The organism is Leptospira inadai serovar Lyme str. 10 (genome assembly GCF_000243675.2).
GTDB classification, from domain to species: Bacteria; Spirochaetota; Leptospiria; order Leptospirales; family Leptospiraceae; genus Leptospira_B; species Leptospira_B inadai.
Map to the genome: position 1 here is coordinate 1 of NZ_AHMM02000024.1, position 115343 is coordinate 115343.

Below are 115343 nucleotides of genomic sequence, written 5' to 3' on the forward strand. Positions count from 1 at the left end.
GTCTCTATAGGTTCCTCCGATTTAAGTTTCTTGTATACGTATTTCTATAACGTATGATTCCTAGGTTCGTTTCCGGCGCAGAGAACAGAACAGAACAGAACAGAACAGAACAGAACAGAACAGAACAGAACAGAACAGAACAGAACAGAACAGAACAGAACAGAACAGAACAGAACAGAACAGAACAGAACAGAACAGAACAGATAATTATTCCTATTACCCTGACAACAATTTTTTTAAAAACGAATTATGTTGGAGCGAGGTGTTACTGGATTTTCGGGGATCGTCAGCAATTTTGTGTAAATGACGATTTTTAAAAAGATTCCTATGTTAGAATGGATCTTTCCTCTGCCCCAGAGGGTTTCCAACTAGTAGTAGCTTCTGTCTAGCGTGAGCAAAGCGAACGCGTCTGTCCTCAGTCTTCTGTCCTCTGAAAACGAATTATGTTGGAGCGAGGTGTTACTGGATTTTCGGGGATCGTCAGCAATTTTGTGTAAATGACGATTTTTAAAAAGATTCCTATGTTAGAATGGATCTTTCCTCTGCCTCAGAGGGTTTCCAACTAGTAGTAGCTTCTGTCTAGCGTGAGCAAAGCGAACGCGTCTGTCCTCAGTCTTCTGTCCTCTGAAAACGAATTATGTTGGAGCGAGGTGTTACTGGATTTTCGGGGATCGTCAGCAATTTTGTGTAAATGACGATTTTTAAAAAGATTCCTATGTTAGAATGGATCTTTCCTCTGCCTCAGAGGGTTTCCAACTAGTAGTAGCTTCTGTCTAGCGTGAGCAAAGCGAACGCGTCTGTCCTCAGTCTTCTGTCCTCTGAAAACGAATTATGTTGGAGCGAGGTGTTACTGGATTTTCGGTGAGCGTCAGCAATTTTGTGTAAATGACGATTTTTAAAAAGATTCCTATGTTAGGAATGGATCTTTCCTCTGCCTCAGAGGGTTTCCAACTAGTAGTAGCTTCTGTCTAGCGTGAGCAAAGCGAACGCGTCTGTCCTCAGTCTTCTGTCCTCTGAAAGCGAGCCCTTACTTGCAAGAACCGTTAAATTCGAACGCCCCTATCGAATAACCATATGCTCCTGCCGGAATAAAAGACGGAGCTGTCACGACAATATTTTGGGTTCGAGCGTGCCCCTGTATATCCGTAGCGGTAAACGGCGTAAGTATGTTGTCGTTGATTCCTCCGTATACGGAATAGCAAGAGGAATTGGAACTCAACATAAACGCATGATATACATCCGTCGCCGCGACAAAGCCGGGGGGGCGCGCGTAGTTTTGCGATCCTGCTCCTGCTCCGGATAAATAGGTAGGAACTCCACAAGCGGTCGAACTAAGACCTCCGATAATTCCTCCGGGGCAAATAGAGGAATAGGAAGAGGGGGTCCCCGCTTCGTACGCTAGGGTGGAGCAGCCGTAAAAATTATTTCCCTGGATGGAAGACGCGGCGTTCACGGTGCTAGCATGATATAGACAGGTAAAGCCGGGGCTAGGAGTAAGCAATTGATTATTTAGTAACCGCACTTGAGACGATACCATATTGTAACGAATCGCATTCGAGTTGGTCGAAGTCCCGTTTCCGGCATAGATGCTGTTTCCAAGAATGGAGAGATTATTCGTGGAAGTGTTGCTCGCCTGGATGAAAATTCCTAAGAAGTTGGAAGCGCTGACGCTCGGGTCGATGTATGCAAGAGGATTGATCGTATTTGAATTGATCACCAACGTGTTTGCCGCGGTCATATTCCGTATATCGATTCCGGTCGAATAGTTGGTCGGGAAGACCGCACCTACCGAATTATAACCGCTGATCTGATTCCAAGTTACGATTCCGGAAGAGGCATCGGCCACGAGTCCTGCGGAGGAAGCGCCTCCACTGCCTCCGTAAATCGTATTGTATTCGACGATCGTATTATTACTGTTTACCATCTGGATCCCGGATAAAAGTCCTCCCGCCGATCCCGGTTGTCCGCCTACGATCGTGTTTTGAAAGATGTACAATAAACCGGGGCTGGGAATCGAACCGTTTATGAAAATTCCCGTCGTATACGCTTTTGTGGGATCTGAAGATCCGATGATGCCGAAGCCGGAAATTTTTACGACTTCGTTTGCGGTTAAGGCTCCGAGTGAAACGGTGATCGGAGTGCAGGGTGTCGCATAGGCTAAACCGCAGGCGCCGGTCCCATCATTGATGATCGTTTGGTATTTTGAAGGCGATCTCTTTCCGAAGCCCGGGGCGTATCCTCCCATAATCGAAGTTTTCTGAGAAAGAACGATCGGGGTTGAGACGGTGTACGTCCCTTTCGATACGAAAACATGGCAGGAAGTCGCCGCGCAATTGGTTACTCCTTGCTGGATCGTTGCACAGGGCGCCGCAGGTGTCGAACAGGCCGGTGCGGCCGCATCGACTCCGGTGGGAGAAACGTAATATCGGTTTCCCACAAGGGAATAATTCGCCTGTAAGGGAGCTCCTTCTAATAGCGCATTTCCTCCCGCATCGGTGCATCCGGTAATTTTTAAGTACACATTTAAAGGGGGATTCAGAGTGGGACTATAACTTCCCGTATTCGGAGTGATCGTAAGCACATTGCCTAGAACCGTCATCGTCGCGTACGGGCCTAAATTGGTGGGGTTAGCGGCAACGGTCGCATCGAGAACGCAACTTGCAGCGGCAGGGTTTTCGGATAACGTAATGTTAATCGTATCGGTTACTAGAATCGCGGTGTTATCGGCGGGTGAGAACAGAGTAGGGCTAAAGCAATTTAAGATGGCCGCAGAAGGAGCGGCGCCGTTTACCGTTCCGGTGTTCGACGGTGCTGCACGAAAAACGCAGGTTTGGTCGGGCAAGGGTTGAAAGATATTTATGGCGAAAGATTGCTGGTCTGCGATCGTCGTCGCGAATTGGTACGTTCCATTGTTTGTGATCGACAACTGATCCGTTCCGTTATCGGAAAGGATCAGAGTATCGGTATTACCTGTGGCGATTCCGATCACGGTTACGCTGATCGGGTAAAATGCGACTCCGCATTGGACCTGTACGACGGTTGAAGGAAAGAGGACCTGGCTATTAGGATTTACGATCTGGCAAATAACCTGGGGAGTTACTGCAGGTTGAGTCGTGATGCTTAACGCGTAATTCGTACCGGGGAGCTGTTTGATCGGAAACGACTGAATTCCGTTACTGTTGAAGGTCAGAACTTCTCCTAGGGAATCACCTACGCTTACGCTAGCAAGAGCCGGCAGCCCTGAAACCTGCACTTGGATCGGAAGGGGAGTGTTTACGCTTGTGCTCAATTGGGAAAAGATCAGAAAGTCTAGGGAGCCCGAACTAGGTCCTTGGTAGCATCCCATTCCGAAAAACGAGACGCAGAAGATCGTAATGAGAATTTTTTTATACATCTCTGTCTTACATTCTTTTGATCGTGCTTACGCACGGAATGGCGCCGACTTTCCGTCAACACGGTTCTCTCTCGATTTTAAGCGAGGTTCCTTAACGGATACGATTCTAGGAACAGTTGTAAAAATCGAGTTATTCATTTAACAGAAAAAAATCCGCAGGATCGATCGAATCGACCCTGAAAATCGAAGTATTAAAAGACGGGAAAAATTCCTCTATTTCCGATATGTGTTCATAAGCTCACGAAATTTTCAAATCGGTGTAAAATCCGTGTATAATATTTCGTCTAAACTCGGAAACTCTCCCGGATTCTCTCCGCCTATATTTCGTCCGATCAATAATTTATAAACAAAGAATCCTGGAATTGCAAGTAGGATTTTAAACGGAATTTCCTGCCAAGAAACGGGGGCCGTTTAAAGGTATACCGCCTGAGGCAGACGTTGAAATTCAATCCTTCAATTTTTTACGCACTTCCGCTAAGGCCAGCGCTTCGCATTGTTCAAAGGACAAGTTTGCCGGAAATCGAATGTTCGAGAGAACTTGTAAGCCGAAATTTCCGAATTCGGTTTTGATCCATTTTCTCACCTGCGTTGCGGTTTCGAGATCTCTCTTGGAGCCGGGAGTTCGGGATACGATATATTGCAATAATTCTTGGATGCCCCGCTTTGTCTTTACGCTGGTCATAAAGACGGGCGGTATGGCTCCTCCGGGAGTGAGGTCCCGCAAAAATTCGAGAGTATTCGTCAATGTATGATAGCTGGCCATCGCCAAGGATTCCTCGTCGCATTTATTCAAGATAAAGGCGTTCGGGACTTCCATGATGCCGCTTTTCATAAATTGAATTTGATCTCCGCCGAGAGGAACGAGAACTAAAAAGGATACGTCCGCTAACTTGGACACTTCGATCTCATTTTGCCCGATGCCTACGGTCTCCACAAAAACGAAATCGAAAAAGCAACGTAAAAGGCGGATAACGTGATACGTATAAGGATTGACTCCGCCCAATTCTAATTGACTAGGTTGGGACCGGAAATAAAGCCTCTTTTCTCTGGGAGGAAGAGAAAGCCGGGTCCTATCTCCTAGGAGGGACCCGCCGCTGATATGGCTGGACGGATCTATCGCGACGATCGCCATTTTCTTTTCCGGAAACGCCTTCAGGAATTCCGTGGAGAATTCTCCCAATAAGGAGGATTTTCCCGCTCCGGGTGTCCCGGTTAAGCCTATGGTCAGGGCTTTTTTTTCGGTGAAGCCTTGCTCTTCCAACTTTTGAAAAAGTATTTTACGAAATTCGAATGAATCCGGCTTCTCTAATTCGGTGATCAGCTTCGCCAGAGGAAATTTCTCTCCCGAAGCGGCTTCCTGAATTAAATTTTCGAGTTCTACAGAGGTGTACCGCACCGCCATAGTTTAGGCGGCGACGGGAGCCTTGGAAAGAATATCGATGATACGTTCCATAACGTCCATTAGATCGTAATCTTTCGGCGTAAATATCGCTTTGACACCGATTTTGGTGAGCGCTTCAAAATCGGACTGAGGAATGATTCCGCCGAAGACCACCGGAATATCCGCTTTATAATGCTTTAATTCTTCAAAGATCTGTCGAGCCAACTCCACATGAGATCCCGATAGAATGGATACGCCGATAACATTCGCGTTTTCCTCCACGGCAGACTGAACTATATCCTCCGGAGTCAGACGAATTCCGGAATAGATCACGTCGAATCCGGCATGCTTCGCGGAGACTGCGATCATTTCGGCGCCGTTGGAATGTCCGTCTAATCCCGGTTTGCCGACGACGATTTTCGGACGAGCGCCGGTATCTTTCAGGAACTTTTCCACTTTGGAACGGACACGAGTCACCTTATCCGTTTCCAGATTTAATTTCTGTCCCTCTACGCCGGTAGCCGGTCTGTATTCTCCGAACACTTTCCGCAATACGTCGGCCCATTCTCCCGTAGAAACCAAGGCTTTTGCACACTCGATGGAGGCATACATTAGGTTTTTACCGTTCTTAGCATCCTCTTCCAATCTTGTTAAAGATTCGGCGACTCTTTTAGGATCACGTTTCGCTTTTACGTCCGCCAATACTTTAAGAGTTTGTTCCGCCGATTTCGGATCCACTTTAAAGACGCCTCCATCGGAATCGTTCGTAAGAGGTGAGGGAGTTCCCTCCTGCCATTTGTTTTTTCCTACGATGATGAGTTCGTTATTATTAATTTTAGCGAGTCTCTCCGCCTGTGATTTAACGAGTTGAGTCTTCATATACCCGTTATCAATCGCTTTGATTGCGCCGCCCATCTCTTTGATTTTTTCGATTTCCTTCGTTGCATTCTCGATCAATTCCTTGACCTTGCTTGCTACGACCGTCGATCCTTCGAACAAGTCGGGATATTCCAAAAGATCGGTTTCGTACGCGAGCACCTGCTGCAAACGAAGAGACCATTGTTGGTCCCAAGGGCGGGGGAGGGAGAGCGCCTCATTCCAAGCAGGAAGTTGGAGAGCGCGACAACGAGCGTCCTTGCTTAGAGTCACACCGAGAGCTTCGATTAGAATTCTCCAGGCGTTATTTTCCGGTTGCTCTTCCGTTAAACCTAGGGAGTTCACTTGCACTCCGTAACGAAAACGACGGAATTTCTCGTTCTTCACCTCGTAGTTCTGCGCAGTGATCCGGTCCCACATTTCCGTGAAGGCGCGCATTTTGCACATTTCCTCGATAAAGCGGATCCCGGCGTTTACGAAAAAGGAAATTCGTCCGACGCATTGCTCGAATTCCTCGTGAGTAAAACAATTTCTATCTTTGATTGCGTCCAGTATCGCGATGGCTGTGGCGAGAGCAAATGCGAGTTCTTGAACCGGAGTGGCTCCGGCTTCCTGCAAATGATAGGAACAGATATTGGAAGGGTTCCATTTCGGAATTTTCTTCAGGCAATATTCGTACATGTCCACGATGATTCGAATCGAATGCTCGGGCGGGAATATGTATGTTCCTCTCGCAAGATATTCCTTGATTATGTCGTTTTGCGTCGTGCCCTGAAGTTTGGTGACGTCCTCGCCTCTTTCTTCCGCCAAAGCTACGTAAAGCGATAATAACCACATTGAAGTACCGTTGATCGTCATCGAAGTATTCATCTCTTCGATCGGAATTTGGTCGAATAAGATTCGGAAGTCTTCTAAAGTGTTGATGGGAACTCCCACTTTACCGATTTCAGGTCTCGCGATCGGATGATCCGAGCTATAGCCACATTGTGTCGGGAGGTCAAAAGCGATGGAAAGTCCGGTTTGGCCTTTCGAAAGGTTTTCGCGGAAAAGCTCGTTGGATTCCTTTGCATTCGTATGTCCGGCGTAGGTTCTGAAAATCCAAGCCGGTTCCTTACTAGGGTTCCCACTTTTATCGTAAAGGATATGATCTTTTCTTTCCATCTTTGAGTCCTCGGGGAATATGCCTCTTAGTTTAGTTCAAAATGTGTTGGTATAATTTCACCTAAATTTTTAACGTTGTTTCGAAATCCGGAAGAACGAAAATACCGTAAAGATGGACTTGGAACGAAACAGAAAAGCAAATCCCTTCCTTATTTTGGTCTCGGTCCTTTTTCTCACCGGACTTTTGACGATTCTCTATTCTTGGCACGGAGAGCCCGGCAACGGGGAATCATATCGGATCTTAGCGGAACTTCGGTCTTTACAAGAAGACGGAAGATTTCTTTCCCCTCACGAACCGCTGGCGTTTCTTTTGCTTTCCCTATGGAAGTCCGTCCTAAGTTTGAATTATATCCCGGCATACATATCTTTTGGCGCTTTTTTTCTGAGTGTTGCAGTCCATCTCTGCGCCTATTTGCTCGAGAGGGAAACCTGGAAACTCAACCAATATTTGCTCTGTTACCTTGCGGCGTTAAATCCAATGGTATACGGAGTTCCGTTTCATCATCTACCCGAATTAGTCAGTCTTAGTTTTTTACTTTTGCTTTTTCTATCCTTTCGGATGGAAACGGTAGTCGATCTACTCATTCTAGTATCCTGTACTTTGCTCGGATTATTCTCGCATTTTACCTTCTTTCTGGTCGGCTTTACGATTTTCGTAATTAAGGCCGGCACGGTCGGACTGAGAGAGAAAAAGAAAAACCAGTCCGTCTTTTTTAAGCGAAGAAATATACCGAAATTGTTTCTTTTCGGTTATCTATCGATCTTTGTCGTTACGGTAATACTTTTAGGTAATCTGGATTTTTACGGAAAACAATCGTTTGCGTATATGGGTCGGCAGGCGTGGAGCTATTTATTAGGTTTCGGAACTTTCGTTTTCATTTTGGGAGCGGGAACGTTTCTGCTTCGTTCCGAGAAGGAATTGAATTCGCTTCCGGCATCGATTGCGATTTTTTTTCTCCTCGCGACGTCCGGGTATTTTACGGTTCGTCCGATCGTAAGTTTGGATTCCGTAAAGCTAAATTCATTATCCAAAGATATCGTTTCGTTACGGGGAAGGGGAGTTCTCGATGCCAATCAAAGAATATTCGTAAACGGTGATACTGCCGCGTACGTGTACTTTTATACGAAGCAAAGGTTATCCTTCCAAGAGAGGGACGGTTTTTCCGATCACGACTATATTCTAATTTCGGAAATTTGGCCGGTAGACCGAAAATTGCTGCAACGAGAAGTGAAGTCCAAATCCGCTCAGTACCTATTCGTTTCGGGTGATCGCATTTTGATCAACGGTCTCTTGTGGAAGAGAATACAAAACGACCCAAGCCTAAAAACCTTGAAGCATAAATCCATAGTCGCCAAGCAAGAATTGGAAAGCGACTCGGGCTATGATCGCTTTCGCGCATTTTTGACCGAGACAATGACTTCTTCGAAGACTCCTCGGTCATGATCTCGGGAAGGAAGGGTAAAAAAGACAGCGATTACATCGCCTACGGAGCCAACGGTCAACCGTTCGAAAAATCTTATTGGAAGGAAATCTATGGAACGGGGGTGGACGTAGACGCTTCGTTTAACGCAAGGGAACATGCGAAATATATTAAGTCCTTGATGGAATTGATGCAGATTCCCGTTTATAGCCTGGCCGACTTCGGTTTCGGAAAAGCCTTACTCCTGAAGGAAATGGCAAAAGCCTTTCAACCCGGTAGAATTTTCGGGATCGATCCTTCCGAAGAGATGATCGACGCGATCGGATCGCAAAAATGGATTCGAGGTTATAACCTTTCCTTTTTACATAGCACGATTCAAGAGATGGATCCGAAATATTTTACGGGAGCTCCCTTTGATCTGGGAATTTGTAATTCCGTCGTTCAATATATAGAGAAGGGCGAGCTAAAAGGAGTATTCGGGAAACTCCACTCGATCGTTCGTTATCTGTATTTTACGGTACCGACTAAGAACGACTATGCGCGAATGAAAAAAGAAATTTACTTTTCCGATCCTTTTGCACACGAACGAAACAAAGAATTTTACGAAAAATTGATTCGTCCGTATTTCAGGCGAGTCGCTTTCAATCTCCTGGAAAGTAGAATCGTGCAGAATTCGCAGTTTAGCGACGAATTCTTTTCCGATCCTTGAAACTTCGGATGACCTGCTGGGAATGAACTTTGACCGGGTTTTTCCTCCGCCAAAGTGTTTGATACGGCAACGGAGCAAGTAAAGAATGCGGGAGGTCCTTGAGTCGCGATAACTTATGTAGGACCGTATTCAGAGGATCCGGCTGAATCGATTTTTGCGCTTCGATCAATTTCTTTCGAATAAAGTGTCGAACCTAGGGTCATTTAAGCCGGGGAGCAACGACTCCGGCGATAGCATTAATTTTTTTTTGAACTAGCCTGCGGAGATCCGTTATTTTGAAAGAGGCTCGTCCGATAATGGAATCAAACGGAACATCCTCCTCCATTTTTCGCAAACTATTTCGGATCCATTTCAAATCGTTCATATCCGAGATTTTTCCCGATTGTATCAGGATCCGAACCGTATCAAATTCGAATTTCCTTAAATGGATTCGGATCAAGAACGGCACCGGGACTCTGGATATCAGCCTAGCCCAAGGGCTGTTCGGATTCATTTGAGGCTCGACGGACGTCATGCTCACTAAAACGCGATCGTCGCTCGGAAACGAGGAATATTCTATTTTGTTAATTGGTTCTGGAATGTCAATTTCCGTCGGTTCTTTCACCTCGACCCTTTCGATAATACTAGTTAGAATTTCTTTTCGACGAGTATCTTCGTAGTCGAAGGGAAACGAATTAAGAACTCTTTGGAATTCTTGGAGCATGACCGTTACATTGACATATCGCCCCAAAAGAGTATTATTATGTTCTCTGATTTTCGGAAATAGCTCTCTCGTAATTAAAAACGGCGATTTCTTTTTGAAAAATGTCGCTTCGTATATCTGCTCTAATTTTTTTTCCGCGTAAGATCTGATTTCACTTACGATCTTAGAATCTGCGTAGATATAGGCATCCACGCCCATATCTTGATTTTTAATTCCGGAATGAGGGTCCGGCAAAACGACTTTAATTATAAAAATATACTTAGCGTCGCGTAGAATTTCTAGGATTTTCCGGACTCTATTCGCATCTTGATAGATAAGAGCACTCGCTTCCCGAATAAAAGTATCGGAATAGGGAATTACATCTTCCTTTTGCAGATGAATTCTCTTAATCTCCTCCGTTAATTCCAGAGCATGTTTAATGTCTTCTTCCAATTTCTCACTATCCTATCTGCGAAGCGGACTTAATAAAGGTTCTTAAAATTGCCTTTTTGGCATTCGCGTGTTAGAATATATTGATGCAATGATGGATAGTTCTTACGGTATTAAAATCCCTAGGTCGCATCTCTTGTCATAGAGCTCGTAAAATACACCTAATCCATGTAATATTATAAACAATCGGTCAACGCTATTTTATCGGAAGTAATTAGATAAAAATTCGAATTACGTTGATTTTGCGATCTCGAAATTAACCGAACCATTCGATTAAAATAAAGCAACACGTTCTATTATAACGGTAAAATCGAGATTTACTCCGTATATCCGGATCCGTTCGGAATTTTTTGCCGAAACAGAATAACTCATCGATAGTAGCAATTTTAGAATTGTGCTTATGAAAATCCTAGGAACATACTCTTAATAAAATCTCGAGTCGCTACATAGAATCTCGACTCTTTGACAAGCGGGATGACTTTAACGGAACTTTCGCACCTCGGATGAGAACGAATCCGTCTACGAGCTGAAACGGATTAAATTATCGATTCGGATGAATCCATTACTTTTATCGATACGCAACAGGAGTCTTTACGGCAAACAAGGATCCAAAAAGAGCGGGGGTCAAAACGGCCGCTACTTCTGGGAATTACAAAAAGAATTAACCTCAAACGATAACGGAACTTCCGTAAACTTTTTAGAGGAATCTACGAAAAAAGTGATTCGATTTAATAGCGAACTTGAACTGGATTTGATAGAATACTACGGATTCGATTATAGAAAGAAATTGAACATCGACTCGATCTTAAAATGATTCGCCTAATATAAATTCGTGTCTCATATCATTCCACCGTATCTCTCGCAAACAGCAAAAGACTTTACTTAAAGTAAATCCGACTGAAACGAGAGCTACGCAACCGAGTCGTGATGACTAGCTTGGATTAGATAGTGAAGCATTTCTTTTCTCAATTCGTTATAAGACGGGTTTCCTATTCTTATTCGTCCAACGTTAAACTTAAAGCGATAACTCGATCAGGCAGAGAGATCTCGGACGTGAATTTAATTCCAATAATATAATTAATCGAGTCGAGGTCGTTAGGCTTTTCATTTCTGATTACGATCCCTTCAAAATCCAGCTCACCGAATACTTGTCCGGTTATTTTTCCCGAGACTGGCGACCCGACGGGAAGAGGCGCGTTCGAGTCGTTCCGCACTAAAATTCCCATTCCGATCTCGGAGAGATTCGCGACTAATCCGGATACGGATAGATCGCCGCAAATGAGCATCGCGGATAGCTCCGACAGCTCTTTCGAAATTAGTCGCTCACGTTCCCTTTTATATTTCATGTCAGTAATGCGGTCCTCGAAATATCGTATTTATCGAATTGCAAACAGTTTCAATTATGCATTTCGTTTCCGTTTAAAGCAGTCCGATGTCGCTTAATGCTGAATGATATCTTGAAATCATTTTTTATCAAAAGAAAATTATTTCCAAAGTACGGATTCGATTATTTTTCCGGATGGTTTGTGCGCTATACAAACTATGAAAATAGACTATATTTGCCATCTTTATGTTGATCAAAGGGCAAACTCTGAAACGTAATAGAGAAGGAGTTTTATAGCGAAGTTTGATCAATTCTAACTGGAGAGGGAACCGCGGCATTTATTTTGGGACTCGTGTTTGTTCGATAATTCCTTTCGTTTGAAAGGTTAGATCTTTTCGGGTTCTAGTTTTCATCATGAACGTTCTTTGAAGAAAATAACCTCTTTAAATACAGCAGGGCTATTATCGAGAAAACCAATCCGATACTCTGGACGAAAAATTGGAATATGCTATCCATGAGCGGATCCTCCGAATCTAATATAGGCTAAAGTAGTTAGAATTCTTATTCATTGTCGGTAAACGATTCCCGCCAAATGATTTCCTCTGATTTCATTTAACAGGCGTAAGCTTCTAGTTTTTCAATTTTTCCTGGATTTTAACTATTTGAGAGATTTACTTCCTCGATTTCGGCTTTCCACAAACTGATTCACATGTATTAAACTCCAAAATTTCCGTAAGGGGATAGGGCCGGATTGCTTACTCTTTTTAGCGAAGTGAACTTTAAAATATTCCCGGCCTTAGTTAGTCGTCTTAGCGAATACAGATAAGGTTAAGATCTAAGCGCAGGAAAGTCCGCAATATACGAACCGGGCCAGCTTAGTAATACGTCCATTAAAAGGAGGCGGAAATCGGAAACATTCAACCGCGGAATTCGTCCGGGATTCGATAGTTTTTTGGGAATCGCTTCAGATGCTCATACGAATATTCGTAATTCGAGATGGAACCGAACTGACCCGACAATAACTTCTACGAAACACGCTTATTTAATATTTTTAAATACTCTTTTCGAAGAGCGACCAAGTTGGATTCCAATCGTTTCCTGTTTAGGTCCTGTCCGCTTTCAAGCTTGAATTCAAGACCCAAATATAAAGTGTTGGAGTTTTCGTAGGCGGTCCATCGAACGACGCCGGTTATCGGAATACCTCCCTGCCCGCGAAAAACTATATCAAACTGCAGTTCTTTTCTTTTCGAAAGTTTCTCGGAGATAGATAGATCGTCGATTCTTAAGCGTATCCCGGAAGTGGAAATATCCATTATTTTAAAATGGTTGGTAATTTTCGTCGAATTAGAGCTTAAAATTAAATTAGTAATTTCTTGAGACAATGATTCTATATTCGAAAGGTCGTCGGGAGTATATTGGATCGATTTGCTGCGCATTTGGATAAATCCGATCGAGACGGGGATTCCGTCATCGTTCGGGTATAGAATTGGGGCGATTATTTCCGAAAGAATTCCGTTCGCTCTGTATTCCCGAATTCTTGATAGAATATCTGCCTCGGCATTCGGTCTGAGGTCTTTAAGAGAAATGCATTCAGAGCGAAAACAACTGGGATCGGAAGTATCCGCGATGAATAGAGATTTTTGACTCTTCTTTACCGCTTCAAATTTGCCGTTTTGTCCCCCCCTAAAAATGTCTATCACGACATCGCCTAGGTTTGTATTTTGGAGGATTCTTTTATACTTATCGAAGCTTTCAAATACGATATTCGGTAATGCAAACTTAGTTTTGTCGATAATCGATCTATGGCAAAGGATATTGGTCACATAGGCAATTTCCATAGGCATGGGAAGGCGCTCAAGATTGCGCCCTTTTTTAGCTATACATAAACTTTCTAGCTTAAATATGCAATTTCCGTTATTTAACCGTTCTGTAAATACGCAATTTATTTCTATGTAAGCCGCCAGCATCCGGAAGAAAGCGATTCGATTTCCTTGAAGGGGGTTGAATGTCTCAGGCACCTTTAAGACCAGGCGATTCCCGCCTTCCAATGCTTTTATTATCCTGACCTCTTGGGTAAAAGGGGGAGTTTTTACGAACATTCTCTGATCCAAAAGATGCTGTTTTATTACCTGCAACTTTTGATGTTGGTCTAAAATAAATTCCATGTTTCTAATGGACTTTTCTTCGTAGTTCATCGGATTTCGACCTCAAGAGTAGCTTCGTCTATATTTCAATTGACGAAGGATTGACCGAAAATCCGCACTTCGAATCCTTCCTTATTTTTTCAACGGTTAGATTTTCAATGCTCCCTTTAGGGATGAGATAAAACGACAAAACGGCGCTAAATGTCGTTTATCAATAAATTATTCACATATTTTAGACATTAAGGATTACTGATTAATGCTCGAATCGGTCCGGTGAGTCGATGCTACGGAGAACCCACGACAATTTGAAATATGGATTTAGAGTGAAATTGCGATCGTTACTTCATTTCCCTACATTATGCGGATTGAATCCTGTCGAAAACTCCCAATGATTCGTGTGATAGGGCGTTATTCATTGGTTCGATTTGCTATAAAAACATGTAATTTTTAACGGAAGGCATCCCTCTTTCAAATGAGAATTAAACTCACGAATTAACGTAATTAAATTGTAATAATTACGTTATAAAAACGAAATAATTTTATGAAGCAGAAAATTCTCTATTGTTAATTTAACAACTAGGTATAAAATCCTTCGGTATCGCCGATTGGAGGTGAGTACCATGTTTATGAAATCACGAAGAATGTTAGCAATCCTTGCGGTCATTGCTTTAGTGACATCGGTAAGCGTAATGAAAGCGGATCCTCAACTCGATCTAAGCGGAACGTACAAAGCGAACGGCATAAATCCGAACGGAACCAGATACAAAGGAACGGTCGTTTTTAAGAAAAACGATATCGGGAGCTATGATGTAGTTTGGTCCGTAGGTATTCGACTAGAAGGAACGGCAATGTTAGACGGTGACACTGTCAGTGCGGACTGGGGAGATAGCAGTCCCATCGTTTATACCGTAAGAGAAGGAGGGAGGGTTTTAGACGGAGTTTGGGCCCACGGCAACGGGTTAGAGATTCTTACTCGATAAGCTTTTCGCCAGGGAGACGAAGGGCGACTTGAAACGGTCCTCCTTCGTCTTTTCCTTTAAAATGGAAAGAGAGCTGTAAAACCAAAAACCGTAATATGAATCGAAATACGGCCTTTACTTACGAGATAGTATGATTCGTTTAACGCGATAAGAATCTCCTTTCTCTTCCAGGAGAGAATCTTCTAAGAGAGAACGGAAGGCCCTGCTTATGGATTCGGGAGTCGTTCCTAATAATAATGCAAGTTGCTGCTTAGTAATCGGGAGCGAGATGAATTCTTCTTCGGCGCCCGACTCACGTAAGAAACTAAGTATTCTATCCTTCACCGATAAGAAAAGGTTCTCCATCATTTTCTTTCTGAAATAATTCAAATGCTCTACGGTTAGAGCGGAAAACAGGAACAGTGCTCTGGTATTTTGCAGTAAGAAAGAGGTAAATTCATCCTTCGGGTAGTATAGTAACTCGCCTTCCTGCAGCGCTTCGCAAAACGCAGGGTAATTGCAAGTTTCCCTCATATAAAATATAGGATGAGCGGCTATCACCTCGCCGACCGAGAAAATCCGAAGAATTGCTTCTCGCCCGTCGGAGTTTAGGCAATACACTTTGAAAATACCCGATGAAACCGTAAAAAATCCGCGATAAAGATCTTTCTCGCTAAAGATTAATTCGCCTTTTTTATATTTTCTTTTAATCTCTAACGATTCGAGCTGGGAGGAATACTCTTGGCGGATCGTCTTCCAATGATTAGCGCTACTGGATTTGATTTCGGTTGAAGTTTGCATGTGTCGGTTGTATAAAAACCAATTAGGAAGAGTGGTCGTTTAAAAACACCTTAAGAACTTCCTATTTGTATTGATGCAAATCAAGAATAAAACCTCAAAATTTCATTTTAATCCACGCGACTCTGTTCTTTTATCGGCTTTTCGATTGGAAGCAGGGTCAAAACGGAAGGTATTCTCGCTAAGGTTTAGACCCGACATTCTTTCAAGAAAGGAAAACGTCTTATCGCGGATAACTATATCCAAGAGTTTCGGAAATTTTCTTCTGAAATTCCCAAGCCGATTCGAAAAATTGCGTCGCCTTCAACGAATCGATTGCAAATCAGTTAGGTAGAGGGGCAGGCTTCTCGTCCGGTCTAGGTTGAATTAAAATATTAGTATATTCTAAAAAAAAAATAAGAAAGGATAAGTTCCAAAATAAAGCGGATAAAATATACGCCTCTTGGTTGCGACCGAATAATGGTAGAAATCCGCGAGCGAGCACCGTTAAATTTATGAATACATATCCCAGGATCGTGAGTTTAGACGCGCGAATCGGTCGTCCTGTATGCCCGAGAGAGACTCGCGTGAGCATTCCGTATATGAATACTCCGATTGCCCCGGTCGTGAGAATGTGATAGGCGGGGGAGTTCGAACCGAACCCGAAGCGCGAAAATGCATACGTTAGAAGCCCTATGACGAGCCAAAAGTAACCCGAATGCAAAATGAATAGAATAGGAATCCGTATCGACTTCCAAGGCTTCCAGTATAACCAACGAACGGCATTTAATACGGCGTAAATAAAACAAAAACTTCCGGATAGTGAAAGCCGATTAGGAAACCAAAATTCGAGAAATTCCTCGAGTAATAATAGGATACCGAAATACTGAATTGTTTGCTCTAACCTCCGGAATTTTTGAGGAAAGGCCATCTGAATCGCGACGGATGTAAAAAAGGGAATAATCCTTCCTGCTATAATAATGATAATAAAGAGTATTACAAAAATGGAAATATGTATTAAATGCAGGATTAAATAGGAAGGGATTACTTCGATAATGGAGAAAATCACGGTTGCGTGAATTAAGCAGAACACTCCAAAGATAAACGCTATGATTCGATTGTGTTCCTGCCCTCGTTTCAGAAGAGCAGGCAACAAATAGTAAAGCGCTACTATATCGCAAAGCATATCGGCCGAGAATGAGAGCCTAGAAAAACATGAGTTCGAGAGAAATCCGAATCTTCCGAAGAGCCAGAGCAGAAATAAGACGATTAGTCTATTTTCCTTTAATAGTACGGTTTTCGTCCAATTCTGAGCTGCAGTAAAAAGAAAACCGAGAATTGCTGCTCGCGCAAAACCGAAAACCATCTCGTACATATGAAATTGGATGCTTACGGTCGTGTAAGGCGGTGAAAAACTATAAAAATGAAATAATATCCAAACTAAGATGGCGAACATAGCATGAAGCCCCGTTCCCAGAAAAAAAGGGCGGAAAGCGAACGTCCAAATACTCGCTTTGGAATCGAAAAGCATATTCATTTGTCGATCATACGAAAATTTGATTTGAACGTCTTTGATCTCCATCAAATGGCCACGGATTTTATACGGCCTGCATATATATCTTATCGGGGCTTTTTCAAACGGATCAATGAGCGCGAATCACAATGAATTCTTAATATATCAGTCAATTCTTCCATTGCAGCGAAAATGTTTACGATAGTTCAAAGATATTCGATTATGCTTTTAAATATCTGAAAATTCTTTTCGTGCTGATTCGCAAAAAGCCTTCATGCATTTGTATTATAACTAGGCTTTGTTTAGAGTTTTGATAAATTACCTATTTAATATAGGCTAAAAGTATTATATTCACCGAGAATCGGGAAGAAATTTCATGACAAATCGGTGATGCAATGCCGGTTTTTTCGTTGCAAATAATTAATTATGTTCTAAATAATTAATTATGTCACATAGAGTTTTTGACCAAATTTCTAAGCATAGCATTCAAAGGACCCCTCGCTTGACGTTGAATACCTGGCTTCCCGGTTCCGGGTTCGATATCTTAGATAAAGTAAGAAATTTTAGCACTAAAATATACAGAAGCGCTGGATATAACGAATATCCTTTTATGAATTTCGATCCATGGTCGATCTGGTTCTATGTTACCGATCGTGAAGGTCATATTCAAGCTGCCAGTAGATTAGTGGAAAAACGGGATGATAACCTTGTGCCGATTGAATTTGCCCTTTTGGACTTTCCGTTTCATCACGGGGAAGCGGAAAATATCGAGCACTATACGAAATCCAAGCTAAACATCAGATATGCAATAGTAAAAACAAATTCTGCAGATTGGAATTCGGTTTCATTTCGCCCCACTATTTTAGGTGGAAGGGCTATGAAGCTATGCGCGACAGCTGTGGCCAATTACTGCATTACGAAGGGTTTCGAAATAGTTTACGGACTGATTAACCCGGAGTGGCTGGGATTGCATCGGGTGTATTTGGATTATGGAGCAAAAGAATCGGACGAATTCCCGAATCTGGTCTATTACCCGCATTGCAAATTAAGGGGGAGGGTTTCAAAATTTAGAATTATCGAAATGCATAAAAATTCTTTACAGTATTTGGCGATGAATGCGGTATAATAAAAACTAAATTGACATGTTCTCGATACAATTTGTAGAAACGGCCACCGTGTTATTCTCCCTAATTCTTGGGGTCTATGTACTGAAAATTTCGCCCTCCTGCGATTTGAATCGAAGATTTTTCATCCTCTGCGCCTTGATCGCCCTCTGGATTGGCTGTTTCTTGGTACGGGATCTTTTGCCTATAGAAATTAGGCCGTTCGCATTCGATTGGATGCTACTTCCTTCGATTTTCATACCCTCGACCCTAAATTCGATCATTCGAGAACTAAAAGGAAAAAAAGGGGATCTTCCTCTCCTTCAGAGGGTAGGGAGTTTAGCTCATGCAATTTTGTTGAGTTATTTTGTTTATTGTTCTTGTTTTTGTAAGTTCAGCATTCTTATAGATTCAAAGAATTTTTACTATCGATCCACGTTTAACTATCATCTATTATTAATATATGCGACTGCCGTTTTGGGATTTTGTATAGTAACTTTGGGAAATCTAATTCGGGTTTCGAACGGATCGACGCGGGTTCGGATGATATTATTATTAAGCGGTATTACCGTTTCTCTGCTTTTCGCACTAGTTTTCATTTATTTTTTACCGTTGATTCAGATTTTTCATACAAATTTAGTATCAGTCGGAACCATTATCTCTCTCTGCTTGTGGGCAATCGCTATTTTGCAATACGACGCGTTTGAAATAAAGGACCAATTACTAATGGGGCAGAAGATTCCGTTTTTGGTTCGGGTCAGTCTGCCTGCCGTCCTGCTTTTGTACCATCTGGCCGATCCTAACGATTATACTGAGAAGATATTGGATATTAGATCTCAGATTGCCAGTTCATTAATCGAGTTTAATTATGAACTGGTTACAAGAACGTCGCTTGAAGGCGATGAAAAATCTAGAGTGATTGCGGAGCAATTTGGCCGGTATTTTAAATGATCATTAAGTCTTTCGTTTGCTAGCTAAGGATTCAATGAGTTTAAAAACGGCCTCCCGATCCGCACTGGAAAGCTTTGAAAGTAGAAGCAGGACGTAATCGCCCGCGTTCGTTTTGGAGATTAGTCGCAGAAGTTCTTCCTGATCCTTCGGATTCCTTATTTCTTGGAAATTTTTAGATAGTTTTTCGGGCTTAACGCCGTCGATCAACCATTCGGCCCTATATCCCGTCGCCTTTTCGATCTTAAGTGCGATAGCGTAGGAAAGAGGTTGCTTATTCGATTCGATTAAACTCAGCATCGCTTGAGTAATTTTTATCTCCTCGGCAAAATCTTTCTGATTGATTTCCGCGGTTCGGCCCTCTGTCCGGACGAATTTTACCCGTTCTCCTGCTGATTTTATCATATAAATAATTTATATAAAAGCTTGTCAAAATTTAATGATTTATACAACTATGTGAAGAAATATATGGCAATTTTGAGCACTTTAATGATTAGAGCAATTCTAATTCGACTCTGCAGCTTAAAAACGACAAGTTTATACTTTCGTCCGGCTCGAGATTATTTATGCCTTTACTTACAAAAATGACCTGGAGTTGATTTTGGCAATCGTAACATTTGTCCTTTTATCTCTATCGGCAGCGTATTTTTATAAGGGTTCGGAAAAAAATTATTTGAGCCTCTCTTTTTCACTCATTGCGCTTCTGATGTCCGCGTGGTGTATTCTTTTTTCTTTAAGTGAAATGCAGCTTTCGTTAACTTTTCGGTCCTCTCTCGTAAATCTAATTCCGATTCCGATTCTCTTTATTCCGATTTTATTAACGTATATAATTTTCAATTACTTTAGACCGGATTCCTTGGAATCCCTACCGGCATTATTGACTCTAATTCACGTGATAGCGATCCTATTCTTCTCCTGGTATTCGTTCGGGGGGATCGTCGGTCCGTATCAAACGGAAGGAACGCTTGGAATTTTTAAACCGGATCCGCTTTGTTACTCTATCTACGCTTATATCTATGCTTCAGTCTTTGTATGCCTTGCGATGCTGATTCGAAATATCTTCAGGGGAGTCTATTTCGTAAGGCTTCATTCCATTTATCTATTTGCGGGAGCGGTTTTCTGCGGACTTGTTTCTTCCTTTTTAATAATTCTGCTGCCTTTGTTCGGGATTCCCGCAGCTTTGACGGCTGTACTCGGAATTTCGTCATTCCTATGGATCGCCTGGATTTCGGTAATTAATTACAGATTCTTTACTATAGAACTTTCCGATTTTAAGTACGATTTCCGAAATCCTAAATTCTCTTCTGCGATCCTGTCCTTGAATCGATTCCTAATGAAAAAAATCGATCCGGCGACCTTTGCGGAAATTTGCGATCAGTTTGAGACTAAGAGAAGGGAGGAGGTATATGCTTTGCAGGCGGAAATGTTGTTGGAGTCCGTGTATTCGAAAGAAGGGACAATATCCGATCATGTTAAACAATATTCTCGAAAAGTAACGGATCTTTTTGTAAGCTAAAACGATTTCTCTTAGGGTTTCAATTTGGATAAGAATACGCTAATGAATTTCAAGTTCTCGTCGGAAAGCTTTGATAATTTCGAAATTAATTCTTTTAAAACTGCATTATGTCGAATTTCGTTAATCAAGGCTTTTTCTTTTTCGACGAAATTGAGTCTTTCTTCCCAGGTTGCTTTCGGGATTCCCTTATTTTTAAATACGAATTCTTTCGAAACGCCTTTCTTAATTAGGAGAAGATCCATTCTGAATTCCGGGATTGTCTCTTGGTCGCATAAGTACCTGTTTATGGTCGCCAAAGAGGTGCCGATGGTTTCCGCACCTTCTTCCCTAGAAATTTCGAGTTCTTTAAACGCTATTTGTAGCCGATTTCCGATAGTGTTTGTCTTTTTCAATTTTTTTGACATTTTGATAAAATAGTTACTTGAATATTGTTAAAATGGTGTTAAAGTATATGCGGAGAATTATATCTCACTTTGGATATTAGTCAGTAATGGATTTGAGATCAACCGTAAAAGATCGGTTCTGCGGGGGAATCGAAGGCCTTTGGCTAGGGGATTTACGTTTTATAAAGCAAAAAATTTAGGGTATTTCGAGCGTTTTGATATGTGAGGGCGAGGGTTACGGAGATTGGTCCGATATAGTAAGATTATGTATTTTTCCAAGTGGCATAGTATCGAGTATTTTGAAGAGAATTTAGGAAATGTTTCCCAAGTTCAATCTTTGAAAAGAGTATTAACGCTTCGCGACAAAACCCTCGCTTCCACTAAGCTAAAAAAGACGTCTAGAGCATTAAAGAATAGCATTTTTATATTCAGGCTTCTCGCTAAAATAAAGCTTCAAAGGAATCAGATCAGCTGGTTGCGATCGCAAATAATGGAGCAACTCGGAGAAGCTACTTTGTTGAAGGGGGAGGTAAATTCTTTAAAATGGGAGTCCGCCAATTTAAAAGCGGAACTCGCTTTGGCTAAAAAATCTTTATCCTTCTTTAAAGAATTTAAAGAAGGATATGAAAAGGAGTCTTAATTCTAAGTTTTATAAAATTGTAATGTTTATATTTATAAACTTCCTTGCTTATAGTGAGACTGAGACCATCAGATAAAAGAACTTAGAATTCGGTTCGAACGTGGTGCGATCGAGAGGATTAGCGGCATAAGGATTATCTCTTGCATTTCTTATTGCGTCCTGAGCTCTTACTAAGGAAAATCCGGACCAAATCGAGATGTATTCGGAATAATTGTAAATCCAAGTAAAATCGTATTGATAGAATAAATGTTTCCCGAGTCGACCGTTATCGATCGTGAATTTGTTGTTCGAAAAGTTTTCAGTGCTGTTTCCGGTGTTCGGAACTCCGGAAACATTATACCATGCGTCTTGCGGAGTGGCTTTTAGCGTATCGTAGAACGCGAAAATAAACGTTCCGTAAGATTCCGTTTTAATATTCATCCTAGCTGAATACGATTTCGTATTCTGGAATCCTGCCAAAAGCGACTGCCCGTTCATGGTATTCCAGTTCGGGAAGGATCCGGCAACTTGAGGAAAGAGAGTTTGCCAGGTTCCGACTTTTGCATCGGATCGATTCGGATCCCCGGATCCGAAGATATACCCTGCGCCGAGTCGAACGTTATCTAAAACTTTCCAGCCCGTATCGAGAGATAAGAAATGGGTATCGTACTGAACTCGTTGCGTGTATATATTCTTACCCGAAGCGGTTTGGAGATTTAAAATGTCCCAATCCGCTTTGACCCGGTCACCTGTGTATCCGGATTGCCAGGCCGATTCAATCGTCCAGTCCCATATTTTGCCGGCGGGTAAGTTATTCATATTCGTTCTATTGGTTAATCGAAACCCTGTAGTCAACAAGTTGTCCCGTTGCTTCAATCTGCTATCAAAGTCCGTAGGATTAGGATTAGCGATCCATTTTTTAGAGACTTCTAATGCGTATAAATCAAGATGCGCTATATCGCCGCCCTTGATCGTATTATACATTCCCGTAAAGTACGCCTCATCGATGGTTCCTTTCGCTTGGCCGTTACTCGTAGTTAACCCGTAGGGCGCATTATATTGATCGGATAGAATAGTTCCGAAAATATGGGAACGAAACCATTTCGAATCATGAACAAAACGGACGCCGTCGAAGGAAAACCCGGTGTTTAACCAATTTAACGGCCCTACGATTTTGAGATCTCCGAATGCGAAGACTTGGCGTCCGATAAAAATCGACACCGGGAGTTTCTCCGATTTTTTCAAAACGATAAAAGCCTCCCTGATATCCGTATTGCTTCGGACATTCGTGTTAGCGGTAGTCCCGGGGGTCAAAGTCGCTCCGGATCCGGTCGTGAGCGCATAAGACCAGTTTCCTGCATTTTGCGCGCCCTGACTTCCTCCCCAGAGCCTACTGTCCTGCATTGTAATTTTTACGGAGAAATACGGAGAAGGGTCGAGTAAAAACCAAATCTGGGTATTTTGGCCGACGAAAGAAGTATAGTCGTCTACCCGCTTGTTAAAAGTCGAGTTTTCCCTAGATTCGTATCTTGGCCGGGCTGAAAATCCCATTTTAAGATTGTCCAGCCAGAACAAATTAGATTTTTGCGTGTCTTTCATTTGTTCCGGAGTAATAAGTAAGGTTCTTAAGTATTCAAGAGGGATGTCACCTTTCAACGGAGTGGCATATTTTACCTCTTCCGGTTTTTTCTTAGGATCGGGAGATTCCGTTTTCGGAGGTTCAGATTTGGGAGGTTCCGGTTGGTTTTGAGTTTGCGGGACTACCGGATCGGTTTTTTGAGCCGGATTTTCCAAAGTTTGCGCGTTCAGCCCCGAAGTAATTAATAAAATCATAATTAACTCGGAGGAATTAAACTTAGAAATATACTTCTTAAGACTGCTAAGCTTGCGAGTACCTTCTTTTCGGGACTTTCTATTTGTCTGTATCTTAGAGCTTCTCACGATGTTAAAGCTCCGGGTTGGTGCTATAAATTGTTTCATTCGGCGTTCCTTAGTGCTTAACTCCGAAATAAGCAATAATCGTGCCAATATTATAACAATTATCATATTGGCACCTGAGAAAAGAATTGGCCTTTTGCGGAAACTGTTTCATCCCTCTCGATTCTAGAAATTGTAATAAAAATAATTATAAAGCCTATTAAATAGGCGATCATTTTTTGATCGGCTCTTATTTCGCCCGTTTTTTGCGGCCTAATATGCATGAAATAGGAGCAAAAAGAGTTATCCATGCTACTTAATAGCTCAATCGTTTGTTATTTTTTAAAAATGCTCCTTTGTCCTATTAAAAACCGGAAAATTTAATAATATTGGCATAAAAATTGCTTGAAATAAGATGAATCGACGATGCGGCGACTTGCTGGAAAGATAGTATATTATTAAATTATAATTATATCCTTTCGCACCGAGATTGTAAGCTCGCGGTGGAGTCCTCAGAAATTAATGGAGTATTAACAACAATGCGAAGAAGAATAGGATATTTAGCGCTCATGATCGGAATACTTGGTTATTCCCTCGATATTTCCGGAGTATTCGCGGAAGGAAAATTAGAAACTACTAAGGCGAAGATAGGTTATATCGCGTTAATGGATTCCGCTCCGCTGGTTATAGCGGCTGAAAAGGGACTTTTCAAGAAGTACGGAATGAACGATGTGGAGGTCGTTAAGCAAGCCTCCTGGGGAACTACCCGCGATAATCTTGAGCTTGGTTCCGAAAATGGCGGCATTGATGGAGCCCACATACTTACTCCGATGCCTTATGCATTGACGTTAGGGATAAACACGAAAGGAAATAAACCGGTTCCGATGTACATTCTAGCTCGCTTGAATTTGAATAACCAAGGGATTTCCGCAGCTATGAAATACAAAGATATCGGCCTCTCGATAGATAGCTCTCCTCTAAAAGCTATCGCATCTAGGGCAAAAGCCGACGGGAAGCCGTTGACGGTTGCGATGACATTCCCGACGGGGACTCATAATTACTGGCTACGCTATTGGTTAGCGGCAGGCGGAATTGATCCGGACTTGGACGTTACTACGATCGTTGTTCCTCCGCCGCAAATGGTAGCAAATATGAAAGTTGAGACCATGGATGCTTTTTGCGTGGGCGAACCCTGGAACCAACAACTTCTCAATCAAAAGATAGGATATACCGCGCTCATGACTCAAGAGATCTGGAAAGATCATCCGGAGAAATCTTTCACAATGCGTAAAGATTGGGTGGATAAAAACCCGAATTCGGCCAAAGCGATCTTAAAGGCCATTATGGAAGCTCAAATATGGGCGGAAAAAAGCGAGAATATTAAGGAGATGGCCAAAATTCTTTCCCAAAAAAATTGGATCAACGTGCCTGAAGCAGACATTCTTCCGAGGTTGAAAGGCGAGTTTATTTATGGAGACGGTCGGGATATGAGCAATAAAATTCCGAAGATGAAATATTGGAGCAGTAATGCTAGCTTTCCGTATAAGAGCCACGATAAATGGTTTTTAGCGGAAACAAGACGATGGGGATTTTTGCCGAACGGGGTCGATTATGACAAAGTCGTGAATCAAGTGAATCGCGCCGATATCTGGAGAGATTGCGCCCTATCGATCGGACAGAAAAAGGCAATTCCTAAAACCGATTCGCGAGGAATCGAAACTTTCTTTGACGGAGTAAAATTCGATCCTAACGATCCGGAAGGGTATTTAAGTAAATTAACAATTAAGAATATAGACGGAAAGAAAACGTCTCACGGTAAGAAATGAGGCGCTTGGATTCCGCCATAGAGACGGCCCTCAAAGGAAGGAAAAAGAAATGAATACGATCGAAATGAAATCCGTTCCGGTAGCTTCCTCGGTTTTAGATTCTACGGTTAAGATAAATTCGAACCTTGAATTCGGATCCTCGGTTGATTCGGACCGTGCAGCTTCGAGAAAGAATGCGATTCTGACGATTCTATTGCCCGGCTTTGCATTACTGATTTTCGGAATCCTCTGGCAGTTTTATTCCCGGATGCAGGATGTTACGCTTCCCGGTCCGATTCAAACAATTACGGATTCGAAAGAGCTTATACTTCATCCTTGGTTTGATAACGGAGCAAATGATAAAGGAATCGGCTGGCAATTACTTTCCTCGTTGCAAAGAGTCGCTATCGGTTATTCTTGTGCGTCTTTCGTCGGAGTAATTCTGGGCATTCTAATAGGAAAATCGAATTTAGCCTTCAAGGCGGTAGATCCGATTTTTCAAGTCTTAAGAACGATTCCACCTTTGGGTTGGCTGCCGATTTCCTTGGCGGCCTTCAATAAGGCGGGACCCTCCGCGGTTTTCGTCATCTTTATAACTTCGCTTTGGCCGATTATCATAAATACTTCGGTTGGAATTATGCGAATCCCCAAGGATTACGAGAATATCTCGAAAGTGTATCAAATTAATGGAATACGATATTTTTACAAAATTTTACTGCCGGCGGCGGCCCCGTATATTTTTACGGGGTTGCGAATTTCGATCGGTATGGCTTGGCTTGCGATCGTTGCCGCCGAAATGCTGACCGGAGGTGTCGGAATCGGGTTCTTTATATGGGATTCATGGAACAGCTCAAGATTAAGCGACTTGCTCGTCGCACTCGTTTTCGTAGGACTCGTGGGGTTGCTTTTGGATCGAGGGATGGGATTCGTGGGAAAATTTTTCGGAAGTAAATCCGAAGTTTGATAATTCGGCAAAAATTCCAGGAGGGTATTTTTATGGAAAAATCGGAGAGTACAAATTTCGTTCAGATTAATAACGTGCATCAAATTTTCGGATCGGGGAAGGCCCGTTACTATGCGTTAGCCGGGATAGATTTGAATATAGCGCAAGGCGAATTCGTGAGCATTATAGGCCATTCCGGATGCGGTAAATCCACTCTATTGAATCTAGTCGCGGGTTTAATAACTCCGACTTCAGGAAAAGTTGCCGTGGATGGTGTTGCCGTTACGAAACCCGGCTTGGATCGCGCCGTGGTTTTTCAATCACACTCCTTACTTCCTTGGTTAACGGTTGAAGAGAATGTGAGAGTAGCGGTGGACAGCGTATATCCGGATCGCGATAAGGGGTTCAGAAAAGCGGAGACTCTGAAGTTCGTAGAAATGGTCAATCTCTCCGCGCATTCTAAGAAGAAACCTTCGGAAATTTCCGGCGGTATGAAGCAACGGGTAGGGATCGCTAGAGCTTTTGCTACAAATCCGAAGGTCCTCTTATTGGATGAACCGTTCGGAGCTTTGGATGCGTTGACTAGAGGAAAAATGCAGGACGAGCTAAGTTCAATTTGGGAACAATTCCGCAAGACCGTGATTATGATCACTCACGATATTGATGAGGCGCTTTATTTGTCGGATAGAATTATTTTGATGTCCAACGGGCCTAAGGCGACTATCAATAGGATTTTGAACGTTCGCTTTCCCCGAAAAAGGGATAGGGAATCGATATTAGAGGACCCGTCTTATAACGAATTGAGAAAAGAAATGCTTCACTATCTAATCCAAGCTAGTCATCACGACTCGGTTGCGTAGCTCTCGTTTCAGTCGGATTTACTTTAAGTAAAGTCTTTTGCTGTATGCGAGAGATACGGTGGAATGATATGAGACATGAATTTATATTAGGCGGATCATTTTAAGATCGAGTCGATATTCAATTTCTTTCTATAATTGAATCCGTAGTATTCTATCAAATCCAGTTCAAGTTCGTTATTAAATCGAATTACTTCTTTCGTAGATTCCTCCAGCAAGTTTACGGAAGTTCCTTTATCGTTTGAGGTTAATTCTTTTTGTAATTCCCAGAAGTAGCGGCCGTTTTGACCCCCGCTCTTTTTGGATCCTTGTTTGCCGTAAAGACTTCTGTTGCGTATCGATAAAAGTAATGGATTCATCCGAATCGATAATTTAATCCGTTTCAGTTCGTAGGCAGATTCGTTCTCATCCGAGGAAAGATTTTGCGGCTTCGATCTACTTAAAATGCCCGGTAGCATCCTCGAGATATCATCGTAAATATTGAATGAAGATAATATCCAGCTATTTAAATTCAGCGCTCTGAGAGAACTCGGATTCGACTTATACTCTGTCCATGCCTCTTCGATTAAATCGGAGTGGAGATAAAAGTAGTATAGAATCTCATAGTCGCTTTTTTCTTTCATGTTTTGTTTTTTTCAAACGAAGAATTTTGCTCATTCATTCCGTTTAGAAAGGAAAATGCAACCTCCAGCTCTAGACTTAAATCGACATATTGCAATCTAAAACTCTATCTAACGATATCGGAAAACGAACGCCATCGGAACCTGTCTGAATTTTAGAAATGACTGCATTCGATAAAGGTCTTTTTCGACAAAAAAAGATTTCTGGAAATTGGAAAGCAGGATTGGTGCCAATTCGTATGAAAAAAATTAGGAATAGGACTAGTTTTTTTATTAGGTAGAATGTTTCGAAAATCAACGTAAATCCTCGGGGCGAAGCAAGTGATTTGAGAGAAATTAAGCATTCGCTTACTTCATTCGAGATTATATAAACCTTGAATCGTATACGTGTATGAAATTTATACAAATCGTTTGGTATATAGTGAGAATAGGTACTTGGATTCCTATAAGGAATCGAAAATTTTTACTCTGGACCTAGTTTCTTGCCAGAATCGAGCGTTTTCAGATAGACTGGCGTGATATTTGCATGAATTTACCTGTATGCAAATTCAAGAGTCGTATAAGACCACTTGTTCCTATTGCGGCGTTGGTTGCGGAGTTCTTGTTCGTAAATCCGGTCCGCTGGATTTTACGGTTCAAGGTGATCCGGATCATCCCACGAATCGGGGCGAGCTTTGTTCTAAAGGGATGAATCTGCATTATTCGGCCATGGATCGAACGGACCGATTACTTTTTCCCATGGTTCGCCGGGACCGCTTTTCTCCATTAGAAAGAACGACCTGGAACTCCGCATTGAACAAAACGGCCGCCGAATTCAAGAAATATATAAAAGAATTCGGACCGGACTCGGTAGGCTTTTACGTATCCGGGCAACTGCTCACGGAAGAATATTATATTATAAATAAGTTAATAAAGGGATTTATAGGAACGAATAATATCGATACTAATTCTAGATTATGCATGAGTTCGGCGGTTTCCGGTTATAAGATGGCGTTCGGAGAGGATAGCGTTCCGGTTAGTTACGACGATATAGAGTCGGCGGATTGTTTTTTAATTGCTGGAGCAAATCCGGCCTGGTGCCATCCGGTTGTTTTTAGAAGAATCGAAGCCAAAAAGAAGAGCGATGCGAGTATAAAGGTCATCGTAATCGATCCAAGACGAACCGAAACATGCGAGAGCGCGGATATCCATCTACAGATTCATCCCGGAACGGACATCTACTTGTTCCATGCGATTGCAAGAATCTTAATAGAGAAGAACTGGATTGATCTGGAATTTATCGTTTATCACACGGAAGGATTCGACGAGTTCAAAGACAAAGTATTTGAAAAAAGCCTTGAGGAAGTCTCGGAGATTTGCGGAGTTCCCTCCCAGCTTATATATCAGACTGCCGAGGCGATCAGTCGCTCGAAAGGATTCTTATCCTTATGGGCAATGGGATTGAATCAAAGCGTCGTCGGTGTGAATAAAAATCTCGCTTTAATTAATCTTTCTTTAATTACGGGTAAGATAGGAAAACCGGGATCGGGGCCGTTTTCGTTGACGGGTCAACCGAATGCGATGGGTGGAAGAGAGGTCGGAGGATTATGCAATTTATTGCCGGCGCACCGGGAGTTGAACAATCCGGACCATCGAAAAGAAGTTGCGGAATTTTGGGGAGTCGACTCCATTCCCGCCGAGCCCGGTTTTAGCGCCGTCGAAATGTTCGATAGCTTAAAGTCGGGAAAGATGAAGGCTGTATGGATCGTTTGTACGAATCCGACGGTAAGTCTTCCTGATGCAAGGGCTGTCGAGTCCGCGCTCAGATCCGCCGAATTCGTGGTTGTGCAAGATATTTCCAAGGATTCCGCAGCGGTGCCTTTTGCCGACGTAGTGCTTCCGGCGGCCGGGTGGGGCGAAAAAGAAGGTACGATGACTAGCTCCGACCGTCGAATTTCTTATCTTCCGAAATTTATGGACCCGCCCGGCGAGGCGATGGGCGATGCCTGGATCATTCGTGAATTCGCCAAAAAAATGGGTTTCGAATCTTTCTTTTCCTACAAGAACGAAGAGGAAATTTTTTTAGAACACTGTCGCTTAACAACTGGGACTAAGATCGATATTGCCGGATTAGATTATCAGGAAATTCGGAATCTTCGGGTCGCGCAGTGGCCTTATCCTTCAAAGGGCTATTCGGGCAGCCCTAGATTATTCGAGGACAAAATCTTCTATAGACCTGGAGGAAAGGCGAAAATTCACGCGGTCAGTTTCGAGGACGATTCAGAAAAACCGAATATTGAATATCCGTTAATCCTGACTACGGGTAGGATTCGAGACCAGTGGCATTCGATGACCCGGACCGGAAAAGTACGAAAACTACGGGAGCATAGAAGAGAACCGAACCTGGAAATACATCCTTCCGACGCATTGAAATACGGAATTAAGGAAGGTACGATAGTCGACGTAATCAATTCCCGAGGAACCGTCAGAACGAAGGCGAATCTGACGAAGTCAATCAAACCCGGCGTCGTATTTTTACCGATGCATTGGGGGAAAAAAAGCGGCTCGGATCAACCGCGATCGAATAATCTCACCAGTCCGGCATTCGATCCCCAGTCGAAGCAACCCGGTTTCAAAATTGCAGCCGTTAAGGTCCTTCCCTATAAAAAACCGAAGGAGAAGATCCTGATCGTCGGGGGAGGGAGCGCCACATTAGCCTTCTTAAAACATTATAAAGCTATGGCTCCTCACGACGAGATTACCGTAATTTGCCGAGAGGCGGATCCGTTTTATAATAGGGTTCTATTGCCGGATTATATCGGGGGGGAAAAGGAATTCGAGGAACTCCTACCGAGCGATCAGGAGGAAATTCTCTCCTGGAATCTGAACATGATTCCGAACACGTCGGTTACTAAGATTTATATCGAGGGAAAGAAAGTTCGGGATTCCAACGATGAATTACATTCCTATAATAAACTAGTGTTAGCTCTCGGGAGTTCTGCGATAAAATCTTCGCTGGTTCCTTCGACGATGACCGGAATTTTCAGTCTTCGAAGTAAATTCGACGCGGATAGGATTCGCAATTATTTCGTACCGGGGACTTGGGCGCTGATCGTTGGAGGCGGTCTACTCGGCTTAGAAATAGCGTCCGTTCTAGTTTCGGCAGGTATTCGTGTAACGCTAGTCGTTAGAACGAATAGATTGATGTCGAAGAAATTGGATTTAATGGGAAGCGAACTTTTACGGGAAGAAATCGAAGCTCGTGGAATAGAACTTATCTTCGATGCCGAAATTTCCAAATTGGAGGGAACCGAAAGAATTTCCAAAGTAAAGTTGACTAACGGCAAAGTCCTTAATCCTGACGGTATCATTTATGCGATCGGCACTAAACCGAATTTTGAAATTGCAAAAGAGAGCGGTTTGGTCTGCGGGAACGGAGTGGTCGTGGATGCTTTTCTCAGGTCCAGTGATCCGGATATTTACTCGATCGGTGAGATGGCCGAACACGAAAATGAAAGTTACGGAACCGTATCGGCGGTCGAAGATCAGGCAAAAATAGCGGCTCAGCATATCTTCGGATATTCTTTCGACGAATACGAAGGATCTCTCCATACCTATCTACTTAAAGTTTCGGGGTTGGAACTCGTTTCGGTGAGATTGCCGAATACTCCCTTCGAAATAAAGGCGGAGGATAAGGACGAGTTCGAAGAGATTACCTTTATAGATCGTAAGAAACGAATTTATAAAAAATGCATTATCAGAAACGATCGTCTTGTTGCCGCCATTTTGATCGGAGACACTTCCGAATTCCTTAAATTTAAAGAGTGGATCGCCTCGCATATCGAGCTCGGGGAAAAAAGGAAAAAACTCTTTTTGGGAGGGGAGTTTACTAAGCCGTTATTAGGAAAAGTCGTTTGCTCTTGCAACGGTGTCGGAGACGGGAATATCTTGGAAGCCATTTATGAGGGCGAGCACACTTTATCCGGAATCGGTAAGCGAACCGGAGCAGGGACAGGTTGTGGAAGTTGCCGTTCGGAAATCTCCAATCTTTTAAAAAGCGTTATACAAAAAGTATAGCGAGAATCAGAGTGAAGGAAATTTCCCGCCGTTTTTATCTATATCGAATCGATTAAGTCGTCATTTAAATCGGCTTTCTATTTTAAGCGACTACCGATTTGAGTAAATTTCTTTCCTTTAGTTCCTTCATTTCAAGATAAAAGCGAACTACTTCGCCGACGACGATCAAAGCGGGTGATTGAATTTTCTCGCTCTCTACCTTTTCAAGAATACTGTCCAGGTTCCCGATAACAATCCTTTCCGACGGTAGCGTGGCGTTCTCGATAATCGCGACCGGCGTCGATTCGGAATTTCCTCCATCTAAAAGCTGATCCACGATTGTTCCGAGGGAATTCAATCCCATATAGACGATTATGGTTTTATCTTTGCATATTAGATTGCGGAATCCCGTAGAGTTTTGACCTTCCTTTCTATGTCCGGACAAAAAAACGATCTCCCCTGCGTAGTCCCGATGAGTTAAAGGGAATCCGAGATGTGCGGCGATAGCCGACCCTGTCGTAATTCCCGCAACGATTTCACATTCAAATCCTCGAGAAATCAGATATGCATACTCTTCTCCCACTCGACCGAATATGGAGGGATCTCCACCTTTCAAGCGAACCACAACAGCATAGTGCCGGGCCGCATCCGCTATTTTAGCGTTAATTTCGTCTTGAGCGCAACTGTGTTGCCCAAGTCGCTTACCGACATAGATTAATTCCGTATTCTTCCTACAAATATGTAAAACTTTAGGTGATACTAAATCGTCGTATAAAACTACCTGTGCCTTGCGAAGAATCCTGATCGCCTTAACGGTCAGAAGTTCCGGATCTCCAGGGCCTGCACCGACGAGAAAAATTTTTCCGGTATCTGCGGGAGTTTCGAATCCAAGGGCGCTCATGTTTCCACCGTCCTATGTTCATCGGTCATACGTGCATCGATTTCGATGTAAACTAATCCTTCCTCGATGATGACCGGATAGGTTCGTACTTTGTAAGCTTCGCCGGATAGGCACTCTCCGGTTTTTAGAGAGAAATTACGTTTATGTAAAGGACATGCGACTTTAGGTTCTCCGGCCGTATCTCCGATCAAACCTCTCGCCAGTACCATATCACCCGTATGTGGACAGGAGTTATCGCAGGCAAACCATTCGTTCCTTGAACTAAAATGGAAAACTGCAATCTGTTGATCGCCGACTTTTGCGCAGGTGCCGCCGTCCTCGGGAAATTCCGATACGGGCGCTACCAAAAACCAAATCTTTTCCGCTATCGTTGTTTTCATCGTTCTCTCCTACTTAACCGCAGTTAAATCCAAATTTCGACGACTGACCGGGCGTTTTTGTCCCCGCTCTTCGACGAACCTGACGGAAGAATCCGAATTTTGGCTATTCACAAAATGTTTGAATTTCTTCTGTTTTTCCTGATCTTCTACCACGTCCTTCCATTCGCAAACGTAGGTATCGACTAGGGCTTCCATCTCCGATTCCAATTGGGAATTTATTCCCAATCGATCGTTGATAATGACATCCTTCAAATAATCGATTCCTCCTTCCAACTGCTCAAGCCATGTCGAAGTGCGCATGAGTTTGTCTGCAGTTCGGATATAGAACATTAGAAAACGATCGATGTAACGAAGACAAGTGTCCTCGTCCAAATCTTCGGCGAATAGAATTGCGTGCTTCGGGTTCACACCGCCGTTCCCGCCTACATATAAATTCCAACCTTTCTCGGTAGCGATGACCCCGAAATCTTTTCCTCTAGCTTCGGCACATTCGCGAATGCATCCCGAAACGGCGGACTTAATTTTATGCGGGGCACGGATCCCTCGGTACCGCTCTTCTATTCTTATTGCGAAGGCCGTACTATCCTGAACTCCGTATCGGCACCATGTGGAACCGACGCAGCTTTTCACGGTCCGCATCGCTTTGCCGTACGCATGTCCGCTTTCAAAACCTTTTTCAACGAGGTCCTTCCAGATCTCCGGAAGTTGATCCATTTTGGCTCCGAGTAAATCGATTCTTTGTCCGCCGGTTATCTTGCAATAGAGATCGTATTTTTTGGCGATTTCGCCGATTTGAATTAATTTTTCGGGAGTGATTTCGCCGCCGGGAATTCTCGGTACGATGGAGTAAGTTCCTCCCTTTTGGATATTCGCGAGATATTTATCGTTCGTGTCTTGGATTTCCCTATGCTTTAATATAGGTTCATTCCAGACACTCGCAAGAATGGAGGCTACCGCGGGTTTACATATCTCGCAACCGTTCCCTTTGCCTACCTCTTTAATAACGTCCGTAAACGATTTTAGATTTTTTACTTTAATGATTTGGAATAGTTCCTGGCGAGAATATTTAAAATGCTCGCAAACATGTTCGGTAATGACCTTCCCTTGCGCCTTTAGTTCCGTCTTAAGAATCGAATTGACTTGAGGAATGCATCCTCCGCAACCCGTCCCCGCTTTCGAGCATTCTTTTAAGGAACCTATGTCGGTGCAGTTTTTCTCCCGAATCGCACGTAAGATATCTCCTTTTGAAACGTTATTGCAGGAGCATATCTTCGCTTCTTCGGGGAGTGAATCCGCGCCAAAGAGATTCTCGGACGATACGGAACCTACGATTAGGGTCTCGGGTTCCTCGGGTAATTCCATTCTGTTTAAGTACAGAGAAAGAAGATTACCGTAAGCTTTTACGTCTCCGACCAAGATTCCACCCAATAGCCGCTTCCCGTCAAGGGATATTACGAGTTTCTTATATACACCGCTTCGTGGATTTTTGAAGACGATAGGAATATGTTCCGCTTGACCGAGGGCGTCCCCGAAGGATGCAACATCCACTCCGATCAATTTTAGCTTGGTCGAAAGGTCGGAACCGGAATAAGATTTAGGAGTATGGTGAGGACTGCAAAGATTGTACGCTAATGCTTCGGCCATTTCATATCCGGGAGCTACTAACCCATAGATGAAATTCCGATGTAAAGCCACTTCACCGATAGCATAAACTCCGTACACGTTCGTCCTTAACTCATCGTCGATGATGATGCCACCGCGCTCGCCGGCAATGATTCCGGACTTGCGAGCGAGTTCATCTCTCGGCCGAATCCCTGCGGAAACCACTAACATATCGATTTCAAGAGAGGTACCGTCTATAAACTTCAATTCCTTAATCGCGAGTTCGCCCGTCGCTTTTTCCGTCTGTTTTTCGAGATGGATCGTAACTCCGAGTTCTTCGATCCTTTGCTTTAATATAGAGGAGGCGGCATCATCCAACTGTCTCGGCATAAGCCTGGTTGCGAATTCGACCACATGCGTATCCTTGCCCATATCGACCAAGGCCTTTGCCGCCTCTAACCCGAGCAATCCCCCGCCTAAAACCGCGGCTTTTTTAATTCCCTTGCCGTATTCGAGAATTTTTTCCAAGTCCTCGATCGTTCTATAAACGAAAATACCCTTCTTATCGATTCCCTCGAAGTTGGGAACAAACGGAGCGGATCCGGTGGCGAATACGAGTTCGTCGAATTGCAGCTCGGTTCCCGAGGAAGTAGTGACGAATCGGCGAACGATATCGATGGAAGTCGCCGGTTCCGAAAGCAATAAGCGTATTCCATTTGCGCGATACCAATCGGCTTTGCATAAATACAAGTCTTCCACCGATCGATTCGAAAAATATTCCGAAAGATGCACTCGATCGTAGGCGCGCCTCGGCTCTTCGCCGAGAATCGTAATCTCGAATTTATCCGCTCCTCCGAATTCGACCAGCTTTTCCGCAAAGCGATGGCCGACCATCCCGTTTCCAATAATTACTAACTTCCGTTTATTCATATTATATTTCCTTAGAGTACTAAACTATTACTTTATAAAAGTTTAAACTCCTTCGAGTCCGAGTTCCGTTTGATTAGAATCCGCTTTTTTCCAAATCAGAAGGTTCGTAAAAAATACCAAAGCCGCCGAGGATATCGTTATTAAGGCCAAGATTACGAATCCGGTCGCAAAACTGCCGGAAACGGATTTTAAGGATCCGAGTAAGTTCGGAACTAAAAATCCCCCCAAGCCGCCGAATGCACCCACGAAGCCCGTTACTACGCCGATATCTTTTTTGAAACGCAATGGAACGAGTTGAAAGACCGAGCCGTTCCCTAAGCCAAGACAAGCCATTAATCCGATAAACAATGGAAGCGTAATATTGACCGGAAAAAGGTATGATATACCGATCAATATTACGCTTAAAGTGAGGAGAACTAGGCTGAGAACGTTTACCCCGCCGAATTTATCGGATAAGTAACCGCCGACGGGGCGGAGCATACTTGCGCCGATAATGCAGTAGGAAGTATAGAGGCCTGTGGTAACTTTTTCGATACCGTATTGGTCGTAAAAGAAAATGGGTAGGAAGCTCGCTATCCCTACAAAGCCGCCAAAAGTCACGCTGTATAATAAGCAGAAAGTAATGGCGTCCCTTGACTTGATAGGAGCAAAATATTCCAAAATTCCTTTTCGATTGATGGTTCCCGGGCAATCTTTTGCGGTAAAAAGAAAGAATAGGAACACGATACTCATCGGTATTATCGCCAAACCGAATACCGAATGCCAGCCATACGCTTTGGCTAAACTCGGAGCAAATAAGGTCGCCAGGACGGATCCGCTGTTTCCTGCTCCCGCAATGCCCATTACTAAACCTTGGTATTTAGCGGGATACCAACGACTTGCGAGAGGGAGGGCAACCGCAAAACTCGCTCCAGCGACGCCTAGTAATAGGCCGATGCAAACGACTTCCGGCATCGATTTTGCCGATAGCCATCCCCAAACGAGAGGGATCATCGTGACTGCCATACCGGAAAGGGCTACTTTTTTGGAACCGAATCGATCGGACAGTAGGCCCATCGGAATTCTTAATAGCGTTCCTCCTAATAAAGGAATAGAAACCATCAAACCTTTCTGAGCTGGCCCTAATCCGAATTCTTCCGATAGAAAAATTCCTAAGGCCGCTAATAGCATCCAAATCATAAAGCTAAAATCGAAGTAAAGAAAGGAGCTGACCAAAGTCGGAAAATGTCCTGCTCGTAGGAATTGTTGTAATTTTTGCATATCGTAGAACCCTCTTGTATTAAAAAAATTCGGTGCTTGCTTATCTATAAGCATAAATTGTGCCAATGTTAAAAATAAAGAATAAAAAACCGCATGTTGCAGGACTCCCGGGTCGCTCGTGCGCGATTTAAGCGGTAGGGAAGAGGCTAATTCCTTTAAATTTCAGCGTTGCCCTAGAAAGAAGAGGGGAATTTACCGCATATTGCTAGATAACGCTTAAAATATGTACAATACGGTTTTTAAATAAGCCATAATTTAAGTCCTAAGGCGGTCGCCGCCCCGGGTTCTGGGCTGCATTATTCGGTATAGAGTCAGCAGTTTGGAAAATGGCAAGAAAATGAAAATAAAATAGAAATATATCTAAATTAGGTATAGAAATTGCATTTAACGATTTGTGGCCGAAACTGAATCCTATCAAACAACATGTTCCTATTGCGGAGTAGGCTGTGGAATAATCGTTCAAAAGAGCGGTCCGAATGAAATAAGCGTAATGGGTGATCCGGAGCATCCTGCAAACAAGGGGATGCTTTGCTCGAAAGGGTTGAATTTGCATTATACCGCGATGGATCTCTCGGATCGTTTACTCCATCCGATGGTAAGAAAAGACAGAAATTCGAATCTAGAGCAAACCTCTTGGGACTCCGCTCTCTCCGGCATTGCGACCAGATTTCGCAAGATAATCGCGGAGCACGGCCCGGACTCGGTTGGATTCTACGTCTCAGGACAGCTATTAACCGAAGAATATTATATTATAAATAAGTTAACTAAAGGATTTTTGGGCACCAATAATATCGATACGAATTCCCGGCTTTGTATGAGTTCGGCTGTCGTAGGTTATAAAATGGCGTTAGGGGAAGATAGCGTTCCGATAAGTTACGACGATATCGAATTAGCCGACTGCTTTCTGATAGCCGGAGCGAATCCTGCCTGGTGTCATCCCATCCTGTTTCGGAGGATAGAGGCTAGAAAAAAGTCGGATCCATCCGTAAAGACGATCGTAGTCGACCCTCGAAAAACGGAAACTTCCGAGGACGCCGATTTACATCTTCAAATTCGCCCTGGTTCGGACATATCTTTGTTCCACGCGATCGCCAGAGTCCTGATCGAGAACGAATGGATCGATCATCAGTTTATTCTTCAGCATACCGAAGGTTTTGAAGAGCTGAAGTCGAGAGTCTTCGAATCGACTTTAGATGAGGCCGCGGAGGCTTGCGGTATCCCGCCCGAGCAAATCGTGGAAGCCGCCGGACTGATTGCGCGATCTCGAGGCTTCCTTTCTCTTTGGGCTATGGGATTGAATCAGAGTGTCGTCGGCGTAAATAAGAATCTGGCTTTATTGAATCTTTCGCTGATAACGGGCAAAATCGGTAAACCCGGATCGGGCCCCTTTTCATTAACCGGGCAACCGAATGCCATGGGCGGAAGAGAGGTAGGAGGTCTTTGTAATTTGTTGCCTGCCCATCGAAATTTAAACGATCCTGAACATAGGAGGGAAGTAGCGGATTTTTGGGGAGTCCCCGATATTCAAAGTAAGCCGGGATTTAGCGCAACAGAAATGTTCGAAAATCTTCGAAACGGAAAGATGAAGGCGATTTGGATCGTTTGCACCAATCCGACAGTCAGTATGCCCGACGCTAGAGCCGTGGAAGCGGGCTTACGCGCATCCGAGTTAGTAATCGTTCAGGATATTTCGAAAAACTCCGGTGCAATTCCTTTTGCGGATTTTGTTTTACCCGCCGCAGGGTGGATCGAGAAGCAGGGCACGATGACTAACTCGGATCGCCGGATCACCTTTCTGCCCAAGATTATGGACCCGCCGGGTGAGGCAATCGCGGATACCTGGATTATTCGGGATTTTGCGCGCATAATGGGTTATACATCATCTTTTTCTTATGAATCGGAGGAGGACGTTTTTTTAGAGCATTCTCAGCTTACGAAAGGAACAAAGATCGATATATCGGGTTTGGATTATTCCATATTAAAGGAAAATCGTTCCGTTCAATGGCCCTATCCCCATAAAGATCACGGGGGTACTCCTCGTCTTTTTACGGATCATATATTTTACAGACCGGGTGGAAAGGCAAAATTTTCGGATGTGAAAACCGAGGATCCATCCGAAAAAACGACGCCGGAATATCCTTTAATACTTACCACCGGGCGAATTAGGGATCAATGGCATACGATGACTAAAACCGGAAAGGTGCGTAAATTAAAGGAACATCGAAAGGAGCCTAATTTAGAGATTCATCCGGACGATGCACGGGCTAGAAATATCTCCGATGGACAAGTCGTAGAGATAAAAAATAGCAGAGGCGGCGTTCGGGTAAAAGCGTTGATTACCGAATCAATCAAACAAGGCGTCGTCTTTTTACCTATGCATTGGGGAAGGATGAACGGTAATGACGAATCGAGAGCCAATAATCTTACCAGCTCCAATTATGACCCGTTTTCCAAACAACCCGGATTTAAGTTATCGGCAGTCGAAGTAAGACCTTATAAAAAAGTAAAAGAGAAAATTCTAATTATCGGAGGAGGAAACGGAAGCTTATCCTTCCTAAAACATTACAGAACCTTGGCCCCCGACGATGAAATTACGGTCATTTGCAAAGAGGAACACCCTTTTTATAATAGGATTCTATTGCCGGACTTAATCAGCGGGGAGAAAAATTTCACCCAATTGATGGGCGTGGAACCGGAAGAAATCGACTCTTGGAATATAAATTTGTTCTCCTCGACTTCCGTGCTCGAGATTTCTCGGGAAGGAAAGAAAGTAAAAGATTCGGAAGGAAATCTTCATTCGTATAATAAACTTATCATTGCGACGGGGAGCTCCCCTTCGATACCGAAATTCGTAAACCCGGATTCGGAAGGCGTCTTTAGTCTAAGAGCAAAGGAAGATGCGGAGAGAATCAAAGGTTTTTTCGTGCGAGATTCTCACGCATTAATCGTCGGAGGAGGTCTACTCGGATTGGAGTTGGGAGCGGCGCTTCGGGTCGTAGGCGTCAACGTAACGGTCTTAGTTAGGGCCGATCGATTGATGTCCAAGCAATTGGATAAGGTCGCTTGCGATATTCTGAAAGAAGAGATAGAGGCCAAAGGAATTCGAATTATTTTCAATGCGGAAATCTCTAAAATCGTGGGTGCCCCTAGAGTGGAGAGGGTAAAATTAAGCGACGGATCGACTCTGGAACCGGATGGCATCGTCTTTGCCGTGGGAACTTCTCCCAACTTGAAAGTAATCCAAGGAACCGATCTTAAAATAGGTTCCGGACTGAGAGTGAACGAGTATTTACAAACCAGCGATCCGGACATTTATGCGATCGGAGAAGTCGCCGAACACGAATCGGGAATGTACGGAACCGTCGCCGCGACGGAAGAGCAGGCTAGGATCGCCGCGAATCATATTTACGGGTATAAGGTAAATTCTTACTCCGGATCGTTGCATACGAATATTCTGAAAATCCCCGGGCTCGACTTGATCTCCCTAAGACTGCCGGAAGTGATCATGGAAAATGACGGTTCCGAATACGAAGAAATTATTTTTCTCGATCGCAAACGGAAAAAATATAAGAAATGCATTATAAAAGGAGATAAATTGGTCGGCGCGATTCTGATCGGTGATAAGAATAGATTTTCGGAATTCAAAGCATTGATCGCTTCGGGAATGGAACTAGGGGATAAGCGCGAATCGCTTTTGGGAGATTCCCGGCCTTTAAAACCGATAGAAGGTTCGCTTGTTTGCTCCTGTAACGGTGTCGGTAGCGGGAATATCGAAAACGAGATTCAAAAAGGAATTCTTACGCTGGAAGGAATCGGCATAAACACGGGTGCAGGGACGGGATGCGGAAGTTGCCGACCGGAAATTTCAAGAATCATTAAAGGGAAATCCTCCGTTATCTCTCCGGCGGTCGAGTAAAATGTTTATTCGATTTCCGTTAAGGGGTTCTTTTACGAAGATAGAGGTCTTTCCAAAAACTATTCCGCTTTTCTATCCACAATAACCGTCAAATACCCTAATCCGATTGCTTTAAACTGGAGAGAAGTGTTCGTGACACGCCACTGTGCCGAAATACTCACTCTTCCTCCCCTGGAAACGATATCGCCTGTTGCGGATAGAAATGGGTAAAGCATAATCTGAGAATTACCCACCCATTCTAGTTCGCTCAAAACAGTTCCCCCGTCTTGGACAAGCCGAATGGAGATTAACCCGCCGACAGGAGGCGGTCCCAAAAGTTTGATCATTGGAAGAGTTAACGTAACGTTAAACGCTTCGAATACTTCCGCTCCTTTGAAAACTAACGGAGTAAGTTGCGGAATGTCAGCCCACTGCGTGGGAAGCACCGTATTTAAATCTGCCGATTTATAATGTATTGCCATTTTTGTCCTCACATAATATCGGAAACGGAACCTAAAAACGCCGCTTAATATAGCGGAGTTAAATTGGACTGTCAATCCGTAGAACTACGTAGCTCGATTCCCCCAGATTCGTACTTCTACTAACGGTTTGAAAAGAATTTCAGTTATTTTTATCCAAATCAATTCCGGTTAAGAGGAAGTTTATCTATTTAATGAATATATAAAGTATTTACGGTCTCCTTTCGACACCGTAAACAAACCTTTCTTTCCGAAACGGATTTCCCCGTTCATTTAAACCTATAGATTAAAAACATTACGACTATATTCGATTTAGATGTTGCGAACGGCGGCATTGATCCGGCAATGATAAGCGACATATCGGCGGCGTTTTTGAGGACCTCCTCCCTAATTTATTTCTAATTTTCCCGCGAAAATCTCTTGAAAAGAGCAGAATAACTATATATATGTTTACTTATGATAAATATAGTTTATTCGAAAGGAAATTGTTGGATCCCCGTGCTAAAATCGACTCTTTATGCAGGATATCCTGCAGACGGTTCGGAGGAGCAAGGCAGTAAACTCGATTTATTGAGTTTTTCCGAATCGGATATCGGAAGAAAAATCTTCGTAACAGTAAAAGGGGATGCTTGGATAGGCCTTGGAATTCGAGATAAGGACAGATTATTGATCGATCGGTATAAAGAAGCAAAGGACGGTTCCATTGTCATAGTATACGGCAAAGGAGAGTATCTTCTTAGGGCCGTATCGAAGATTCTAGATCAGGTCTTTATAAACGAACCGGGAGAAGATTCCTCCTACACCTCTTTAGAGCTAAGCGGATTCAGGATTTTGGGAGTCGTTACGGGAGTAATTCATTGGGTATGAGTTTGCAGTCTAATGCGATTACGGGCGTCGATCCGTTAAACAGTATTCTTTTTCAGAATTTTCTTCCAAAGCGGGAAGTTAAGGGAGGAATTCCTCTCCATTCGCATTTCTAGGCGGCGTCGGGCTAGTTGCGACTGCTCAGAATGTATATTCGATTCAATAGACCTTCTTCAATCGGTAAGCCGACGAGGGAGCCGGATCTCCATCTGTCCCTTAATGCATATTGGTGAATTATTCCGATTTTCCGTTCGCATCGTTAGAATTGCAAATCTTCGTTCGATTTAGCGTTGAATTTCAATTAATATAGATGAAATTATTTGGTTGACCTTAATGTCTCTATCGAACCCCCTTTTCACATAACATTTATTAAAAATGTCGTTCAAGATCGCAATAAGTCGATTCGTGACTTGAAATACCTTTTTTTGGAAATTCGAATTTTAGAATTAATTTTTTCGGGATATTCCGGGAGTTAATATTGGCGCTCTTAACCTTTTTTCTTTTAACGATATCCGCCTTCTACTTTTATAAATGGTCGGAAAGAAATTACCTGAGTTTGGCGTTTTCACTCATGACATTTTCGATGGGACTCTGGTCCGGGCTATTGGTTCTCAGTGAAATACCGTTTCCTCTGTCGGTGCGGATCCTACTCGTGAACTTGATCCCGATACCTCCGCTGTTTATTCCGATTTTATTGACCTACGTAATTTTCAACTATACCAAACCCTATGCATTGGTATTCCCTCCTACGTTGTTGATGTTGATTCACGTGATAGCGATTCTATTTTTTTCCTGGTTGGCGTTAGAAGGATCGGTTAGTCCATTTCGGATGATCGGAACGGAAAGAGTTTTCGATCCGGGATCGTTTTATTATCCGTCATGCGCGTATATTTATGCATCCATACTGATTTGCGCCGGAGTTTTACTACGAAATATCTTTATAGGCGATTATTTCGTAAGGCTTCATTCCATTTATTTATTTACCGGAGTGGTTTTGGGGGGAGTCGTCTCCTCCATTTTCGTCGTTTTCTTGCCTCTGCTCGGCATATCCTTGACTTCAATGGCCGTCCTAGGCGTTATCGTTTTTCTTTGGTTCGCCTGGATACCGGTGACCAAGTACCGATTATTTAATATCGAATTGACGGATTTTAAGCATGATTTTCGAAATCCGCGTTTATCCTCCGCGTTTATCCTCCGCGATCATTTCCGTCAATCGGTTCCTATTGAATAAAATGGATCCGAAAGCATTCAAAGAGATTTGCGATCAATTTGAAAGAAAGAGGCAGGAGGAAATATTCGCGTTACAGTCCGAAATGCTGATCGAATCCGTTTACACGAAGAAGGGCGGTATTGCCGCTCACGTTAGAGCATATTCAAAAAAAGTAATCGATATCTTTTTCCGTTGAATTCGAAACCTTCGAATTTTTAAAATTGTCCGGTGATTCTTCGTTGATAATCCCGGTATAATATTTTAGTCTTTTACAATGCTCGATTTGCCGACGGATATCGCCTTTTTGAAGACTGTCTCTGTAGCGCAGCTATGCTTTCTCATTCTGAATTTTCTGCTTAGACTTAAGGGATCCCTTCAGGGAGTTTTAGGGAGCTTGTTCTGCGTTAGTTTAATCGCTTATTTTATCTGTCCTCTCTTGGATAACGGCGGATTGAATCCGATCCTATTCTATGCGATTCACATCGGTTGTTTTTCGGTAACGACTTTTTTCTACCTATTCGTTTCGAGTATGTTCTCGGATGCCTTTCGCTTAAACCTTTGGCATGGAGCACTCTTTATTTTTATTAATTCGCTTTGTTTTTATATTTTCATAGTTTTGGACATCGAGAACGACCCTTCTCCGATTTCCAAAATACTTTTCAGTCTACCTCAACTTTTCTATCTTGGGATCGTTCTATTCACGTTAGGACGGGTTTTGAAGGATAAAAATATAGATTTAATGGAATCAAGACGGGAATTCAGGGTGATCTTCGTTTGGATCACGGGAATATATTGTATCTTTGTAATACTCATGGAGGTTATCACCAAAAACCTAAGTTATTCGGCGGTTTGCGATTTTGTGAATTCCTTTTTTATCACCCTGCTTATTTTCTTTTTTTCTTATAAACTATTTGATTTTAGGGAGAATATCTTTCTTATATCTAAAAACCAGTGGCTCGAAGAAGGGATCGATGAAAATCTTCTGGAAAAGTTGATTCTTTTAATGGACAGGGAGCGAATCTTTCTGCAGGAAAATCTGACTATTGCGAACCTTTCGCGAAAGCTGAACACTCACGAAAAGAAGGTTAGAAAACTGATCAACAAAGGATTAGGCTACAGAAATTTCAACGAATTCCTAAACCACTATAGAATTCGGGAAGCGGCAAAGATTCTAGTCGATCCTGCTAAACAGGACGCTCAGGTTTTAAGAATCGCCATGGACCTGGGCTACGGATCACTTGCGCCTTTCAATCGCGCGTTTAAAGAAATGATGGGAGTCACTCCCTCCGATTTTAGAAGACGTAAAATGACGGAAAAAGTCTGATCGAGTCCTGATTTAGTCGCTCGAGGGGAAAGTTCCTTATCTCCGTGTCGAAGCATTTTTCGGCCTATGATTTTCGGGTCGAATCGGAGTTTCCTGTAAATATATTTACAAATTAGTTCGTTTTGGATTAAAATGCTTTTCGTTTATTTGCGACTCCGTTCCTTAATTTTTACGCCATATGCTTTTTAAAAAAATAGCGATTATTTACGAGGATAGGGACTATCTGACAAAACAGAAAGCGCTGCATATATTTATACTCAACGTTTTCACTTTGATCTTAAGTACGTTGGCCAGTATTCTTTACATAAGTAAGGGAGTTCGTCCGGGTTATATAATTATCATTTTATCTTCGATCGTTTCGATCTTTTTGATTTTTACCAAACGATTCGATTTAGCGGTAAATGTGAATTTAATCGCCGGCCTTTTTTCCGTAACTGCGGGTTGGTTTTTCGGAGCTAAGGACGGAAATTTTATCTTCTCCATTTCTACCTTAATCATAGTATTTTTATATTTATCGAATATTAGAAATACTATATTAGTTTCGATATACTGCTTGGGTCTTTTGATTTTTAAAGGTTGGGTGTCGGGGAATACGGATAAAGCCGGTATCATATACTATTCCGACACCATAGTAATGTATTCTTTGTTCGCTCTCATCTCGATTTTGACCGTTCGAGTCATCAAGGTATATTCCGATGAAAAAGATATTCTAATCAAGGAAATTCACCATAGGGTTAGAAATAACCTGCAAATACTTTCCGGTTTAATAGAGGTTCAAAAAACCGAATTTGGTCCGGAACTGGTACATCATTGTACGGAAATCCAAAACAGAATTTTTGCGATCTCGAAAGTGCATAACTACGTATATAAGTCGGGAAGTTATCTTAAAGTGGACTGCAAGGTGGTTTTTCGGGAAATCATTTCCAATCTTATATCCGTATTTTTCTCGGATATGCCTCCTCCTAGCGTCGAAGAGAAAATTGAAAACATTAATTTATCGGTGGAAGACGCGATTCCTCTTGCCTTAATTTTAAACGAGATACTATTGAATTTCTTTCAGCCTCACACAGATTCCATTATTTCTTCGACTATCGTCGTCGAATTGGCGGAGTCGGACCATGCGTATCGTTTGCGTATTTACGATTCCATAATAAGAAATCCGGAAACTTGGGAGATTCATAATAGGATCGGGCATACTTTGATCCAATTATTTGTTCGCCAGTTGAAGGGAAATTTAAAGACGGATATCAGTGAAGAAGGCACTTCCGTTCAACTTGATTTTTTTCGAAATGCGCGGTAACCTTCGAGACAATCGATGAGAAATCCGATAAAAACCGATCGAAGTTTGATATCGACGATTCGATTGAGCGATCTTTATCGGGATTCTAGTATTCCGTTCCTACAAGTTAGTCGACTACAAAATCTACCGTCCGATTTCGCCGAATATTTCAGCGGACATCGACATGATTACTTTGCGGTGTTCTTTTTTTTAAAAGGGGAGGGCAATCATAAGATCGATTTTGTGAATCATGAGATCGAGGATAATTCGCTTTTCTTCATACGTCCGGGCCAGGTTCATTCCTGGAGGTTTGATTCTCCGGTTATCGGATACGCTTTAAAATTCGCACCCGAGTTCTACGCTAGAAATTCGGCGGCGCGCTCCTCGATTTTCGGCTTCCCTTTTTTCAAATCGGGAAGTTCCCGTTCAAAGCTGGGAATCCGGGAATCCCAGGCGTTAGCTCGAGATTTCGATCGTTTACTCGCAGAACGAGAAAACGAATCGGAAGAAGGAATTCTATTTGCTCTGACTCAACTTATTTTGTTGGAGATCAAACGGGAATACGAGTTCGGATGCGAGGTTTCCGATATCACCGACGAACTTATTTCCGAGTTCGAGCAAATTCTGGAAGGGAATTTTATTCGGGAAAGATCGACCGTGTTTTACGCGAGAAGGCTTGGCGTATCAGCCTCTGCTTTAAATTCGGCTTGTAAAAAAAGACTCGGTCTTAATGCAAAATCGGTAATCAACGACAGGATCCTATTAGAGATCAAGCGTTTGTTGGTTCATTCACCCAATAGCATAACGGCGATTTCCCGGGAAGTTAATTTTTCTGACAACGCTTACTTGAGCCGTTTCTTTCGTGCCCAAACGGGAGTCTCTCCGGAACGATACAGGGAAGAAAATCGAAAAGTGCAATAACTTTCGCATTTCGTCCATTTACTTTCACTATCGATTTGCGTACTATCCTTCCTATTCGGCGAAGGATTTTTGGTCGCCGTATTTAGGAGATAAGAATGCTCGAGATACTTTTAGCTACGGAAACGAATTTTGCTATAACGCTTCTTCGGATCATATTAGGAGCCGTAATGCTGCCTCACGGTCTTCAAAAACTGTTCGGTTGGATGGGCGGTTTCGGATTTACTTCAACGATTCATTTTTTTGCGTCGGTAGGAATTCCCTCTCTTATCGGATTTTTGATCATAGTTGCGGAATCATTCGGAGCCTTGGCTTTAATACTCGGGTTCTGCACTAGATTATCCGCGTTGGGTATCGGGATCGTAATGATCGGGGCCGCGTTCTTCCAAAGGAAAAACGGTTTTTTTATGAACTGGTTCGGAAATCAAACGGGTGAAGGATTCGAGTACCATGTCTTAGCTATCGGGATCGCAATTGCGTTGCTGATTTTAGGCGGCGGGGCGGCCTCAGTGGACCGCATCCTTCAGGATCGATTGAAGTAACGCGATTGAAATCGATTCGAAAACTTTCGAACCTATGTGTTTAAGAGAGATTACGAATTTGGAAACTATCGAATCGGTTGCCGAAAGTTTATTACTAGAGGGTAAACTTTTAATGCGAAGTACATTCGATTCCAAACGCTTCGACTTATATCTTTCCGGCTAGTTTTTGTTGGAAGAAATTAAAAATTATCCGGAGGCGAGGAACTTTTTGAAAAAGAGTTGCCTGCTTAAAGATTACTCAAAAAGTAGAAAGCGTGAGATCTGTCCGGTTCAAGCAATCGCTTATTTCTGTTCTGATGGCGCTTATCGCTCTGCCAATGGAACAAGATGGATCGATAGATTTATCCGCCCTTGGATTCGATCGTGCCGAATCTTCCTATATTAGGGGGATAACGGCACCGGTTCATGCGAATGCCGCTCAGACAATCTCTAACGAGGACTCCAGGCATTTAGCCATTTCCTTTAGGAGTAGATACGACTTCATGGATTACTTCTGTGAAGTCGTTTCCGAATCGGAAAAATTCAAGGTTTTCTTTCCTTCGAGCAAAATATCGTTTACGACATACTATTATATTCGTCTTATTTCCGTTCTCTTACTCAATATCCCCCCTCCAATTCTTACCTAATTTGATCGAAAGCTAATATTCGACGGGTATAGATTTATTCCCGTGGCGAAGACTACGCTTCGTTTTGTTGTGGACGACGTATCTTTTCTGATGAAGCGCGAAAACCCGGCTGCTTGCATTCGGGGAGGACCTTTCATGAAAACGGATTCGAATCCGATTTCATGACCGGGCGAGTCGCGTCGAACCGATATAGTGCATTAAAAAAAATTCATATTCACGAGGGATCCGAACGTGATGCCTCTATTTTGAGATCGGAATAAAAAACCGATTTTTATCCGCTGCTTACTCTCAACGAACTAAGTAGCGAGGAGCTTTGATTATAGAATGAACATGCTTTTTAGAACTAGAGCGCGATTGATCCTATTTTTAGCAGGACTCGCGTTTTTGCTGACCTTCACGACACTTTTAATAAGGAAAACGAAAAACGTACCGAATTCGTTTCCTGAGAAGCCTAGCGTTTCTGCGGACGGATCGAAAATCGAATTCAAGAAGGGAAGTCCCGGTCTCGCAATGATCAAGATCGTAGAGATCGATAAAAACGGAAATTTCGTAAACATTCATGCCCCTGCAAGACTGATCGCTTCTACCGTAGCTTCCGTATCGGAGGGAGATCCTCTCGTGTTATTCGAGTCGCCCGAAATTCAGAAATTATATCAGGGATATCTTCATTCAAAGAATACCTTGAATCAATCGAGTAAGAATCTGGAACGAATCCGCGATATGTTTCGACGTAAAGTCGCAAACGAGAAGGATTTAATTGAAGCGGAAACGGAGGCTGAAAATGCCGCAGCGAAAGTCGCCGAATTAGAAGGAAAACTTCGAGCGTTGGGATTAAATCCTTCGATGCTAAACAAAGCAGGTTTGCATACCGCCTGGGTTATCAGCGACGTTCCGGAATCACAACTTCATAATTTGAAAAAGGGGACCGATGTCGAACTGAAATTTTCCTCGTTCCCGAATGAGGTTTGGCGGGGGAAGGCGGAGGCATTGGGAGATAATGTGGATCCGATTACGAGAACGGTTAAGGTGAGGATTACGATCGCCAACGCGGATCGAAAACTTAAGCCGGGAATGTACGCCACGGTGAAGTTTCCGGAAAGTTTAAATTCGGGTGCCATCCTACTTCCTGCGATCGCCGCAGTATCAGTGGAAGGAAAAACCTACGTATTCTTAGAGGGAAAGCCCGGAGAGTTTTTCCGCCGGGAAATTACCCTAGGAGTTTCCAACGAGGACGTAGTGAGCGTTCTTGACGGTTTGGAAAAGGGAGAGCGAGTCGTAGTCGACGGAGCGATTCTATTGAAAGGCTTGAGCTTCGGTTTTTGAAGATGATGGAAGAATATTTCGAACAGCTCGCCGCTTCGTCGTTTCATTTTAACGGATCACGGGTATCGGTCGCCGCGGGCGAAGGTTCCATGAGCCCGATCTATGGAACAGAAAATTCAGAATTTGTTAATTATATATACTTAATTAATAAATACATTTTGTCTATCGGTTTCGTATCGGATCTACTTCATTTGTTTCGGAAGATGGGCCGATCCGGGTTCCGTTCGGAAAAGTTCTCGGCCGCTTATTGCGAGGGTTGCCTTGGATGAAAATCATCAATAGTATTATAGAAACTGCATTAAAGAATAGGATATTCACCTTGGTGGCCGGAGCCGTCGCTTTATTGATCGGAATTTGGTCTTGGATAGATATTCGTAAGGAAGCTTATTCCGATATCGCCGATACGCAAGTCCGGGTAGTCGCTAAATTTCCGGGGAAGGCGACATTGGAAGTGGAAGAGCGGGTCACGATGCCTATCGAAAGAGTACTGCATTCCACTCCGAATGTGATCGTACGGCGTTCGAGGACGATTAACGGACTCGTCGTGTTTCAGTTCGTCTTCGAAGAAGGAACCGACGATTACTTTGCCAGGATGCGATTGATGGAAAAGGTTCGGGACGCCGTGATTCCGGACGAGGTTACGCCGACACTGGCCCCGATGAGTTCTCCCGTAGGGGAGGTATATCGATATGTCGTGGAATCGATGGGCGGTAATCACACTCCGATGGAGCTTAGGAGTATCCAGGACTGGATCGTGATTCCTAAGATGCTCCAAGTTTCCGGAATTGCGGACGTAGTGACTTTTGGGGGATTACCGAAGCAATTTCATATCGTGATGAACCCGGAAAGTTTGATTCGATATCAGGCCACGGTTGCCGATGTGATCGATGCCGTGCAAAGTAATAACTTGAATACCGGCGGAAATTTTCTTTTGCAAGGAGAGCAGTCGCTACCGATTCGATCTCTCGGTGCCATTCGGGAAATCAGTCAAATCGAGGATATCGTCGTCAAAAATCTAAACGGAGTCCCGGTTTTCGTAAAGAATATCGGAACCGTGGAAGTCGCCCCTCCTATTCCTAGCGGGGTTCTTGGATATACCATTCAAAACGATCAAGAAGGATTGATCGATGTCGATTCGGCGGTCCAAGGTTTGGTCGCGATGCGTCGTTGGGTGGAGCCGAATGCTTTCCTAGAAAGAGTTCGTGCGAAGGTGAAGGAAATTAACGAAAAATACATGCCCGCAGGGACGCGATTGCGTACGACCTACGATCGAGGAGATCTAGTTCAGTACACCTTGCGCACGGTAGGCACCACGTTGTTGGAAGGAATTGCCGTCGTTAGCTTGGTCGTTATCTTCTTTGTAGGAAGCATTCGCGCCTCCTTCGTCGTCGTGGCCACAATTCCGTTCGCTCTCTTATTTTCGTTTACGATGATGAATTCTTCCGGAATCTCCGCGAGTCTTCTCTCGCTGGGTGCCGTCGATTTCGGCATCGTCGTGGATAGCGCGGTAGTGATGGTGGAGAATATCATGAGGCGTTATAAGAACGCCACGTTACAGGAAAAGCAAAAAGGAATCATTCGATTTACTTTGGAATGCGCCTCCGAAGTCGGAACTGAAATTCTTTTTGCGATTCTGATCATCATCCTGGCATACCTTCCCATATTTTCATTCGAACGAATCGAAGGTCGCCTTTTTAAGCCGATGGCCTTCACATTATCCTTTGCGATTTTCGGAGCCTTGCTCTTTACGATGACCATCGTTCCGGTCTTAATGTCCTTCTTCTATCGGAGGTATTTCGAGTCTTCGAATCCGGGCCCGATCGAATGGCATAATCCGATTTATCATTGGATTGAAACTCAATATGAAAGAATCGTTCATTATCTGGTCGATCGATCCAGGCGAGTCGTCGCCATAGCATTCTCCGCCGTAACAGGACTTCTAGTAGTCGGATTCATGTCTCTTGGAACGGAGTTCCTCCCTTCGTTGGACGAAGGCGGCTTTACTCTTCGACTCTATTTTCCTGTAGGGATCTCCTTACCGGAAGCGAAGAAGTTCATTCCGAAAGTCAGAAAAATCATTTATAAAAACGAAATGGTGGACACCATCCTATCCCAGTACGGTAGGAACGACGATGGAACGGATCCGCTACCTCCGAACCGGTTGGAAGTTTATATCGGATTAAAAGATTATAAAGCTTGGAGAGAGAAGATCACGAAAGAGGAACTCTTACTTCGCTTACGAAACGATCTTGAAGAAGGACTACCCGGAGTAAGAGTCAGCTTTTCGCAACCGATCATGGACAATCTTTCCGAAGCCATCATGGGGACGATCGCCGACTTGGCGGTATTCGTTTCCGGGCAGGACATGAAAGTGATGCGGAACCTATCGGAACAGATTTTAACGATCGTTTCCGAAATGAAGGGCGCAAGCGAGTACGGAATAGAGCAGGAAGGACCCGCGCCGCAGCTCGTGATTCGAATTCGGAGGGATGTCGCCGCTCGGTACGGCATCAACGTAAGCGATATTCAGCAAGTGATAGAGGCTGCCGTCGGGATGGAGCCGATCAGCGATCTGTACGAAGGCCCGATGGATGATCCGCCTAAAGAAAGAGCCCTTTACGGGATTGTCGTTCGATTCGCCAAGGATTATCGGGAATCGGCCAGGGAAATAGCGAGAATTCCCATCATCTCCCCTAGAGGAGAAAGAATTCCGCTTTCGGAGCTCGCAGACATTACTCAAGAAGATTCGCCTACCATGATTTTCCGTCAGGACGGTAAGCGAACGATTACGGTTCGATTGAATGTGAGAGGACGGGATCAGGGAGGTTTTGTTTCCGAACTTCAAAAAAGGGTAAAGAAAGAAGTTCATTTTCCTGACGGTTATGAGGTGAAGTACGGCGGTCAGTACGAGAACTTGGCAAGGGTCGGGAAGCAGCTCGCAATCGTAATTCCTTTAACGATAGGGATTATTTTCGGATTATTGTATCTGCTTTATCGGGATCTTAGGTCGGTGTTCGTTGCGCTTTCCTGTATTCCTCTCTCCCTTATCGGAGGAATCTATGCTCTATTAGCGAGGGGATATTACTTTAACGTGTCCGCTGGAGTTGGCTTTATCTCCCTTTTCGGAATCGCTACGATGGCGGGAATTCTATTCGTGTCCAAGGCCAATCATTACTTACACGAAAAAATACCGGGTGCGCCAAAAATGAACGTCCGTGAAGCTTCGGTGGCCTCGGCGGTCAGCCAACTTCGACCTCGTTTAATGACTATGTTGCTGGCATTGCTAGGCTTAATTCCCGCAACGATGGCAACCGGAGTAGGTTCGGATGTTCAAAGACCCTTGGCTACGGTGATGGTAGGCGGATTGACCTCGGCGTTGCTTCTGGTGTTAACCGTCATGCCGAGTTTGTATATCCTGATCATGGAAAAAAGGGAAGAAAAGAATCAAACTCCTGAATCGAATTCGCTCGTTCTTCATCCGTCATCCTACGCTGTTGAAAGCGATAATGAGGATGAAGAAAAGCCGAAACATAAGCCAAAGACAGGCAAAGATTCTAAACAAACTCGAAGGAAGGATCGGGCAAGACATTAGGAATTGCTTAATTTTCAAGGATAGACGTCGATCGGCGAGAGTCCGATCGGACGTAAGCAAGACGACATTTCCGAATTTGTGGATTACCTCGAATCGAGTCGCATGAAAGTTACCCGGCGGGCAACCGGGTACTTGAGGCTATCGATAGGTCCTATCTTTTTTCATCAATGGAAGGATCAATCAGGTCACTTTAGCCTTGGCAATAAAGCGGGCAAAAAGAGTCGGAAAAAATTTGTGCAACCAAACTCCGAAATTTTCCCGCGGACCTGCTATGATGACTTCCAGTTTTTCTTCGGCAATCGCACTCAGGATACGTCTTGCACATTCGTTAGGATCGATTCCGTTCGAAATCACCTGGTCCATTTTACCTTGTTTCTTCCCGTCTCCCTTCAGAGCGTTATTTGAAATCTGCGTTTTGACGAACCCGGGATAGACTAACGTGATTTTGATTTTTTCATCGGTATTTTCCGCCCTCAAAGCCTCAAAAAAACCGGTCAACGCGGCTTTCGTGGCGGAGTAGCCTGTTCTTAACGGAACCCCGAATAATCCGGCCACGCTTGAAATCGAAGAGATCCAGCCGGTACGACGTTCTCGCATAAACGGTAGTACCGCAAGTGTCAGCGCGATATTACCGAAATAGTTTACATTCATCAAAGACTCGTAGGTTTTGACCGAAGTTTCATGAGCAAAAGATCGCTGGCTGATTCCTCCGTTATTGATCAAGACGTCGATTTGGCCGAATTTCCGGATTACTTTTTCCGGAAGTTTATTTAAAGTATTATAATTTTCTAAATCTAATGGAAGGATTAGGCAATTCGAGTCTGTCAAATCGTTTTCCGCCTTGACCCTTTTCAGTTCCTTTTCTCTACGGGCTGAAAGGACGATCTTTGCTCCTTGGGAGGAAAGTTCCTGAACGATCGCTTCCCCGATGCCGGAAGATGCACCGGTGATCCAAACCACCTTATTTTTATAGAAAGAGTTCATTTCTTCTCCTTTGAAACGGGCACTTAATTTTCGTTACTCGAGCCCGAATAATCCGGAATCGCTCGACGGTCGACGAGGGTTCCGGTTTGTTAAGAGCATACTTATCCGGATTTTTTCATGAGCCGGGAGACCAACTCGCCCGTACCTTCGTCGGCGGAAATTCCATAGCCGTCCACAAGAATTCCTTTATGCGGAGATTCGGAGGATGAAATCGCATAGAGGATGGCCTCGTCCGCAGGATCGGTACTACCTTCAAATCGATAGAATTTATCCACTTTGAAATTTTGAGGAGAAGTATAGATTTCGCTGTCTTTCCGGTGCATATTCCATAAAAGGTTAAAGTCTTCGGAGTAACCTTCCGCTTTTAGACCGGAGATTGCGTCGGAGATAGTTTCGTAAGAATGCATGAGACCTCCTTTCCGATAAGAATTCCTTTTTCCGAGATGCATTGCCTCGAGGAAGAAGGAATTTACGACAAAAAGTACCGCAATTTTAGCAGAATGAATCCTGTAGTTCAACCGAAAAGACTAGTTCTTCGAAGATTTATCGAAATTCGTCTTCTTGCTCTCGATAAGCTGTCGCTTATACCTGAATGTTCACCGTCGTAGAACACCCCTTAAACGGCTCCTCTTCCTTTTTGGCTTGTTAAATAAACGTATTTTCGAGCGCGCATCACGTCTCCCAACGGGCGGTGTTCCAGCAGCGCTTCCCACGGATCGAAAACGGCTTCTTCCACTTTCGCTTGGAATGCCATCGCCTCTTGACTGCCCAATTCCTGCCGGGGAATCGTTAGTCGAGCAACGGTTATATAAGGTGATTCCGATTCGACCCAATTCTTGGACGCGTCCTCAATCGGAGTAGTCGTCTCATCCGTGAAGAATTGGACTTGAAAAGAATAAACGAGCGATTCTTGCGTTAGGCGCGTCTTCATGTCGAGACCCCAATGATTTAAAGCGTCTTTAGACGGTATTTGATTTTCGGGCGGTAGAAGACGAACGCGCACCGCATACGGACCCCATGAAATCGGAGCGGCGCTGTAGAATCGTTCGGTGGCGAATCCGCTAAACGGTTTATTAAACGTAGCTGCCGCTTTGCGAATTCTGGAGATCGCTCCTAAAAACCCGTATGTCGTAAAAAGATATTTTAGAAGTGCGCCGCCGCCCTTTGCCACTGCCGTTACTAAGCCGACAAATTCGTCGCTTTTCGGCGATGAGAACGTTTCTAAATTAATGAATAAAAAATCCTGGGCCGTCGCATTCCCGTTTCCTAATGCTCCAGGCGAATTGAGGCCCAGTATCTTAATCGCAAAACCGCGGATATCGCCTTTAGAGTCGGGTTGAATTTTCATACTTCCGCTGGAAAGCCGAATCAACGATTCATAGATTCCGGATTTAGCGAAAAGCCCCTGCTTTGCGTGCTCGGGCAAATCCGGGAGAACTTCCAATTTGGCCTTCATCCCCAATAGTTGCTTGCGATGTAGAGTCCTGCCTTTTCCGAACAGTTTTGAATTTTCCTGTTGTATAGCCTCGAATTGTTTCGCATATCCCGTAAATCGGGTTTCCTCATCCGCCGCGATATCCTCTTTCCAATTCACACTTGCAGGTTTCATCGATTTTCTCCCGGACAAACTTGTCTATGAGGACCTAAGTCGTAAGTCACTATAGAACGGTCAACATATGAAGAAAACAAAATATTTTCGGACGATTTTTACACTCTTTCGGAACTGGAAAGGGAACGAATTCGTTCCGCGTAAAACGATTATAGGAAAAAAGTCGTCGAAATGTCCGGTATCACGACCGGCAAAGGAAGAATTTTAAAGAATATTAAAATGTAATTCCGTACATGTCCGCATTAAGGTTCCGAATATTTCTCGGCCATATCGATTCGTTCCAACGTAGTCGGATGAGAGTGGTTGTAAATCACCTCCCATCTATTCGGATTGAGTCGTGATTTATTATCCTTCGCTAATTTTCGCTCCGCGCTAATAAAGGCTTTCTTATCGTTGGTGAGAATTAAGGCTTCCATGTCCGCTTCCGCTTCCTGAGCCCTGCTAAACTTGCTCCAGGCCGGCTTGGTAATCGTACCGATCAAGGATAATATCAAAAAGAGAAACGGAAGAGTGGACGGAGAATAAAACTCCTTCAAGGGAATTTTATTCTCCCGCTTCACTTTCAAAAATATAAAACCGATGATAAAGCAAAGCGCTAACGTTTCCAAAGTACCGACGGCGATATCCTTAATTTGATGATTATGAGTCCAATGTCCGATCTCATGCCCCAAGATACTGATCACTTCCTCTTCGGAATGATTCTTGATGAGAGTATCGTATAAGAAAATTTTGCGATTGGATCCCCAACCGGTAAAATATGCGTTCGTATGTCCGGAATACTTGCTTTCATTGATCACATAAACTTCCGAGACTTCTATCTTTGCACGGTCGCATAACGTTACGATTTTATGCTTTAAACTTCCTTCTTCGATCGGATGATATTCGTAGAAGATAGGCGTGATTAAAATCGGAAATAAAACGGAGAATAATAGCCCTAAAATAAGAGCACCCAACGGTATGAGATATTTCCAGATATTTTGGAACTTTTTCAGAATGTACGCGGCTCCTAATCCGATCAGCGTCGTGATTACGATCCCGACTGCGAAGGATTTACCGGTAAAGATAATCCAATCGGAAATCGCCATCGCGGAAAATCCGAATTCGTGCTCCAATACGTATCCGAAATAAAAGTTAAACGGTAATTCGACTAAGAACTTCGCAAAACTCAAAATCGGTAAAAATAACGCTACCGAGAGATAGAATCGATCGTTGGTTTTTCTCAGTAAATAGTTTTCTAGTTTGACCGAGAGTGGAGTGAATACGATTATCCCGGCCAATAGAAAATCGAGCAAATCGGAGGCGAGCGATGCGAAGAAACCTCTCCGTTCATATTCGATTCCGTTTTGAATATCTTCTTCCGTAAAATATTTTAAAATACTTTCATGTATTCCCGGCGAAGTGTCTCCCATATAAGAAAGATATCTCAAAAGGATGGTGAAGGCCAATTGAGCAAAATACAGAATTAATATAACATTTCGAATCGACATATTCCAGTCCTAATTCCTTGGTGCGAAATAAGACTGTTAGATGGTATATACGGGTCAACAAGAATTATGTTCGACTCTTGACGGCGACTCAAGGCTTACAAAAACGTGCTACTGCAAATCAATGCGTAAACGAAGAGATTCGATTTTTCTAGTTTCAGAAGGAAAAGTTTGAACGAAACGGAGTCGAAAATCCAATCTCTTCGATCGGGAATATTAGCGCCGAACGTTATGGGACGAATGGCCGGCGAGTAAAAAGATTCGATTCTTCCCTTCCCATTGGCTGGGCTCATGCCCGTAAATCACTTTTATCCTCGGAAATGCCTTAGAAAAAGAATTCAATTTTCGTAATGCAGCTATGCTTTCTTTACGGTTTACGGTAGCGCCGGGAGGAATCGTTTTTTCAAAACCCGCTTTTAAATGAGATGCGTCGAATGTGAAGAGCAAGGGTTGATTCGGAGTATTTAAAAGTACGGCTAATTCTCCCTTGGTATGCCCGAATGCGGGAATTATCCAAACCGAACCGTCTCCGAATAGGTCCAGAACCTTTCCTAAAATCGGCATTTCGTAATAGTTTTGCCCGGGTAGAACGGAGCCTTCAAAATCGATCGATAGAGCCTTCGGAGCATATCCGTGAAAAATTGCGAAGGCTTTACTCGCGTCGTCGGCCTCCTCCTTTGATAAGAGAATTCGAATCGGCCCTCTTTTTCGAAGCGATTCCATTCCTCCGATATGATCCCAGTGCAGATGAGAGACGATTACGAAAAGAATATCTTCGTTGGGAATATCCATCTTCGTTAAGATGTTACCGATGTCCGATCCTTTTTCGGATTTGCAGGGAATCGTATAGAATGAACCGATTAGGCTAAAATCGCATCTGCCTTCCTCGTTTACTGCGGGAACTCCGGAATCCATTAGGAATTTTCCGAACTTAGGATGTTGCACTAGGTAACTGAGCGACGGAACCCATCGTTCCTTTTTTTCCGATGCCGGGGTGCTAGGATCCTCCGCGTCGATTAGAATGGACGGCCCCGTTAAAACATTGCCGGTATGGATTGCGGTCACATTCAATTTAGTCGGACTCGAAAAAACTTCTTTCCAATCGAAAAAACGATTATTTGTTTCCTCTAACTTTTGCCAATTTCGAAAATCCTTACGTAAAGGCGGACCTAGGAAACATCCTCCGACTATCAAAGCGCTGCAGAACAACGGAATTCCTATCTTCATCCCTCGTACAAATCTACTTAACATCATTACCTCCGGGATCGTCGCCGTATCGGGATTCGATCCATTGATTCGAAGAATAAGTGAAGGCGTTCAATTGTGCTGGAACTTTTGTTCCAGTTCCGGATTTATTCTTAGAAAAGAGGAAGTAACTCCGTGGATGTTTCTGAAAAAGTTTTAAAAGCGATTCAGCTGAGTATTTTTTCGAGGATTAGAAAAGAGTCGTACGAACCGCTGTTTAAAGAAGGCAGGATCGTAAAATTTTCCGCCGGAGAAGTCGTACACCAAGCTTTCGAAGAGGCTACGTATGCCGGGCTGGTTCTTTCGGGGTTTTTTAGATTATATCTTTCGTCTTCTTCGGGCAGGCAGGCTACGGTTCGTTATGCGAGAACCGGAGAGGTGATGGGTTTAGTCGGGGCGATTGCCAACCGGGGAACTATAAAAGAATCGGATGATACTTATGTGCAAGCGTTAAGCGACTCCGAAGTATTCGCAATTTCGTTTCGCGATCTTAGGGAATACGGAAGACGCTCTCCCGAACTCTCTTGGATATTCGCCGAAGAATGCGCTTCGAGAGTCTACTCCGTACTTCGTGAACTGTACGGCCTAGCCTTTACTAGCGTAAAAGAACGATTGGCACGTCATCTACTCTTGACAGCAGTCAGTCGATCGGAACATCCATTTTTATCGGTCAAGATGTCGCAACAGGACTTAGCGGATTCTATCGGAACCGTACGCGAAGTCATAGTACGTGAGTTACGCGCCTTGAAGACCGCAGGTCTGATTTCTTCGACAGGAAGCAAAATCGAGATTTTAAACCCGGAAGCATTACTGGAACTTTTCGAAAAAGCCGATTAAGATTCCGTTATAGGATTATCCTAGATTGGATGACCTTTTCGGCGGTTGGATCGCATTATAGAATTTGGAAGCTAAAACCTAACGGAGGAACTATGATTTTTACATCTTTCGGCTTAGTCGAACTTACCCGAAAATCGGTTGATTTTCCTCCTTTCTTCTTTAAAAATTAATCGATGTGCGATTCGTATAGTATCAATATATCAGCCGATCGAATCATTTCGGAACTTGAAATCAGCGCCGAGCAGGAGACGATCGCAGAAAAATATAGACTGAATCGAAACATAGAACCTGGAGATATCGCTCCGGTTTTAATTTCAAAAGGGGAAGATCGCATTCTCCGAAATTATAAATGGGGGATCTGGAATAGTAAGAGTCAAAAATACGAAATGATCGCTCGAGTTGAAAGTATTAAGACATCTCCGCTGTGGAAGGATGCGATCAAGGATAAGGATTCTCGCTGCATTATTCCGGCCAGCTCCTTTTTCGAGTGGAAGGTGATCTCCGAGGAAGAGAGGGTCAATGTTGAAATTTTCCATAAGTCCGAGGAATTATTCGCATTTGCAGGGATACATTTGCATTACCATGAGAACGGTAAAGTAATACCCGGATTTGCAATTATTACCGTTCCGGCGTCCTTGGAAATGACTCCGGTAGGGGACCACCAACCCGGAACGATTGCGAAAGACGATTTCGACGCTTGGTTGGAAGGCAGTGCCGATCCGATTCCGTTGATTCGAAGCGAGCGGGGAATCACTTTCGAAATTAAGAGTAGAATCGGCTCCGATTCCTAACTCTTAAGATTAATTATATTTTTGTTATGTATCCGACTGAAAAGCCCCGGCGACCTGTCGACGGGAATACGAGTCGTTTTAGCTGTTCGTTTATCAAGGAAGAATCAATGATTTTAACGGAAACGGTCCGGAAAAAAGTTTCGGGTTCTACGAAGATCGATCCGGCTTATTGAAGTTTCCGCTGCTTCATTGCTTCGATTTTGACCGAAGCGATGTAAAGTAGAACAAAAATCGTGACGAAAGACGAAACGATAAAGACCACGGTCGCGCCGAACACGTACCATAGCAGTCCGGCAAACGAACTAGCAAGCAGGGCCGCGAGGCTATTGAGCCCGGCAAAAGTTCCGATTGCGGTAGCCGAATCGTCGGGACTCGTAATATTCGTAATTAACGCTTTCGTAATTCCTTCCGTAGAGGCGGCATAAATACCGTAGATGAAAAATAATAGATAGAAGAGTTCTTTTCCGTCCGCAAAGGCCATGCCGAAATAGACCATGCTGAACAAGCCCAGGCCGAGTAACAGAATCCGCTTTAATCCTATTTTGTCCGATAGCATTCCCATCGGAAAGGATGAGATAGCGTAGATTAGATTATAGAAAATATAAACGCCGATCACTTCCGAATCGGTAAACCCTTTGCTCTTAACCATCATCAATAAAAATACGTCGGAACTATTCACTAATGCGAAACCGAGTAGCGCGATCGACAAGCGTCGGTAGGCGAGGGGACTCTTCTTCCAATATTGCAAAAATGAGAAGAATCCCGTAGGCTTCACCGTCGGGGAAGTGGCGATCTTCTTTTTTTCTTTTAGAAGTCGGGAAATAATTACGGCGATCAGGCCCGGGATAATGGCCCAGTAAAAAAGCGACGCATAATCTTCCGGAAAAAAATGCAGATAGATAATAGCGCAGATAGGACCTATCACGGCGCCAAGAGTGTCCATCGATCGATGAAATCCGAAGACGGTTCCTTTCGTTTCGGGAGTCGCTTCGTCGGATAATAAGGCATCGCGGGCGCCGGTTCGTAATCCTTTACCGAATCGATCCAATGTTCTCGCGGAGAAGATCCAGACCGGAAATGTTAGCACGGCCATCATCGGTTTGGAAAGTGCGCTCAAGAAATATCCCCATTGCACGAAGGGGACTCTTCTGCCGCTTGAATCCGAAAGATTTCCGAAATATCCCTTGCTCAATCCCGCCGTTGCCTCGGCGAAACCCTCTAAGATTCCGATCAATAAAACGGAAAATCCTATGCTCTTTAAATATAATGGCAGTATCGGATATAGCATTTCGCTGGCAATATCCGTGAACAAACTGATGAACGACAGAACCCAGATAGATTTTGTAATCGTTTTCATAGTGATAAGGTATGCGTATCTTCATCCGTCGATTTCCTGAATGGGAACTCGCTTCGAATTGCTTTCCTTCTTAGGCTAAAAATTGCAGGAAGATTCAACTAAGAATGGATACTTCCAAAAGGAAAGTCGTTTTTCCGTGCAGAGGACAGAAGACAGACGACTGAGGACAGAACATTGGTGAGCCGGGTTTCCATGTTTCTACAGGAAGATTCCTCCGTTATCAGTGGATTTTTCGTCTAACCCCGCTGCCTTCCCAACATGGTGCAGCTTCTGTCTAGCGTGAGCAAAGCGAACGCGTCTGTCTTCTGGCCTCCGTCCTCTGAAAGGCGCAGATGTGTCGGAATTCCGTCTTTTTGCTTGATTGCTGTGGATTGTTTCGCGTCTTAACGCGATACGTAAGAAAGTTGTGTGCAAGACTTTGGGGGTTTCGTCATATATCTTGAAAGTAAAGAAATTTATTGTTTCTATATATATAAAAACGGAAAGTTAGAAAATTATGAACCAGAGAGAATCCCGCAAACTACGTTGGAAAATTACGGTAGGAATGGAAGTGTTAACTTCCATTTTAGCGGTTCCTCTCGCAGTTTTGTTCATCATTACGGCGGGCGGTTATGACTTTCACAAATCCCTCGCGTTAATCATCTGTTCCTGCATTTCGCTTGTGACTTCTTTCGTCGTGCCGGCGATTCGGTTTTTCTATCTCGGTAGAATTCTCGTAGTCCTCGAGCCTGAACAATGGAATAAATTAAATCCTGTCGGCAAGTCCCGGACCAAGGCCCGGATCCTTAACTTTCCGCTTTTGAATACGCTTTTTTACGTTATTCAATGGAGCTACGGAATAACCTTCGCTTGGCGGATCATGCATCTTGCCTTTCAGCCGACTTTTTTCGAATCTTTACCGTTCGCTTTCCTTCCGGCTATCATCTATCCGATCCTAGGAGTATCCCATTTCTTTTTAACCGAATCGATTCTTTCCTCGGTTCTGGAATCCGATACGTTAAGCGGCGTACAGACACAATCTTCCGCAGTCCGAAAGGTTTCGATTTTTTCCCGGATCTTTGCGACTATCGCGTCAATTTCGTTATTGCCGGTAGTGATCTTCGGATACTTGCTTTTCGAGGAAACCAAAGGTTGGATTAAACTCGGGGATGTGACGACTCCGCTGGTTCTTACGTTATTTTTTATGCTGATCACGGTTGCGGTCGCCTCTTATCTACTCGCGGTCAGTATTCGGAAGAATTCCGGAAATATGGTAAAAGCATTCGAGGAGATGTCAAAGGGAGATTTAACGATAGAATTGCCGATGCTCTCAACGGACGAACTGGGTAATAGTAGTAAATCATTAAACGATTTTGTAAAGCGACTTCGAATTATCGTTAAAAGCGTGATTCGAGAAGCCGAAAAACTTTCGGGAAGCTCGAAGGTTTTAGAAGAGAATACCAAAGAACTTTCGAGAAAGATGCAGGAGCAGGCCGCTGCAACGGAGCAAATGAGCGCCGGAGTGGAGGAGATTGCGGCCTCGGTGAGTTCGACAGCGTCTCGCGCGGACGGGCAGGCTTCCATTACGCAAAAAGCGACCGATTCCTTGGTGGAATTGGACGGTAGGATTCGACAAGTCCACTTGGCGCTTTCGGAAACTAAAAGCGATGCGGATAAAATGAAGTTCGAGACGTCGAAAGGTGAGGAGGCGTTGCTCGGGACCAAAAAAGCAATGGCCGATATCGAAGAGAGTACTTCTAAAATGGGCGCTACGGTAAATGTAATCCACGAGATTACGGACCGGATCGGCTTACTTTCGCTAAACGCCGCGATCGAGGCCGCAAGAGCAGGTGAGGCAGGAAAAGGGTTTGCGGTCGTGGCTCAAGAGATCTCGAAATTAGGGGAGCAAACCCAAGAAAATGCAAAGAGAATTCGCGCCGCCATTCAAGAAGCTTTAACTGCGACGAAAAGCGGTCGAGAAGTGATCGAATCGACTCAAGCAGTCTTTCAAAAGATAGGACAAACCGTCGGGATTACGTTGGATAGAATATCCGAGGTGGCCGATCTATCGGATTCCCAACTTTCGGCAAGCGCTAATGTTAGATCGGCGTTTACCGATCTATCTCGATCTGCGGAAGAAATTAGAAATCATACGCTGGAACAATCCCAGACATCGGCGGAATTTTCCAGAACCATCGTGTCTATATCCGAAACGACGGAACTGTTAAATAGAGTAGTGAGCGACATAGACAATCTTGCGGAAAAACTTGCCCACCAAGCCGCAAGTTTGAAAGGTGATGTCGAGTTCTTTAAAACCTGATTCTTTACCGATTCTTGGATCTAAAGAATTCGAAAAATCGATATGATTAAACGAATACTGATTTCGACCCTTGTGGCTTTTATAATATTCGTCTGTTTGGTCGGCCACGCTTATTCAACAGGCAACCGGGATTCCGAGTAATAATCCGGTGGCCGCCTTGGCGGCGTCTAAAGATCCGAGGAAGCGGATCGTCGTATGCATGGGCGATAGCATCACTCATGGAAGAGTCAGCTACGATTATGTAAACGGGCTCGCTTCCGATTTCGATCTCGAAAAATTTTCATTCGTTAACGCCGGGATCAATAGTCGTCTGGCCTATAATTTGTTGCAGAAAGTCGACGATATTATCGCACTGGAACCGGATTTTATTACGATCTTAATCGGCACTAACGACGTAAAAGCTTCGCTTAGTGCGGAGGAATCCGAACGCTATATTAAACTTTGGCGATTGTCCGAACCGCCTTCTAAGGAGCTATTCGTTAGCAGCCTGCATAATCTTATTATGAAATTACGGAGCGAGACGAACGCGAAGATTGCTTTGATCTCTCTCCCTCCTCTGGGAGAAGTTTTGCAGAGCGAGCCTTATCTTCGTTCCTCTGAGTTTAGCGGAGAAATCCGCAAAATTGCGGAGGCGGAGAGAGTGTCCTATCTTCCTTTGCACGAAGAATTGGATGCGATTTTACGGAGTAAAGCGCAGAATAATATTCCGGAATATAGGATGGATTTGCCCGCGATGTACATTGCGATCTTTCTACATTATGCAATGTTTCAAGACTGGAATTCCATTTCGGATATGCGGGACCTGCGCTTCCTGACGGATAATATTCATTTGAATCAAAGGGGAGCCGACGTCGTCCAAAAGTTGATCAAGAAATTCTTACTCGAATAAAATTTGGACCCGCCGCCACGACTTACTTTGCCGATTTAGTCAGGGCTTCCAGAAATCATCGGAAGATATAATTTCGGCTTGTCTAGGAAAAACTTTTCCATCAATACTTGGTGAGTCTCCGGATCTTTATCTGCGCAGAGATCCTTGAGTATTCTGTTCTTATAACCTGTATCCGATGCTTGGCGTAATGTGGAGAGAACGACTCCGCTTGTAGCGACGCCGAACATTACGATTGTATTGATTTCGTTTGCCCGCAAAATCATATCCAATCGGTACCTAAAAAGGTGCCTACTATGAAAAGGGTCATGAAATATCGCGAACGATCGCCTATGGAACGGGCGAAATGGCCGTGATTTAACGAATAAATCCGGCTTCTTAATAAAAAGAGCCGTCGAAGTTACTTTCCAATATTTCTCCAAAGCATTCCGAATCGTAAAAAGATTCGGTAGAATAGACGACCGGGTGATCCTGCGTTTTGGGAAGATCCGATTTTGGCTGTTCTGTATTGGAAAGGATACCTTCGAATTCTCTTTTCGTGTTCACGCGTCGCCTCTTTATTTATGGTAGCGAATCTTTAGACGATTTATTTCACTCGGATATGAAATATTCCGTTTCGATAATTTATTATTTCTAATAAATTTTTTTCGTAAGCAGAAGACAGAAGATTATTCCTATTAACCTGACAACAATTTTTTTAAAAACGAATTATGTTGGAGCTCCGACACAGAAGACAGAACATTGGTCAACGGGGTTTCCACGTACTAGAGAAAGATTCTTGTGTTATAGTGGATTTCACGGCGGCTTTTCCAACATCGAGCAGTTTCTGTCTTCCGCCCTCTGCGAGCGCCCGGCATGTCGATTGGAAGTGGTTAGAGTTTAGGTATTAGAGGTTAAATGCAATCAATTCTGTAGGAGTTCCATCAGGGTGGTGAAGTCAGGAAATCTGTCGTCTGTCCTCCGTAATCCCCGAACCACCTAGTCCGATTTCAGCCCTTTGTGCAATAACCGGACCATCTCTCGGATTGTGGCCTTGATTTCAGGCTCGGGAACCTTGTAGACGATTTGTCCCATAAAGCCCAAGGCAAACGTAAGCGAGGAAATTCCGAACGCAACGGATTTTAGATCCACCTTTGAATCGATTTCGCCGGCTTTTTTAAATTTCTCTAATTCTCTGACCATTTCAGGAATGGCCTTTTCATAAATCTTCGTTTGTATAATTTTACTCACGTTGGCATCCAAGATGATTCTGCTTACTGCCACTTTCATGAAGTCGGAATAATTTTTAAATTCGCTGCATCGCTCCGAAATCGAATCGAGCAAGGCTTCTTCTAAATGAGTGTAATCTTTAGCAGCGGGGGATTTTTTGAGAAGAGCGTCCCCATTCTCGTCCAGTTCTTCCGCTCTCGTGAGAATCGCTTCTAAAAGACCCTGCTTTCCGCCGAAGTATCGCATAATCAGGGCCTCATTCGCGCCTGCCAATCCGGCAATGTCTTTCGTCGTCGCTGCATCGTATCCTTTTTGAGCAAAAACCTGAATCGCGGCCTTCATCAACGCTTTCTCCGTTCCGATTCGATCCCTTTTCTTAGGGGATGATTTTGCTAAGGACGAAGACGGGGATTTTCGAGCATCTTTTTTGATCTTCTTTTTTACAGGCTTTGTCATTTAACCGTCCACAGGAAATATATCCCGACCGTTGACTAATCAGCCAAGCGGATTTTCATTTTGTTGAACTTTTCGCGCTTGCTCGGCATTCCGATCCTCCGGAAGAATGTAAAATGTAAGTAAGTAATTACATAGTAGACGATGAAGGCACTTGAATTACAAACGAAATCTACTCAATATTCAAGCGAAAATAAACCGTCTCAGCATAACGCCAAGAATAATGCTCCCTTGGCGTTATGGATTAGGACAGGGGACACAATGTACATAGCTCTTCTCTTATTACTCGGACTAGGCGTATTATTACCCGGCCTCGGTAGTTATCAAATTCTGACCCAGGGCGACGAAGAGATGCACATTGCGACGATTCGTGAAAGTCTTTCCAGTTCCTCCTTTCTATTTCCTAAATTTGAAGGAGTGATGAACCTTTACAAACCTCCGGCGCTCTTTTGGTCAGGCATTGCCGCGGATTCAATTTTTGGGACCAGCATCTTCGCGGAAAGATTCCCATCCTTTCTTCTTTTTTTATCTACGGCACTCTGTATATACTCCGGCCTGCGGATACTAGGTTCTCGGCCTTTCTTCGCTTTTTCCTTTGCCGCATCCTTCTTATTCACCCTGGGAACGTTTAAATTTTCCCGCTTGGTCATGATGGAAGCGTTTCTTGTCTTTTTCATAACGGCAGTTTCGGTCTTAGTTCTTAAGTACCAAGTTTCGCGGGAGCGAGGATGGCTGGTCGTTGCGGGAATTCTTTCGGGTATGGCCTTTTTAGTAAAAGGCCCGCTGTTTCAGGTTTATGCAGGAATCGTATTGGTATCGTTTTCAGGCGTCAACGTGTTTATTACGAACTCGTCCGGAAAATGGATCGGGTTCAAACGAATCGGTAAGGAAGTTCAAGATAACGTAATATTTCATCTTTCGGCTCTTGTCGTTCCTGCGATATGGATTATCAGTTTGCTCTCGTATTCCGAAGCGGGACGAGAGTTTCTGGCTTTCTTTTTTCTAACGGAAAATTTGGGAAAATTTTCAAGTGCGACTACGAATCAAGGGGAATGGATTCTTCCAGCCGGTTGGTTACTTTATAGTCTCCCTTTTTCGTTCTTATTACTTTTTGCGAATATTTATGCCCTCGCTACAAAGGCGAAAAATTACGCGCAAGTTTTAGGGAAGACGCTCATATGGGCCTCGTTTGCGATTCTTATGATTCATCTGACTCCGAATCGTAAGGATTTTTATTATGCTCTTCCGATATTGCCTCTGGCATTTCTCGGAGCCGGGGCCTTTTTCTCGCGGACAAATCAGGAAATCTTAAAGAAACCTCTTTCCTATAATTTGGGCTTTCTAATCGGTTTTGGAGCTCTGCTTACGGTCGGAAAAGTCTGCTACGAGCGGATTTTAGGAACTACCGTACTTCTCGATACATTATTCGCGATTCTTACCGTCTCCGCTTTTATCGTATTCATTCTTACGCCTAGATTCGTAAATAATCTCTCTATATACGCTATTTGTAATGTACTGGTGGCCGGCCTCCTGATGGCTTACGTTCAATTCTCCTTAATTCCGGCTTTAAGTCTTTCGGATTTTCCTGAGTCGGGGCCGGTCCTACAGGCAAAGAAAGTCTGCGTAATTGCGGAGAACCCCTGGACGGCACTTTCGTATAAGAACGCGTTAGTCGGGTCGGATGTGGCGCATTCCGTTCCCGGTTCCGAACGGAACTGCGTCGACGGAGACCGAGCGGTAATCGACTACGTTGCACATTGGAAGGGCCGAGACGATTATAAACTCGTTCAATCTTGGCCGATTCGAAAAAGAGATCTTACTTGGTCCGAATTTCTCGAAAACGGTCACGGCCAAGAATTAATCTTTTATTATGAACCTACTCATTTATTAAAAAATTCGGAGGCAAGATGACTTCTCCCTGGCTTGCAAAAGTCTTCCGCTATCTTCCCATTTTATTGCTTGGAATTGCCGTGGGGGGATTCGTAGCCGTAAAATACGCAAAACTGCCGGGTTCCATTACCAAAGAAGATTGGGAAGGCAAGGAGATTTGCATCGAATATTGCGATTCCCTAACCAAATGTACGAAAGAGTCGATACCTCAGGCTACCGAAGATCAATTATATAAGATGGAGAATTCTTGCTTGAGAGGTTGTAGAAAACATTTCGATAAAATGCAGGTCTGCCTGGTTCCTGAAAAGATGTCTTCCTGCACCCATTTAACGTCCTGTCTATTTCAGGAAATGAAAAAGTACTATTAAAAAACGACTTTTTGGTATTGGAAATCGATTCTGGAGGATTATCCCTTCCAGAATCGATTTACTTTTTTGACGTAATCCCTGGTTTCCTTAAACGGTGGAATTCCTTTATGCTTTTCTACGGCGCCTGGTCCTGCGTTATACGCCGCGATAGCCAGGTCCGTATTGCCGAATCTTTTTACTAGATCGCCCAAAAACTTTGTGCCTCCCGAAATGTTTTCCGCGGGATCGAACGGATCTTCGACCCCCAGCATTTCGGCCGTTCCGGGCATTAATTGCATTAATCCGATCGCGCCTTTCCGGGAGATTGCGTTGGGTTTAAAATCGGATTCCGCTTTAATTACCGATTTTACTAAATTCGGGTCCAGTCCGTTTCGGGCCGATTCCTGCCGAATAAAACCGGAAAGTCCCAGCGTATCTAAATCGCCTCTTACGTTTCGAGTGGATTCGATGTCGGATAACTTTGAATTTAGGATATCGGAAAAGGATTCTTGCGTATTTGTAGGAGGAATTACCTCCGTACGAGTTTCTTCCTTCTTAGGGACGAATCGATCCGGAATTTCTCGAATCTCTTCCATCCGGCTTAGTATACTTTGAAAGGCAGGTAGATCCGCTAGCTTCATCGGTCCTCGGGTCCAATTCTAATCTGTTTAGTATAAAATGACCTATTATGTCTCTCGGCTATTTTTGGAGGCTTCTGAAGCGTTTTTTGGGTCTTTTCACAGTTTGAGAAAAGGGTTGGTTGAAAAAAGATCAGGATATTGAAGGATAGGCCCGTGATTGAAATAGAGATAGTCACCACACCTAGGCTTACTGCCTTCCCGGTATTCCTTGCATTCAGTCGAGGATATTTCGAAGAAGAAGGAGTAAAAGTTCGTGTCCGAGTCCTGAAAAGTTACGAAGCTGTTTTTGCTTATTTGAGAGAAGGGAGAGCTGAAGCGGGAGAGGTTCCATTTACTGCTTGGCTGGACCAACAATTACGTAGGACCTCCCCGAATTGGACCCTATTCCGCGGCGTAATTCTATCCTGTTTGGTTCAGGGATTTTATTCCGCCTCGTACATGGAGGCCGAGGCGATACGGGACTCTTACCATAGTTTTTTACCGATTCTTCATCCATTGTCTTTGGATAGATTCGTGGCGGAAGAATTTTTCAGATCGGAAAACTACCATCGTAGAAAGCCGGTACCCTATTTGGTTACCCGCCCGACACTTTTAGTACACGAATTCATAAGAGCGGAGTGTATGGGGGTCGCTGCTTCCTTGCAGGAATATCCATTTTTCGGAGAAAAAGGATACTGCCTCACGGTAGACAATGAAATTCCACCCTATTATCTTCCCACAAACATGTTGGCGTTTACGGGAAGATTTGCGTCTAAATTTCCCGACGAAGCGAATCGGGTTTCGAGAGCTTTGAAAAAAGCGATGGAAGATCTAGCGAATCATGTCGCTTACGAAGGTGATTCGTACGTTGCGGATTGGGTAGGTCCCTGTCCTTGGAAGCCCGTGGATTTGGACGGTTTTTACAGACGTCCTGTTTCGGAATTGGGAAGAATCCTTTCGGGTATGCCGTCTTTGGACGACGTTCGATTTGTGGTGGATATGTATAGAAAGACATATCCTGGAGACGAACAAACGGCTCAATTATTGGACTTAGCGTCGCAACGTGTAGCCGATAATCCTTTCCCGAAATTTCCCGGTGCGCTAGATTTCAAAAAAACCAAGTTACACGCGGAATATTATTCTACCTTACATCCGAATCGGAGTCTGAACAAAAAAGAACTCACTAAATCACCTCTTCGCAACTTAGTCGGCGAAATGAAAGAACTTGCGTTGGGCCTATTTTCGGGTCGTCGCGAAATGTCTCTAGATAAGCAGATCCCGATAAGCCCGTATCTTTTCATTCGTTCCTCGATCAATAGTATATTAGATTATCTAAATCAAGAAATACGTGATTTAGAAGAGAAGAACAAGCGCCTCATGGAGGACAATTATCTCCTGGAGACCCGTCTCGATATAAGCGATTTAAAGAGACAAACCACCGAAGAACGCTATCGCTATATGTTCGAATTTGCCACGGATGCGATGATCATCGTCAACGCAGATACGCGGATGATTGTGGACGCCAACCGGCGTTTCAGGGAAGTTTCCGGATACCAAGGTTCCGAAATCAAGAATATAAGATTAGCGAGAATTCTACCGGACATTTTGGACCAAAACGAATTGAAATCGCCGGGAGGAAAGGATCAGAATATGGCATTTCTTCCCGAGGCGACCTTGATTTTAAAGGACGGGACCCGTTTTTCGGTCGGCTTAAGCGTGACCGGGTTTAGTGCCGAAACGAAGCGATTCTATCAAATCCAAGTCAGCGATAATGCGCTCGTTTTGGAATCGGAAAGAATCAAACACGAATTTATCTCGAATATTTCCCACGAACTGCGATCACCGATGACGAACATCCAGGGATATTTCGACCTGCTTTTATCCGATCCGGTTCTGACGTTAAACGAAGAGCAAAAGGAAATGGCGGACGTGATTCGTAAGAACGTACGAAGACTGAATTTCCTGATAGAAAATCTGCTTCAGCTGGAAAAAAAGGATTCCCAAAGCTCCGAGGAAATGGAGGAGATTTTCGACCCTGCGGTGGTCATAGAGGAAGTCTTGTACATCAATTCTCCACCGGCGGTCGAGAAGGGATTGGAGGTCGTATCCAATCTTGCCAAAGGATTGCGGATAAAGGGAGTACGATTCGAGTTTTCCCAAATCATAACCAATTTGTTCGTGAATGCGATTAAATATACGGAAAGGGGAGCCGTGGACGTTGTCTTAAAGAAAATTTCCCCTTCCAAATTAGAACTAAGCGTTATCGACATGGGTATCGGAATCGATCCGAAATATAAAGAAATGATTTTTGAACGATTTTTTCGAGTGCCGGATCAACGGAATCGGACCGTGGGAGGAACCGGTCTAGGTTTGTCGATCAGCCGTGCTCTCGTAAATAAAATGGGCGGCGAGGTCTTCGTAGAGCCCAACCGAAAAGGCGGAAGTATTTTTCGAGTCGTTTTACCCTTATTGACCTCATGAAGCCCCGACTTTTGTTTTATTCGATTTTTGCGATTCTAGTTTTATCGGGCGTACTGATTTCTTTTTGGTCTCCTAGGGATAATGGAAGGAAATCGGAACTTCTTCAAGGCGGACTCTCTCAAGATACGGTCTCTCGCCAGGAATATTCCTTGTTCGAATCTTCTTCGGGGTTCGTGGACTTTTCCGGAACTACGGAGGAAAAAGCCGTAGATCCTAATGAACCTAGGCTTCCGGAAGAAAAAAAATCCTACTTGGACAAGTTGAGCGAGGAAGATCGGGCAAAATTGTACGAGCAGATGTACGAACGGTTCAAGCCGCTTGCGGATCGCTTCCCCGACAATCGATTCATTCCCCGTAAAATCTCTTCGGAAGAAGCCGCCAAACGCAAGGAAGAGGAGGATCATTATTATCGAATTCAGAGCGATCTTCTGGACAGAAGGGAAGTTTCCAAAGAGGATATGAATTTCTTTTTAGATACAAAATTAAAGCGGTCGGACGATATGCTGGAAATTCTCAAGTACAGCATGGAGAATTTCGAAAAATCTTCCGGATCCGACCGATCGGCAAATAGCGAATACGGGAAAATAGTCAGGGAGAGAATCGAGAATATCGAAAAGAGCAGGGCAGAAGTTCTTGCTTCAAAAAAAAGTAATGGAAATTAACGGGTACGCTTAACGCCTATGTTTCCCTTTTTTCTTTTTCGAGATAAGCTTCTTTTTTCCCGCAGTCTTTTTGGCGATCGGTAAATTCATATCGGCAAGTAGAGCCGTAAGCGCAAATAACGGTTCTAGTCCTAAAAGTTCCAGCAAGTGCAGGATTTTCCCAAAGCCGACCTGTTTCAGCAAAACCAAGGCGTTCTTCGTTCCGAATCCCTTGAGGAGTAGGGGGATTTCAGCGACGCCTCTTTTGCGTATCCATTCGGCGCATTCCTGAGGAGTCAGCGCATTCGCTAGGGGAACAAAGTCTTTGACGGGGAGCGCCTTAGCCAATTCTAAAAACGATTCCAGCCCTACTGCATTCAGATATTCTAATGATTTATCCGATCCCAGTCCGTGCAAAATTTCAACGATCGACTTAGGACCGAGAACTTGATTAATCTTTCGGACATCTTCCGCCGGTAGAGCCTGAGCTAGGATCGTCAAATCCGGTAGTCCCAGATGTTTTACGAAAAAAACAAGGTCTGCCGGATCGGATTCCCGAATCAGCGGAACTAAAATCGTTTCGGGTATGGATTGGATGAGTGATACGATTTCCTTTTCACCGAGATGTTGACTTAGGTAAAGTAGCTTTTTGTGATCCACTTTTTCCGAAATGGAAAACAGCGCTTCGTATCCCAAATTTCGAAATAGCTGAAACGATTTCTGCGGGCCTAGTTTGTCCAGATACTCTAGAGCGTTTTGAATTGTGGATATGACTTTTTTCAACCTAGTATATCCTTCAATATTTCCAAAACTAAAGGAGAAAGATTCCGCTTTTTATTTACTTCTCTCAGATTGTACGCGGCGTCTTCGGCGACCTTACCGACCCAAAGTTCCAGCTCGGTGGTCGACAGTCCGAGAAACTCCCGGATCGTTTCTTTTCGGTAATGATTCAGCAGGGTGTCGCGGGCGGTTCCGTACAAATTCTCCAGCGCGGATTGAACTTTCAAATCGGAAGCGACGGCTCGTCTAAGACGATCCACTCGAGGTCCGATCTGCCCGCCATCCACTCGGCCCATTTCGGCAAATCCGGTTTTAAAAAGAAGTCTCAGAGTATTTCGAAGTGCGGATTGGACTTCTGCGGCACCGGAACCGATGGAGACGAAATCCGCGATGCGTTCCGTAAAGGCCGGCAATAACGACGATAAGAATTGAGAAACCTGCTTTTCCAAGCCGGCGGCTTGAAAAACTCCGTGCAACGGATTGATTTTTTTATGGAATTCGGTTAGGACTTTTTCCAACCCTTGGGAAAGAATATCCTGAACTTCGGGTAGATTTAGAATTCCTAATATTAGATTTTTAGAAGGCGCCGCCTGAGTGCCGGCGATCAATTCCACTAGAGCTTCTCGAGTTTCCTCCGACAAAAATTCATCGAATGAAGTGTGAGGGAAGGCTTTTTCGATCGGGAACTCTTCCGACAAAACTTGGATTTTTTCTTCCGGAAGCCGTATGAAACCGACTGAGGATGGAGAAAGACGAATGTTTTCCGGCAAGAGTTCTTCCAGGCAGGAATCGAATAAAAAATGTAAACTTCGGCGAAAAGACTCTTCGAGTCGCCCGGGTTGCGTAAGCCAGTCGTTAACTCTGGACTTTCGCGATCGAAAAAAAACAATTCGAAACGCCAAACGATTCTCCTTATGCGGTTTGCAAACTAGACCAGGCCGCTTCCAATTTCGGTAAATGAGAAGTTAGCTGGTTTTTATGATATAAGACTAAATTTTTCTTTCTTAAATTATGAGTATCTTTGGGGGCTTGAAACAGTTTTTCGTCGAAAACTATATCTTCGCCGTCCAATTTTAAATACCCTTTTTCCTTGGCTTTTCCCAAAAAGGAGTCGAAAGCGCTCATTAAATGTTCGCCCGAAAATTTCCGTGAAATATAAATTTCCGGATGCTTGGAACGAATCGTTTCCGCCAGAGCCTTTAGCGCCGCGAATAATTTGGTTTTGCTTTCCCTAGCCTTTCCTTCGCATTTTAAAAGCAGATAGGAGGCCAAATTTCCTGCCGTAACCGTATAACCGTTTCCTAATTTCTCCTTTACTATGCCTGCCACTTCGTCCGCGTCGGCTTCTTCGGGAATCGGGAAGGGTTGTCCGTAACCGATATGAAGTTCGGCTTTTTTGGACGAGAAATAATCGTACGTGAACGTAAAGGAATTAAAATGCAATCCTTTGAACTTGGAGCGTAGGAAATAAACGCCTTTCTTGATTTGATTCATATAACCGTCGTGATTAAATGTACCTTCCGGGAACAGGAACAGGGTTCGTCCTTGGGCGATTTTTTCGGAGAGATAGCTCCATTCCTGTTCCACCATATCCCGAAGTTCCCCTTTCTTCAAAAGCTCCCTCGTGTTATCCCTAAACGGTCTCTTTATAGGAACGCAACCTATATAATCCATAAATTTCGGGATAATCATAGATTTGTCGATCAAACCTAAGATGACTTTCATGATTCCTTTAGGTCGGAGTTCATTCACTAAAAATCCCTTTCCGAGCATATCTTCGCGAGCAGGAATCGCGAATTTAATCTTAGGGAATACGTGCCGATAAACGGCGGCCAATGCGGGAACGTCGGCTTCCGAAACGTGATTGGCCATGAGGACGGAAGGATAGGGTGCATCCAATTTTTCGTCCGATTTTCCGTTCGGGAAATGTTCTTCAAAAGAATCGAATGCAAAGCCTCGCGCTTTATAAACGAGATCGATCATCCAGCTGTAAGTTTTCGTAGTTCGGACGGGTTCGACTTGTTCGGTTGGTGTGCTCATTTGAGATGTAGAATTCATTCAATTTTTCCTTTTTTATTCCACGATGTACTTAGGCACGGATTCGCTTATCCGAGTCGTGGTTTCGTAATTAATCGTATTAGTCCAATTGGCATGGTCGTCGGCAGTGACTTCTTCCTGACCGTCCTTTCCGATAATCGTAACCTCATCTCCGATTTCAATGCCGCGTATATGTGTCACATCGAGCATGGTCATGTTCATACAAATTCTTCCCAGAATTTTCGCGCGCTTGCCCCGTACCAGCATGACTCCGTTATTGGAAAGTTTCCGATCCAATCCCTCGTAATAACCGACCGGTACGACTGCGACTTTCGTCGGTGCGCTGGTTTGGTAGGTGGATCCGTAACCGACGAAACTGTCGGAGGGTAAATCTTGCATATGTACTACTCTCGTCTTCCAACGAAGTACTGGATGCAGACGAAATTCGCTCTTTCCGTTTAAATGAAGCGAGAGTCTCGTTTGGAGACTAGGCCAAAGCCCATAGAGGGAAATCCCGATTCGAACCAAATCGTAATGCGCTTCCGGAAAGAGCATGGTGGAAGCCGACGCACAAGCATGTCGGATAACGTTCGTATATCCGAATTTCTCGAGGGCCAGAATCGCTTCCGCAAATTTTTGTATCTGCACCTTGGAGTACTTTTGTTCGATGACATCTTCCGTACTCGCAAAATGGGTGCAAATTCCTTCCAGAGATAAACGTTCCTTTTTGAAACCGGATAGGATCGACTCTAATTCGTTTCCGAAAGAGCCCAGTCGTCCCATACCGGTATCCACCTTCAAATGAATTTGCGGTCTCGGGCGACAATTTGCAAGAATGCCGGCATCTTCCACTCTTGAAACGACTACCCAGAAATTAGAATCCGAGATTTCCTTCACTCGTTCCTGGATGGCCGGAGTCGCACCCATAATAAGGATGCGGGCGGAAGGATATTTGCTTCGAAGATAACGAGCTTCCTCCAGAGAATTGACCGCGAGCAGATCCGCTCCGGCATTTAAAGATAATTCCGCCATCTGCAAAAAGCCGTGGCCGTACGCATTGGACTTGATCACTGCGCTTAAAAGGGTCTTGGGACTGAGAAGGGAACGAAAACTTTTGAGGTTCAGCGTCACTGCCTCTTGCGAAAGTTCGATCCAGGTTCTGTCTTTCAAGGGTCGTCTCGATTCCTTTCCGTTTCTCCTAGTATTGCTTTCTCCCGGTTTCTTCCCAATAGTTTTTTCCAAATCAATCGCGGAAAAAAAAGGGTTTCCCGAGGGAAGAAAACTCCGCATGCTGCCCGAGAAAACTCCTCACAAACAACCCAGGAAGTACCGGATGAAGCAATATAAAGTCGTGCAAACCTTCCCCGTTCCCCTCCAGGATCTTCTCAAAGCCAGGGAAGATCGTTACAAATACCTGGAACAGTTTCCGGAACTAAAAAACGTAGAGCTTTTGGAGGAAAAAAAAGAGGGAGATCGGGTTTTTCAAAAGAGAAAAGTAAAATTGGCGGATTCTCTGCCTAAAGTTCTGGCCACCTTGCTTTCCGATCCGTCACTCTTGGAAAATTCAGTCTTCGATCTTAGCACAAACACGCACGAATTTACGATCGCTCCCCCCGGAAACGATTCGATTGTAACAATTAAGGGAGTTTCGGTCTATAAGGAGCTGGGTCCGAACGAATCGGAGCGTAGCTACGACGTGCAGGTCTCTTCGGGAGTTTTCTTAATGGGAACCGTGATCGAAACTGTTATCGAAGAGATTCATAGGCATTCCTTGGACAAGGATAAGAATTCCATCTCCGAATTTTTAAAAAAATACCAAGCCGAGTAATTCTTCCCTCCATCCAAGAATCGAGCAGCTATCTTTTTGCTGGCTGCTTGAAATTTTATTCCTTAAGTACTTTGAATTTATTCCCTTTTCGGTTCTTCCCCGTTCACAGTGTTCCCCCAGCCCTTGAGCGTGTCCAGGAGCTCCTCTGTGGGACTTCCTTCTCCGAGATAGATCAACTCCTCTCCTAGATTCCAAGCTCCCCAAACCGGTTTTCTTTTTTGAAGGCTAGTCAATTTGTCGGCGAAGCGGTCGTCAGATAAAAGTTGTTCGTAGTCGGGGCTTTCCGAGTCGATCTCGAGGAATTCCCAACCGAAGCTTTGCAGAGTCTGGAGAGAAGTAGAAGCTTCCTTACAACCCAGACAGTTAGGAGCCTGGGCGAGGAACAACACTCCTTTTCTTCCGGATTTTTCGGCTTGGGAGAAGGCGATCGCTCGAGTTAGAGTTCGTTTACCGGGTGTCGGAGCGAAAAAAAAAGCGTTATTTGCAAACCAAACAATACTTAAAATAATGCAAAAGAGCCCAAAAAGAATCAAAAGAGCCCGTTTTCTAAAAATAAAATTCATCGTTTGAATCGGAGTCATTTCCGGTTTTGAAAATTCGCTTTTTGACCTTTCCATAGAAATGTAATATAATTTGTTCGGCGGTTTTTCCGATTCTAAGAAAAAGAAGTTTGGAAAAAATAAATATAAATTTACGTAGAGAGTTGACAAAAAAACATAGTCATACGCATGCTCGGTTTCTAAACCAAAAACCAAGTTTCGGAGGTGTCAGGCAGTAGATGAACGCATTGGGTAAGCACGTAATTGCAGAATTTTATGAGTGTGATTACGAGACCATCAACAATCACGAATTGGTAGAAGATATCATGTTGAAGGCCGCCGACCTTTCCGGCGCCACTACGGTTAAATCTGTGTTTCATAGGTTTAGTCCCTTTGGCGTAAGCGGTGTGGTCGTCGTAAGCGAATCCCACTTCGCGATCCATTCCTGGCCCGAATACGGTTACTGCGCAATCGACGTCTTCACCTGTGGAGACATTATTGATAACCAGACCGCTCTGGAATATCTCAAGGAACGCTTCTGTGCCAAAAGCATCTCTGTAGTGGAGATGAAGCGTGGTTTGTTGCAATTAGGCGTCGACCTACCTTACAAGCCAGTTGGGAATTAAGGACTATCTCTCCGGCAGAGCCGGAACACCCCCCATCGATAAAGATCAATTTCCTTCTCCCGGAGGGAGCAAGGAGTTCTTTTGTATTATTACCACGAGGAGAGGTATCAGAGTATGAGCCTAAAGATTAAAGAGCAAGTAAAGATCGTTAACCGTTTTTCTTTTTTAAGAAGTACTATTGAAATCAATTCCACCGAGTCCGGTGAGGCTTTCCTCTTTACGAGAGAAGCTATTCCGGCGGGTGAAGTTGTAGCCGTCTGGGGAGGCAAGGCAGTTCACAAGAATGAACTGGCGGGACTTTCCGGATTGTCGACCCCGCACCGGGTTCATAGCGACTTCTATCTGGTTTCTCCCCTTCATGATGACGGGATTGATTCGATCCACTATATTCGACAAAGTATAGAGCCGAACTGCGGATTTCAGGGCGATATTACCCTCGTCGCGCTGAGAGACATCGCTGCCGGCGAAGAAATCACGTATCATCCTGCTATGAAAAATCCGGAACTGGCTTGGGCTCGTACGGAAGACGCTGAGATCGTCAGAAACCGCTTCAACGGAAGTTTCCCGTCGTATATCCAATCTAGAATCGACGCAGACCCCGAATTGAAGGTCTACGAGCCGTTCAAGAACGGCGCCTGGGGTCTTTTGACCTCCATCGACCTGGAAGGCTGTGATGCGGCTTCAATTCGCGATGCGGATGCGATCAGACGCTACGTTCGCGAACTCTGTGATCTGATCGAAATGAAGCGATTCGGTGAAACCGTCGTCGTTCATTTTGGAGAGGATGAGAGAGTTGCCGGATACTCTATGTTCCAACTGATAGAGACTTCCTGCATTTCCGCTCACTTCGCAAACGAAACCAATACTTCCTATATCGATATCTTTTCCTGCAAAGGATACGATCCGAAAGTAGCGGCGGAATTTACTCGGGAATTCTTTAAAGGCGATGCAATGCGCCTTACCGTAACAAACCGCTTCTAGGAGGCATATTGGAACTCTGGCTGGACGAAGCGCTCGAACTACCGAACGGGCGCGCTCTGAAGATTAAAATAAAGGAATTCGTCCATAGCCGAAGGACTCCTTTCCAGAAGATAGACGTATTCGAATCCCAGAGTTTTGGCCGCATGTTTACTCTTGACGGAGTGATCATGATGACCGAGGCGGACGAATTCGCTTATCATGAGATGATCGTCCACGTTCCGATGATGAGTCATCCCAATCCCGAAAAAGTTTTGGTGATTGGGGGAGGTGACGGCGGAACGGTGCGAGAAGTTCTAAAGCATCCCTCCGTAAAGGAAGTCCATCTGTGTGAAATCGATAAGGGGGTGGTGGACGTATGCTACGAATACTTCCCCGAGATCGCAAACGCGATGAAGGATCCGAGGGTAAAACACGCCTACGAAGACGGAGCTAAATATGTCCAAGATTATAAAGAATACTTCGACGTAATCTGCGTGGATTCTTCCGACCCAGTGGGTCCGGCAGAGGTTCTCTTTAAGAAACCTTTTTATGAAACTATGGCGGCTTCCTTAAAGCAGGGCGGGATTTGCACGACTCAGGGGGAAAGTTTTTACTATCACGGTAAGGTCATCAAGGAACTCTTTCAATTCATTCCTCAAATCTTCGATCATTGCGGTTACTATTTCACCGTAGTGCCCACATATCCTTCCGGAATTATCGGTTTTACGTATTGTTCCAAAGGACCGGATCCGTATAAAGTGGAACCGGATCCTAGGCGGGCCCCCAAAGGGTTGAAGTATTACTCTGCAGAAATGCATAAGGCGGCGTTTATGCTTCCTCCATTCGCTCAGGAATATATCGTGCGTAAGTAAGTCTTGGATTTTCATTCTAAATTTATTCGACGGAGAGAGGAGTTAGGTTCTCTCTTATGCGTAGGGATCGATCCCGATATCTCGAAACTCCCGCCTTCTTTGGAAGGACAGTATGAAAAACTGTTCCTGTTCTCCCGGGAAATCGTTGATGCCACTGCGGACTTTGCGGTCGCATACAAGCCCAATATCGCATTTTACGAAGCCTTCGGTTCTCAAGGGATCGCTCAGTTCGAAAAACTGATTCGACACATAAAAATTCATTATCCGGGAATTGCGATCGTTGCGGATGCGAAGCGCGGAGATTTGGATAATACCGCCAGACAATATGCGAAGTTCTTTTTCAAAGAGTTGGGAGTCGATTCTTTGACTTTATCCCCCTATATGGGTGCGGATAGCATTCGACCGTTTCTGGAAGATTCTTCCAAGTTGGTATTTCTTCTCTGCTTGACTTCCAATCCTGACTCGTCTCAGTTCCAGAAAAAAACTTTTTCCGAAACGGGAAGAACTCTGTATAAAGAAGTCGCAGCGTTAAGCGAAACATTTTCGGCACGAAACGTGGGCCTGGTCGTCGGTGCGACTCATCCGAGCGAGTTGGGAGAACTTAGGGCCTTGCATCCGGACCGGATATTTTTGATCCCCGGTTATGGAGCGCAAGGAGCTTCTTTAGAGGATGTGATCGCGGTCTGCGGGAAAAATTCGCTTATTAATTCTTCTCGAAGCGTTATTTTCGCGTCTTCCGGACCGGATTTTGCGGAAGCTGCTCGAAAGTCGGCCGAATCGATCACCGTTCAAATGAGGAAACTTCTTCCTTTTTGATTTCGCATTTCATGATAAGCGGAAGTATCGCGATCGAGTTTAATAGATGTATAAAATTTTAATATAGATTCTTATGCTTTAACCGTAACGGCCTTTATACGATCGGATGGACTTTGATTTTTTACGGATAGGTACCGAGCTACTTGCCCAATTTGGCGGGCCCGGATTGATGGCGCTTTCTTTTGCAGCGGCGACTCTCTTGCCGTTCAGTTCCGAAGCGGCCTTGGCGGTAGCCATTCTTTCCGGGATGTCTCCGGAGCGGGCCGTTTTTTGGGCCTCCGTCGGAAATTGTGGCGCATGCGGCTTTAACTACGGATTAGGTTACTGGTTTCGAAACGGAGTGGAGATTAAAATAGCGCAGTCCAAGACCTACTCCCATTGGGCAGCGGTAATGAAAAGGCGGGGAATACCCGTTTTATTTCTGTCTTTTTTGCCGATAATCGGCGATCCCATTACGGTTTTAAGCGGTTTTCTTCATCAACGGCTTATTATTTTTGTTCCTTTAGTATTCTCTCTTAGAATTTTAAGATACATCGTTCTCGCTTTCGGGCTTTTGCCCTGAACGTTCGACCATTCGGTTTACAAATCCTTAGTTGCCTCCGACTTTTTTCTCCCGCGCTTCGAAGTTAATTTTTTTTCCGACAAAGAAGCCATCTCGATCCGTCTATAAGGAAATATTTTTCGGAGAAATACTTGAAGCAGTCCGCTCCCAGAAAGAGGGCCACTGGAACGGCTTCCCGGCCGATCGGTAGGTCCAAGCCGAAGTTAGCCATTATCGGAAGCGGAGTCGCCGGATTGGGGTGCGCTCATTTTTTAAAAGATGAATTTCGGCTCACAATATTCGAGAAAGCGGATTATATCGGAGGCCATTCGAATACGGTTATGGTGGATGAAGGCGGAAACTCGATACCGATCGATACCGGTTTTATCGTTTTTAATCACGTTACGTATCCGAACCTGAGGCGTTTATTCGAGGATCTTAAAGTTCCGACTAAAAAAACGAGCATGTCTTTCAGTGTACAACATGTACCCGAGAGGTTGGAATTTTGCGGATCGGGATTGAACGGGTTATTCGCTCAACGAAAGAATTTAATCAATTTTCGTTTTCTTCGCTTATTGTTAAACATTAATCGATTCAACTCGGAAGCCCCCGCGATTCTGGACGATCCCAAATACATGGATTATTCCCTGGATCGATACATCCGTGAGGAAGGATATCATCCCGATATTCTGCAATACTACTTGGTCCCGATGAGTTCGGCAGTCTGGTCCACTCCTCAGGAAAGTATACTGGAATTCCCCGCGTATTCCTTAGTACGATTCTTTCTGAATCATGGATTTCTCGGATTGAATACGCAGCATCAATGGTATACGGTCGAAGGGGGATCGAAGGAATATGTAAAGCGCTTAACGGCACCGATTAAGGAAGCTTTCCGATTAAAAACGCCCGTAATCGGTGTGGAACCCACGACGAGCGGAAAAGTAAAGGTCTTTCTCAAGGGCGGAAAAACGGAGACCTTCGATAAGGTGATTTTAGCCTCCCATGCGGATACGTCGTTAAAGTTACTCAAGAAACCCACCTCGCTTCAGAAAGAACTTCTTTCCCAATTTTCGTATCAAAGGAATATTGCGACCCTTCATACGGACGACTCGGTAATGCCCCGAAAGAAATCCACTTGGTCGTCCTGGAATTATAGGATGGATAGTATCGCCGGAAAGATACGTCCTCATACGATTTACTGGATGAACAGTTTGCAGGACGTATCTAAAAAAAAGAACTATTACGTGTCGATCGGAGATCCGGGTAAAGTGATTTCAAAAAAGATCATTCGGGAAATAGAATACGAACACCCCTTATTTCACGTAGGATCGTTGAAAGCGCAGCGGCGACTTTCGACATTGAACGAAGGCGGCCCGATCTATTTTTGCGGGAGTTATTTTAGATACGGGTTTCACGAAGATGCTTTTTGGTCCGCCAAGATCTTGTCCGAGGCTTTGCTAGGCAGGCAGATATGGGCTTGAATTCCAAAATAATCGAAGCAAGCGTAATGCACGATCGCCGCGTTCCGAAGCGAAACCGTTTTCGTTACGGAATTTTTACCTTTCAGGTCGACTTGGACGAATTAGATTTGCTGAATCGATCTTTTTGGCTGATCGGGAGGAATAACGGGCGGCTCTTCTCGTTTCGGGATGCCGATCATATGGATTTTGGAAAGGCGGGAATTAAGGAGAATTTTTTAGATTTCATAGATCGGGCGGGGGTAAAAGAGAAGGTAGGCAGGGTAACCCTAGTCACGAATTTGCGGATTCTAGGATATACATTCAATCCGGTTTCGTTTTATTTTGCGGAAGACGAATTCGGGAAACCGCTTTGTAGCGTGGCGGAAGTAGGGAATACTTTCGGAGAAATGAAACATTACTTTTTGGGGAAGGAAACTCTGGATGCCCGAGGTTTCCGGAGACAAGAAGGAAAATTTTTTTACGTCTCCCCGTTCGTAAATCTGGACTCCGTTTTCGATTTTCGTCTCAATCCTCCGTCGGACGATCGCTTGAATATTCGGATCGATGCTCTCGAAAAGGGCGAGACCGTACTCGTGACAACCTATACCGGAAAGGCCAGGAGATTGACCGATCTAGGATTGCTTTGGATGTTTTTCAAATACCCGTTCGTTACGTTTAAAGTAATAAGTATGATCCATTGGCAGGCGCTGAAACTTTACTTAAACAAAATTCCGTTTATTCGAAAAAATGAAAACATCGATCTGCAGATAGGAGTTCATCTTGGAAAGCGATAATTTCGTTAAGGTCGAACCTTTGGAATCCGGCGCCTCCGTCGGCGCGGAAGGATACGGATTTTATAGAAGGATTTTTTTTCGAGCTTTATCCGGAATGAATAAGGGATCCCTTCGGATTCTATTCCCGAACGGAGGACAGACCTATATTGGGGATCCGAATTCGACCGTTTCTTCCGAATTTCATTATGCGCTGATCCAGGTAAAAAATCCGGTATTCTTTAAGAAATTGGTTCTTTACGGCGATATAGGTTTGGCGGAATCCTATATGGACGGTGATTGGGATACGGATGATATTCGAGCGATTATCTGCTGGTTTCTTCTAAACATCGAGAGTACCCCCTCCGTTAGCGGTTCTAATAAGAATTTTTTTCATTTAACGTTGATGAATATAGGAAATAGACTCCTTCATCTTTTTAGGGCGAACTCCATCCGCGGCAGTAAAAAAAATGTCGTGGAACATTACGATCTCGGAAATGAATTCTATAAGAAATTTCTGGATTCTACGATGACGTATTCCTGCGCCTATTTCCAGGAATCCGGCATGTCGTTGGCCGAAGCTCAAACGGCCAAAATCAAGCGACTTTGTAAAAAATTGAGACTGGAGCCGGACGACCATATCCTCGAAATCGGAACGGGATGGGCCGAGTTTTCGACGTACGCGGCTAAGAATTACGGATGTAAAGTGATTTCTTACACGATTTCCGAGGAGCAGTTTAAGTTCGGTACGGAGAAAATTCGATCCATGGGACTTGAAGATAAAATCGAAGTTAGACTAAAAGACTATCGACTTGTGGAAGGCATGTACGATAAAATTGTCACCGTGGAAATGCTGGAAGCCGTCGGACACGAATACTTCGAGGACTTTTTTGCGATGTGCAATAGGGTTTTAAAAAAGGACGGTTTGATGGTTCACCAGATTATTACCTGTCCCGATTCCCGCTATGAATCCTTCCGCAAAGGAATCGATTTTATACAAAAGCATATTTTCCCCGGCTCTTTGATTCCTTCGATTGCCAGAATCAACCAAGCGATTAATCGTACTAGCGATATGTTTCTCCATGAAATCGAAGATATCGGAAGAAACTATGATCGTACTCTTTTATCCTGGTCTCAGAGTTTTGAGAGCAATCTTTTAGGAATTCGCGAATTGGGCCACGATGAAACTTTTATTCGAAAGTGGAGATACTATTTCTCTTATTGTGCGGCCGCGTTTCATATGCGTAATATCAGTGTAGTACAAGCGGTATACACTAGACCGAATAATCTCAAGCTAAATCGCGCGTGACTGCATCCGAACTTCCAAAATCCCGAAAGGCCACATCCTTCGTGCAGAAAACGAAGGATGCTATTATTAAAGAACTCAAAACGGGGACGACTCCCGAGAAAATAGCGTTGTCCTTAGCGTTAGGGGCGGGGATCGGCGTGTTTCCTTTGATCGGAACGACTATGGCACTTTGTGCTTTATTGGGGTTTCTCCTGAGGCTCAACCCGGTTTCCGTTCAGATTGCAAATTATCTAATGTACCCTTTCCAAGTACTTTTCTTGATTCCGTTTCTTGAATTGGGAGCGCGAATTTCCGGCAAGGAGCTGGATTTAGGTTGGGCTTATAGATTCGTTGACGGAGACGCTTCTCAACTCTGGGAGGGTCTATCGAATTCCGCGATCTACGCGGTAGTCGGTTGGGGTTCCATAGTTCCTCTACTCGCTATCATTTCGTACTTTATACTTTTGCCGATCGTAAAAAAAATCAATCAGCTTGTTCGTAAAGATTCCGCGAAAAGTTGAACGAACAGGAGAATTTTGTGTACGAAAATGCTTTATTCTTAATATTCACTGCCTGGGCGGTAGTGTTCGCTCTAATGAGCTTTCTTTGGCTGATAGGTAAGGTAATTCGCAATTATTCGATCGTAGATATGGGTTGGGGACTTTGTATTTCTACCGCCGCAATTATCTATTTTGTACTTGGAGACGGATATCCTGTTCGCAAGGCCATTTTTGCGTTTATGGCTACAGTATGGGGCTGGAGACTTTCTTATTTTATATTAGTGACTCGCGTTCTTACCGGCCATGAGGATCCGAGATATTCCGCTTTCCGAACGGAGTACGGAGAGAAGGTCGATCGGAAATTTTTTACTAACGTTTTTCAATTTCAAGGAGCCCTAGGGACGGCTCTCAGTCTTCCGTTCATATTTCCCGCCTTGAACGCTTCTACGGCAATTCATCCTTTGGAAATTTTCGGCTTAGTTTTTTTTGCGATCAGCGTATTAGGAGAATCGATCTCGGATTCTCAATTGGCCGACTTCAAGCTGAATCCTTTAAACCGAGGGAAGGTTTGCGACGTCGGACTTTGGAGGTATAGCAGGCATCCCAATTATTTCTTCGAATGGTCGGTTTGGGTATCTTTCGGGTTAGTTTCCTTGGCTTCTCCTTGGGGATGGATCGGTTTATTATCTCCTATCGTTATGTTCCTATTGCTGACTCAAATTACCGGCATTCCGTTAAACGAAGAGGGACAATTAAAATCGAAGGGTCAGGCATACCGGGAGTACCGGGAAAGGACCAGCTCTTTCTTCCCTTGGTTTCCTAAGAAATAAAAGAGAATTTGCGGGGTCCGACTCATCTTATCCGGGAACTCCTATAATCGTTCGGCCATCATTATATGAAGAAGGAATTAGCGAATGAACTTTCTATATAATTTATTGGAGCAGGACGTATTTCCTGACCGGTTGATTCGGTTTCGAATTCGCCGGCTTTTGCGATTACGATTACGCCGGGAGAATCGAGGGACTTTCGAAAAGAACCAAGAACATCTAATGGAATATATCCGTGCCCTTAAAGCTTCTCCGATAGCGGTTCATACGAAAGCTGCTAACGAACAACATTACGAAGTTCCCGCCGATTTTTTCAAGTTAATCTTGGGAAAGCATATGAAATACAGCTCGGGATATTGGGCCTCCCCCGCAGTGGGAATCGACGAATCGGAGCGGACGATGCTTCAGTTGACCTGTGATCGAGCTAATTTATCGGACGGAATGAGCGTCTTGGATTTAGGTTGCGGATGGGGATCGCTTTCTTTGTACATTGCCGAGAAATATCCGGGATGCAGAGTCATGGGGGTTTCCAATTCCAAAAGCCAAAAGGTCTTCATCGACGGAGAAGCCAAGAAGAGAGGATTGAGGAACCTTACGATTCTGACTATGGACATGAACGTATTTAAGACTTCCGTAAAGTTCGATCGCATTCTATCCGTTGAAATGCTGGAACATATGAGAAATTACGAAGTCTTGTTCGAGAGATTGGCGGGATTTCTGAAACCTAAAGGATTATTCTTCGTGCATATATTCACTCATAAGGACTATGCATATCCGTTCGAGGTGGTGGATGACACCGATTGGATGGCGAAATATTTCTTTACGGGGGGTCAAATGCCGTCTCATAATCTGCTTTTGCATTTCCAAAAGGATTTCTTGATAGAGGATCAATGGGTCGTTAACGGAACTCATTACGGGCTTACTTCGGAAGCCTGGTTGTCCAATATGTATTTGCATCGAAACGAGATACTCCGCATTTTAGGCGATACCTACGGCTCCGATCAAGCCGTTAAGTGGTTCGTTTACTGGAAAGTATTCTTTATGGCCTGTGCGGAATTATGGAAATATCGAGGAGGCGAGGAATGGATCGTCTCCCATTATTTGTTTAAGAAAGCTTAATTTTCTAACTCGCTTCGCCGACGTCCGTTCCCGATTGCCGTTATGCTTTCATGCCCGTGTATAGGAAGAAAATCAAATCCTTCGTTATCTTTCTCGCTTTACGTAATTCCACCGAGCGAAACATGACTTGCTTTCCCGATAAAAGTACTGCGATTCCATGCACCATGGTCCACGCGGCGATGGCGGATTTTTCGACGCTGTCCGTTTTGATGAGCCCGGCAGCTTCGCAGGCTTGGATGATCTCTACGATGATCCGAAAAGATTCATCCTCCATCTTGACTAGTGATTCGTATTTCAAATGACTTTCGATCTGATTCCCGTACATGATTCTAAACAAATCTTGGTGTTCCAGGGCGAATTCAACGTAGGACACCCCTGCTTCCCTAAAAAGTAAAAGCGGATTTGTCCGGTATTTCGACTGAATTTTTCGCTGACGTTCGGACAATAATTTAAAACCTTCTTCCGCGATATCGGCGTAAAGGGATTCGAGATCGCTATAATGCCTATAAGGAGCGGATTGACTGACTCCGGCAAGCATGGCGGCTTTTCGTAGGCTGAGTGCCTTATAGCCTTCTTCCTTTAAAATACGGATCGAAGCATCCAAAAGAGCCCGTTTCAGATCGCCGTGATGATAGGAATTTTTGTCGGGGGCGTTTTTCATGTTGACATCTATCACATTGTTGACGAGTATTACATTTGTTCCCGAATGTAATCACCGTTAACATTCAGGAAGGAGAGGGTTTTGTCAATGGAAATCGAAAATTCGGAAAACCGATACGACGTTATTTTTATAGGCTCCGGAATGGGAAGTCTGACGGCAGCGAGTCTTTTGACCCAGTTCGCCGGCAAGAAAGTGCTCATTTTGGAAAAGCATTTTCAACCGGGAGGGTTCACCCATGAATTCCAAAGAAAGCAGGGAAAATTCCATTGGGACGTAGGAATTCATTATGTGGGGGATATGCACGAAGAGGGCCTGTGCAGAAAGCTTTCGGATAAGATTACCAAAAAAGGGGTTCGCTGGAAGCGGATGCCTGATCCCTTCGAGAGATTAGTCTTTCCATCTAGAACGTTCGATATTTACGGTGATCCTGCAAGATTTAAAGACGACTTGATTCTACAGTTTCCGGAAGAGCAGGAGGCGATCGAGCGTTATCTGAAAGATATCAAGAAAATCACCGCCTTATTCGGTAAATCGATGATGCTACGATTATCTCCCCCGTCACTGGAAGCCTTCTCCGATTTACTGGGAGATCCGACGATCACCACATTGAAAGAGTATTTTGACGCGAATTTCAAAAACGAAGAGTTAAAGGGAATTTTGGCCGCTCAGTGGGGAGACCATGGGTTGCCTCCTTCGAAGGTCGCGTTTGCCATGCACGCTTCGTTAGTACAACATTATATAAACGGCGGATACTACCCGGTCGGAGGTGCAGGAAAAATTTTCGATTCGATCGAGCCTATCGTTAAGGCGGGCGGTGGAGACGTTTTGTCCTCCGTGGAAGTTCGGGAAGTTCTGATTCGGGACGGTAAGGCGATCGGGGTCAAGACCAAGGCTCTGAGGGGGGAAGGACTTGAGAGGGATTTTTTTGCGCCGGTGGTGATTTCCTGCGCCGGAGCGTACCCGACTTATACGAAATTGATTCCCGAATCGGTTCCGATTTCGTTTCGGGAAAAACTGAAAGATTTTTACGATCGGGAAAAGATGACGACGAGTCTTTGTTTGTATTTAGGACTTTCCGATAGTCCTGCCAAGTTGGGGTTTAAAGGGGAGAACTACTGGATTTTTTCATCCCATGATCACGATAAGAATTTCTCCGAAAGGAACGACTGGATCAATAGGTCGGGAGAAATTCCGAATTTGTATGTTTCCTTTCCGAGTTTGAAAAACCCGGAAGCGAAAAGCCATACCGCCGACGTGATTACATTCACCGATTACGAAAATTTCGTGGAATGGAAATCGCTTCCTTGGAAGAAGAGAGGAGAGGATTATAAGGTTCTAAAGGAAAAAATTACGAGTCGGATCTTATCCACGATAGAGTCCAGATTTCCGGGTTTCTCAAAGCTAGTGGAATTTTCAGAGTTATCCACTCCTATCACGAACGAGCATTTCACGTCTCATCCTGACGGCGCGATCTACGGACTCGCCTGCGTCGCGGAAAGATATGATAAGGAAAAATGTCCTTGGTTCGACGTTCGAACTCCCATCTCAGGCCTTTTTCTCACGGGAGCGGACGCGGGATCTCCGGGCATTGCAGGCGCGATGATGGCCGGGCTCGCAGCGGCGACTGCAGTCGTAGGGAGCAGCGCTCTATTAAAAGAACTTCGTAACTAAGGAAAGAATGTCCGACGCGATTTCGAGTCGGGCATTCTAATAGTTCAATTTTAGGATGCGAATTTCTTTCTCTTCGAATCGAAGAGTTTCCTTGATTTGTTGGAATCGTTCGGCCGAGAAAGGGGAGTCCGGGTTTTTAAGCTCGGCCTTCAATTTTACGATTTCATCATATAGATCGGTGAGTTCGATGACGTTTCCTTTCGCTTCCTTTGAATACAGACCTCGAAACATTTGTCCGATGCGGGAAGGAATATCCGAATTGACGATCTCGGCAACACTCACATCGTCGATATGGCGAAACATCCAAGTTTGTAAATAGATCGCCAAGAGTCGCTCCATGCGAAGAACATCTTCTTTGGTGTTTCTCGGGACAATGCCTTTAAAGAATCGATATCGTTTGCGTAAATATTTTCCTGCATTTAAAACATCGACGGATTCGACTTTGATCTTGTCCCATTCTTCCTTGATGATAGGAAAATATTCGGAACCGAAATACGGCTCACCGATTTCGCATATATGAACGGCTCCGGGATCGAAGCATTTCATCCTTAATCGAAAACTGTCCCAGTCTCCCGAAACCAAATTTACGGGGCCTTGAGATTGTAAGGGTTCTAACGCTTGATTAATTTCACGAATGAAATTGCTTTTCAGTTGGTCCGACGGATCGGCTAATAGAAAAAAATTAAAATCGGATATGAGGGTTCCGTCGCCTCTTTGTCTCGATCCGTAGAAGATCAGTTCAAACGGCTTAAGCGAAGATACGCTTGAGAGATTTTCCTTAATTCTTTCCATGTCCTTTTCTCATTCGAAAAACAACCGCATTCTAGAAAGATTCTCTAAAATCGCTTTGTAAGCCTTGTCCCTCGCTTCCGCATCTCCGAAGGGTAGGGACTTAATATGGTTAAAGTCGTGATAGGTAATCTCTATCGAGTTACCGGCCACGTTTTTTTTAATGGAGGAAATAAAGTCCAAATTGATGACTTCGGTATCCCCTAATTTTAACCACATTTTCCTTCGAATCCCGGGGCAAAACCCCTTGCACGGATAGGGTAGTTGCCGGAACGGATTCGGTCAAGAAAATACGAATTAGCGACCGTGTAGAAGCTGTATCGTAAGCCCTCCTACGGTCCGCAGGTCTGTGCCGTAACGGGATGGCAACGGATCGGATTCAAGGCGGGAAAAGCCTCATTTCAGAATAGTAAGAGTCGGAAAATCGTTTTTAGCATAGGAAATTTGTAGGAACTTCGACGGATTTCCGTGTCGAAGTTCCTACAAACTAGACCAAACCTTTGAGTAACGGTATCTTGGTCCAAATTATGACAAAAACAAACCTAGATTAAAAGGCTCGAATTCCCCGACTTACAAAACCATGGAATTCCTTGCCTAGCTCCAGGGTGCTCAGGCCCTTTTTATTTTCGACCTCGGTTTCAAAGACGATGATGAAATTCCCTCTTTGCCATTCCCAGCGTACATAACAGAGTTCCGGAGAGGATTTATGAAAACAACCCGAGAAAACGGTGGACCGAGTGTCTTCCTTCATGGGGAAATACTGGAACTGGCGCCCGTTCATTTTTGCCTGCTCCGATTCGGGAACCAGCTGACGAAAATCATTCGCATTATCTTCCGTGTACGAGGATGCGCGGAATCGATCAAAGCTGGAATTTACGTCGGCTACCTTGCAGTCGTAATAAAGTCCTCGAGCAAACAAACGTCCCGAGTCCAACAAAACGGCATTCCCCTGGGTGGCATAAACGATATCGTAGTTCAAGCGAAGCATCGAGGGATTTTCGACGACGGAAGCTTTCCCCTCGGTCATAGCGGTTTTACAATCGGAGCAGAATAAGAGAAGCGCGACAAAACTAATAACCGATCTCATACAGGTCTCCTCGGTAATTTCTAAACACGTACGAGGAAGATTTTGTTTCTTCCAGATAGTCCGTAGGCAGCGGAACTTTTCCGCCGCCGCCCGTAAGGTCGACTACATATAAAGGGATGCAGAGGCCGCTGATTCTTCCTCGGATAGACTTCATCAGTTCTACTCCTCGAGAGATAGGTACTCGAAAATGAGAGGAACCGTACACCTCGTCGCAATGATGCAGATAATAAGGTTTGATTCCGGCGGCCGTCAGTCCATAAAATAAATCGGTAAGCGTTTCGACCGAATCGTTAATTCCTTTCAGGAGAACCGCTTGGTTTAGAACTAGGACCGCACCCTCCTTAATCAAACGTCCGACTCTTTCTATCGCAGTCGGAGTAAGTTCCTTAGGATGATTAAAATGAGTGACTAGGAAAACCGGAAAATGTTTGCGTAGGACCGAACAAAGTTCTTCCGTGATTCGCATAGGTAAGGTCACCGGATAGCGGGTGTGAATTCTAATTTGGTTGATATGCGAAATCGATTTTAATTCACCCAGTAGATAATCGAGTTTAGCGTCGGAGAGATTTAGCGGATCTCCGCCGGAAAGAATGACTTCTCTAATTTCGGTATGCGCTCGGAAGTAATTCAGAGCTTCCTTCCAGTCCTCTAAGCTCGGAGTTTCTGTTGAACGAGATACTTTTCTTTTTCGAGTACAAAAACGACAATAAACGGCGCATACATGGGAAAGATACCAGAGTGCCCGATCCGGATACCGATGCGTGACTCCTCGCACCGGCATATGTGATTCTTCCGCGAGAGGATCGATTCGATCCCAAATTCGCGGAGTTAGTTCTTCTTTTCGAGGAAGGATTTGTAGACGGATCGGGCAGAGCGGATCGGATGGATCCGCAAGCTTCAAGTAATACGGAGTTGCGGAAAAGGAAAAAAGTTCGCTGCAATCCCGCAGCGATTCTTTTTCCGGGTCGGTAAGCTCTAAATATTCGCTTAACCCGTCCTCATCCTTGATCCGATGTTGGATTTGCCATTTCCAGTCCCACCAATTCGTTTTGTCGGTGAGAGAAGGCTGATTGCTTACGGAGTAAGATCCCAGATTTTTGCTCCTCCGTTCTTGTATTGGCGAGGAGCCGAGGGCGTCAACTGAAGTATCCAAACAAAAAAATCGGAAACCAAGAGGTTTCCGATAGAGGTTTTTTATTTATAGAAACCTCAGGGAGATGTACTCATCAATTTAGGTTGGAGACTTAGGAGAAGGATGAGCGGGTTCCCGCTTTCTATGTATAACAACGGAGTTTTTGCCCGAAACCGTTGAGAATTTCTCCCGGGAACAACCTCCCAGAGGACTTACAGAACTGACTGTTCGATTCAGGCCGGGGGAGGAAGAAAAAGATAATGATAGGATAGAGTATGGCGAATGAGAATCGGCTCATGGATACGAGAACCGTAATCCGAATGATGGTCGGCTCCGTATAGAAATTGGGAACGTGTTCCGAAAATCAGCCCCTTATCATCTTCTCCGGAAGAAAGATAGGTATGACGCTGAGAAACTATTTCCGTATATTCCCGGACTTTGATTTTTTTCTGTAATACACGAACCTTTCCCCCTGTAGAATCCTGTCCCAAAATATCGGAGACAAAGATCACGGAGAGAAACGTAGCCAGAAATAAAATGCCGAATCGTTTCATACGCCTTTAGCAAGTATAGACGGTGAAAAAAAGCTTAGGCAACCTTTTTCCGGCAAAAAAAAATTGAAAAATGAAAGTTAGGGCAAAAAAGAGAAAATTCATTCTTCTTTCTATCGACTTTCTACTATGTTCGGGTTAGTGCAGTCGCCGATTTTCATACTCGGAATTTTTTCAATGCCACAGACTATGAAAACGAAGTCGTTTTTATGTTTCCTTTTTCGTTATTTGTGCGCTGCCAATTGTCAGGAATCCCGATCGCGTTTTTTATCCGTCCTGTCGAATCGTTTAGGATCGCATTTCGTCATTCAATTTTAACGACGGAGACAAGCATTCGAAAATAATCGACGGCTTCCTACTATCGTTTCCGAATAGATCCGAGATCGATCAAACTCTCTCGACGTATATCAACTAGAGAGGACCCGAGTGCGTGCGATGAAGACGAACTAGGAAAATTTTTCGGATTTTGCGATCGGTCAATATTTTTCAACGCTGGAGCTTTTTAGCCTGCAGCCGAAACATCGTTCGATTTTACCCCGGCAAGTATTAGATGTACAGGAATGAATTTCGGCCTGGTTCGTCGCGATCGGAGGTGTTCTTTTTCCTTGACACCCCGCCTTCCGGCTCCGATATAGAAGGAGCGCAATCCTTTTTTTAGGTCGTTTATGAACTTAGGCATTACCGAAGTTAAGAAGGGCATGGTCCTTAAAGTAGAGGGCGAACTCTACACAGTTATCAAGAGCGAATTCGTCAATCCCGGCAAGGGATCCGCTTTTATCCGTACAAAGTTGAAAAATTTGGTCCGCAATAGTTCCATCGAGAGGACGTTCAAGGCTGCGGAGAAATTGGAATCCGTAGAACTCGAAAAACGGCAGATGACTATCTGCTATTCCGAGGGAGATGATATAATCTTTATGGATACGAACGATTTCGAGCAAATCCCGGTCTCAAAAGAGTATCTAGAAGACATTCTTCCGTACTTAAAGGAAGAAACTCCGATGGAAGTTTCCTTTTACGAAGGGAAACCGATAGGTGTAATTCCTCCGAACTTCGCTATTTTACAGGTCACCTATGCGGAAGAAGGTCTCAAAGGGGACACCTCCGGCACGGCGTTAAAGCGAGTTACCGTGGAAACCGGCGGTGAAATTAATGTTCCGATTTTTGTAAAGCAAGGCGACGTTGTTAAGATAGATCTTCGCGACTTATCTTACGTGGAAAGAGTCAATAAATAAGTAGAAGATTCTTCTTTTATACGGCATACTTGGATTCCGATATCGGTAAAAATAAAAAACCGGATTCGGATCTTCCCCGACGGTCGGGTTCGTTTTTGGTCGGGAGCTTTTTTAGGGAAAAGTACGACACCCAAGGAGAATGAGTTATGGCGACTATCGTTCAGAAGCCCGGGTTACCGGAAATCAAAGACAATTCGGAAGTAAAATCCTTCCTGAAAAAACGAGGAATCGAATACGATCATTGGCATGTGCCCGCGTCTTCCGACAACTTAACCGATAAGGAAGTTCTTTCCGACGATGAAAAGGAAACTCTTCTTAAAAACCTAGATAATCGCTTTGAAACGTTAAAGGAAGAAGAAGGATATCAATCCAGAGATTTAATCGTGCTTCATCCGCAGGTGCCCGGCTTATCCGAGATGCTTGCTAAGTTCGATAAGGTTCATTATCATACTGATGCCGAAGTCCGTTACATCGTGGACGGTTCCGGGATATTCGGATTTTCCCTGAACGGGGAAAAGTTTCTCGTAAAGGTTGAAAAGAACGATTTCATTTCCGTACCGAAAAATACGAACCATTGGTTTACTCTCGACGAAAAGAAAAGAATCAAAGCGGTTCGCTATTTCCAGGATATGAGCGGTTGGGTTCCTAATTATGTGGAAGAAACCACGGTTCTTGTCTGACAAGAATGTCCGTTAAAAAAGAACTCTCCCGACTCGCCAAGTCGGGAGTTCTGTACCATTCGAAGGGTTGGATGCCCGGAACAGCCGGGAATCTTTCCCTTCGCGATTTGAAGAAGCCCGATGTTTTTTGGGTGAGCGGAAGCGGGTTGGATAAAAACCTTCTGAGCAAAAAGGATTTCTTACCCGTCGATATCGAAACGGGAAAAGTGATCGAAGGATGGAAAGGGCGGGAAGGATTGAAGCCTTCGGCGGAAACTTCCATCCACCGGGCCGTTTATAAGGCTTTTCCGGAAATCGGATGTTCCTTGCATGTGCATACTCCCGAGTCCAATCTAATTCGATCGGGAGTCACCGAAGAATCTCCTGTGCGGGAATGGAATTTACCTTCTTTAGAAATTATTAAAGCGTTCGGAATTTGGGATGAAAGCCCTCAGGTCTTTGCTCCCGTCATTTATAATTTTCCTGTGGTACAGGAAATATCGGACGCTCTTCAAACCTACCTGGAAGAAAAGAAGCCTAGGGTTCCGTTCTGTATCATTGAAAATCACGGCATCACGGTTTGGGGAAAGGATCTTACCCGAGCGAATCGACATTTGGAAGCCGTCGATTTTATACTGAAAGTCCAAGCACTTTCTAGATGACCTAAAATGTCCAAGAAGATATTGGTTGCAGGAGCGGGAACGGGAATCGGACGCTCTCTATTAGAAAAACTGCATGCTCTTCCCGATGTGGAAGCGATCGGAATTTCCCGTCGAGGGGTTCCCGTCGTCCAATCCTTAAAGGCAGGCGTCAATTATGCCTGCGATCTCGCCGATGTAAAAAGCCTTTCGAATTTTTGTCATACTTTGAGACTGCATTGGAACCGTTTGGATGCGCTGTACTTCACTTTCGGAGATGGACTATTTCGATCCGTCGAAACCGTATCCTTGGAGGATTGGGAAAAACATTTGGCTCTCAATTTAACGGCTCCGTACTTGCTGACCAAGGAGTTGTCCTCCCTTTTCGGCAAAGGCTCTCTACTTTGCTATTTGTCTTCCACTGCCGGTCGCCAAGGATTTCCTCAATCCTCCGCATACTGCGCATCTAAGCACGGGATTGCGGGTTTTGCCAAGGCAATTCGAGAAGAGTGGAAGACCAGGGAAATCCGCGTCAGCATAGTCTACGCGGGAGCTATCGATACGCCTGTTTGGGACGGTAGAGACGAATTCGATCGCAGGGACATGATTCCGGTCGAGGACGCGGCGGATTTTCTGGCGAATCTTTCGTTTCAGCCGATGACATTCAATTTGGATGAGATCGTTTTTTTGCCACCCAAGGGAATATTATGATATTTTAATACATTTCCCGGATTTCAGGATTTTTCAAAGGGCAGCGATACGTGGAAGACCGTTTTGCCCGGGTTCGATTCGAACCAAATTTTACCCTGGTGTTTTTCGACGATCCGTTTGGCGATATCCAAGCCCAGCCCCGATCCTTCCCCCAGGGCCTTTGTGGTAAAGAAGACCTCGAACACTCTATCCTTGGTTTCGGTCGGAATTCCGGGACCGTTATCTTCGATCGATACCAAAACCTCGTCTCCATCCACATGCGCTCGAATGGATAATTTCCCCTTATAGTTCATGGCTTGAACCGAGTTCATAATCAGATTCGTCCAAAGATGCATCAAATCGTCGGGAAAACCTAGAAAGGAAGGAACATCTTTTAGATCCGTGGAAACTTCGACCCCATGTTTGAATAGATTCTGATAGAGAGTCAACACCGTATCCACGTTATCCTTTAAAGAAAAAATCCGTTTGCGCTGGGAAGACTCGAAATGGGCGAAGCTTCGGAGAGCATAAACGATTTTGGAAGAACGTTCCACGGCCGTTCGAATTGTAGCCACGCTTTGCTCGGGTCCCAATAAATTCAAAAAGAAAGGAAGCAGATCCCTGGTTTTCGCTTCGGTCACTAACGGAAGAAATTTTTTCCAATCGGAAATGATTCCGTGATCCACAAGCAATTCGGCTGTTTCATCCGGTAGTAAGACGTTGCAGGTATTCATTTCTTCCTTCAATTGTGCAAGCACTCTCCTTCGTTCCAATCCGATCGTCATTTCTTTGGAATCGATTCCTCGCCGGATAAGCTCCTCGAAAAGATTCCATTCCTTGTCGGTGAGCTTCGTCAACTTGTTCAACTCGGTTCGGATCCCGCTTCTAATTTTACCTAGATGTGAAAGAATATTATGCCCGGCCGCATGGATGGCTCCGATCGGATTATTGATTTCGTGAGCGATTCCGGCTGCAAGTTGTCCCAGGTCGGCCAGCTTGGAAGTTTGAATGAGTTGTGATTGAGTTCGTTTTAAGTTCAGAAGGGCTTCTTCGAGTTCCTTCTTTTGCAGCTCGATGATCGCGTTCTTATCGGAAATTTCTTCGTTCGCTCGCTGGAGAGTGTGAATTCGGCCTTCCGCCTCCTCTAAGCCGGTTACGTCCGCACCGGTCGAAATAACATAAAGCAATTTCCCTTCTCGGTCCCGCACTTCTTTATGTTCCCAAACGGTGTACCTTGACTTTCCGTCTTGGCGTTTGAGATGAATATTGGTCCGGCTGGGAAACCGTTTAGGACCGAACCTCTTGTTAAATATTCTAAAAACCCGATTCTTATCGTCCGGAAAAAGAACCACTTCCCAAAACGATTTTCCTTCCAATTGCGGGAGATCATATCCGGTCACTTCCTGACAGGCTTTATTGACCAAAATTAATCGTCCTTCTCCGTCTAGGACCAGAAAAAGTATTTTAGTGGAATCTAAAATACTTTGCAGAATATCGCGTCTTTCGGAAATCTTCTTTTCTTCCAGGACGCGCTCCGTAATCTCCCGTAGCGTAACGATTCGAACAATGGAATCGAATTCTCCGAGCGGTTTGATCGATACGTCATAGTATCCGATCGAAATTAAACCAGGACGCTTCCATTCGGTCGTAGTTCGTCGACGCATCGCGCAATCATCGAGTGTCTCGACTAGATCCGGAAGAAATCGGGAGAGTTTGGTATCTCCGCGAAGCCGAGGAGTTCCGATCAGATTTAGAGCGGCTTGGTTGCAATCTATAATATAACTTTCGCGATTTAGAACAAAAACCGCATCTTGAATCCATTCGAAGACTTGGTTTCTGGCCAGGGGAATCAAATCCAAAATCCGAAAGTAAAAAAGACCGTAGACGCAGATTAAGCAAGAGAAACTAGCGACTAACGGGAAGATGTCGAGCTTAGGATGAACGAAAGGAACGAATTTTGCCACCGTCATGATTTGCCCGATAAATGGAATGCTCAGAGCGATTAGGAAAACGAGGCTCCGGATTCGGTGAAATCCTCTTTGAAAGATCGTGCCCGCAAGAAGGACAAGCAGACAAAGAGCGAATATGACCAAGAAATTATAGACGTAGACGTTCATCCAAGGCCCATATTCGTAAACTAAGGCTCTCCAAGGTGCGGTATCATCAAAGTAAAAAGAAGATCGAATCCATTCGGGTTTTCCGAACCAAACGATCGTTTCTACGGAGATAGGAAGGGCTGCAAAGAGAAGTACGGTAATCGGTTTGATGAATCTATCCAAATTCACGACTCTCATGCAAAGAAACGGTAGAGCCGTAACGATGATATCCGGCCCTAGGAATTGAAAGTTATCCCAAAATAGGATATTATCGGATCTGATGCAAACCATTTCCCAAAAATAACCGAAACTATAGAGGAGCATTCCGAATGAAACGCCGGTAAATTCTCTCGAACCGGGGGTATTCCGATTTCGAATAGAGAGGTATAAGGTTAGGAAGGAGAGTATAAAACTGAGAACGGGCAGTAATGCATAGGGCGTCCAACGAAACCATTCAAACATTTGATTTCCGACATCCATGCGTATTTTATCAAGACCCTTGCGGCGGAGATTCTATCCAAAAAGAATTTCCGGATAATCTAGGATTTACGATACAAATTTTTGGGAAGGATGGATTTCAAAATGAATTTCTTAAATGTTCGATTCTTAAGAATTCATCGTTTTTCGAAATAGCTGTAAAACAGTCATTCCCCCCGACATATTAGCGAAAGCGGAAAAGCCCCCCATCATTGCCCCGCTTAATCCGGGAGAGGCTGCGTCCGCCCCCGTTAATGTCAAATTTTCGACGGGAGTTTTTGGGGAAAACCAAGGGGATTTAGCCTCTCTAAATCGATCGGGCACGCAGGGCAGACCGTAGATGGTTCCTTTTCGATGTAAGGTAAAATGTTCCGTGGTTATCGGAGTGGAAAGTTCGGCATATTCCACCAGATTCTTAAATCCTTTGTATTTCTCTTCCACGTAATCCAGAAGGCGACGAATCAGCTCGGCTTTTTTGGCTTTGTAGATTTCGTTTCGTTCCTTCCAAGGTTGGTCTTTCCAAAGTTCGAAAGCTTTGTAATCGCAGAAGGCGATGATCTCGGCGGTGTGATCGTGAGCTTCCGGATCCTTTAAAGAAGGAAAGGATAGATAGACTCCCGGGATTTTCCCTCCTTCCGTCCATTTATATCCTTCCGAAAAATTCTTATCATGATCGTACGAAGAATAGATCCAATGATTTTCTCCTCTAAAGCCGAGTTTGCTCGGATCTTCCTTTAAACCTAAGTAGAGAGTCACATTTGCCGTCAACGGATACACTTTCGAGAAAGATTCCAGTTCTTGACGATAGGGGAGTTTCACCGAAATCGGTAAAAGATTTACGAAAGTATTATATGCTCCCGCGTCGGACACGATTTGAGGAGCGTAATACGTTTCTTCGATTTCCTTTCCTTCTTCCTCCGTTTTCCTTTTGTTCAGAACTCTGACTCCGATCGCCTTTCCTTTTACGACGAGTATCTCCTTCACTTCCCTGGATAACGCAATTTTGCCGCCGTGAGCCTTGAGAATATCTTGGACTGCCTGTGCGATCTGACCGGAGCCGCCTATCGGATAAAAGCCACCCTTTAGATAATGTGCGACAATAAGAGCGTGAATGGCAAAGGAGCTTATTTTGGGAGGGAGGCCGTAATCTCCCCATTGAGAGCAAAGGACCGCCTTGAGCTTTTGGTCTTGAAAGTTTTTATCCAAATATTCTCCTGTCGTCACCAAAGCTGAGGAAGAGCCGATCAGATCCAAAGCGGCACCGAAAGTGTCCAAAAAAGGAGGTAAGGCCTTGAGCATCATATGCCGTCCGTGCCAGGAGGCTACCTTTTTGATATCGTGAAAATATCGGCGGATCGCTTCTTTTTCTTCCGGAAAAGAGTCCATTAAATCTTTTTCATATACCTTCGGATCGTTCTTAACGCTAAAGGTAAAATCCGGATACACAAACTTCTCGAAAACATCCGGCATCGGCTGCCAGCGGACCTTACCTGCCGTGACTAAATCGAAAACCTTCCTGAGAGCTGAGTCCGGTTGCATATCGCCTACATAATGGATTCCGACATCCCAAAGAAATTTTCCTTCTCGCTTGAAAACGTGAGTGAAGCCTCCGGCTTTGAAATGTTGTTCCAAAAGCAGAACTTTCTTATTGGAAAACTGAGCTAGAAGAGACCCCGTGGTCAATGCTCCCATGCCGGAGCCGATGATAATAGCGTCGTATTCGCGATTTTCCATATATTCTTTCTTTGCTAGCCTAGGCGATAGAATCGGGCATCACAGAATTCAAACCGATTCTAAGAAAAATCCAATCTAAAAAAGGCGAAAAAATCGTTTGTGAAGCCTATGACTTACATCAATCGTCCGCGTTCATTTATCGAGGATATAGTAAGCCCGCATCTGGATAGGATTTATAGAGAGATTCTTGTAAGACTTTCGTATCGTAGCGTCTTAGGGCAAATCATGATTTTTGCAAGTAAACTCCTAAAGGAACGCCGCCGCTCTTTCTGTCTTTTAATTCGATTGAATTTAATTTTCGACTCCCTTCGGCCTCGGAAGCAAAAACTACTAACCAAGTTTCCCTTGTTGCGATCTGGAAATTACCGCAGGGAATTCTTCTCATGGCTCGCTCGAGAATTTGCCGGCCCATTTTAGATTCGCTTGTCCTCCCCCGTTAAAAGAATCCACTCATCTTACTTTTTATGAAAAGGAAGAATTTCGCCCGAAGAAATACGGCCATAACTCGAGTCGTATGACGAAATCTTGTAAGAGGTTCACCGAATACAGGACGAGAGAAATTTCCCACGTTATGTGATCTTTTTTGAGCTATTCCGACATATATTCGACAAATCTACTTGACCAAATTGCTCATTTACTATTTTTTTTGAGCCTTCGGGATCCAAGGGGCGAAGCCATGAAGATCGCGTCCTTTATAATATACTATACAAATTTTTAGTATTTTCTATTCATTGCCCATGACGCCAAAAGTCAAGATTCTTCTGGATTGGATTGATGGGAGGGCTTTTTTCAGAATTCGGATGCTTCAATTCGATTCTAGGATATTTGATTTTTTTAAAAAACTTCCGAATGCGAAATGGGTTCGAAATTCGAGAGAATGGTTGGTCCCTCGATCCGATGCACATTTATCCGAATTTCTTTTTTCTACCGGGAGATTTGTGGAGGCAGATCCTGATATCTTACTTCTCCCCTTGAAAACCGAACTGTTGAGGAGAAATTACAGTAGGAAAACCGAAAAGGCCTACTTTCTGTACAACCGAGCCTTTTTAAAAGCTTCAGGAAAGCATCCTTACTATGTGGAAGATTCTGATCTAATCGGATATTTGGATACTATTCATTATAGGCGCAGACTTTCCTCTGTCACGGTTCGTTCCATTCTACAGGCTTTGAAATTTTACTATAATTCGGTTCTCGGAAGGCAATTTCTTTTCTCTTATTCCATTCCGAAGCGCGAAAGGAAAATTCCGGAGGCTCTAACTAAGGATGAAGTCTTCAAGATCTTGAATATTCCGCTAAATGCTAAACATAGGCTTCTTTTATCCTTATGTTATGGAGCAGGTTTACGTGTAAGCGAGTTAGTTTCTATCCGGGGAATTGACATAAATTGGAAAAAGAATCAGATTCGAATACGGCAAGGAAAAGGAAAGAAGGATAGGTCTACGATTCTGCCTAAATTTTGTAAGGAAGAACTAAGAAAAAGCGTTAATCGCTCCGGAGAGAATTCTTGGGTGTTTCAAGGCCAATCGGGGAATTCACATCTTCATGTTAGAACTGCCGAACGTGTTTTCGAATCTTCGCGCGATAAGGCTCTTATCAAGAAGGATGTCTCAATTCATGATCTTCGGCATGCTTTTGCGATTCATTTGCTTGAATCGGGAACTTCCATAAAAATCATTCAGAAATTACTTGGGCATGTTTCGGTTCGTACTACCGAGATTTATGCCCGGATCATCGACCCTACGCTACTGATGGTTCAAAGTCCACTGGACGCTTTACATTCGGCAGAGATTTAGACCATAGTAATATACACACAAAGTAAAATCAAAACTTCACCTCCCATTTATGAAAGAAATCACCTAAATGGTATATTCAAATGGATTCGATGAGCTCTTTATAACTCGGGGATTTTGTCCGTAACGATATCTCTGAACACCAAGGCTAGTATTTAAAGCAATCTACGATACAATAATAGGAATGCGATTTATCCGACACGCCGGACATGTGCACCTTATACGAAGATTCGCCGGTGTCCTCCTTTGACGAAACAGCAGAAGGCGGCGCGGGGGTTGTATTTTTATCCAACGCTACAGAGATTTTGAGTTATACGAAATGGCTGGAAAATTGCTTCTGAATGAGAATTGACGAAATATATCAAATATGATATATTGACATTGTGAAGTTCAAAGTTCAGCTTTTAGAGCCTGCCGAAGATTTCTTACTAAAGTTGGAGAATAAATTGAAAGCGAAGGCATTTCGAACTATTGAGTTATTAGGAGAATTTGGCCCAGAACTTCGAGAACCTTTTTCTAAAAAGATTCAGGGCTATACGGGATTATTTGAATTAAGAATTAAACAAGGTTCCAATATATGTAGGTTATTTTACTTTTTTGAAAAAGGCAGGGTTGTTATAATAACTTCAGGCTTTGTAAAGAAAGATCAAAAGACTGATAAAGCTGAATTAACTAGAGCGTATAAATTGATGAAAACTTATATAGGAGATGAGCATGAAGCTTAAAACTAAAGACTTTAATTTGCTTTTAAATAAAGAGCTAAAGAATAAAGATTTTAAAAAAGAATACGATGCTTTTTCCAATGAATTCACTCTTGCTAAAGAAATTATTAAACTTCGCAAAAAGAGAAATTTAACTCAGAAAGACTTAGCGGAAAAAATAGGCACGTCTCAACCAGCAATTGCAAGAATTGAGTCTGGGAATTATAGGAATTTGTCTCTTTCTTTCATTAATCGTCTTGCTAAAGCATTGGATGCGGAGCCTGTTATTCATTTAAAGAGTAAAAGTGCTTAGCGTAACCAGCCACTTCGTAGAACTAAAAATTGTCGCGGCGCTACGGGATCGCTTCGCGACCCTTGCTTGGGCTTCGCCAAATTCCGCTTTGTCACTCGCCTTGCTGAGCAAGCCTCGCGCCAAGTCCTTCGGACTCGCGGAACTTCGACAATTATCTTTCGTTATCCGTAAATTGAGCCCCAAATTTTGTTTAATTCCAGGTCGGCCATCCTTGGCCGACTTTAAAGGACTAATTTCTATTTTCTTTCTACCAAGTAAATAATTGACATTACCAATTATACTTGGCATACTAGATTTATATGCCATTAAGCGGCAAAGAAATGCTGAAACTATATCAAAAGGACGGTTGGGAAATACTTAGGCAAAAGGGCAGCCACGTCATGGTTGGCAAAGGAATAGATCGAGAAACAATTCCAATGCACAAAGAATTAAAGAAGGGTCTTGAAGCTGCTCTACTAAAACATTTGCGAGAAAGCCAGGGGTAAAATAGATGCACTATCATTTTCGTATACATACAGATAAAACTGGCTACTGGGCAGAATGCATAGAATTAAAAGGATGTATGACTCAGGCAGAATCTAAAGAGGAATTAGAAGTCAATATTCATGAGGCATTAAATCTTTATTTGAACGATAATGAAGATTCAAAATCTATATTTCCTCTTCCGAAAAAGAAAGTATCTGGTAGAAATATAATTTTAGCCGCAGTGGACCCTAAAATAGCGTTTTCTCAAATCTTAAGAATGACAAGATTAAAGCGTGGTCTAAGTCAAAAGCAGGCAGCCTCGCTCATTGGAATGAAGAACTTATATAGTTATCAGCGGCTTGAGTCACCCAAGAGTGCCAATCCAGCCTTATCAACTATTGCAAGGATTAAGCAGGTTTTTCCTGAGTTAGAACTTGATCAGGTAGTTTAGGTACTAAGGAAAAACGCCATCTATGGCTTCACGCTAATTTGTTGGGGCTGAACTTTGCCTAACTAAAAATTGTCGCGGCGCTTCGGGATCGCTTCGCGACCCTTGCTTGGGCTTCGCCAAATTCCGCTTTGTCGCTCGTCTTGCAAAGCAAGCCTTGCGCCAAGTCCTTCGGACTCTAACCTAGTTACGCAAAAGTAGACTATTCATTCCAAATCAATCTTTGATTTCTTTGCGCGCACCTTGTCAACGGCACCTTTCGCGGGGCTGATAATTCTTCTAAGTTATCTCTGATGAAAAGAACTAATGTAGAATGAATAAAAGTTTTAGGAATATTCGAAAAGTAAACTTTCGCTTCTGCATTAATGCGAAAAGAAAAGACTCAAATTCTCTAAAAGTTCGGTTGATGCATTTTAGACATCATTCCATATTGGAAAACAGATATGATAAATAAAATTCCTTCTATTATGCTTTGTTTATTTATTCAATGTTCTTCTACCAAATTGTATTATGATAATACAAATTACGCGAGAGATGAATTATCTAAATATTCGGACTTCAATTGTATTTTCCCCGAAGGGAAGTTTACCGTTTTCACTACGAATTCAATTGAATCGGTAGATTCAGATTTTCCGAATTCCATAGTATTACAGATTGAGAATTTGTCCAAAGGTCAGGCTAAAATGGTTGGTAACATCGGCGTCGGGCCCGTGAAAGTTCTAAAAGATTCAGCCGGATTAACCTTTATTGAAATTATTCCCGCTGGGGGATATAGTTTCATAACAATTTTCGGAACAAAAAGAAAAGGCGAGAATTCCTTCCTAGCAATCTTTACGAAACACAATAGTACATACATCTTTCCGCAATCTAGCCAATTCTTTGGAAGTTGTGCCGGCTTATTAAAGTAAAAATCATTATACATCCGTTAGCTAGACAATTGCTTACGATAATGTACCTTTCTTCTCTTTATATATACAACATAATTCTAGGAGACATAATTACGATTATGGGAAGTAACATATGATTAGCAAACTGATGTTTATTAAAAATCGCCCTGTCAGAAACTTACCTAACTTCCACCCAGAAAAATAAATTGACACTGTAATCAATAATGATTACAGTTAAATCTTGATTTTCCAAGTTGAGCTATCTAAATCAGCAGCGAAGAAAGCTCGGCAAATGCCTAAGAGCGCAAGGCAAGATCTAATTTTGTTATTGGAAGAATTAGAAAAAGAAGGACCACTTCAGCCTGAGTGGCCTAACTACAGTAAATTAGGAAAGAATGAATACCATTGTCATCTTTCTTATAGCTGGGTCGCTTGTTGGAGAAATGAAAAGAATTCATTATTAATAGAGGTATATTATGCTGGCAGTCGTGAAAACGCCCCTTACTGAGGTTACGGTAAAAGGAGAAATATCTACTACCTTTTTGAAAGCACTCAAGAAGGAATTTGGTAAAAAACTTCTTATAGAAAAGTCGGAGGAATCGGTCCCCTGGAAGGATACTATATTTTTTAAGGAGAATAAGGAGTTTCTTCAACCAGGATCAAAATTGAAATACTATAGAAAGCAAGCCGGATTAAGTCTTTCTGAACTAGGCGAAAAATTGGGCGGTATTCCAAGACAAAATCTCTCAGCTATGGAGCTCGGAAAAAGGCCGATTTCAAGGGACTTAGCTAAGCAACTTTCGAAATTATTCAAAAAGCCTGTCGAGGTTTTTCTGTATGCTGAGTAATTCTACTTTTGATAGAAACTAATAAAGAAATCCAAATTTTCCCATACTGTAATTCAAGAAATTAAATCCGGGAGAAAATATAGCCCAACCTTTACAAGTCTTATTAAAGTTATTGAAGCCCTCAATGTAGAAATTGTTGTTAAGAAAAATTTTAAAGAACGATTTCGCGCCTCGCAAGTTGGCAGTGTAAAATCGATAGGAAGACCCTTCACTTCCTTGAATGCACCCTATGTCTCATTAGAATTCTAACTCTATTCTGCGGGACAATAGCTAGATTATCGGAAGTGATGTCCTATGTCGCCTCGTATAATAATCTGCGCTAAATGAATCTGGAAGAATACACGGTGGAGCAAAACTTAAGTCTCTAACGGAGTAAAAGACTTCCATGAGACCCGCATTTTAATCAATCTATTATTTCTTATCGATTTTTAATATATAGGGCCCTCTTATATGGAGCGACGTCCGTTCGAAGGAACATAAGTTAGAAATAGTAAATCCGTTTAATGTGACAAAACCCACGAGGACGTCTCTCTTCAGAAAATAGAATCAAGTCGTCTGTAGTCTCTAAGTATACTGGAAACAGATAAAAATCGCGTCCGTAGCACTTACGCACCTATAAGAAATTCAAGATTATAGCAAATTCTAATAATTTCTCAAAATTGTTTAGAGAAACACTATTTCACGGGGAAGCAGGATATCAGTTCGTTTAGTATACTTTACTTTCATCTAAAATAGAAAAGAATCTTCCTCCTTTTTTAAATCGGCTTGCCCTTCGAATAATTAGAGTATACGAGTGTAGGCTTCCCGTTAAAACAACGTCCTAAACGAAAATTCTTAAACTGAGATCATGTTGAACGAAAAAAATGAATCTGGCATCGGAATTACTGCGAGGTTTTGTAGAAAGAAATTTCTTCTATCTGCCTCCCTATTATTTTTTTTCATATCCGTCATTGTCCCGATTGCAGACTCGATTTTAGGATATTCAATTCAAAGACTCGGTTTAATCATTGGGGGAATTGCCTCTCTCATCAGTATCATTTTAATTCTATACGGGAAATATACGCTTTCCGTTTACATTTGCTCGTTTAGTTTTTGTTTGGCTCTTTGCGTCGGGACCTTTTGGAGTTCTCATAATATTGCATTCTGGTTTCCGGCCGTCGTGTTGTTCCACTTGTTCTTCGCTTCAAAAAAACATACTATTTTTGTTTTCGTATTTTGCTTATTACTCTCTTTTATCCAAGCACATATAAAAAGCGAAGAATTGAGTTTCGGAGCATTAACAGACTCTATCGGTTCTTTAATCGTTCTCTCCGTAATCGGATTAATGATCGCTACCGATCTGGAAGAACTTCTGCTCCAAAAGAATTCCTTAATCCAAGAATTGAATCACAGAGTCAGAAATAATTTACAAGTCGTATTAGGATTGATTTCGCTCCTGAAAGCTTCCAATGAATGGGCCATGCCGACATTAAATATTCTAGAACGTAGAGTTTTGGCTTTATCCAGCGTTCATAGCATCGACAGCGATCCATCAGCTTCCGGTAAAGTCCCTATGAGCATCGTATTCTCGGACTACCTCAGTAGAATCGCTGCCGAAGTGATTCTATTCCCAAAGATTAATATTCCGAAAAATGAAACCTTTCTTACAATCAAAGACGCTATTTTTATGGCGATGATCGCCGGAGAAATTATCACTACCGGAATGAATTCGCAAATCGAATCTTCAGTCTCCGAGCGATTTATCAATATTGAAATCGACGAATTAGAGACGGATTTTGTGGAATTGAAAATTACCGGAATTGCGATCGTTCTCGGACAAGGCATAGAATTTATCGAATTGTTAGCCGAACAACTAGGCGCCAAATTGCGGGTCGCACACGATAAAGAAAAGCCGATCAGCATCGTCACATTTAGAAAGTCCGCATAGATGCCGGATGTCGATCGCGAGACCTTTGGGACCATTAAGACTTCGTTAGAGTTTTCTAACCTGAGCCTCGCAAGAACTAAAGTAGCAAATAAAAGCGCAGCTACTACGAACAAGAAACTGCAGACAGTTATCAAAGGGAGTCATTGCTATTTTTGCAAAGCATGTCCTCGCGCTGAGTCCTATGGACTTCTTATAGGGTTAGCTGAGCACCTTGGCGATAAATCGGCGTCGGACACTTTTGAAAATTCTTGACATAATTACGATTTGCAGCATGGCTTCTGGACCCACGCAGTATTACTGCATAAGAGAAAGGAAACGATTTTTGGTGAAGAGAAGGCAAAGGATCCATCTCATAACGATAGAGTTCATTTTATTTTTGACTTTGACCGATTTCGACTATTTTGTCCGACTTCCGGTTAACGGATTCTGAAAATATCGGATACTTTCTATTCAATCATTCCGAGCCGTTCGGCTGCTTCGGATCGGCTTTGAATGAAAATCAGTATTGATACGTTGAGGAAAAAATGAAAGTAAATCAAGCAATCGCATTAGTTACGGGATCGAATCGAGGAATCGGAAAGGCGCTCGTGGAAAGTCTGTTAGAGGGAGGAGCTCGGAAAATATACGCCGCAGCAAGAACTTGGAACGGAACAAATCCGTCGGATAAAAGAATTGTTCCTGTCGAATTGGATATCACAAACAAAAAGAGTGTTGCTGAGTTATCTAATCGAGCGACCGATGTGAACCTACTATTCAATAATGCCGGAGTCTTGGATTTTAACGATATCTTAAATGCATCCGAGGATCAATTTGAACGTAACTTTTCCGTAAATTTTTTCGGAAATTTGAATATGGCTCGAACATTTACACCCCTCTTAGAGAAAAACTCCGATGGAACGATCGTGAATATTCTGACATTATTATCCTTGGTCAGTATGCCCGGTCTATCTGCCTACAATGCATCCAAGGCAGCGGCTTGGTCTATGAGCTTGTCTTTGCGCGCTACTTTGGCGAGCCGCGGAATACGGGTTTGCAACGTTTTTCCCGGTGCCGTCGATACCGATATGCTGTCCGGGGTTGAAATCCCGAAAACCGGTCCTAAAGAAGTGGCGAATGCGATCCTTAAAGGGTTGGAATCCGGAGAAGAGGATATTTTTCCCGACCCGATGTCCGTTTCCATATATGAAGCTTGGAAGAAGGACCATAAAGCGGTCGAAAAACAATTTGCTTCCATGTAATTAAGAACCGGGGTACCGAGGAGTTTGCAATGAAAATGAGAGGCGGTAAAGGCGAGTTACAGATTTCTGAATTGCGGACTCCGACGGTAAAAGTCATCATTGCGCCCGAAACGTTGAAAGGAATGCCCGGAGTCGAAATGATCGCTTTCGGAGCCGACGGGAATTCCGCAATTATTTATAAAAAGTTAATAAAGCATCTTCCGGAACGCGAAGTCTTTGCCAAGGCCGCTTCACTTACGATCGTATGTCGCGGTAAAAAAAGGATCACTTCCTCCGGGGGAGATTTTTTCGAGTTGGGAGAAAACGAGGCAATTTTTCTCCCGCCCGACCTTTATATGATTTCGGAGCTACTTCCGGCGAAGGGCGGCGTATTTGAGAGTTATATTTTCTTTTTTCAGGATTCTCTAATTGAGGAATTTTTAAAGACGAAAAGAGTTCGGCTCGTGTCCGATTCCGTCGGCGATCTTTTTCGGATACCTTACGGTGGAGGCTTAAAGCTGTATGCGGAAAATCTTAGACCTTTATTTGCCAGTCTCGGACGCAAATCGGACGGGTTGCTTCGGATCAAACTTTTGGAAGCTTTGCAGATTTTTGCAAGTTCGGATAAAACCGGGATTTTCCCGGATTGGTTATTCAAGGTTTCGAAGGATAGGCATCGCGATTTGAAAGGATTTATGGAAAAAAATTTCGATAAACCGCTTACCGTCGAGGACTTTGCAGCGCTGACCGGTCGAAGCATTTCTTCCTTTCAAAGAGATTTTAAACGAAGATACGGTATTAGCCCGAAAAAATGGCTAATCTCGCGTCGATTGGAAAAAGCGAAACGCTTGTTGGAAATAGGAGGCACGGGCGTAGCGGACGCCGCACTCGTGATCGGTTACGAAAATACCTCCCATTTTATCCGAGCCTTTCAGAACCAGTACGGCGTCACACCGGGTGAATTTTTAAAAAATCGCGGTTTGGTCGTATGAGTTCATCCCGATCCAAAATGGCGCAAATCGGAACTATATTCCAAAAGCATTGTATGTTATTAGCGTAGGAGGAGCTGCAAAGTCCGACCGGATCTTATTTACCATTTCTTGGGCAAGGCCGCTCCTTTCGTACGCCACTGCATCTTCTTCGGTTTGCCAAACGGAAATTGCCAAAAAGCTATCAGGAGCTGTCTTTTCTTGTAGAAGCGCCGCGCTAATATTACCTTCGGCTTTTCGAATCATCGGAATAGCTTCCTTTTCATAAGTCAGACAAATCTCGACTACCCTTTCCTGCTTTGCTTTAAATTTACCGATTCGAACGAATGCCATTTTTCTTCTCCGTCCAACTATATAAGATCGTATTCGATCCTGCGCCTATCAAAATATCCTGCCCGATAGCGGCAATTTTTAGTTTCGAAGAATGGATCTTACATTTTTCGATGGAATGATACGGACATAATATCCCGGCGACAGGAATCGCCCGAACGCAATCATTCCATCCGACCTGCAAATCAAATTTTTCTTATGCTATTCCGTTTCCGATTCGATCGAGGACGCTAATTATTCTAAACATGTCGTTTAACGATTACGTATAAAAGCAGAATAATCCCCTATTATGCATAACCTTATCTTATCGACAAGTCTATCTCTGTGGGCGGCCCCCTTCACTTCGTTCAGGGTCACGCTGCTACGGGCTGCGCTTTCGCTCCGGTCTCAGCGGATTTATTATATGAATAACGCTTCGATACTGATAGCGCCGAGACTGCTTCGCACCCTTCGTATCGTTGCCGCTAGCAGAAGACAGAACATTGATAAGCGGAGTTTCCACGTTCTAGGGAAAGATTCTTGCATTATAGTGGATTTTTCCTCTTCCCCCAGGATTTCCAGCCTCGAGCGGCTTCTGTCTAGCGTGAGCGAAGCGAACGCATCCGTCCTCAGTCTTCAGTCCTCTGTACAGAGCGGGAAATGGATTCGATGGAAATTATTCTACTGCGAGAATCACGGAGGATGAGTTGAAGAAGACATGAACTTCTTTTTCAATATCCAAATTCAAAAGCTTTGTAGCTTGGCTGGAAATAATCGAGACCAACTTATTCCCTCCGGGTAATTCGACGATGACCTCATCGTTTACGCTGCCTCTGGAAATCGAAAAAATCCTTCCGAACAATTTGTTTTCGGAACTAAGCGACGAGATGGAATCCGTTGCGATTGAGATAAAAGAGGCCTTAATAAGAGCGTAAACCGGGATACCGATCCTTAAACCTAAATTTTCCACGCTATGATTCGTAATCGTCGCGATAATTTCCTGATCTCCTTTTAAAGAAATTACGATCTCCGAATTAACCGCCCCTTTTTGTAGGCTTTTTACCTTTCCATAAAATTGATTTCTTGCACTGGTTTTCATTGCGATTCTGTTTAAAAAATTTAGCAGCTCCAGAGGATTATCCATCCTTTCGCTCAATCGATTTAAAAATTTTTTATGTTCCTCCTCTATAATTTGATAAAATTGAATGATTTCACGGGCCTTAGCGGTTAATTTTGCACCGCCTCCGCTAATTCCTCCGACGCTTTTTTCAACCAGCGTTTCCTTATGCAGGTTATTAATTAAATCGATGGAATCCCAGGCGGTTTTATAGCTGATTCCGACTTCCTTAGCGGCTTTGGAAATGGAGCCGCATTTTTCGATCGCACGTAGCAAATCGATCTTTTCCTTACCCAGAGTATTGGCTTTATTATACTTCAGCCAGAGATTTCCGTCTATCTGCATCTTATTCTTCATTAGCGGGAATATTAACTCTCTACGGACCCAAGATTTCAAAATTGAAAATTTCGTCAAAAAAGGATTTTTCGGAATTTTTTGTTTACTACCGTTATATAGTTGAGAATATAGCGCTTTCTATAAATATTCGAAAGAGAAAAATGAAAAAATGCTTTGTAGGAAGTTAAAGAAAATTGAAATCGTTTTTGCCCATTATTTAATAGTTTTGCTTACGATTTTGCCGAATCTACTCGGCGCCGAAGAATCGATCCAGGGTGTGCCTGCTTCCGAAACGAAAGAAGGGGGTCCTCGAAAAAATGATAGTGAGGCGGGGCCGATTTTCGAATCTACGACGACCGTCCCGACTAAAGAAGCGGTATCGGGACCGGTATTAACTTCCGATCCGATTCCGGTGCAGGAAGCGCCTTATAAAAGTCCGATGGTCGGAAAGATGTCGGGGGAATACCTGCGTTCCTTGCAATTAACTCCGGAGCAAAATAAAGCGGTTCGATCCAACAAAGATCTTTGGTTTCAGGAAAAATATCGGGTGGGATTTGCTCTGAGACCCAGATACGAATCTCAATTCAATCCCGATTTCGATAAGACCACTCCGGATAATAGGAACGTTTTTACGAACCAAACTCAAGCGTATCTGGTCGGTGATATTAATAAAAATTTAATATTCAAAATAACTCTCGAAGATATTCGCCAATGGGGAGGAAGTCAATTCCCGAGCGGGACGGGGGATGGTCGTTTCGGTTTAGCCGGGAATGCGGGGGTTACGTACAATACTTCCACCCAAAAAACGGTCCCCGTTTCCAATCCTACCTCTTTTAGAGAAGCATTTTTGGACGTTCGCAGTTCGGACGAATCTTTCAGACTTCGAATCGGGCGGCAAATTGCGGAATTCGGCGACGGAAGAATCATCGGTGCCAGAAACTTCAACCAAATCGGGAATTCTTTCGACGGATTAAGATTCACTGCAAAAAGAGGCATTCAGAGTTTGGATGTTTTCGGTTTCGTGATCAGTTCTCAAAATAATGCAAGCGGATTAGTGACTGCAAACGGCGCCGCGAACAATTCCGTCGGCGACGCGTATTTTGTAGGAACGAATTATTGGATCAAATTCGCAAATTGGATCGGAGGCGATTTCTACGATTTCACCTTATTAAAACGGGCGATAGTCAGTCCGACCGCCCCGGTATATGATTCGGAGCTACGATCTCGACAAAGCGATCAATTGAATACTTATGGATTTCGCTTAACCAACAGGACCCAAAATAATTTTCTGCCGGATGGCCTTAAATGGGATTGGACGGTCGAGGCGGCATGGCAAAGCGGATCGACGGGTCAGAAAGTCGGTACTTCATGGTTACAAAGTCCCGGAACCACCAGTATTAACGTAAATGGACAAGCGATTCAAAATGAAAATCAAAAATACGATGCTCATTTTCTCGCTCTACAAACCGGATATTCGCCCGTAAATCCGCTAAGAGTCGGTATTCAATACGTTTATGCTTCGGGAGATCCGAATCGAAACGATTCTTCGGTCTCGACTTGGAATCCTCTATTCGGGGCCCGAAGGGCGGCGGGCGGTTCGATTCCGTGGTCGGGAGCTAATCTTTCCGGCGTCGTTTTCTGGCAAAACGTAAAAGATTATTCGATAAATATTAAGTACGATTTCGGAAAATTGGGAACGTTTACGTTTGTATCTCATTTTTATTATAAAGCTAAACTTCAAGACGGTTATTACAATAATAACGGGTATGTCTCGGGAAGCACGGAAGATATGGCCAATCAGAATGCAAATAACGCCGGCGCTACCCGTTTAGGAAAAAAAATAGCCTCCGAAATCGATCTGATTTATCAGCTAACTCCGTACGAGAATCTTTCGGTCTGGACGGGAATCGCGTTCCTACGTGCGGGCGACGCGATCACTAACGCGAAAGTCAATCTTTTGAATCCGAATCCCGCTTTGCAATACACGAATCAACCCAATTCGACGTATTTCTTTTTACAAACAGTCTTTGCAATTTAAATATAGAGGCAGCTAATGAAATTTATTAAACGAATAACAGTCTTTTGCATATTACTGCTATCTCTTTCCGTTCGGGCGGAAAAAATCACGGTGGCTGCCGCATCCGATCTCAAGTTTGCGATGGATGAGATCGTTACCGCATTTAAAAAAGCCAATCCGGGAAGCGAAGTGGATGTCGTATACGGTTCCTCGGGAAAGTTTCAGGCGCAAATTCGGGAGGGCGCGCCCTTTGACATTTATTTTTCTGCCGATATCAGTTATCCTCGGGAATTAGAGAAAAGCGGTTTTGCCTCTTCCGAAGTGATCCCTTACGCGATCGGCCGTATCGTACTTTGGAGTGCCAATCAAGACGCCTCGAAAATGACCTTGAACAATCTTCTCGATCCGAAAATCACTCGGATCGCAATAGCCAATCCGAAACATGCTCCTTACGGCAAGCGAGCGGAGGAAGCTCTGCGTTCGGCGGGCCTATGGGAAAAAGTGGAATCGAAATTGGTATTCGGAGAGAACATCGCGCAAACCGCGCAGTTCGTCCAGACCGGGAATGCACAAGTGGGTATCGTCGCTTTATCGTTGGCGATCAGTCCGGAACTAGCGGGAAAGGGCGGATACTTTTTAATACCGAACAACCTCCACCAACCCTTGGAGCAGGGGTTTATAATTACGAAACGCGCATCTAAGAATTCGCTGGCAAAGAAATTTGCAGAATATGTAATGGAAAAATTCGCGCGGAGCATAATGGCGAAATACGGGTTTGCGCTTCCGACCGGTACTCCCGATCAATGAATCTTGCCTAAATCCGCGAATGGAACTCCGTTGTGACGGTTATATGTTTATTTTTTCCCCCCACTACCCTATTCGCAGCTTGTCATTTTTCGGAAATAATTTTCGAATTATCGATAGATAGCAGATAATGATTATTCTTTCTGAAAGTGATCTTCAAGCTATTTGGTTAACGGTCAAACTCGCTAGCGTGGTTACGATCATTCTTCTTTTTATAGGAACGCCTTTGGCTTGGTGGATAGCGAGGACAAAGTCCTCTTGGAAAGGGCCAATAGGAGCAGTCGTATCTTTGCCTTTGGTATTGCCTCCTTCCGTTCTAGGATTCTATTTATTGTATGCGATGGGACCAAACGGTCCGATCGGATATCTCACGAGTCGACTCGGTCTCGTAGAATTGCCCTTTACTTTCTGGGGACTTGTGATCGCATCCGTCTTCTACTCGCTTCCGTTCATGGTTCAACCTTTACAAACCGCCTTCGAAGCGATCGGGGATCGTCCTCTGGAAGTTGCAGCTACGCTACGCGCCTCTCCTTTGGATGCTTTCTTGACGGTCGCGGTACCTCTAACTTTTCCGGGGTTTATGAATGCTTGTGTCTTATCCTTTGCGCATACCGTCGGAGAATTCGGTGTGGTCTTGATGATAGGAGGAAATCTTCCGGGAATTACGAGGGTTGCTTCCGTTCAAATTTACGACTATGTCGAAGCGTTGGAATATCTCCAGGCGCGCAGATTGGCTATAGTATTATTGATATTTTCATTTTTCGCTTTATTGGCTCTCTATATCTTGCAGCCGAGTTCCCGAAAGAGAGTTTAATGTGAATGAGATCGTAATTCGCTTACTTTTGGATCGTGAACGATTTGCACTCAATGTAGATCTTAATTTACCCGAGCGAGGAGTCACCGGCCTTTTCGGTTCTTCCGGTTCCGGAAAGACGACTTTACTCAGATGTATTGCAGGATTAGAGAATACGACACGAGGGTTCTTGAGCGTCGGTGGAAC

At 43.8% G+C, this 115343-nt stretch carries 102 protein-coding genes and 1 pseudogene (1 of these 103 running past the window's edge); 60 read left to right on the forward strand and 43 right to left on the reverse strand.

The annotated features are described in order from the left end of the window. Nucleotides 1-1027: 1027 nt before the first annotated feature. From LEP1GSC047_RS13875 to LEP1GSC047_RS13885, 3 genes are all read right to left on the reverse strand, one after another. Nucleotides 1028-3394, reverse strand: a complete 2367-nt coding sequence (locus LEP1GSC047_RS13875) for a right-handed parallel beta-helix repeat-containing protein (RefSeq protein WP_020988899.1) — start codon at nt 3392-3394, stop codon at nt 1028-1030. A 445-nt stretch (nt 3395-3839) separates the two neighbouring features. Next, on the reverse strand, nt 3840-4790 hold the full coding sequence (locus LEP1GSC047_RS13880; RefSeq protein ID WP_039935215.1) for a P-loop NTPase family protein: 951 nt from the start codon (nt 4788-4790) through the stop codon (nt 3840-3842). A gap of 9 nt (nt 4791-4799) precedes the next feature. Next, on the reverse strand, nt 4800-6812 hold the full coding sequence (locus tag LEP1GSC047_RS13885; protein WP_010410089.1) for a protein meaA: 2013 nt from the start codon (nt 6810-6812) through the stop codon (nt 4800-4802). 112 nt (nt 6813-6924) lie between these two features. Here LEP1GSC047_RS13885 and LEP1GSC047_RS13890 point away from each other — a divergent pair, with 112 nt between their 5' ends. Both LEP1GSC047_RS13890 and LEP1GSC047_RS13895 read left to right on the forward strand, forming a co-directional pair. Further along, the gene (locus LEP1GSC047_RS13890; RefSeq protein ID WP_010410091.1) at nt 6925-8256 is read left to right on the forward strand and encodes a hypothetical protein; all 1332 of its coding nucleotides are present in this window, start codon (nt 6925-6927) and stop codon (nt 8254-8256) included. Next, nucleotides 8253-8942, forward strand: coding sequence for a class I SAM-dependent methyltransferase (locus LEP1GSC047_RS13895; protein WP_010410092.1), 690 nt, complete (start codon nt 8253-8255; stop codon nt 8940-8942). The genes LEP1GSC047_RS13890 and LEP1GSC047_RS13895 overlap by 4 nt, the downstream gene beginning before the upstream one ends. Before the next feature lie 199 nt (nt 8943-9141). Here the strand turns inward: LEP1GSC047_RS13895 and LEP1GSC047_RS13900 are convergent, their stop codons facing one another. Next, complete coding sequence (locus tag LEP1GSC047_RS13900; RefSeq protein WP_020988865.1) at nt 9142-10077, reverse strand: hypothetical protein; 936 nt, start codon at nt 10075-10077, stop codon at nt 9142-9144. 550 nt (nt 10078-10627) lie between these two features. Here LEP1GSC047_RS13900 and LEP1GSC047_RS13905 point away from each other — a divergent pair. Next, nucleotides 10628-10888, forward strand: coding sequence for a hypothetical protein (locus tag LEP1GSC047_RS13905; protein ID WP_010410098.1), 261 nt, complete (start codon nt 10628-10630; stop codon nt 10886-10888). Between the two features lie 181 nt (nt 10889-11069). Here LEP1GSC047_RS13905 and LEP1GSC047_RS13910 read toward each other — a convergent pair whose 3' ends face one another. Together LEP1GSC047_RS13910 and LEP1GSC047_RS13920 are read right to left on the reverse strand one after the other, a co-directional pair. Further along, the gene (locus LEP1GSC047_RS13910; RefSeq protein WP_010410100.1) at nt 11070-11420 is read right to left on the reverse strand and encodes a PilZ domain-containing protein; all 351 of its coding nucleotides are present in this window, start codon (nt 11418-11420) and stop codon (nt 11070-11072) included. 1003 nt (nt 11421-12423) lie between these two features. After that, nucleotides 12424-13593, reverse strand: a complete 1170-nt coding sequence (locus tag LEP1GSC047_RS13920; protein WP_010410104.1) for a DUF1577 domain-containing protein — start codon at nt 13591-13593, stop codon at nt 12424-12426. A gap of 575 nt (nt 13594-14168) precedes the next feature. Between LEP1GSC047_RS13920 and lfb1 the strand changes: the two genes are divergently transcribed. Then, nucleotides 14169-14522 (forward strand): LIC10280 family protein, encoded by a 354-nt coding sequence (gene lfb1, locus LEP1GSC047_RS13925; protein ID WP_238325584.1) that lies wholly within the window; start codon nt 14169-14171, stop codon nt 14520-14522. 114 nt (nt 14523-14636) lie between these two features. On the opposite strand, the gene LEP1GSC047_RS13930 is transcribed toward lfb1, so the two are convergent. Further along, a complete protein-coding gene (locus tag LEP1GSC047_RS13930; RefSeq protein ID WP_010410108.1) occupies nt 14637-15302 on the reverse strand; it encodes a Crp/Fnr family transcriptional regulator in 666 nt (221 codons plus the stop codon). 319 nt (nt 15303-15621) lie between these two features. Beyond that, on the reverse strand, nt 15622-16860 hold the full coding sequence (locus LEP1GSC047_RS13935) for an NnrS family protein (RefSeq protein ID WP_020988877.1): 1239 nt from the start codon (nt 16858-16860) through the stop codon (nt 15622-15624). A gap of 376 nt (nt 16861-17236) precedes the next feature. Between LEP1GSC047_RS13935 and LEP1GSC047_RS13940 the strand changes: the two genes are divergently transcribed. Continuing rightward, on the forward strand, nt 17237-17917 hold the full coding sequence (locus LEP1GSC047_RS13940) for an LBL_2463 family protein (RefSeq protein WP_052580723.1): 681 nt from the start codon (nt 17237-17239) through the stop codon (nt 17915-17917). A gap of 16 nt (nt 17918-17933) precedes the next feature. Then, on the forward strand, nt 17934-18845 hold the full coding sequence (locus LEP1GSC047_RS13945) for an LIC10906 family membrane protein (RefSeq protein WP_010410116.1): 912 nt from the start codon (nt 17934-17936) through the stop codon (nt 18843-18845). A gap of 3 nt (nt 18846-18848) precedes the next feature. Here the strand turns inward: LEP1GSC047_RS13945 and LEP1GSC047_RS13950 are convergent, their stop codons facing one another. Beyond that, a complete protein-coding gene (locus LEP1GSC047_RS13950) occupies nt 18849-19247 on the reverse strand; it encodes a helix-turn-helix transcriptional regulator (protein ID WP_010410118.1) in 399 nt (132 codons plus the stop codon). A gap of 196 nt (nt 19248-19443) precedes the next feature. Here LEP1GSC047_RS13950 and LEP1GSC047_RS13955 point away from each other — a divergent pair, with 196 nt between their 5' ends. Continuing rightward, the gene (locus tag LEP1GSC047_RS13955; protein ID WP_020988880.1) at nt 19444-20358 is read left to right on the forward strand and encodes a histidine kinase N-terminal 7TM domain-containing protein; all 915 of its coding nucleotides are present in this window, start codon (nt 19444-19446) and stop codon (nt 20356-20358) included. A gap of 11 nt (nt 20359-20369) precedes the next feature. On the opposite strand, the gene LEP1GSC047_RS13960 is transcribed toward LEP1GSC047_RS13955, so the two are convergent. Next, nucleotides 20370-20762, reverse strand: a complete 393-nt coding sequence (locus tag LEP1GSC047_RS13960; RefSeq protein ID WP_010410121.1) for a hypothetical protein — start codon at nt 20760-20762, stop codon at nt 20370-20372. A gap of 244 nt (nt 20763-21006) precedes the next feature. On the opposite strand from LEP1GSC047_RS13960, the gene LEP1GSC047_RS13965 reads away from it, so the two are divergent. After that, nucleotides 21007-21381 carry a hypothetical protein gene (locus LEP1GSC047_RS13965; RefSeq protein WP_010410123.1) on the forward strand — a complete coding sequence of 125 codons (375 nt, stop codon included), beginning with the start codon at nt 21007-21009 and terminating at the stop codon, nt 21379-21381. A gap of 48 nt (nt 21382-21429) precedes the next feature. Here the strand turns inward: LEP1GSC047_RS13965 and LEP1GSC047_RS13970 are convergent, their stop codons facing one another. Then, a complete protein-coding gene (locus LEP1GSC047_RS13970) occupies nt 21430-23340 on the reverse strand; it encodes an alginate export family protein (RefSeq protein ID WP_103186154.1) in 1911 nt (636 codons plus the stop codon). 476 nt (nt 23341-23816) lie between these two features. On the opposite strand from LEP1GSC047_RS13970, the gene LEP1GSC047_RS13975 reads away from it, so the two are divergent. From LEP1GSC047_RS13975 to LEP1GSC047_RS13985, 3 genes are read left to right on the forward strand one after another with little or no spacing between them, the layout of a single operon-like run. Continuing rightward, nucleotides 23817-25103, forward strand: a complete 1287-nt coding sequence (locus tag LEP1GSC047_RS13975) for a CmpA/NrtA family ABC transporter substrate-binding protein (RefSeq protein ID WP_010410126.1) — start codon at nt 23817-23819, stop codon at nt 25101-25103. A 49-nt stretch (nt 25104-25152) separates the two neighbouring features. After that, nucleotides 25153-26046: a nitrate ABC transporter permease gene (gene ntrB / locus LEP1GSC047_RS13980; protein WP_010410128.1), complete on the forward strand. Its 894-nt coding sequence runs from the start codon at nt 25153-25155 to the stop codon at nt 26044-26046. A 32-nt stretch (nt 26047-26078) separates the two neighbouring features. Beyond that, nucleotides 26079-26885, forward strand: a complete 807-nt coding sequence (locus LEP1GSC047_RS13985; protein WP_020988952.1) for an ABC transporter ATP-binding protein — start codon at nt 26079-26081, stop codon at nt 26883-26885. Nucleotides 26886-26980: 95 nt separating this feature from the next. Here the strand turns inward: LEP1GSC047_RS13985 and LEP1GSC047_RS13990 are convergent, their stop codons facing one another. Further along, entirely contained in the window at nt 26981-27505 is a 525-nt protein-coding gene (locus LEP1GSC047_RS13990; RefSeq protein ID WP_010410132.1) for a hypothetical protein, read from the reverse strand. Nucleotides 27506-28042: 537 nt separating this feature from the next. Between LEP1GSC047_RS13990 and LEP1GSC047_RS14000 the strand changes: the two genes are divergently transcribed. Then, nucleotides 28043-31558, forward strand: a complete 3516-nt coding sequence (locus LEP1GSC047_RS14000) for a nitrate reductase (protein ID WP_010409367.1) — start codon at nt 28043-28045, stop codon at nt 31556-31558. An 82-nt stretch (nt 31559-31640) separates the two neighbouring features. Here the strand turns inward: LEP1GSC047_RS14000 and cobA are convergent, their stop codons facing one another. The 4 genes from cobA to LEP1GSC047_RS14020 are packed head-to-tail and all read right to left on the reverse strand — an operon-like array spanning nt 31641 to nt 36610. Next, on the reverse strand, nt 31641-32438 hold the full coding sequence (gene cobA, locus LEP1GSC047_RS14005) for a uroporphyrinogen-III C-methyltransferase (RefSeq protein ID WP_010409368.1): 798 nt from the start codon (nt 32436-32438) through the stop codon (nt 31641-31643). Continuing rightward, entirely contained in the window at nt 32435-32818 is a 384-nt protein-coding gene (gene nirD / locus LEP1GSC047_RS14010) for a nitrite reductase small subunit NirD (protein ID WP_010409369.1), read from the reverse strand. The genes cobA and nirD overlap by 4 nt, the downstream gene beginning before the upstream one ends. A 9-nt stretch (nt 32819-32827) precedes the next feature. Beyond that, complete coding sequence (gene nirB / locus LEP1GSC047_RS14015) at nt 32828-35350, reverse strand: nitrite reductase large subunit NirB (protein ID WP_010409370.1); 2523 nt, start codon at nt 35348-35350, stop codon at nt 32828-32830. Between the two features lie 42 nt (nt 35351-35392). Continuing rightward, nucleotides 35393-36610, reverse strand: a complete 1218-nt coding sequence (locus LEP1GSC047_RS14020; RefSeq protein ID WP_010409371.1) for a nitrate/nitrite transporter — start codon at nt 36608-36610, stop codon at nt 35393-35395. Between the two features lie 394 nt (nt 36611-37004). Here LEP1GSC047_RS14020 and LEP1GSC047_RS14025 point away from each other — a divergent pair, with 394 nt between their 5' ends. Further along, nucleotides 37005-40526 carry a molybdopterin-dependent oxidoreductase gene (locus LEP1GSC047_RS14025; protein WP_010409372.1) on the forward strand — a complete coding sequence of 1174 codons (3522 nt, stop codon included), beginning with the start codon at nt 37005-37007 and terminating at the stop codon, nt 40524-40526. Between the two features lie 59 nt (nt 40527-40585). On the opposite strand, the gene LEP1GSC047_RS14030 is transcribed toward LEP1GSC047_RS14025, so the two are convergent. Beyond that, entirely contained in the window at nt 40586-40987 is a 402-nt protein-coding gene (locus LEP1GSC047_RS14030) for a hypothetical protein (RefSeq protein WP_010409373.1), read from the reverse strand. Between the two features lie 495 nt (nt 40988-41482). Here LEP1GSC047_RS14030 and LEP1GSC047_RS14035 point away from each other — a divergent pair, with 495 nt between their 5' ends. The 9 genes and pseudogenes from LEP1GSC047_RS14035 (at nt 41483) to LEP1GSC047_RS14080 (ending at nt 52662) form a co-directional block, all read left to right on the forward strand. Further along, a complete protein-coding gene (locus LEP1GSC047_RS14035; protein ID WP_020988932.1) occupies nt 41483-41851 on the forward strand; it encodes a LexA family protein in 369 nt (122 codons plus the stop codon). Between the two features lie 475 nt (nt 41852-42326). Then, a pseudogene (locus LEP1GSC047_RS14040) lies at nt 42327-43254 on the forward strand (histidine kinase N-terminal 7TM domain-containing protein). A 108-nt stretch (nt 43255-43362) separates the two neighbouring features. After that, a complete protein-coding gene (locus tag LEP1GSC047_RS14045) occupies nt 43363-44382 on the forward strand; it encodes a helix-turn-helix domain-containing protein (RefSeq protein ID WP_238325586.1) in 1020 nt (339 codons plus the stop codon). Nucleotides 44383-44560: 178 nt separating this feature from the next. Beyond that, on the forward strand, nt 44561-45682 hold the full coding sequence (locus LEP1GSC047_RS14050) for a sensor histidine kinase (protein WP_010409378.1): 1122 nt from the start codon (nt 44561-44563) through the stop codon (nt 45680-45682). 15 nt (nt 45683-45697) lie between these two features. Then, nucleotides 45698-46582 (forward strand): AraC family transcriptional regulator, encoded by an 885-nt coding sequence (locus LEP1GSC047_RS14055; protein WP_020988900.1) that lies wholly within the window; start codon nt 45698-45700, stop codon nt 46580-46582. 95 nt (nt 46583-46677) lie between these two features. Continuing rightward, complete coding sequence (locus LEP1GSC047_RS14060) at nt 46678-47121, forward strand: DoxX family protein (RefSeq protein ID WP_010409380.1); 444 nt, start codon at nt 46678-46680, stop codon at nt 47119-47121. Between the two features lie 317 nt (nt 47122-47438). Then, on the forward strand, nt 47439-47747 hold the full coding sequence (locus LEP1GSC047_RS14065; RefSeq protein WP_238325587.1) for a hypothetical protein: 309 nt from the start codon (nt 47439-47441) through the stop codon (nt 47745-47747). Nucleotides 47748-48071: 324 nt separating this feature from the next. Next, on the forward strand, nt 48072-49070 hold the full coding sequence (locus LEP1GSC047_RS14070) for an efflux RND transporter periplasmic adaptor subunit (protein ID WP_020988924.1): 999 nt from the start codon (nt 48072-48074) through the stop codon (nt 49068-49070). Nucleotides 49071-49335: 265 nt separating this feature from the next. Next, nucleotides 49336-52662: an efflux RND transporter permease subunit gene (locus LEP1GSC047_RS14080; protein ID WP_010409384.1), complete on the forward strand. Its 3327-nt coding sequence runs from the start codon at nt 49336-49338 to the stop codon at nt 52660-52662. Between the two features lie 180 nt (nt 52663-52842). Here the strand turns inward: LEP1GSC047_RS14080 and LEP1GSC047_RS14085 are convergent, their stop codons facing one another. From LEP1GSC047_RS14085 to LEP1GSC047_RS14110, 5 genes are all read right to left on the reverse strand, one after another. After that, nucleotides 52843-53646, reverse strand: a complete 804-nt coding sequence (locus tag LEP1GSC047_RS14085) for an SDR family oxidoreductase (RefSeq protein WP_010409385.1) — start codon at nt 53644-53646, stop codon at nt 52843-52845. Nucleotides 53647-53747: 101 nt separating this feature from the next. Beyond that, entirely contained in the window at nt 53748-54053 is a 306-nt protein-coding gene (locus LEP1GSC047_RS14090; protein ID WP_010409386.1) for a hypothetical protein, read from the reverse strand. 209 nt (nt 54054-54262) lie between these two features. After that, a complete protein-coding gene (locus LEP1GSC047_RS14100) occupies nt 54263-55255 on the reverse strand; it encodes a catalase family protein (protein ID WP_010409388.1) in 993 nt (330 codons plus the stop codon). Between the two features lie 242 nt (nt 55256-55497). Continuing rightward, nucleotides 55498-56742 (reverse strand): M48 family metallopeptidase, encoded by a 1245-nt coding sequence (locus LEP1GSC047_RS14105; RefSeq protein ID WP_010409389.1) that lies wholly within the window; start codon nt 56740-56742, stop codon nt 55498-55500. Nucleotides 56743-56955: 213 nt separating this feature from the next. After that, on the reverse strand, nt 56956-57993 hold the full coding sequence (locus LEP1GSC047_RS14110; protein WP_238325588.1) for an MBL fold metallo-hydrolase: 1038 nt from the start codon (nt 57991-57993) through the stop codon (nt 56956-56958). 126 nt (nt 57994-58119) lie between these two features. Between LEP1GSC047_RS14110 and LEP1GSC047_RS14115 the strand changes: the two genes are divergently transcribed. Together LEP1GSC047_RS14115 and LEP1GSC047_RS14120 are read left to right on the forward strand one after the other, a co-directional pair. After that, a complete protein-coding gene (locus tag LEP1GSC047_RS14115) occupies nt 58120-58821 on the forward strand; it encodes a Crp/Fnr family transcriptional regulator (protein WP_010409392.1) in 702 nt (233 codons plus the stop codon). 173 nt (nt 58822-58994) lie between these two features. Continuing rightward, the gene (locus LEP1GSC047_RS14120) at nt 58995-59612 is read left to right on the forward strand and encodes an SOS response-associated peptidase family protein (protein WP_010409393.1); all 618 of its coding nucleotides are present in this window, start codon (nt 58995-58997) and stop codon (nt 59610-59612) included. Nucleotides 59613-59778: 166 nt separating this feature from the next. Here LEP1GSC047_RS14120 and LEP1GSC047_RS14125 read toward each other — a convergent pair whose 3' ends face one another. Beyond that, complete coding sequence (locus LEP1GSC047_RS14125; RefSeq protein ID WP_010409394.1) at nt 59779-60969, reverse strand: MFS transporter; 1191 nt, start codon at nt 60967-60969, stop codon at nt 59779-59781. A gap of 496 nt (nt 60970-61465) precedes the next feature. Between LEP1GSC047_RS14125 and LEP1GSC047_RS14130 the strand changes: the two genes are divergently transcribed. Beyond that, entirely contained in the window at nt 61466-63268 is a 1803-nt protein-coding gene (locus LEP1GSC047_RS14130; RefSeq protein ID WP_010409395.1) for a methyl-accepting chemotaxis protein, read from the forward strand. Between the two features lie 157 nt (nt 63269-63425). Further along, the gene (locus LEP1GSC047_RS14135; RefSeq protein ID WP_146036889.1) at nt 63426-64157 is read left to right on the forward strand and encodes an SGNH/GDSL hydrolase family protein; all 732 of its coding nucleotides are present in this window, start codon (nt 63426-63428) and stop codon (nt 64155-64157) included. A 35-nt stretch (nt 64158-64192) separates the two neighbouring features. On the opposite strand, the gene LEP1GSC047_RS14140 is transcribed toward LEP1GSC047_RS14135, so the two are convergent. From LEP1GSC047_RS14140 to LEP1GSC047_RS14145, 3 genes are all read right to left on the reverse strand, one after another. Then, nucleotides 64193-64414 carry a cysteine hydrolase family protein gene (locus tag LEP1GSC047_RS14140; RefSeq protein WP_238325589.1) on the reverse strand — a complete coding sequence of 74 codons (222 nt, stop codon included), beginning with the start codon at nt 64412-64414 and terminating at the stop codon, nt 64193-64195. Between the two features lie 118 nt (nt 64415-64532). Next, nucleotides 64533-64700: a hypothetical protein gene (locus LEP1GSC047_RS22215; protein WP_020988873.1), complete on the reverse strand. Its 168-nt coding sequence runs from the start codon at nt 64698-64700 to the stop codon at nt 64533-64535. Nucleotides 64701-65132: 432 nt separating this feature from the next. Continuing rightward, nucleotides 65133-65819, reverse strand: a complete 687-nt coding sequence (locus LEP1GSC047_RS14145) for a TetR/AcrR family transcriptional regulator (RefSeq protein ID WP_010409399.1) — start codon at nt 65817-65819, stop codon at nt 65133-65135. A gap of 141 nt (nt 65820-65960) precedes the next feature. Between LEP1GSC047_RS14145 and LEP1GSC047_RS14150 the strand changes: the two genes are divergently transcribed. Both LEP1GSC047_RS14150 and LEP1GSC047_RS14155 read left to right on the forward strand, forming a co-directional pair. Continuing rightward, nucleotides 65961-67727: an ArnT family glycosyltransferase gene (locus LEP1GSC047_RS14150; RefSeq protein WP_081654383.1), complete on the forward strand. Its 1767-nt coding sequence runs from the start codon at nt 65961-65963 to the stop codon at nt 67725-67727. Further along, nucleotides 67724-68074, forward strand: coding sequence for a Cys-rich protein (locus tag LEP1GSC047_RS14155; RefSeq protein ID WP_010409402.1), 351 nt, complete (start codon nt 67724-67726; stop codon nt 68072-68074). The genes LEP1GSC047_RS14150 and LEP1GSC047_RS14155 overlap by 4 nt, the downstream gene beginning before the upstream one ends. Nucleotides 68075-68112: 38 nt before the next feature. On the opposite strand, the gene LEP1GSC047_RS14160 is transcribed toward LEP1GSC047_RS14155, so the two are convergent. Then, nucleotides 68113-68694 carry a lytic transglycosylase domain-containing protein gene (locus tag LEP1GSC047_RS14160; protein ID WP_010409404.1) on the reverse strand — a complete coding sequence of 194 codons (582 nt, stop codon included), beginning with the start codon at nt 68692-68694 and terminating at the stop codon, nt 68113-68115. 153 nt (nt 68695-68847) lie between these two features. On the opposite strand from LEP1GSC047_RS14160, the gene LEP1GSC047_RS14165 reads away from it, so the two are divergent. Both LEP1GSC047_RS14165 and LEP1GSC047_RS14170 read left to right on the forward strand, forming a co-directional pair. Further along, nucleotides 68848-71154: a sensor histidine kinase gene (locus tag LEP1GSC047_RS14165; protein ID WP_010409405.1), complete on the forward strand. Its 2307-nt coding sequence runs from the start codon at nt 68848-68850 to the stop codon at nt 71152-71154. Then, entirely contained in the window at nt 71151-71816 is a 666-nt protein-coding gene (locus LEP1GSC047_RS14170; RefSeq protein WP_010409406.1) for an LIC_20245 family lipoprotein, read from the forward strand. Before LEP1GSC047_RS14165 ends, LEP1GSC047_RS14170 begins: the two co-directional genes overlap by 4 nt. A 9-nt stretch (nt 71817-71825) precedes the next feature. On the opposite strand, the gene LEP1GSC047_RS14175 is transcribed toward LEP1GSC047_RS14170, so the two are convergent. Genes LEP1GSC047_RS14175 through alr form a run of 4 tightly spaced genes read right to left on the reverse strand, consistent with a single transcriptional unit; the run spans nt 71826 to nt 75902 of the window. Continuing rightward, the gene (locus LEP1GSC047_RS14175; protein WP_010409408.1) at nt 71826-72578 is read right to left on the reverse strand and encodes a hypothetical protein; all 753 of its coding nucleotides are present in this window, start codon (nt 72576-72578) and stop codon (nt 71826-71828) included. Further along, complete coding sequence (locus tag LEP1GSC047_RS14180; protein WP_010409410.1) at nt 72575-73477, reverse strand: hypothetical protein; 903 nt, start codon at nt 73475-73477, stop codon at nt 72575-72577. The genes LEP1GSC047_RS14175 and LEP1GSC047_RS14180 overlap by 4 nt, the downstream gene beginning before the upstream one ends. 10 nt (nt 73478-73487) lie before the next feature. After that, nucleotides 73488-74633, reverse strand: a complete 1146-nt coding sequence (locus LEP1GSC047_RS14185) for a lysophospholipid acyltransferase family protein (protein WP_010409412.1) — start codon at nt 74631-74633, stop codon at nt 73488-73490. A gap of 15 nt (nt 74634-74648) precedes the next feature. Next, nucleotides 74649-75902 carry an alanine racemase gene (alr, locus tag LEP1GSC047_RS14190; protein ID WP_010409413.1) on the reverse strand — a complete coding sequence of 418 codons (1254 nt, stop codon included), beginning with the start codon at nt 75900-75902 and terminating at the stop codon, nt 74649-74651. A 43-nt stretch (nt 75903-75945) separates the two neighbouring features. Here alr and LEP1GSC047_RS14195 point away from each other — a divergent pair, with 43 nt between their 5' ends. After that, on the forward strand, nt 75946-76440 hold the full coding sequence (locus LEP1GSC047_RS14195) for a DUF2505 family protein (protein WP_020988930.1): 495 nt from the start codon (nt 75946-75948) through the stop codon (nt 76438-76440). Nucleotides 76441-76517: 77 nt separating this feature from the next. Here LEP1GSC047_RS14195 and LEP1GSC047_RS14200 read toward each other — a convergent pair whose 3' ends face one another. After that, nucleotides 76518-77057: a hypothetical protein gene (locus LEP1GSC047_RS14200; protein WP_238325590.1), complete on the reverse strand. Its 540-nt coding sequence runs from the start codon at nt 77055-77057 to the stop codon at nt 76518-76520. 161 nt (nt 77058-77218) lie between these two features. Between LEP1GSC047_RS14200 and speD the strand changes: the two genes are divergently transcribed. The 11 genes from speD (at nt 77219) to LEP1GSC047_RS14255 (ending at nt 86758) form a co-directional block, all read left to right on the forward strand. After that, entirely contained in the window at nt 77219-77605 is a 387-nt protein-coding gene (speD, locus tag LEP1GSC047_RS14205) for an adenosylmethionine decarboxylase (protein ID WP_010409419.1), read from the forward strand. A 114-nt stretch (nt 77606-77719) separates the two neighbouring features. After that, a complete protein-coding gene (locus tag LEP1GSC047_RS14210) occupies nt 77720-78586 on the forward strand; it encodes an S-adenosylmethionine decarboxylase (protein WP_010409421.1) in 867 nt (288 codons plus the stop codon). An 8-nt stretch (nt 78587-78594) separates the two neighbouring features. Next, a complete protein-coding gene (speE, locus tag LEP1GSC047_RS14215; protein ID WP_010409423.1) occupies nt 78595-79437 on the forward strand; it encodes a polyamine aminopropyltransferase in 843 nt (280 codons plus the stop codon). 3 nt (nt 79438-79440) lie between these two features. Continuing rightward, nucleotides 79441-80253, forward strand: a complete 813-nt coding sequence (gene pyrF, locus LEP1GSC047_RS14220) for an orotidine-5'-phosphate decarboxylase (protein WP_010409425.1) — start codon at nt 79441-79443, stop codon at nt 80251-80253. A gap of 106 nt (nt 80254-80359) precedes the next feature. Then, complete coding sequence (locus LEP1GSC047_RS14225; RefSeq protein WP_010409427.1) at nt 80360-80815, forward strand: YqaA family protein; 456 nt, start codon at nt 80360-80362, stop codon at nt 80813-80815. A 182-nt stretch (nt 80816-80997) separates the two neighbouring features. Beyond that, nucleotides 80998-82275, forward strand: coding sequence for an NAD(P)/FAD-dependent oxidoreductase (locus tag LEP1GSC047_RS14230; RefSeq protein WP_238325599.1), 1278 nt, complete (start codon nt 80998-81000; stop codon nt 82273-82275). Next, nucleotides 82266-83048 (forward strand): DUF1365 domain-containing protein, encoded by a 783-nt coding sequence (locus tag LEP1GSC047_RS14235; protein WP_010409430.1) that lies wholly within the window; start codon nt 82266-82268, stop codon nt 83046-83048. Before LEP1GSC047_RS14230 ends, LEP1GSC047_RS14235 begins: the two co-directional genes overlap by 10 nt. Further along, a complete protein-coding gene (locus LEP1GSC047_RS14240; RefSeq protein ID WP_010409431.1) occupies nt 83035-84333 on the forward strand; it encodes an SAM-dependent methyltransferase in 1299 nt (432 codons plus the stop codon). Before LEP1GSC047_RS14235 ends, LEP1GSC047_RS14240 begins: the two co-directional genes overlap by 14 nt. A gap of 41 nt (nt 84334-84374) precedes the next feature. Continuing rightward, nucleotides 84375-84833 carry a DUF2062 domain-containing protein gene (locus tag LEP1GSC047_RS14245; RefSeq protein WP_238325591.1) on the forward strand — a complete coding sequence of 153 codons (459 nt, stop codon included), beginning with the start codon at nt 84375-84377 and terminating at the stop codon, nt 84831-84833. Nucleotides 84834-84850: 17 nt separating this feature from the next. Further along, nucleotides 84851-85642, forward strand: a complete 792-nt coding sequence (locus LEP1GSC047_RS14250) for a DUF1295 domain-containing protein (RefSeq protein ID WP_020988939.1) — start codon at nt 84851-84853, stop codon at nt 85640-85642. An 84-nt stretch (nt 85643-85726) separates the two neighbouring features. After that, nucleotides 85727-86758: an SAM-dependent methyltransferase gene (locus LEP1GSC047_RS14255; RefSeq protein ID WP_010409436.1), complete on the forward strand. Its 1032-nt coding sequence runs from the start codon at nt 85727-85729 to the stop codon at nt 86756-86758. A 40-nt stretch (nt 86759-86798) separates the two neighbouring features. On the opposite strand, the gene LEP1GSC047_RS14260 is transcribed toward LEP1GSC047_RS14255, so the two are convergent. Next, nucleotides 86799-87419 carry a TetR/AcrR family transcriptional regulator gene (locus LEP1GSC047_RS14260; protein WP_010409438.1) on the reverse strand — a complete coding sequence of 207 codons (621 nt, stop codon included), beginning with the start codon at nt 87417-87419 and terminating at the stop codon, nt 86799-86801. 87 nt (nt 87420-87506) lie between these two features. Between LEP1GSC047_RS14260 and LEP1GSC047_RS14265 the strand changes: the two genes are divergently transcribed. Beyond that, nucleotides 87507-89090 carry a phytoene desaturase family protein gene (locus LEP1GSC047_RS14265; RefSeq protein WP_010409440.1) on the forward strand — a complete coding sequence of 528 codons (1584 nt, stop codon included), beginning with the start codon at nt 87507-87509 and terminating at the stop codon, nt 89088-89090. Between the two features lie 36 nt (nt 89091-89126). Here the strand turns inward: LEP1GSC047_RS14265 and LEP1GSC047_RS14270 are convergent, their stop codons facing one another. The 5 genes from LEP1GSC047_RS14270 to LEP1GSC047_RS14290 form a co-directional block, all read right to left on the reverse strand. Beyond that, nucleotides 89127-89882, reverse strand: a complete 756-nt coding sequence (locus tag LEP1GSC047_RS14270) for a hypothetical protein (protein ID WP_010409442.1) — start codon at nt 89880-89882, stop codon at nt 89127-89129. Between the two features lie 9 nt (nt 89883-89891). Beyond that, nucleotides 89892-90098, reverse strand: a complete 207-nt coding sequence (locus LEP1GSC047_RS14275) for a hypothetical protein (RefSeq protein ID WP_010409445.1) — start codon at nt 90096-90098, stop codon at nt 89892-89894. 328 nt (nt 90099-90426) lie between these two features. Continuing rightward, on the reverse strand, nt 90427-90966 hold the full coding sequence (locus LEP1GSC047_RS14280; RefSeq protein WP_010409447.1) for a hypothetical protein: 540 nt from the start codon (nt 90964-90966) through the stop codon (nt 90427-90429). Then, on the reverse strand, nt 90950-92059 hold the full coding sequence (locus tag LEP1GSC047_RS14285) for a KamA family radical SAM protein (RefSeq protein WP_039935237.1): 1110 nt from the start codon (nt 92057-92059) through the stop codon (nt 90950-90952). Before LEP1GSC047_RS14285 ends, LEP1GSC047_RS14280 begins: the two co-directional genes overlap by 17 nt. 272 nt (nt 92060-92331) lie before the next feature. Further along, complete coding sequence (locus LEP1GSC047_RS14290; protein ID WP_010409451.1) at nt 92332-92652, reverse strand: hypothetical protein; 321 nt, start codon at nt 92650-92652, stop codon at nt 92332-92334. 662 nt (nt 92653-93314) lie between these two features. Here LEP1GSC047_RS14290 and efp point away from each other — a divergent pair. The 4 genes from efp to LEP1GSC047_RS14310 all read left to right on the forward strand — a co-directional run bounded on the left by efp (nt 93315) and on the right by LEP1GSC047_RS14310 (nt 95889). Further along, nucleotides 93315-93881, forward strand: coding sequence for an elongation factor P (efp, locus tag LEP1GSC047_RS14295; RefSeq protein ID WP_020988893.1), 567 nt, complete (start codon nt 93315-93317; stop codon nt 93879-93881). A 146-nt stretch (nt 93882-94027) separates the two neighbouring features. Continuing rightward, nucleotides 94028-94561, forward strand: coding sequence for a 1,2-dihydroxy-3-keto-5-methylthiopentene dioxygenase (locus tag LEP1GSC047_RS14300; RefSeq protein ID WP_010409457.1), 534 nt, complete (start codon nt 94028-94030; stop codon nt 94559-94561). Nucleotides 94562-94566: 5 nt separating this feature from the next. Beyond that, nucleotides 94567-95202, forward strand: a complete 636-nt coding sequence (gene mtnB, locus LEP1GSC047_RS14305; protein ID WP_010409458.1) for a methylthioribulose 1-phosphate dehydratase — start codon at nt 94567-94569, stop codon at nt 95200-95202. Nucleotides 95203-95208: 6 nt separating this feature from the next. After that, on the forward strand, nt 95209-95889 hold the full coding sequence (locus tag LEP1GSC047_RS14310; protein ID WP_010409460.1) for an SDR family NAD(P)-dependent oxidoreductase: 681 nt from the start codon (nt 95209-95211) through the stop codon (nt 95887-95889). A 23-nt stretch (nt 95890-95912) separates the two neighbouring features. On the opposite strand, the gene LEP1GSC047_RS22375 is transcribed toward LEP1GSC047_RS14310, so the two are convergent. From LEP1GSC047_RS22375 to LEP1GSC047_RS14325, 3 genes are all read right to left on the reverse strand, one after another. Further along, nucleotides 95913-98426, reverse strand: coding sequence for a histidine kinase N-terminal 7TM domain-containing protein (locus LEP1GSC047_RS22375; RefSeq protein WP_010409462.1), 2514 nt, complete (start codon nt 98424-98426; stop codon nt 95913-95915). 144 nt (nt 98427-98570) lie between these two features. Further along, entirely contained in the window at nt 98571-100175 is a 1605-nt protein-coding gene (locus tag LEP1GSC047_RS14320) for a phytoene desaturase family protein (RefSeq protein WP_010409464.1), read from the reverse strand. A gap of 223 nt (nt 100176-100398) precedes the next feature. Then, nucleotides 100399-100587: a hypothetical protein gene (locus tag LEP1GSC047_RS14325; RefSeq protein ID WP_010409466.1), complete on the reverse strand. Its 189-nt coding sequence runs from the start codon at nt 100585-100587 to the stop codon at nt 100399-100401. 325 nt (nt 100588-100912) lie between these two features. Here LEP1GSC047_RS14325 and LEP1GSC047_RS14330 point away from each other — a divergent pair, with 325 nt between their 5' ends. From LEP1GSC047_RS14330 to LEP1GSC047_RS14380, 9 genes are all read left to right on the forward strand, one after another. Further along, nucleotides 100913-101968 (forward strand): tyrosine-type recombinase/integrase, encoded by a 1056-nt coding sequence (locus tag LEP1GSC047_RS14330; protein WP_039935157.1) that lies wholly within the window; start codon nt 100913-100915, stop codon nt 101966-101968. Nucleotides 101969-102348: 380 nt separating this feature from the next. Further along, nucleotides 102349-102690, forward strand: a complete 342-nt coding sequence (locus LEP1GSC047_RS14335; RefSeq protein ID WP_010409470.1) for a type II toxin-antitoxin system RelE/ParE family toxin — start codon at nt 102349-102351, stop codon at nt 102688-102690. Further along, the gene (locus LEP1GSC047_RS14340; RefSeq protein WP_010409472.1) at nt 102680-102979 is read left to right on the forward strand and encodes a helix-turn-helix domain-containing protein; all 300 of its coding nucleotides are present in this window, start codon (nt 102680-102682) and stop codon (nt 102977-102979) included. The genes LEP1GSC047_RS14335 and LEP1GSC047_RS14340 overlap by 11 nt, the downstream gene beginning before the upstream one ends. A 320-nt stretch (nt 102980-103299) precedes the next feature. Beyond that, nucleotides 103300-103464 carry a type II toxin-antitoxin system HicA family toxin gene (locus LEP1GSC047_RS21355; protein ID WP_010409474.1) on the forward strand — a complete coding sequence of 55 codons (165 nt, stop codon included), beginning with the start codon at nt 103300-103302 and terminating at the stop codon, nt 103462-103464. A gap of 5 nt (nt 103465-103469) precedes the next feature. Beyond that, the gene (locus LEP1GSC047_RS14350) at nt 103470-103895 is read left to right on the forward strand and encodes a type II toxin-antitoxin system HicB family antitoxin (RefSeq protein WP_010409475.1); all 426 of its coding nucleotides are present in this window, start codon (nt 103470-103472) and stop codon (nt 103893-103895) included. A 1360-nt stretch (nt 103896-105255) separates the two neighbouring features. Next, the gene (locus LEP1GSC047_RS14360; protein ID WP_010409477.1) at nt 105256-105627 is read left to right on the forward strand and encodes a helix-turn-helix transcriptional regulator; all 372 of its coding nucleotides are present in this window, start codon (nt 105256-105258) and stop codon (nt 105625-105627) included. Between the two features lie 847 nt (nt 105628-106474). Further along, nucleotides 106475-107554 (forward strand): histidine kinase dimerization/phosphoacceptor domain -containing protein, encoded by a 1080-nt coding sequence (locus LEP1GSC047_RS14365; RefSeq protein ID WP_010409478.1) that lies wholly within the window; start codon nt 106475-106477, stop codon nt 107552-107554. Between the two features lie 524 nt (nt 107555-108078). Then, entirely contained in the window at nt 108079-108792 is a 714-nt protein-coding gene (locus LEP1GSC047_RS14375) for an SDR family oxidoreductase (RefSeq protein ID WP_010409480.1), read from the forward strand. Between the two features lie 29 nt (nt 108793-108821). Beyond that, entirely contained in the window at nt 108822-109763 is a 942-nt protein-coding gene (locus LEP1GSC047_RS14380) for a helix-turn-helix transcriptional regulator (protein WP_010409481.1), read from the forward strand. A gap of 33 nt (nt 109764-109796) precedes the next feature. On the opposite strand, the gene LEP1GSC047_RS14385 is transcribed toward LEP1GSC047_RS14380, so the two are convergent. Both LEP1GSC047_RS14385 and LEP1GSC047_RS14395 read right to left on the reverse strand, forming a co-directional pair. Continuing rightward, on the reverse strand, nt 109797-110093 hold the full coding sequence (locus LEP1GSC047_RS14385) for a putative quinol monooxygenase (RefSeq protein WP_010409483.1): 297 nt from the start codon (nt 110091-110093) through the stop codon (nt 109797-109799). 652 nt (nt 110094-110745) lie between these two features. Beyond that, complete coding sequence (locus tag LEP1GSC047_RS14395; RefSeq protein ID WP_238325593.1) at nt 110746-111582, reverse strand: TOBE domain-containing protein; 837 nt, start codon at nt 111580-111582, stop codon at nt 110746-110748. 109 nt (nt 111583-111691) lie between these two features. Between LEP1GSC047_RS14395 and LEP1GSC047_RS14400 the strand changes: the two genes are divergently transcribed. From LEP1GSC047_RS14400 to modC, 4 genes are all read left to right on the forward strand, one after another. Then, on the forward strand, nt 111692-113560 hold the full coding sequence (locus LEP1GSC047_RS14400; protein WP_020988948.1) for an alginate export family protein: 1869 nt from the start codon (nt 111692-111694) through the stop codon (nt 113558-113560). Nucleotides 113561-113575: 15 nt separating this feature from the next. Next, on the forward strand, nt 113576-114346 hold the full coding sequence (gene modA, locus LEP1GSC047_RS14405; protein WP_010409494.1) for a molybdate ABC transporter substrate-binding protein: 771 nt from the start codon (nt 113576-113578) through the stop codon (nt 114344-114346). A gap of 127 nt (nt 114347-114473) precedes the next feature. After that, a complete protein-coding gene (gene modB / locus LEP1GSC047_RS14410; RefSeq protein ID WP_010409498.1) occupies nt 114474-115157 on the forward strand; it encodes a molybdate ABC transporter permease subunit in 684 nt (227 codons plus the stop codon). Between the two features lies 1 nt (nt 115158). Further along, on the forward strand, nt 115159-115343 hold the beginning of the coding sequence (gene modC, locus LEP1GSC047_RS14415; protein WP_010409500.1) for a molybdenum ABC transporter ATP-binding protein. Its footprint extends 892 nt past the window's final position; 185 of the gene's 1077 nt are visible here — the first part of the coding sequence; it begins with the start codon at nt 115159-115161; its stop codon lies beyond the right edge, outside the window.

Coding starts and splice junctions, on each gene's coding strand:
- LEP1GSC047_RS13875 (WP_020988899.1), bottom strand. CDS start 3,394: ATGTATAAAAAAATTCTCATTACGATCTTCTGCGTCTCGTTTTTCGGA.
- LEP1GSC047_RS13885 (WP_010410089.1), bottom strand. CDS start 6,812: ATGGAAAGAAAAGATCATATCCTTTACGATAAAAGTGGGAACCCTAGT.
- LEP1GSC047_RS13890 (WP_010410091.1), top strand. CDS start 6,925: ATGGACTTGGAACGAAACAGAAAAGCAAATCCCTTCCTTATTTTGGTC.
- LEP1GSC047_RS13895 (WP_010410092.1), top strand. CDS start 8,253: ATGATCTCGGGAAGGAAGGGTAAAAAAGACAGCGATTACATCGCCTAC.
- LEP1GSC047_RS13905 (WP_010410098.1), top strand. CDS start 10,628: ATGAATCCATTACTTTTATCGATACGCAACAGGAGTCTTTACGGCAAA.
- LEP1GSC047_RS13910 (WP_010410100.1), bottom strand. CDS start 11,420: ATGAAATATAAAAGGGAACGTGAGCGACTAATTTCGAAAGAGCTGTCG.
- LEP1GSC047_RS13920 (WP_010410104.1), bottom strand. CDS start 13,593: ATGAACTACGAAGAAAAGTCCATTAGAAACATGGAATTTATTTTAGAC.
- lfb1 (WP_238325584.1), top strand. CDS start 14,169: ATGAAATCACGAAGAATGTTAGCAATCCTTGCGGTCATTGCTTTAGTG.
- LEP1GSC047_RS13930 (WP_010410108.1), bottom strand. CDS start 15,302: ATGCAAACTTCAACCGAAATCAAATCCAGTAGCGCTAATCATTGGAAG.
- LEP1GSC047_RS13935 (WP_020988877.1), bottom strand. CDS start 16,860: ATGGAGATCAAAGACGTTCAAATCAAATTTTCGTATGATCGACAAATG.
- LEP1GSC047_RS13940 (WP_052580723.1), top strand. CDS start 17,237: ATGTCACATAGAGTTTTTGACCAAATTTCTAAGCATAGCATTCAAAGG.
- LEP1GSC047_RS13945 (WP_010410116.1), top strand. CDS start 17,934: ATGTTCTCGATACAATTTGTAGAAACGGCCACCGTGTTATTCTCCCTA.
- LEP1GSC047_RS13950 (WP_010410118.1), bottom strand. CDS start 19,247: ATGATAAAATCAGCAGGAGAACGGGTAAAATTCGTCCGGACAGAGGGC.
- LEP1GSC047_RS13960 (WP_010410121.1), bottom strand. CDS start 20,762: ATGTCAAAAAAATTGAAAAAGACAAACACTATCGGAAATCGGCTACAA.
- LEP1GSC047_RS13965 (WP_010410123.1), top strand. CDS start 21,007: ATGTATTTTTCCAAGTGGCATAGTATCGAGTATTTTGAAGAGAATTTA.
- LEP1GSC047_RS13970 (WP_103186154.1), bottom strand. CDS start 23,340: ATGAAACAATTTATAGCACCAACCCGGAGCTTTAACATCGTGAGAAGC.
- LEP1GSC047_RS13975 (WP_010410126.1), top strand. CDS start 23,817: ATGCGAAGAAGAATAGGATATTTAGCGCTCATGATCGGAATACTTGGT.
- ntrB (WP_010410128.1), top strand. CDS start 25,153: ATGAATACGATCGAAATGAAATCCGTTCCGGTAGCTTCCTCGGTTTTA.
- LEP1GSC047_RS13985 (WP_020988952.1), top strand. CDS start 26,079: ATGGAAAAATCGGAGAGTACAAATTTCGTTCAGATTAATAACGTGCAT.
- LEP1GSC047_RS13990 (WP_010410132.1), bottom strand. CDS start 27,505: ATGAAAGAAAAAAGCGACTATGAGATTCTATACTACTTTTATCTCCAC.
- LEP1GSC047_RS14000 (WP_010409367.1), top strand. CDS start 28,043: ATGCAAATTCAAGAGTCGTATAAGACCACTTGTTCCTATTGCGGCGTT.
- cobA (WP_010409368.1), bottom strand. CDS start 32,438: ATGAGCGCCCTTGGATTCGAAACTCCCGCAGATACCGGAAAAATTTTT.
- nirD (WP_010409369.1), bottom strand. CDS start 32,818: ATGAAAACAACGATAGCGGAAAAGATTTGGTTTTTGGTAGCGCCCGTA.
- nirB (WP_010409370.1), bottom strand. CDS start 35,350: ATGAATAAACGGAAGTTAGTAATTATTGGAAACGGGATGGTCGGCCAT.
- LEP1GSC047_RS14020 (WP_010409371.1), bottom strand. CDS start 36,610: ATGCAAAAATTACAACAATTCCTACGAGCAGGACATTTTCCGACTTTG.
- LEP1GSC047_RS14030 (WP_010409373.1), bottom strand. CDS start 40,987: ATGGCAATACATTATAAATCGGCAGATTTAAATACGGTGCTTCCCACG.
- LEP1GSC047_RS14050 (WP_010409378.1), top strand. CDS start 44,561: ATGCTTTTTAAAAAAATAGCGATTATTTACGAGGATAGGGACTATCTG.
- LEP1GSC047_RS14055 (WP_020988900.1), top strand. CDS start 45,698: ATGAGAAATCCGATAAAAACCGATCGAAGTTTGATATCGACGATTCGA.
- LEP1GSC047_RS14060 (WP_010409380.1), top strand. CDS start 46,678: ATGCTCGAGATACTTTTAGCTACGGAAACGAATTTTGCTATAACGCTT.
- LEP1GSC047_RS14065 (WP_238325587.1), top strand. CDS start 47,439: ATGGAACAAGATGGATCGATAGATTTATCCGCCCTTGGATTCGATCGT.
- LEP1GSC047_RS14070 (WP_020988924.1), top strand. CDS start 48,072: ATGAACATGCTTTTTAGAACTAGAGCGCGATTGATCCTATTTTTAGCA.
- LEP1GSC047_RS14080 (WP_010409384.1), top strand. CDS start 49,336: ATGAAAATCATCAATAGTATTATAGAAACTGCATTAAAGAATAGGATA.
- LEP1GSC047_RS14085 (WP_010409385.1), bottom strand. CDS start 53,646: ATGAACTCTTTCTATAAAAATAAGGTGGTTTGGATCACCGGTGCATCT.
- LEP1GSC047_RS14090 (WP_010409386.1), bottom strand. CDS start 54,053: ATGCATTCTTACGAAACTATCTCCGACGCAATCTCCGGTCTAAAAGCG.
- LEP1GSC047_RS14100 (WP_010409388.1), bottom strand. CDS start 55,255: ATGAAACCTGCAAGTGTGAATTGGAAAGAGGATATCGCGGCGGATGAG.
- LEP1GSC047_RS14105 (WP_010409389.1), bottom strand. CDS start 56,742: ATGTCGATTCGAAATGTTATATTAATTCTGTATTTTGCTCAATTGGCC.
- LEP1GSC047_RS14110 (WP_238325588.1), bottom strand. CDS start 57,993: ATGATGTTAAGTAGATTTGTACGAGGGATGAAGATAGGAATTCCGTTG.
- LEP1GSC047_RS14120 (WP_010409393.1), top strand. CDS start 58,995: ATGTGCGATTCGTATAGTATCAATATATCAGCCGATCGAATCATTTCG.
- LEP1GSC047_RS14125 (WP_010409394.1), bottom strand. CDS start 60,969: ATGAAAACGATTACAAAATCTATCTGGGTTCTGTCGTTCATCAGTTTG.
- LEP1GSC047_RS14130 (WP_010409395.1), top strand. CDS start 61,466: ATGAACCAGAGAGAATCCCGCAAACTACGTTGGAAAATTACGGTAGGA.
- LEP1GSC047_RS14145 (WP_010409399.1), bottom strand. CDS start 65,819: ATGACAAAGCCTGTAAAAAAGAAGATCAAAAAAGATGCTCGAAAATCC.
- LEP1GSC047_RS14150 (WP_081654383.1), top strand. CDS start 65,961: ATGAAGGCACTTGAATTACAAACGAAATCTACTCAATATTCAAGCGAA.
- LEP1GSC047_RS14155 (WP_010409402.1), top strand. CDS start 67,724: ATGACTTCTCCCTGGCTTGCAAAAGTCTTCCGCTATCTTCCCATTTTA.
- LEP1GSC047_RS14160 (WP_010409404.1), bottom strand. CDS start 68,694: ATGAAGCTAGCGGATCTACCTGCCTTTCAAAGTATACTAAGCCGGATG.
- LEP1GSC047_RS14170 (WP_010409406.1), top strand. CDS start 71,151: ATGAAGCCCCGACTTTTGTTTTATTCGATTTTTGCGATTCTAGTTTTA.
- LEP1GSC047_RS14185 (WP_010409412.1), bottom strand. CDS start 74,633: ATGAATTCTACATCTCAAATGAGCACACCAACCGAACAAGTCGAACCC.
- alr (WP_010409413.1), bottom strand. CDS start 75,902: ATGCGGAGTTTTCTTCCCTCGGGAAACCCTTTTTTTTCCGCGATTGAT.
- LEP1GSC047_RS14195 (WP_020988930.1), top strand. CDS start 75,946: ATGAAGCAATATAAAGTCGTGCAAACCTTCCCCGTTCCCCTCCAGGAT.
- LEP1GSC047_RS14200 (WP_238325590.1), bottom strand. CDS start 77,057: ATGGAAAGGTCAAAAAGCGAATTTTCAAAACCGGAAATGACTCCGATT.
- speD (WP_010409419.1), top strand. CDS start 77,219: ATGAACGCATTGGGTAAGCACGTAATTGCAGAATTTTATGAGTGTGAT.
- LEP1GSC047_RS14210 (WP_010409421.1), top strand. CDS start 77,720: ATGAGCCTAAAGATTAAAGAGCAAGTAAAGATCGTTAACCGTTTTTCT.
- LEP1GSC047_RS14225 (WP_010409427.1), top strand. CDS start 80,360: ATGGACTTTGATTTTTTACGGATAGGTACCGAGCTACTTGCCCAATTT.
- LEP1GSC047_RS14235 (WP_010409430.1), top strand. CDS start 82,266: ATGGGCTTGAATTCCAAAATAATCGAAGCAAGCGTAATGCACGATCGC.
- LEP1GSC047_RS14255 (WP_010409436.1), top strand. CDS start 85,727: ATGAACTTTCTATATAATTTATTGGAGCAGGACGTATTTCCTGACCGG.
- LEP1GSC047_RS14260 (WP_010409438.1), bottom strand. CDS start 87,419: ATGAAAAACGCCCCCGACAAAAATTCCTATCATCACGGCGATCTGAAA.
- LEP1GSC047_RS14265 (WP_010409440.1), top strand. CDS start 87,507: ATGGAAATCGAAAATTCGGAAAACCGATACGACGTTATTTTTATAGGC.
- LEP1GSC047_RS14270 (WP_010409442.1), bottom strand. CDS start 89,882: ATGGAAAGAATTAAGGAAAATCTCTCAAGCGTATCTTCGCTTAAGCCG.
- LEP1GSC047_RS14275 (WP_010409445.1), bottom strand. CDS start 90,098: ATGTGGTTAAAATTAGGGGATACCGAAGTCATCAATTTGGACTTTATT.
- LEP1GSC047_RS14280 (WP_010409447.1), bottom strand. CDS start 90,966: ATGAGATCGGTTATTAGTTTTGTCGCGCTTCTCTTATTCTGCTCCGAT.
- LEP1GSC047_RS14290 (WP_010409451.1), bottom strand. CDS start 92,652: ATGAAACGATTCGGCATTTTATTTCTGGCTACGTTTCTCTCCGTGATC.
- efp (WP_020988893.1), top strand. CDS start 93,315: ATGAACTTAGGCATTACCGAAGTTAAGAAGGGCATGGTCCTTAAAGTA.
- LEP1GSC047_RS14300 (WP_010409457.1), top strand. CDS start 94,028: ATGGCGACTATCGTTCAGAAGCCCGGGTTACCGGAAATCAAAGACAAT.
- mtnB (WP_010409458.1), top strand. CDS start 94,567: ATGTCCGTTAAAAAAGAACTCTCCCGACTCGCCAAGTCGGGAGTTCTG.
- LEP1GSC047_RS14310 (WP_010409460.1), top strand. CDS start 95,209: ATGTCCAAGAAGATATTGGTTGCAGGAGCGGGAACGGGAATCGGACGC.
- LEP1GSC047_RS22375 (WP_010409462.1), bottom strand. CDS start 98,426: ATGTTTGAATGGTTTCGTTGGACGCCCTATGCATTACTGCCCGTTCTC.
- LEP1GSC047_RS14320 (WP_010409464.1), bottom strand. CDS start 100,175: ATGGAAAATCGCGAATACGACGCTATTATCATCGGCTCCGGCATGGGA.
- LEP1GSC047_RS14325 (WP_010409466.1), bottom strand. CDS start 100,587: ATGGGCCGGCAAATTCTCGAGCGAGCCATGAGAAGAATTCCCTGCGGT.
- LEP1GSC047_RS14330 (WP_039935157.1), top strand. CDS start 100,913: ATGACGCCAAAAGTCAAGATTCTTCTGGATTGGATTGATGGGAGGGCT.
- LEP1GSC047_RS14340 (WP_010409472.1), top strand. CDS start 102,680: ATGAAGCTTAAAACTAAAGACTTTAATTTGCTTTTAAATAAAGAGCTA.
- LEP1GSC047_RS21355 (WP_010409474.1), top strand. CDS start 103,300: ATGCTGAAACTATATCAAAAGGACGGTTGGGAAATACTTAGGCAAAAG.
- LEP1GSC047_RS14350 (WP_010409475.1), top strand. CDS start 103,470: ATGCACTATCATTTTCGTATACATACAGATAAAACTGGCTACTGGGCA.
- LEP1GSC047_RS14360 (WP_010409477.1), top strand. CDS start 105,256: ATGCTGGCAGTCGTGAAAACGCCCCTTACTGAGGTTACGGTAAAAGGA.
- LEP1GSC047_RS14365 (WP_010409478.1), top strand. CDS start 106,475: ATGTTGAACGAAAAAAATGAATCTGGCATCGGAATTACTGCGAGGTTT.
- LEP1GSC047_RS14375 (WP_010409480.1), top strand. CDS start 108,079: ATGAAAGTAAATCAAGCAATCGCATTAGTTACGGGATCGAATCGAGGA.
- LEP1GSC047_RS14380 (WP_010409481.1), top strand. CDS start 108,822: ATGAAAATGAGAGGCGGTAAAGGCGAGTTACAGATTTCTGAATTGCGG.
- LEP1GSC047_RS14385 (WP_010409483.1), bottom strand. CDS start 110,093: ATGGCATTCGTTCGAATCGGTAAATTTAAAGCAAAGCAGGAAAGGGTA.
- LEP1GSC047_RS14400 (WP_020988948.1), top strand. CDS start 111,692: ATGCTTTGTAGGAAGTTAAAGAAAATTGAAATCGTTTTTGCCCATTAT.
- modA (WP_010409494.1), top strand. CDS start 113,576: ATGAAATTTATTAAACGAATAACAGTCTTTTGCATATTACTGCTATCT.
- modB (WP_010409498.1), top strand. CDS start 114,474: ATGATTATTCTTTCTGAAAGTGATCTTCAAGCTATTTGGTTAACGGTC.